Genomic DNA, 115,343 nt, shown 5'->3' on the forward strand with positions numbered 1-115,343 from the left:
CTGAGATTGAGGCAATAAGGTCATTACTCGATGAAAATAATGAACTCAGTGATAATCAATCATTAAGAGTAAACTGTAATACAAATCAGCAGATAGCAATATCAAAAGGAAACCAAGAAGATAGTGGATTATTCGAATTAAACTTCAATGATGAACGTTATCTACCATTTGAAGGTACAGGGGCGGTATCTGATTGGATTTTAGAGCTACAAAATACTGAAAAAGTTTCTGATGTGATTATACATCTTGATTATACTGCATTTAACGGAGGAAAAGAGTTAAGTAACAAAGTAAAAGCTCTGCCGAAGCTAAAATACTATTATGACATGTTGGCAGTGAAGTTAAGTGAGGTAGATCAAGAAAAGTGGCAAAGATTTAAACAATCAGGAGAGTTTAAGTTTAAACCTTCTTTTTCGACTCGAATTAAAAATCCAGAAATTGATTTAAGTTATAACGGTGTTTATCTCGTACCAAAAATAGCAGATGGGAGTGAGGTAAATATAAAACTGGGTAATAATGTTTGGGATAAGGATACTCATAAAGTAACTGTAACTGAGCTGGAGAATGATTGGGTCATTAAAGCAACTAATGCGAATAAAATAGAGGAGATTACGGTGATAATCCCTTATAAGGCTGAAGTCAATTGGAAGTAACATGAGTTTAAACGGCTATTACAATCGCTTTGATCCTGACAAAGAGTACGAAAAAAGCTTATTCCTGGCAGGAAGGGGTTTACAGTCAGCAGAATTAAACGAGACTCAAGAGTATGCTCTTTTCAAGCTCAAAGGCATAGGAGATGCGATATTTCGTGATGGTGATGTTATAACAGGAAGCAACTGTATCATAGATGGGGAAACCGGCGAAGTCACACTTGAATCGGGAAAAATCTATCTTCGTGGAGCGGTGAGAAAAGTAGGGGGAAAAAGATTTATTATTCCACTGAATACCACAGTTCGCATCGGTGTTTTTTTCGCCCTATCCACTATTACAGAACTTGAGGATGAGAATCTTCGTGATCCTGCCGTTGGTACACGTAATTATCAAGAAGTAGGGGCAGCAAGACTTAAAGTTTCCACCATTTGGGGTTATCAAGCAGAGAATGTTTCTCCCACTTTTTCTACTGATGGAGAATTTTATCCAATTTACAACATTGAAAACGGAGTATTAATAGAGCATTCACCGCCACCACAAGCAAACATAGTAACCACAGCGCTTGCTCGTTATGACAAGGAGGCAAATGGTTCCTACGTCGTAAATGGGCTAGAAGTGATGTTCCTCCACAAAGAAGAAAAGGGAGAAGAAGGGGTAAAAAAGGGTAAAAAAGAAATTTTTGTGATTAATGAGGGCAAAGCTCATGTTGATGGTTATGAAATTGAGTTGCCTCACAGTATTCGTGTTTCTTTTGATGAAGATCCAGATATAAAATCAGTTGAATCAGAACCCCATACTTTTCAGCCAAACAGCGAAAGAGTAATGGAACTGAAGGTTAATGATTTTCCAATCAGCGAAATCAAAAAGGTTGATATCACTGTTCAAAAAACAGTTACCGTTACTCACGGTTCATACTCTGGAGCTATTGATCCGATACCTGACTCTGCGGTACTTGAGATTATTCAAATTAAACAAGGTGATGTTATTTATGAAAACAGTATAGACTATAAGTTAAACGCAGGAAACGTTGATTGGTCATTACCCGGCAAAGAACCAGCTCCTGGAAGTAGTTACTCGATAACCTATCGCTGTCGCACTCATGTAAGCCCTGAAGATATAAATGAAGAGGGATGTAAAGTAAGGGGAGCAGTTGATAACAGCTTGGTTCTGATTGATTACACCTGGAAGATGCCACGCTTTGATTTAATTACTATAGATAGCAAAGGGGTAGTAAGGAGAATAAAAGGAATTGCCCACCCTTGGAAACCATCAATGCCAAAAGCACCTAGCGGACAACTTTTACTCTGCTACATTCATCAGACGTGGAAAGATGGGGAAAAAGAAGGGGTGAAAGTAATGAATAATGCTATTCATGCTGTACCGATGAATGAACTTGAAGCAATGAAAAAAGGAATAAATGATCTTTATGCATTAGTTGCAGAGGAGCGTTTACGCAGTGATGCAAATTCAAGAGAGCCTACCACAAAAAAAGGGGTATTTGTAGATCCGTTCTTTGATGATGATATGCGCGATCAAGGAATTTCGCAGTCTGCAGCAATAGTAAATAGAGAGCTAGTTCTGCCAATAGATGTAGAAGTTGCAGATATTGAAAAAGGTGGGGAAAGATATCTTTTGCCATATGAACTTGAACCGGTACTGGAGCAGCTTTTACAGACTAAAGGAGAAAAGATTAATCCATATCAAGCTTTTGATCCAGTCCCGGCACAAATTACTCTAAATAAAAACATTGACCACTGGACAGAGGTTACCACTAATTGGAAAAGTCCAGTAACCAGAGTATTTAATGTTAAAGAAACAACAGAATTGCTGTCAAGTACTTCATACGAAGCTGAATTTATGAGAGAAGCAGTACAAGATTTTGAAATTGAAGGTTTTGAGCTAGGTGAAAGGCTTAAAGAAGTAAAATTTGACGGCATCATTATCCAACCTATGTAAAAATAAAAAGAAAAAAAGTGGAAAATCAAGGACAAATAAGTGGAAAAATAAAAATCCCAGCAAATATTCCAGCAGGTACTAAATTAGTACAGTTTTACGGGGATAAAGGAAGCTATGGAGAAACAACGTATACTGGTAAAAAAACTATTACCATAGAAGAAAGAAGAAGAGTGATCGCAGCAAGACGAGTTGATCCTTTAGCCCAAACATTTACGCTAAATGAGAGCAGACACATAGGAGGCGTGGAGCTATGGTTTATAAATAAAGGCAAAAAACGTGTTGTTGTGCAGATTAGAGAAACAGCAGTGGGAATGCCCTCGCAGACTGTCATTGCTGAAAGCTATATTGAGCCAAAAGATATAAAGATAGATGGCACAGCAACACGTATTACTTGGTCGCCAGTGTTTTGTCATGCTGGGCAGGAATATGCAATAGTTTTACTTACCGATGACGGGGAAAATGCGGTCAAAGTAGCAGAACTTGGCAAATATGATGCAGTAAATAGCCGTTGGGTAACAAGTCAGCCATATCAAGTAGGAGTATTACTGTCATCTAGCAATGCAAGTACGTGGACACCGCATCAGAATTTAGATTTAACGTTTCGGCTATTAGCAGCAAAATTTAGCGAAAGTTCTCACGTTATTGATCTTGGTAAAGTTACTGCAAACAATACTTCAGATTTAATTGTTTTAACGAACGTCGAAAAAGTAGCATTTGATACCAATGTAGAATTTATCTTAACAGATGAAGAGGGAAGAGAAAACTTTCTGTCTGATAATTTGCCACTTGCACTGCGTGAAAGAATAAGTGGGGAATTAACGGTAAAAGCAAGCCTAAAAGGAGGGCGAGAAAAAAGTCCAGTGCTATATCCTGGATTACAGCTAGTTCTGGGTAATCTTTCAGAGTCTGGAGATTATGTTACAAGAAGCATTACAGCAGGAGCTAACACTAAGATAACAATTACCTATGATGCGCTAATACCTGGTACTGCAGATGTTAAAACTTATGTAGAGAAAAACGTGGGAGAATGGCAATTAGTAGATTTAACAGTAGGAAAACCTATTGGAGACAACTGGGTGGAAAGAACTCACGTGCTATCAAATTTTAATGGTAATGAGACAAGGATAAAATTGGTTTTAAGTGGAACGGTTGCCTATCGTCCAAAGGTAAAAAACTTGCGGATTGTTATAACATAAAAAAAATGCCAAATGATGAAACGAGGCACGGATATCCTTTGCCGCATCCAGAGAACATAGCTGTAGAAGATGTAGTACGTATACGCAGAGCCATAGAAAAGATAGATGAAGATATGAGTGAAAGAGAAGATGAACTTAAAAATAATTTTGAACGATTTAGATTTGAAACTTTTTTGAATTTTTGGGAATGAAGGAAGCAATATACCAAAGGATAAAGGATTTAGCAGCAAATAGTACACCTGATCAATTGGCATATCTTGCAAAATCGCTGGAATTAATAATAGATAAAAAAACTATTTCCAACGTTGTGCAAATGACCACAATAAAAGAAATAATTGATGTACTACAAGGAAGGCTTAAGGATTTAGCAGCAAATAGTACACCAGATCAATTAGCATATCTTGCTAAAGCATTGGAATTGATAGTCGACAAAAGTTCGGTTTCTGAAATTGTACAGATGACAGATGGTAAGCTAAAAGAACTTCTTGATAGTGCAAAAAAACACTTAAGTGACATAAACAGCAATAAAGCAAGCTCTATATCGGCGATAACTGTAGCAAAAACAGAATCTGTAAGTGAAATCAACAAGCTTAGGGATAGTTCCTTAAACACTTTAAAAGCATCATCAGATTCACATATATCGCTACTTGATACTCGTAAAAATACCAATATTGCGGCAATAAATAGTGTTGGCAATGATCATAAAGATGGTCTTAAAGGTTTAGTGGATAACTTTCGTGCTGTTAATGATGTGCCAGGTGGTTCATCGATCATGAAGGAAATAAAAACCAGGGAAGACCAACTAAAAACACTGACAACCAAATTTAACTCCATCAATGATGTGCCTAGCAGTTCATCAATTATGAGAGAAGTGAAAAAGAGGAATATGGTTGAACCAGGGTCATTACCTTTCTTGTTTGGTGTACTTGGCAGAAAAAATAATTACTTTGGCCACGGAACTTTTACAACAGAGCTTGGAAAGTGGAGCAGTGATATAACAAAAACAGACTATATGCTGCAACTACTAGCAGGTAGCCATACATACGATACAGATTACGTTAGTTTTTATCGGCCAAGACAACTCTATTTTATAGAGGGAAATAAAGGAACATTTATTTACGGAGAGTTATGCACAAATAGTTTTTCTGGTAGTTATGATGAGATATACTATTACCCATATGCTGCACTTGGAGTAGTATTTGTAAAAAATACAACCAATGTGAACATAAATAAAACAATAGAATTTGTTGGATCATCGTACTCAAGTACGGAGTATGGGGGTGCAGGATTATTTGTGGGAACACCAGATAATACCAATAAATCAAGTATTTCAAGAATAATATGGAAAAATGTTTACCAATACACAAGTTCTGATAGCAAGTTAGCTGGATCTGGCAATGTAGAAATTCCAGCAGGAAAAACAGTTGCAATATTACTTTACACATCATCTTACCTATGTTCCAGAACACAAGTCAGTCAAGGTATGCTTGCATCAAATTATGTATACAACTATGGTCAATTTATCCAGTGGGGAATATATAACATACGTAGCAATTTTCTAACCACGGGGCTTGAAATAGATGTAGAGAGAACGCTAAAAGCTTGGCAATGTCCTGGGTTATCTGAAACTTATGAACTCTGGAGGTAACAAAGAATGTCTATCTACATTAGATTTGAGAATGATAAACAAGTAGAAACAACAACGCTTGAAAGTAAGCCAACTGAAAATGATTGGTATGAAGCACCAGAAGATTTTGATTGGCAAAAAAGCTATTGTTTAACAGAAGGAGGAAAAATTGCTCAGCGTACTAAAGAAGATATACAAAAGGAGTTACTGGATAATGCGAAGCTTTGTGCATTTGATAGTATGCGTTTCTATTATGATAATCATACTCACCAATATGCAGGTCATTCTCACCAAAAAGCTAAATCTTATGAGATTCAAGCGGAAGCCGCAAAAAGCATTCTAGCAGCACCAGAATCTATAGATGAAAAGGATAAAGAAATTATAGAACCTTTAGCAAAAGTCCGTGGTATTACGGTTATTGAAATGGCAAGAATAATTGAGGAAAAAGTGAAAAAAGCAGTAAAAGCAATAATTAAATGTGAAGAGCTTGAAGATTTAGCCAAAAGAAAGATTGAAGAAGCCGAAAGTGAAAATGAGCTACAGACTTTGCTAGATGATTTCAGGAAAAAAATACAAAGAAATGGCTGAAGAATTTTTACATGGCGTAAATGTTATTGAGGTAACCTCAGGAGCAAAGACAGTACGTACAGCTAAATCATCAGTGATAGGTGTAATTGGTACTGCACCTGAAGCAGATGAGCAAAAATTTCCGCTAAATAAACCAGTGTTAGTTGCAGGAAGCTTAAAGGAAGCAGCAAAGCTCGGAAAGAGTGGCAGTTTACCTTCTGCAATAAATGGAATATTTTCCCAGATTGGTGCAACAGTAGTAGTTATTCGAGTTAAAGAAAGTGAAAACAGCGATCCAAAGCTCAAAGAAAGTGAAACTATTCAAAGTATAATCGGTGGAGTTGATAAAGAAACCGGAGAATATCAGGGAATTGAGGCATTTCTCAGCAGTGAAAGCATAGTTCATGTTGCGCCAAGAATATTAATTGCACCTCAGTTTACTCATCAGTTACCTGAAATAGATGGAGTAAATTCAGTAGTGAGTGCTTTAATTTCCATAGCAGAAAAATTAAGAGCAATTATTGTTGCAGATGGACCAAATACCAATGATAAAGAAGCAATAAAATGGAGAAAAAGTGTAGGCAGCTCAAGAGTTTACGTAGTTGACCCATGGATTAAGTTATTTATTGAAGGAAAAGAAAAAATCTTGCCATCGAGTCCATTTGTAGCTGGTTTAATAGCTAAGATAGACAGCGAGCAAGGCTTCTGGCACTCACCTTCAAATAAAGAAATAAACGGTATTATTGGCACAAGCAGGCCTATTGATTTTACGCTCGGTAATACAAATTGTAGAGCAAACCACTTGAATGAAAATGAAGTAACAACGATAATTCATCAAAATGGCTATAGGCTTTGGGGAAATAGAACATGTTCAAATGACTCAAAATGGGCTTTTTTATCAGTGAGAAGAACTGCAGATTTAATTAACGATAGTTTACTTAGGGCTCATTTATGGGCAGTTGATCGCAATATCACTAAAACTTATATAGATGATGTGATTGAGGGGGTGAATTCTTATTTGGCCAATTTAAAAGCACAAGGAGCAATTATCAGCGGAAAATGTTATGCAACTCCCGAACTCAATACACCGGCAAATATTGCAAGCGGAAAAGTGTATTTTGATTTTGAGTTTACACCGCCATATCCGGCTGAGCAAATATAGCATTTCTCATAATAGTCCGAACAGGTCATAGGAAGGCAGAATCAACAGCACGACGAAAGGATTCGAATAGAGGAATTTTTTCCTGGCTCTGTTTTTTATAGCAAACCAATGATGCTCAATTTTGTTGAAATCTGGAGAATAAGGCGGCAGATACAAAATTTCTGCACCAACCCCTTTAGCAAGCTCGATAATCTTATCAGACTTATGAAAAGTAGCATTGTCAAGAATGACAGTCTGTCCAGGTTCCAAGATCGGTGTCAAAAATTGCTCAAACCATCCATTAAAAACATCCATATTACAGTGGCCTTCAAAGGTTAACGGAACAACTATCTTTCTTCCACTTAAGGCTGCAACCATACTGATTCGTTGAGTTTTCTTTCCAGATTTTAAGGCATAAAACCGCTGTCCTTTCTGGCAATATCCGTAGGGGTAGTCTTCGGTGTTATCAATGCCAGACTCATCTATATACACTAAGTTTTTAGGTTCTTTTGTCGCTATAATTTTCAAAAATTCAGCACGTTTTTCTTCGTTTCTTTCCTTGTATCCATATGTCTTTTTTTGCGCGTAAATCCAATTTTTTTAAGGGCTCGATAGATCGTTTGGATACTAACGTTGTTCCAAAGTTTAGCCATTTCCGATAGAGTCTTTCCTCCGTGTTCTCTGGCAAATTTGGCAAAGGTATCCCAGTCGGTAATTTTGTGATTGTAACCCCCATTTCCAAGTTTTTTTGATTGAAAGTCTCCTGTTTCTTTTCTTCTTTGCTGCCACTCCCATAAAGTAGTTCGTCCAATCTTAAATCTTGCTGCCACTGTTTCTCTGCTTTCTCCTTCGTCTAGCGCTTCCATTGCTTTTTTTCTTAAATCATAACTATATGCTGCTGGCATTCAACCTCCTTATCATCATCTACCCTTATCCTATCACATCCGGACTTTTATGGAAAGAGCTATAACTTAGGCTTACCGACGATTTTAAAAACAACAAATTCGTCATTCCGTTACGTGTTAGCGGCTGAGATACCGCGAATGAATCGCGGTATAACGTTAGAGAGCTGTGCTAGCTATAGTGCATACCTGACCATAAGGTGACAAGATTTTAAAAAGGCTCTATAACAGTTTTACACATGTATGAATCTCAATGAGCAATCAGATTTTTCTAAATAGCAGGCTGGAGAATATACCTAAGTTCCATTCCGCAATATTGCCTAAACTTTGTGGTGGGGACAAGGTGGTGGATCTGCTGTTTTATAAGCCACTTAGTTATGTGGATAGAAGCAAGTTACTATCTGATGCTCGAGTTGGAGAATTTACAACTTTCATTGCAAAAGTTTATGAACATCAGTCGCCCACTTTTAGAGGTAGACCATATAAAATAGTCGTTGAAAGTGAGAGTCAGTATATATTCATAGTCTTTTTTAATTACTCAGTTAAGTATTTATATAAACTATTTCCAATTGGAGCGAATGTGATCATCAGTGGCAAACTCGAAAAATTTGCTGAACATTGGCAAATTACTCATCCAGATTACGTGTCGCTTGACATCAACCAATTTAAAAAAATAGCTTGCATAGAGCCAGTTTACCAATTATGCCGTGGCATTACCAATAAGCGCATTGGGAACATAATAAGCTCTAATCTAAAGGAATTGCCTGATTTACCAGAGTGGATAGATGATACATTAATCAAGCAAAAAAAATGGTTAAGTTGGAGGGAAAGCATCATAAAGTTGCACAGACCAAGCTCATTGGTGGAAGCTGAGGTTTGTAGAAAAAGGCTTGCTTATGATGAATTGTTTGCGTATCAGCTAGCGCTGAAACTTGCAAGAAAAAATCATGTGAAAGAAAGGGGAAGAGAATTTATAATATTGAGTAAATACAAAAAGCAAGTTTTAAATGAATTGTCGTTTCAATTAACAAATGATCAAACTCGTGCAATAGATGAGATCTCAGAGAGACAAAAATCCAAGTATCGCATGATAAGCTTGCTGCAAGGTGATGTTGGTAGTGGCAAAACCGTAGTTGCACTTTTTGCGATGATAAATGTGGTAGAAAACAACATGCAGGCAGCTCTAATGGCACCGACTACTATCTTGGCGGAGCAACATTATAATTGGATTGAGGAAGTTTTATCCTGTACCGATATAAAAGTTGCGCTGCTTACTGGTAAAACTTCGCGCAAGGAAAGAAAGATTATCATGAACGAACTTGCAAGTGGTGTTTTAAATATAGTGATTGGCACTCATGCACTATTTCAAGCTAACGTTACATTTAAAAATTTAGGGCTTGCAGTCATAGACGAGCAACAGCGATTTGGAGTGATGCAGAGAAATCGCTTGGTAGGAAAAGGAGAAAATGCCGATATACTTTTCGTTACTGCAACTCCCATTCCAAGAACTTTGCAGCAAGCTATGTATGGTGACGTTGAATGTTCAATTTTGAAAGAAAAACCAAAATCCAGATTGCCAATAAAAACTGTAACTATGAACATTAGTAGGGTGCCAGATGTTATTGAAAAGCTAAAAGGTGCTATAAACAGGGGCGAAAAAGCATATTGGATTTGTCCATATATAGAAGAAAACGAAGAGACCAATATTGCTGCAGCAGAGATGCGTTTTCAGGAATTACAAAAACCATTTCTTGATAAAGTCGGGATAATACACGGAAAATTGACTCAGGAGCAGAAAGATCAAGTTATGTTTTCCTTCAAAAGGAATGAATTTTCTCTGCTTGTTGCAACCACTGTGATAGAAGTTGGTATAGATGTGCCAGATGCAACCATCATGATTATAGAAAATGCAGAGCAATTTGGGTTATCACAATTGCATCAGTTAAGAGGCAGAGTAGGGCGAGGAAACAAGCCATCTTTTTGTGTATTATTATACGATAATTTAAGTAAAAGCTCATCTTCAAAGTTAAAGATCATGTGTGAGTCACAAGATGGATTTTACATTGCTGAAAGGGATATGATGCTAAGAGGCAGTGGAGATATTTTAGGCACAAAACAATCAGGATGTATGGAATTTAAATTTGCTGATTTATATCAGGACAAAGAGCTGCTCAATCTCGCGTATAATAACGCAAAAGGCGCAATGGCTGATTTTGAATTACTGCTTGATATATTTGAATATAGGAGTAGATTACATTTTTCAAAATTTCAGTAGGAAAACCAGGTAGCCCGCAGAAACGAAAAAACTTGTTCGGTAGAAGCTGTAGCTTTACTCCTCTCGTTTGAGTTTTATTACTACAACTCCCCCTAAAGAACCGTGCTTGCAGATTTCCCGCACACGGCTCATCAATATTAGTTTTCACAGTCGTCCCTCTTATGCATATAAAGAAAAATGTATTTTTGGCTTTGGTAATGGATTTATAGCATTTCTCATAATAGTCCGAACAGGTCATAGGAAGGCAGAATCAACAGCACGACGAAAGGATTCGAATAGAGGAATTTTTTCCTGGCTCTGTTTTTTATAGCAAACCAATGATGCTCAATTTTGTTGAAATCTGGAGAATAAGGCGGCAGATACAAAATTTCTGCACCAACCCCTTTAGCAAGCTCGATAATCTTATCAGACTTATGAAAAGTAGCATTGTCAAGAATGACAGTCTGTCCAGGTTCCAAGATCGGTGTCAAAAATTGCTCAAACCATCCATTAAAAACATCCATATTACAGTGGCCTTCAAAGGTTAACGGAACAACTATCTTTCTTCCACTTAAGGCTGCAACCATACTGATTCGTTGAGTTTTCTTTCCAGATTTTAAGGCATAAAACCGCTGTCCTTTCTGGCAATATCCGTAGGGGTAGTCTTCGGTGTTATCAATGCCAGACTCATCTATATACACTAAGTTTTTAGGTTCTTTTGTCGCTATAATTTTCAAAAATTCAGCACGTTTTTCTTCGTTTCTTTCCTTGTATCCATATGTCTTTTTTTGCGCGTAAATCCAATTTTTTTAAGGGCTCGATAGATCGTTTGGATACTAACGTTGTTCCAAAGTTTAGCCATTTCCGATAGAGTCTTTCCTCCGTGTTCTCTGGCAAATTTGGCAAAGGTATCCCAGTCGGTAATTTTGTGATTGTAACCCCCATTTCCAAGTTTTTTTGATTGAAAGTCTCCTGTTTCTTTTCTTCTTTGCTGCCACTCCCATAAAGTAGTTCGTCCAATCTTAAATCTTGCTGCCACTGTTTCTCTGCTTTCTCCTTCGTCTAGCGCTTCCATTGCTTTTTTTCTTAAATCATAACTATATGCTGCTGGCATTCAACCTCCTTATCATCATCTACCCTTATCCTATCACATCCGGACTTTTATGGAAAGAGCTATACTTCTACGTAGTGTACAAACTGTTCCCAGGTCATACTCTTTTTCTGACTACGCCGATTTATCCATTTAAATGCTAGCTTTCTTACTGATGTGTAAAATTGTTTCAAACACCAATAATTTCCGCTAATACCAAAGTAGTTATAGTGTCCTGTTAATTTAGCCTTCAGTACTTGCCACCAATCTTTAAGTCGAATACTTCCGCGGACTATTTTCAACCACTCCTTGATTTCTTTTAGTTTTCTGGCTAGATTTAACTTAGAGGTTTTATGTCCCATCATTAATCTACCACGACGACTTTTTGCACCATAGTGCGTAAACCCCAGAAAATTGAAACTTTCCGTCCTTCGTTTCTCTCTTATCGCTCGTTGCCACTCCCTCTTGCCAAACTTTACTACTCTGGTCTTGTTTTCAGATACTTCCAACCCAAATTTATTTAGCCTTTGTTTCAGTAATTCCAGAAATTCTTCCGCGTCTACCTTACTTTCGCAACAAACCACAAAATCATCGCAAAACCTTATTACTTGTATATATCCTCTGGATCTTGGTTTAAATTTCTTTTCTATCCATAAATCCAACACATAATGTAAGTATATATTTGCTAATACAGGACTTACTATACCGCCTTGTGGTGTACCTTGTTTTGTTGCTTCATAATTTCCAGCTTCGACTATCCCTGCCTTGAGAAACCGCTTTACTAACCACAGCAAATTTGGGTCAGTTATTCGTTCCCTTAGACACCTCATTAGCCATTTATGCTGTATATTATCGTAGAACTTCTTGATATCCACTTCTACAATGTAGTTTATTGGCTTGTACATAACTGCTTTATCTAGTGCATTTACCGCTTGATGACAGTTTCTTCCTGGTCGAAATCCATATGAGCTGTCCAGAAAGTTTGCCTCGTAAATATTTTCTAATATCTTCTTCAGCATAATCTGTACTAATTTATCCTCGGTCGATGGTATTCCGAGTCCGCGTTTCTCTTTACTTCCAGCTTTCGGTATATATACCCTCTTTACTGGTTGTGGTTGATATTGCTTCCTCTTCATACTTTCTACTAGCACTTCGAGTTTCTCATTCAGATTTTCTCCGTATGATTCCACTGTTATCTGGTCTACTCCACAAGCCTTGTTACGCTTCAGTTCTTTATAACATCTCGCAAGATTCTCTGTATTTATCAGATGGACTAACGATGTGAATTTTAGTCGCTTATCTTGCTTTGCTCTTACTGCTATCTGGTTTAGTTTATATCGCATGTTATTCCTACCTCCGTTGTATTGGCATAGCAATCCCTATTCCAGTTACTATATTGCTGATCGCTTCCCCTTGTACGTGGCTTTCCCACATTCTGAGTACTATCAATCAGTCCGACTTCCCCTGCATCTTCCGCTAGTTCTTGCCTTTGTTGACTTGTTCCAACGTACCTTAATAGGAATGCATGGGATCTCCCAAGTTCACTTGAAGTCCATTTCAATACATGGCACGGTCTCAGATCCCGATAGAGTGAGTGATAACTTGCCTTTACGTTATCCTTCATGCTGTCTTCCATGGCCATGAACATGTCGACCTCTATGTCTTCAGGTATTTCGGGACTCCACTCCTTCACTTCCGTTGTGCCCTGCATTGTCCATCCCACTAGCTCTATTACACTCGTTACCTCATGCAACATAGTGGTCTGTTCCAAACTGTTGGCTAGACTTTGTTTGTGTTGGATTTTCACCAACTGTTCTCCAAGCACTTCTTGGCGCACCCTTGACAAACCTCGCCAGCCCCCTTATCATGAAACTGAAGCTATTGTATTTGCTTTCGCCAATCTGCAGATTAAAAGGTAAGGATTACTTAATGTATCGGCGTCTTATGTTCAATTTTTTGCAGTATATAGATACTGTATGTCTTTACAAAACTTCATCTACATCTAGATTTTTATCTAAATAAGCTGAACGCGCTTATAAAGCGTTACAAGACATCAAAAAATGCCAATACTCGACAGAGATAGTAAAAGACTAGCTAACTCGGGGATTCTTTGTCTTTTTTTCTGCTTAGTAAATTTCTTAAACATTTGCAGCGTAAGTTAGTTGCAATTAAAAGCAGCTGAATTTCGCTTGTCAAGCGTTTAAAACATAAAAAACGCCAATATTTTAAAGCGGATAATAACCACGGGGCTTCTTTTGCCTTTTTTTTCATTTGGTAAATTTCTTAAATATTTAGATTAGTTGCAATTTAAGAGCCCGTAAAGGGTGTCATTCCAGTGCTTGACACTGGAATCCAGGTTGCTCACAAGCGAACTAGCATAGAAAGTGGTTACAACGTTTTCGATGAGATTGCAGAAAGGCTGGATCCCAGTGTCAGCTACTTGAATGACATCATAGGGGCGCTGCCCTGACAATCGTCATCCCGCTACGTGTTAGCGGAATCTGCTGTGGCGACATAAACTCAAATCATTTCAAATTTCAATCCAAAGAGGTATCATTATGTCAAACAACTTCAATTTTAAAGAATTTTTTAACCACTATGAAACAAATAGTACGTCAGATGATATACAAAGGTATTATTTGCTGTGGAAATCAGTAATAGCGCAGGCAATGATTGATGCAGCAAGTAACTGTAAAAAAACAGAAAGCTTGGTAGAAAAACGTAAGGCAATTTCTTGGTTGTCAGACTTTAGTCAAGATTTTGTGCACACATGTATATTGGCTGATTGTGATCCGGTATACGTAAAAAATAAAATACAGCCAACCTTAAAAAGCCTTACTAGATAAAGCCTTTTTATATACTTAATGAGGTTTACTCCTTTTACCGAAAAAAATATAATTCAATCTCCTATCTATAGTTGCCTCTATATCTTTGATTAATAGCTGCTTTATCATGTTTACTTTTCGCTTTGCATCTTGAGCTTGACGCTCATTGTTACCACTGTTATTGCTGTAATTATTCTTATCACTATAACTACTGCCACTTGGTTTGCTACTGTTACTGAACTCACTACCCTTTTTTCTTCTTGTGTTGAGTATCTGTATTATCTTTTCCTTTAAAAAGGACTTCCAGCCTGTGCCAAGTAATAATTTATAGAGAAAATGCGGAGTAAGAAACGCCACTAATATTCGAATAGAAATTCCGTAACCGAGATCTTCCCTATTTTCATAATACCACTTGCAATATTGAAACAAACGGTAAAACGCATTTTTGAAAGAGCAAAATTCTACAGCATACCAAAAACCATTGCTGAGAAACATGAGCACAATGCTGAATGTGTAAAGATACATTGTGAAGAGAAACAGTTTCACAATTATATCTTTTAGACTACCTAATATATAATTCAATAATCTTAATTTATAGAAAAGTGATATCATTTCACACCCACTTCAATATGGCTGGGGTGGAAGGATTCGAACCTTCGCGTGGCGGTATCAAAAACCGCTGCCTTACCACTTGGCTACACCCCAATACTACTTACATCAATAACACTATTAGCCCAATTAGTAAAAGATTTATTTGCTTTTTCTATGGGCATCACAGCAATAGCTGGCTGATCATAAGAATGCATTGCTTCGATTTTTTCTACAATTTTATCAACTTGATCATTCCTGCTCTTCATAATTGCCACTACTTCACAACTATTACTAATTTTACCTTCCCATAAATACAGAGAATTCACTTCGGGAAATATATTTACACATACAATTAATTTCTCGTTTAACAATTCTTCAGAAACAGTTTTAGCCTCCTCAAAATTTGAAAAAGTTGTATAAACCAAAACTAAATTATTCATTAGTAGCTACATAAATGCATTGCTACTATACTCTACCGAGATTTATTCATCAAGAGAAAATAACGCCAGCGCGTACTGTATGAACATTTGTTTGCAAAGGTAGTATGTTAAGTGTTATAGCTAGTTTGCCTCAAACGTAAAGGTGTCATCCCAGTGCCCCTGTGATGTCATTCCAGTGCTTGACACTGGAATCCAGTTTTCCATATAATCTCATCGAAAACGTTGTAACCACTTTCTATGCTAGTTTGCTTGTAAACAAGCAAACTTTCCTGGATCCCAGTGTCAGCTACTCGGATGACACCTTTCCTAGCAGAGAAATCACAATGTTCATACGGTTGTACGCATACCGCTGGGATCTAGGATTTTTCTATAGTTTAAAAACAAAAAAAGGACGTTACTCATTGAGTAACATCCTTTTGGAGAAGGTAGAAGTTTTACTTATTACACTGTTCCTGGAGTTGCTGTAGCTCTTGAGTTGACAGGTTCTGCACTAGGTTGATCTAGAGATGCGCGTCGTTTTGCCAACTTTTCTTCGAGTTCTCTGTCAAATTCTTCTTTTAAAGGAAGAACTTGTTTTCTTGTTAGCGTAGAAGAACCAGAACCCATTCCACTATCAGTAGAATTACTGTGAGTGAGAGTTCTGTTACTCAAACTATCCAGGTTTTGCTCCACAATAGGATCACTGAGAACATCTTCACTGAAAGAACTTTGTCCATTTAAGTTAGTCAATGAGGCGCTTCTAGGTAGTTCTGGTGGAGCAACTGGAGTAAGCTTAGGAGTTAAGCTACTAGATGAATTGCTTCTACGGACTGTTGCAAAGTTCTGAGAATCTGAATCAGAGACAGTAGCAGTACTTTCAGTTCCTATAGAATTTAGTGAATTGCTTTTTGACAAGCTGTTAGATTGTTCAGAGCCTTTTCTTCCCAGTGAAGAGAATGATGATGACACAGACCTAGTTAAACTTTTGACAGAAGGCCTGTTAGCTTTTTTCTCTGCTCTGTCAAACATATTGCTTACGCTTGAGTACAAATGATTTTCTCTACATTCTTTAATAACCTTCTTAATTTCATCGTAATGTTCAGAGAAAACACTGTCGATGAAATAACTATCTTTAGGTAATGACCTTTGTGTTAACAAGTTATGCAAGCTTTTTTCATTTAAATTATTAATGAATTCTTTCTGTACTTGCCATCCAGAAGTATGTTCAATCTCCCCTGATTTTGCCTTCTCTGCCATTTTTAAATCAATTTCTGACGATATTCCAGAAAGTACATTTTTCACTAACCCAGAATTATTTCCTTTATCAGCAAAAATTGCTTTCATATCATTTCTTATTTCGTCAGATTTCTTAATTGCATCTGGAGTAAACCTTTTTACCTTATCTAAATAGTCCGTCTCACCAGATGCCTTATGGAACTTATTTGCCACTCCTTCGCCTACAAAACTAGCGCCTTTTTTCAGTGAATCTACTGAATGTTCATAACCTTCTTTCACCTTATCTTTAACATGCACAGCACCATCTCTAACTTTTCCGGCAGCGTATGTTGATGCGTCCTTAACTTTCCCAGCAGTATATTTCGCCCCATCAACTGTTTTTTCTGCTGACCACTTGAGCCCTTTATATCCAGATTGAACTGTTTTTACAGCGACTTTTACAGCGAAATATAAAGCAAGACCAACTATAGCACCTGGTATAGCAAGTGTTGCACCAACTGCCAAAAGTGGTAGTACTGCCGTAAATAATCCACTTGCTGCACTTACTACAAGAATCTTATCTCCTTGTTTCATCTTAGAGAATTTTGTATCCCCTTTTAACAGGTCAGTAATTCTTTCTTTTAGCTTCTTGGGATCATTAGCAATATCTGAATTTGGTAGATTTTGCATCGTTTTATTCAAATCAAAACTATCTTCTGGTTGGTTTTGTTGAGTTCCAACAGAATTTGAATTTTTTTCATTATGTAACATTTTAAACCTCACTATTAATTAAATATATTATAATTGTATTCCTTGATTCTTAAGTTAGTGTTAAATTGATTGCCAGTATTTATTTGTCTTCAAATAATTTCGCTTGACGTGTTTTGTGGTAACATAGAAAATTAGGTCAAGAAGCTGCAGCATTTATGAAGTATAGAAAAAGAACACTCATCTTTTTGGCTGTTATAACTTTAATAATAATAGCTTTACTATTTAGGTATAATTCCCATTTTCACAAAGACGTAGTGCACTTAAAGAGTGACAACAAAGAATTCAAAAAAAAGCCAGAAAATTCCATAGAGTCGACCATATTACATAGAGAAAAGGAAGTGTACGATCATGTTTTCCATCCTGATGATTAATTTGTAAATAAAATAGCAATTTATGTTTGCATTTTCTTATTAAAGAAGTAATATTAGCGTATTAATTATAGAATCAATCATTATGTTTGATGATAATAATCCTTGGAATCTGGGAAAGAAACCGGTAGGGAACAAAACTCCTAATAATGAAGATATTTTAAGTAAAGCTGTATCTGATATAAGGTTCTTTCTTAATGGATTAACCAGAAACAGGGGCAAAAAACCTTATTTCATCATTTTCATTATTTTGCTGTTCTATGCTTGCACTGGCTTTTATATTGTCCATCCTAGTGAAGAAAGTATAGAACTTACCTTTGGTAAATATTCTAATACAGAAACACCTGGTTTGCGTTATCACTTCCCCTACCCTATTGGCAAGGTTTTTAAAGTGAACGTTAAGGAAGTAAATCGTGAAGAAATTGGGGTAAGTAGTTCTTATGGGCGAGATACAGATCGCGGTGAAGGCGTGATGCTAACTGGAGATGAAAATATAGTCAACGTTAACTTCGAGGTTCAATGGCGCGTTAGAGATGCTAAGGACTATTTATTCAAAGTGCGGGATTACAAACCCGGTTTCAGTGTTAAAAATGCTGCTGAAAGTGCCATGAGAGAAATAATAGGTAAAAATACGATCTCTTTTGCACTTGGTCAAGGCAGACCAGAAATTTCTAGAGATACTAGAATTCTATTGCAGCAGATTCTTGATGGATACCAAATGGGTATAGAGATTTTATCTGTTCAAATGAAAAAAATTGATCCACCAGAAAAAGTAATCAGTTCGTTTAGAGATGTACAAAGTGCTCGTGCAGACAAAGAGCGTACTATAAACGAAGCATATGCTTATAATAATGATATTATACCTCGAGCAAAGGGTGAAGCGATAAAGATAAAATTAGATGCACAAGCATATGAAAATGAAATAATAAATGAAGCAAAAGGTAATGCAAATCGCTTTTTATCTCTTTATGAGGAATATAGACAGAATCCTTCTCTCGTTAAGAATCGTATTTATCTTGAAACTATGGAAAATATTTTCAGTAAGGTAGACAAAGTTGTTGTAACTGATGATCTGAAAGGTATGTTTTCTTATTTACCTCTTACAAATTTAGGAAAATAACCATGAGTAGTAATATTAAAATTGTTTTTGTTTCTGTATTTGTTGTTTTATTGTTGATTGCTTTATCTAATTCAATATTTGTTGTGCAAGAAACAAAGCAAGCAATAGTTATACAACTGGGTAAAGTTGTAAGGGATGTTAGGGAAAGTGGCTTATATTTTAAGTTGCCATTCATAAATAGTGTAGAGTTTCTTGATAAAAGAGTTTTAGATTTAAGTCCTGATAAGATCCCAAGGGAAGTGATAACAGCGGATCAAAAACGTATTATAGTAGATGCGTATGCAAAATATAAAATAACAAATCCTGTTACTTTTTACCAGGCTGTGAGGAATGAATCAGGTCTGGTTAGAAGATTATATCCGGTTATAGAAGCTCACATAAGAGAAAATATAGGCAGATTTTCGTTGATTAGCTTGTTGAATGAAAAAAGATCAGAGGTTATGCAATTGATTCAGCGTGGAGTTTATTCTGAAGCTGAAAAATTTGGCATAGAAATAATAGATGTAAGAATTAAGAGAGCAGATTTACCAGAAGAAAATAGTTCTGCAATATTTCGCCGTATGCAAACTGAAAGGGAAAAAGAAGCAAAAGAAATTAGAGCAGAAGGAGAGCAAGCTGGGCAGGAAGTTAGATCAAAAGCTGATAAATTAAAAAGGGAAATTATCTCCAGTGCAGTAAAAGAATCGTACGAAATAAGGGGCCGTGGTTATGCTGAAGCAACTAGAATTTATAATGAGGCATTTAAGGTTGATGAAGAGTTCTTTAACTTTTATCGCTCTATGAGCGCTTACAGTAAATCATTTGCCGAAAATAATACTAAATTTGTACTTTCACCAAACAATAACTTTTTAGATATTTTAAATAAGGGGTGGAAATAGTCTATGAAAATTATTTTATCTATATTTGCATGTTTTTTGATTTCATTCTCTTCATACGCTAATGTGTTCGACTGGAACGCAAAAAAAGTTGTTAATGCTAGCAATACTGGATGTAACTGTAATCAAGGACTTGCCGATCTAGTGGAAGAACTCATTCCTGCGGTTGTAAATATTTCAAGCGAACAAATAATCAAACAAGAAAATAACAGCAGAACTAGAGTTCCATCTATGCCAGGAAATAATTTTTTTGATGATTTTAGAGAGTTTTTTGAGCATTTTGATCAGTTTTTTATGGATAGGGGCCCTAGTGTTAACAAAGAGGTGGTGTTGCTTGGTTCTGGGTTTATTATAGATAAAGGTGGAACTATAGTAACCAATTATCACGTTATTAAAAACGCCAAAGATATCACAGTTACTATGAACGATAATACTTATTTCAAAGCAGAAGTTTTAGGCTATGATGCAAGAACTGATCTTGCTGTGCTTAAGATTAATTCTGATAAAGATCTTTCTTCTGTTGCATTTGGTGATTCTGATAAAGCAAGGGTTGGTGATACGGTTATGGCAATAGGTAACCCATTTGGTTTGGGTGGCTCTGTAAGCACAGGAATTATATCTGCAAGGTCCAGGGACATTAGTATTGGCACTATGAATGAATTTATTCAAACTGATGCTGCAATTAATAGGGGTAACTCTGGAGGACCGTTATTTGATTTAAATGGAAAAGTTATAGGTATTAATACTGCTATCTATTCTCCATCTGAGTCTGGCGGCAACGTGGGTATAGGTTTTGCCATACCATCTAATTTAGCTATGTCAATTATTGACACATTAAAAAGTGGCAAAAAAATAAAACATGGTTGGCTTGGTGTGCAAGTTCAGCCTATAACGAAAGAATTTGCTGAGTCCTTGGGTTTAAAAGATATAAAAGGCGCATTGGTTGCAAGTATAGTAAAGGATAGTCCTGCAGAAAAAGGTGGGATTAAAGTAGGTGATATATTATTAGAATTTGACGGTAAAAAAATCGATAGAATGACACAATTACCTCAAATGGTTTCAAGAGCTGGACCTGAGAAAAAAGTGCAAGTTAAGTTACTTAGAAAGAGCAAAGAGGTTAATATTAAAGTTGTGATCGGAGAATCTACAAATGATGGCCAAGATAACAATCAAGAAGAAAATAAATCAACATCTGATTATGTAACCGGTTTAACTGTTTCAAATCTGCCAAAAGAATCAAAAGAAAGTAAAAATAATGTACCTACAAAAGGTGTGATAGTTACCAATGTAGATAGTAACAGTAATGCCACGTTGCGTGGTATTAAAAAAGGAGACATTATTATCCAATTAGATGGAACCGATATAGAAAATACTAATGATTTTCAAAAACAAGTTGATTCAGCAGTAAAGAAAAACGGTAAAGATTCAATAATGTTGCTCATTTACCGCAATGGAAATCAATTCTTTACTTCGATAAAGTTGAAGAAGTAATTTTATTCACTAAATTTACAAAACAGTAGTGTTGTAAGCTCGCTACTGTAACACTTCAATCTTATAAAATAAATAAAAATCTACACTAGATTTCTTGCATAACCATATAAAAAATCAAAGGATGTCATTCCAGTGTCAGCTACTTGCATGACGCCGTCATAAAGGAACCAGTGTCGGCCACTTGGATAACACCATAGGGGTTACTTGGGTGATACTATAGGAGGTCTAACATGAACTTTCTAAAATTCATTGAACTGTGCTTTCAAACAGTGGTGCCGGGATGTGAGTATAATGATTATCAGTACATAAAAGTCATAGCAGACAGGCTGGAAGCAGCGAATGCTGGCGAAGTAAGGCGCATAATATTCAATATGCCTCCGCGTTCAATGAAGTCCATATGTATGAGTGTTGCGTGGCCCGCATGGATACTGGGAAATCAGCCAACTGCAAGAATAATAGTTGCAAGTTATTCTAAGTTGCTTAGTGAAAAACATTCGCTTGATACGAGGTGCATAATGCAATCTGATTGGTATAAAAAGCTATTTCCAGAAGTAGAACTATCCAAAGACCAGAACACTAAATATAAATTCCAAACAGTGCAGAGAGGATTTAGAATCGCAACATCAGTTGGAGGAACATTAACCGGTGAAGGTGGTGACTTTATTATTGTGGATGATCCGCTTAACCCTGCTCAAGCTTTGAGTGAAACATTTAGAAAACGTGCCACAAACTGGTTCGATCAGACTTTAGTAACGAGACTCAACGATAGAAAAAAAGGAGTAATTGTGCTTGTGATGCATAGGCTCCACCTGGAAGACTTAACTGGGCACCTCTTATCCAAGCCAAAAAACATATGGCATCACATTTGTTTGCCAATGATTTCTGAAAATAAGGAGGTTATTTATTCAATTATAGCATTTCTCATAATAGTCCGAACAGGTCATAGGAAGGCAGAATCAACAGCACGACGAAAGGATTCGAATAGAGGAATGTTTTTCCTGGCTCTGTTTTTTATAGCAAACCAATGATGCTCAATTTTGTTGAAATCTGGAGAATAAGGCGGCAGATACAAAATTTCTGCACCAACCCCTTTAGCAAGCTCGATAATCTTATCAGACTTATGAAAAGTAGCATTGTCAAGAATGACAGTCTGTCCAGGTTCCAAGATCGGTGTCAAAAATTGCTCAAACCATCCATTAAAAACATCCATATTATAGCTCTTTCCATAAAAGTCCGGATGTGATAGGATAAGGGTAGATGATGATAAGGAGGTTGAATGCCAGCAGCATATAGTTATGATTTAAGAAAAAAAGCAATGGAAGCGCTAGACGAAGGAGAAAGCAGAGAAACAGTGGCAGCAAGATTTAAGATTGGACGAACTACTTTATGGGAGTGGCAGCAAAGAAGAAAAGAAACAGGAGACTTTCAATCAAAAAAACTTGGAAATGGGGGTTACAATCACAAAATTACCGACTGGGATACCTTTGCCAAATTTGCCAGAGAACACGGAGGAAAGACTCTATCGGAAATGGCTAAACTTTGGAACAACGTTAGTATCCAAACGATCTATCGAGCCCTTAAAAAAATTGGATTTACGCGCAAAAAAAGACATATGGATACAAGGAAAGAAACGAAGAAAAACGTGCTGAATTTTTGAAAATTATAGCGACAAAAGAACCTAAAAACTTAGTGTATATAGATGAGTCTGGCATTGATAACACCGAAGACTACCCCTACGGATATTGCCAGAAAGGACAGCGGTTTTATGCCTTAAAATCTGGAAAGAAAACTCAACGAATCAGTATGGTTGCAGCCTTAAGTGGAAGAAAGATAGTTGTTCCGTTAACCTTTGAAGGCCACTGTAATATGGATGTTTTTAATGGATGGTTTGAGCAATTTTTGACACCGATCTTGGAACCTGGACAGACTGTCATTCTTGACAATGCTACTTTTCATAAGTCTGATAAGATTATCGAGCTTGCTAAAGGGGTTGGTGCAGAAATTTTGTATCTGCCGCCTTATTCTCCAGATTTCAACAAAATTGAGCATCATTGGTTTGCTATAAAAAACAGAGCCAGGAAAAACATTCCTCTATTCGAATCCTTTCGTCGTGCTGTTGATTCTGCCTTCCTATGACCTGTTCGGACTATTATGAGAAATGCTATAAATTCTATTTACTTGATGTATATCGAGCAAAGCTTGAGTACCCAAAGCTTAAAGAGCAAGTTCTGTCACTAGCTGCAAGATGGACGCCACACGCAATTTTGATTGAAGCAAAAACAAGTGGTCAGCAATTAACACAAGAGCTAAAAGCAAACAGTGATCTACCCATTATCGAAATAATTCCACACAATGACAAACTCACTCGATTTTATCAAATTGTTCCGGTGATAGAGTCTGGCAGGGTTTTTCTGCCACAGCAAGCAATATGGCTCAATGATTTTGAGTATGAGATTTTAATGTTCCCAGAAGCCCGTTATGATGATCAAGTGGACAGTACGGTACAATATTTACAATGGACAAGAAAAAACCACCGACAGCATCCCCAGGGTCAGGGGCTTTGGCCCCAACCCTAATAAAACACTTGGGTGGCTGAGAGCAGTGAAATTAATAAGCCTAACACTTACCTATTTGATGAGAGGAACTACTCAAACTTAACGACTCCAGCCTTGAAAGTGGTAAAGAATCTCTTTTCGGAGATTTTCTTGGACTACCTCCATCTTCAGGCGATGGAGACTTACGTTTTGGCGATCTTTCTCCAGTATTCTCACAATCCATAGACTCATAACCACTTGTTGTTGCCTCAGCTTTTGAGCTTACGTTTTCAGCATCAGTTACGAACCCGGAAGAGTAACCGCTGCTGCTGTCATCCTTTTTACTCTCCTCTATCTTTTTAAAGGTAGTAGTAGTATTTCTAGTACCTTTAGCAGGCCATTGCTCTTTCCTAAACGACTCTACTTCCGAACCATCATAATCACGGTTAATCCAGTATCCACCTTTGTCTTTTGTAATTGAAATATATTCTAATACGCTTTCATCGGGATAACAGGTTTTAATTGCTTTTTTAGGGGATAACCCATGTTCTTGCACCTGAAAATTTACCCATTTGTCCTTTTCAGATTTCACTGCCTTTTCGACGATGTTAATGTCGATATCTTTTATTTCTACTTTTCCCTCATGCTCCCGACTAAAAAGTTCTTTTAAGTTAAGTAAGGCACCACGACTTATATTAGCAACAACTGTTGTTTCTTGGTTTTCCTCACAACTAGAAAGAAATTTAAATGGAAACTCATTGAGATCACAGGCTTCTTTCTTATTGACACGATACTCTTCTTTCGTTTTATCTATTATCTCCTCTAAATACTCTTTTACATCAACACTATCATCAATTAAACTAGCAATCTTCCCATTTTTTACAATAAAGTTAGTATGAGGAGGATCCAAAGCATAATTATTTAAGTTAAACCAATAAAGCAATGCTTTAAACAACTTTTCTTCTTCCTTTTCCTTAGTAACTTGCTGTTTTTCAGGTTCCTTATTACAAATGTTCGCCGTATCTTTTGGAGAATCTTCAGAAACCCCAGAATTTAAGGACATTGAATCATTCCATGCTATAGGAGAAGGAATCGATGATGATCTACAGGTCATTTTCTGATCCCGAATCTCTATTAGCATACTTTGTTCGGTAGAAGCTGTAGCTTTACTCCTCTCGTTTGAGTTTTATTACTACAACTCCCCCTAAAGAACCGTGCTTGCAGATTTCCCGCACACGGCTCATCAATATTAGTTTTCACAGTCGTCCCTCTTATGCATATAAAGAAAAATGTATTTTTGGCTTTGGTAATGGATTTACTTCTACGTAGTGTACAAACTGTTCCCAGGTCATACTCTTTTTCTGACTACGCCGATTTATCCATTTAAATGCTAGCTTTCTTACTGATGTGTAAAATTGTTTCAAACACCAATAATTTCCGCTAATACCAAAGTAGTTATAGTGTCCTGTTAATTTAGCCTTCAGTACTTGCCACCAATCTTTAAGTCGAATACTTCCGCGGACTATTTTCAACCACTCCTTGATTTCTTTTAGTTTTCTGGCTAGATTTAACTTAGAGGTTTTATGTCCCATCATTAATCTACCACGACGACTTTTTGCACCATAGTGCGTAAACCCCAGAAAATTGAAACTTTCCGTCCTTCGTTTCTCTCTTATCGCTCGTTGCCACTCCCTCTTGCCAAACTTTACTACTCTGGTCTTGTTTTCAGATACTTCCAACCCAAATTTATTTAGCCTTTGTTTCAGTAATTCCAGAAATTCTTCCGCGTCTACCTTACTTTCGCAACAAACCACAAAATCATCGCAAAACCTTATTACTTGTATATATCCTCTGGATCTTGGTTTAAATTTCTTTTCTATCCATAAATCCAACACATAATGTAAGTATATATTTGCTAATACAGGACTTACTATACCGCCTTGTGGTGTACCTTGTTTTGTTGCTTCATAATTTCCAGCTTCGACTATCCCTGCCTTGAGAAACCGCTTTACTAACCACAGCAAATTTGGGTCAGTTATTCGTTCCCTTAGACACCTCATTAGCCATTTATGCTGTATATTATCGTAGAACTTCTTGATATCCACTTCTACAATGTAGTTTATTGGCTTGTACATAACTGCTTTATCTAGTGCATTTACCGCTTGATGACAGTTTCTTCCTGGTCGAAATCCATATGAGCTGTCCAGAAAGTTTGCCTCGTAAATATTTTCTAATATCTTCTTCAGCATAATCTGTACTAATTTATCCTCGGTCGATGGTATTCCGAGTCCGCGTTTCTCTTTACTTCCAGCTTTCGGTATATATACCCTCTTTACTGGTTGTGGTTGATATTGCTTCCTCTTCATACTTTCTACTAGCACTTCGAGTTTCTCATTCAGATTTTCTCCGTATGATTCCACTGTTATCTGGTCTACTCCACAAGCCTTGTTACGCTTCAGTTCTTTATAACATCTCGCAAGATTCTCTGTATTTATCAGATGGACTAACGATGTGAATTTTAGTCGCTTATCTTGCTTTGCTCTTACTGCTATCTGGTTTAGTTTATATCGCATGTTATTCCTACCTCCGTTGTATTGGCATAGCAATCCCTATTCCAGTTACTATATTGCTGATCGCTTCCCCTTGTACGTGGCTTTCCCACATTCTGAGTACTATCAATCAGTCCGACTTCCCCTGCATCTTCCGCTAGTTCTTGCCTTTGTTGACTTGTTCCAACGTACCTTAATAGGAATGCATGGGATCTCCCAAGTTCACTTGAAGTCCATTTCAATACATGGCACGGTCTCAGATCCCGATAGAGTGAGTGATAACTTGCCTTTACGTTATCCTTCATGCTGTCTTCCATGGCCATGAACATGTCGACCTCTATGTCTTCAGGTATTTCGGGACTCCACTCCTTCACTTCCGTTGTGCCCTGCATTGTCCATCCCACTAGCTCTATTACACTCGTTACCTCATGCAACATAGTGGTCTGTTCCAAACTGTTGGCTAGACTTTGTTTGTGTTGGATTTTCACCAACTGTTCTCCAAGCACTTCTTGGCGCACCATAATCACCTTCCGATAATGAAAGTTCTCTAAGCATCGACGGTTGTGACATTAACGGTTTCCGTCTACATCTGCTCGTGTATGACCTGCGTGGCATATCGTCCGTTTGCTGAGAAGAAGTACTAGCCTGACCTATCCCCTCCCGAAGCACCCGAAACAGCCTCCCTGTTTCTTCCTCTTTTTTTGATCTTCGCCTGGGATGCTTCTCTAACTCTTCACCACGACTTCGCTTGGGAAACTCCCGTGTCGGTGATGCTTCAGCTAATAGCGTTCGAGGAAGCTCATGGTCAATGGACAGTTCATGTTTTGCATTGATTACAGAGCTTTCTATAATTTTAGTTATCATACAGTGAGAAATTTCTTTATTAGAAAAGTCTATGCCATATACCCCACTGCTTCCATTTACTTTGAATGTTGCTTGAGTTTTATCACTCATATCATCAAGTACAGGATTATTAAATTTATGATTTATATCACGTGCTTCTTCCTTTGTTAAAAACCTAGTTCCTCTATTACTTAGTATAACAGGTATAAGAATTGAGGTTTCCTCTCTATTCAAAGGAGAGGCACACAAAAAGGCACTTGTCACCACACGTGTTGATGGATCAAGAACTTCCATTATCAAATCTTTAAATGCCCTTACATCACTACGAATTTTGCTATCAGCTTGAAGATCACGGCCTATAAGCCATGTGGCACGCCGTGTTACACTATCAATAAAACGAGCGTCATCAAAAACGTCCCTGATATATACACTATTGTCTCCACCCTCCAGAGGGTTCTTAGGAGCATTCTCATATCTTTCCCTCATCCTTGATAAAAACTCACGCTCAAATTCCTTGCGTAATTTTTTATTAGGAAATTTAGAATGACACAAATATTTTTCCTTGTTGAATGAGTTAGTAACTATGCTACAAGTTGGCATATCTTCTAAAACATCCTTTACAAGTGAAGAAGCCAAATGAGACTTCAAATTAAAAATTACACCTTGATCTATAGGTGCTACAAACTCAATCCTACCTTGTTTACCTACAGACCAGCCTCCTTTATAGTCGTTAAATGGAAAAGATTTAACATCAAAAATTAACTTGGCTGTATTTAACACTACCTCATCCGTATCTCCTTCTTCAATACCGTAGAACTCACCTACTATCTTCCTTTTTATATTGTAAAGATATTCGCTACACTGATAATCCTCCATACCTTTATCAAATGAGACTACGATACAGTCCTTCCCGTACCTGCTTTGCAGCGTAAAATTAGTTTTAACTGTATTACGAGCATAATTATGTACATTAAAAGCACTAACCAATGCTCTTACTGTTTTTGTATTAGGCATACCAACCTCCCCATTTTTAAATTACAACAGCTACTCTTTACTTAACGTCTAGGACCACCGGGATTATTTTTTTGCTCAGACTGACGCCTCCTTTCTTCTATCTCCTTGGCTTTTTCACGATGATCATCAAGCCTTGCTCCTTTAACTCCCAGCAATTGTCCACCACCTGGTCCCTCATTCCGCTCATCCCATTCTTTTTCTCCCTTGAACCTTTCCTTACCATTATCATTTGGCATATTGCCCTCCAGTAAAAATATTATGTAATTAATATACTAAAAATAAAATTAAGTGCAAGCACTTTTTTATATTTTTTTTCAAAAAATTTTATTCACTCTTTTTCATAAAATTCAGTTTTCTAGATTCCAGCGTCACGCGCTGGAATGACAAGAAAGAGGTACCAAAAAGAGTAAAATTCCTTTTTCTTGTCGCCTTAGTAGCCATTCTAACATAGAATGGCATCCCAACTAAGAAGGGTGTCATCCCAGTGCCCAGACACTGGGATCTAGTCTTTTTGTCATCTAAAGCTACACTAGTATCCCCTTGATGGTGCTCTTTCTGGTGCCTTTCCCATTGAATCCACATGATTATTAACTTTTACATTACTACATTCGCTTGCTGGCTGAGCATTACTTACAGAACCTTCATTCTCAGCATCATTCCAAACACCAACTGTAAAATCGTATTCATAATCAGCAACAGAACTTTTGACAGATTGATTCGGAGCTCTTCTGTTAGCTTGATTAGATTGCTCTGGGACTTCTCTGTTAGAAGCAGATTCCCGAGCAGATTGTCCTGAAGCACTTCCGCTAGGAATAGAACTCTCAGCAGATTGATTCGAAGCTTCTTTGCTAGAAATAGAGCTTTGAGCAGGCCGGCTTGGAGTGCTTCCGTGGGTCTCTAGGTTTTTTCTTATTTGCCAATCACTATCGCATCTTTGCACTCTCCGATTTTGTACCTTCCCCGTCGTATTCGTTGCAGTCTTTGGATCAGGTGGACACACCCCTTTCTTCGGCTTCGCTTTTTTGTCTTCTTTATTTACTTCTTGTTTTGGCAAATTCTCAATATCCTCCTTACCTCTATCATGTGTTTGCACAAAAGGCACTCGATCTTTCAGAGAATTCGACAAAAGATCAAGCTCTGGTTTGCTCAGAGGAATTGGCCTTACAAATCCTGGTGAAATTTCAAAAAGGAAAACTGGCACTTTAGGCTTTTCTCTTTCATCTACCTTGATTTCTACGTCTTTATGAACTTCTTTAATTGCTTCTTCCTTTAATGATGTTTTTTCTGCTTTTTTATCTTCTTTTTCTGTAGATGCCGCTACCGCAGCCGCCAACTCAACTCCAAACATCTCTGCGAACATTGTAACAATCCATCCGACAACGGCCATTTGTAACCTGAGTTTCAGATCTTGCAATGCAGTTAATCTTTCTAACGCCCTTGCAAACTCTTCTTCTGATAACTCACCACTGCCTAATTTTTCCTGCAATTCTTTTATCTCTTTGTCCAACCTCTGATTGAAACTTAAATCGCGTGCAAAAATCTTCTTGATTAACTCCTTAAGCTTGTCACGCATAAATTTAATTATCGAAAGAAGCCAATTTTTTTCTTTCTTCTCCTTGAGCATTTGGTAGATTTTCGGATCATCTACATTTACTTCAAAAAGGTTAAAGAGAGCTTCAAAGAAATTCCAGAAATCTCCGAGTACTCTTCCTTTTTCACAAGTGAAGTAATCCTCATCATCACCTTCTCCGATATGTAGCTCTGCTTGAGATGGGATTTCATCGATACAACTAAAAGCCTGACGCTCACACTCGAGCCTCCTGAGCAAATCTTGTCTGGTAAGCTCCTCTATGGCTGCTTTTAGTTCATTTAACTTCTGCTCTGCAGAGAAATCTTGCTCCCTGATTTTTCCTTGGAAGATTGAGCTACCGTTTCCGTTATTATCTGAAAAATTTTCCATTATTTTTGCCTCCTCAATAAAATTACTGCCTTTGTTGTTACCTGAAAAGCTTTCCACCATTTTTACTTCCTTCATAAAACTTAATAATTTAATTCTACAGTACTAAATATTTAAGAACTATTAATGTAAAGATGTCAATAAAATTATTTACATTTTTACACTATATATATTATATCATACGCCATTTAACCTTTCAATAATATTTTTTATTCTTGCTGCTTTTTCAAGCTCTAGCACGCGCTTTCCTTAAATTGGTTCTTATTAGTGTTCACTTTTGCCTCTACCACCACTTTTTCTTGTAAAATATTTGATATAGATTTTATTATATTCTTTGGCATAACATTTGCAACATACTTTATCTATAAATGGAAATTATTATACTTGCAGCTAGACACAATTTGAAATAATTTACCTATAAAGTTAAGGAACGAGATCCCAGATACTGTCTCTGCTGTCAAACAAATTATCCAACAAAATTACAATTAAATGGTTGATTATTTTTAAGAATACCAAAAAAGACATGCATTAATTTTCGCATTAACGCAAGAACTATGACTTTTGGACATTTGCCTTTACTTGCTAGACGCTGACAAAACTTTTGAAAATGATTATTATGGTTTTTGACTACTATAGCTGGCATATAAAGAGCTTTTCGAATACGCTCAGATCCTATTTTGCATATGCAACTTCTCTTACTTACTGACGATCCCGATTGATAATGTCCTGGATTTAGACCAGCAAAAGCTGTAAATTGTTTAGCATTGTCAAAGTTATCAACTGATGGCATTTCTGCGACAACAGCAACAGCAGTAAGATATCCTATACCTTTTATAGTCTTAAGGTTTTCCACCATATTTTTTAGATGTGGATAGTTATTTATATGCTCATTAATTTCTTTTTCGAGAACAATAATTTGCTCCTCTATTGCCAAAATTACTTTAGATATAGCTTCTTTGCAACTGGAATGCATATTTTTGTTTTCCAAGCGATTTGTCTGTTGCACCTTATCATCTTTTAGCGATTGCATGCAACGGTAAAGCTCCCTCAAATGCCTCATTTCAGGTGCAATGGGCTTCCAAAGAGCAGGTTTGTTGGCGATACAAAATCTAGCTATCATAGCTGCATCTGATTTATCTGTCTTATTTCTGAGCAGCTCACTTTTGCCAAAAGCTTTCTGGGTTTACTATACTGACATTATGTCCTAAATCGTGCATAAAAGTAGCCAAATCTTCTCCATACCAACTAGTTGCTTCAAGACATAAATGAGTAAGATTTGCTCCATGGCCATTGCACCAAACTACAAGTTTTGCAAAACCATCTTGATTATTTTGAAAGACTTTGTGTCGTTTTTTACTGTCCACTAACAAACATCAAATTTCTTTTTTGAAATATCCACACCCAAAATAGCATTTACTTGCATAAAATTGCCTCCAAGACTATAAATAAACTGAGAGTTTAGACTAACCTTGTAATACGGGATATAATTCCAAAAGATACTGTTCAGTCTTTAACTCTATGGGAGGGAAGCAAAATCTGGCTTAATGGCATTAGTGTCGCATCAGCTTCACCCTCCCTGTGAGGTATTTTAGCTCTAATGCCTCACATCATAAAGATACAAGTGTCACGCACTGGGATGACAGCAGTCCTACGTCATACCGCGATTCATTCGCGGTATAGATTCCGCTAACAAGTAGCGGAATGACGAATTTTTGTTTTTCAAATTATCGTAAGTCACTTTAGCTATATCAGAGCAATAGAGGCAGTGCGTAGAGGAGCTTACCAGACAAGATTTGCTCAGGAGGCTCGAGTGTGAGCGTCAGGCTTTTAGTTGTATCGATGAAATCCCATCTCAAGCAGAGCTACATATCGGAGAAGGTGATGATGAGGATTACTTCACTTGTGAAAAAGGAAGAGTACTCGGAGATTTCTGGAATTTCTTTGAAGCTCTCTTTAACCTTTTTGAAGTAAATGTAGATGATCCGAAAATCTACCAAATGCTCAAGGAGAAGAAAGAAAAAAATTGGCTTCTTTCGATAATTAAATTTATGCGTGACAAGCTTAAGGAGTTAATCAAGAAGATTTTTGCACGCGATTTAAGTTTCAATCAGAGGTTGGACAAAGAGATAAAAGAATTGCAGGAAAAATTAGGCAGTGGTGAGTTATCAGAAGAAGAGTTTGCAAGGGCGTTAGAAAGATTAACTGCATTGCAAGATCTGAAACTCAGGTTACAAATGGCCGTTGTCGGATGGATTGTTACAATGTTCGCAGAGATGTTTGGAGTTGAGTTGGCGGCTGCGGTAGCGGCATCTACAGAAAAAGAAGATAAAAAAGCAGAAAAAACATCATTAAAGGAAGAAGCAATTAAAGAAGTTCATAAAGACGTAGAAATCAAGGTAGATGAAAGAGAAAAGCCTAAAGTGCCAGTTTTCCTTTTTGAAATTTCACCAGGATTTGTAAGGCCAATTCCTCTGAGCAAACCAGAGCTTGATCTTTTGTCGAATTCTCTGAAAGATCGAGTGCCTTTTGTGCAAACACATGATAGAGGTAAGGAGGATATTGAGAATTTGCCAAAACAAGAAGTAAATAAAGAAGACAAAAAAGCGAAGCCGAAGAAAGGGGTGTGTCCACCTGATCCAAAGACTGCAACGAATACGACGGGGAAGGTACAAAATCGGAGAGTGCAAAGATGCGATAGTGATTGGCAAATAAGAAAAAACCTAGAGACCCACGGAAGCACTCCAAGCCGGCCTGCTCAAAGCTCTATTTCTAGCAAAGAAGCTTCGAATCAATCTGCTGAGAGTTCTATTCCTAGCGGAAGTGCTTCAGGACAATCTGCTCGGGAATCTGCTTCTAACAGAGAAGTCCCAGAGCAATCTAATCAAGCTAACAGAAGAGCTCCGAATCAATCTGTCAAAAGTTCTGTTGCTGATTATGAATACGATTTTACAGTTGGTGTTTGGAATGATGCTGAGAATGAAGGTTCTGTAAGTAATGCTCAGCCAGCAAGCGAATGTAGTAATGTAAAAGTTAATAATCATGTGGATTCAATGGGAAAGGCACCAGAAAGAGCACCATCAAGGGGATACTAGTGTAGCTTTAGATGACAAAAAGACTAGATCCCAGTGTCTGGGCACTGGGATGACACCCTTCTTAGTTGGGATGCCATTCTATGTTAGAATGGCTACTAAGGCGACAAGAAAAAGGAATTTTACTCTTTTTGGTACCTCTTTCTTGTCATTCCAGCGCGTGACGCTGGAATCTAGAAAACTGAATTTTATGAAAAAGAGTGAATAAAATTTTTTGAAAAAAAATATAAAAAAGTGCTTGCACTTAATTTTATTTTTAGTATATTAATTACATAATATTTTTACTGGAGGGCAATATGCCAAATGATAATGGTAAGGAAAGGTTCAAGGGAGAAAAAGAATGGGATGAGCGGAATGAGGGACCAGGTGGTGGACAATTGCTGGGAGTTAAAGGAGCAAGGCTTGATGATCATCGTGAAAAAGCCAAGGAGATAGAAGAAAGGAGGCGTCAGTCTGAGCAAAAAAATAATCCCGGTGGTCCTAGACGTTAAGTAAAGAGTAGCTGTTGTAATTTAAAAATGGGGAGGTTGGTATGCCTAATACAAAAACAGTAAGAGCATTGGTTAGTGCTTTTAATGTACATAATTATGCTCGTAATACAGTTAAAACTAATTTTACGCTGCAAAGCAGGTACGGGAAGGACTGTATCGTAGTCTCATTTGATAAAGGTATGGAGGATTATCAGTGTAGCGAATATCTTTACAATATAAAAAGGAAGATAGTAGGTGAGTTCTACGGTATTGAAGAAGGAGATACGGATGAGGTAGTGTTAAATACAGCCAAGTTAATTTTTGATGTTAAATCTTTTCCATTTAACGACTATAAAGGAGGCTGGTCTGTAGGTAAACAAGGTAGGATTGAGTTTGTAGCACCTATAGATCAAGGTGTAATTTTTAATTTGAAGTCTCATTTGGCTTCTTCACTTGTAAAGGATGTTTTAGAAGATATGCCAACTTGTAGCATAGTTACTAACTCATTCAACAAGGAAAAATATTTGTGTCATTCTAAATTTCCTAATAAAAAATTACGCAAGGAATTTGAGCGTGAGTTTTTATCAAGGATGAGGGAAAGATATGAGAATGCTCCTAAGAACCCTCTGGAGGGTGGAGACAATAGTGTATATATCAGGGACGTTTTTGATGACGCTCGTTTTATTGATAGTGTAACACGGCGTGCCACATGGCTTATAGGCCGTGATCTTCAAGCTGATAGCAAAATTCGTAGTGATGTAAGGGCATTTAAAGATTTGATAATGGAAGTTCTTGATCCATCAACACGTGTGGTGACAAGTGCCTTTTTGTGTGCCTCTCCTTTGAATAGAGAGGAAACCTCAATTCTTATACCTGTTATACTAAGTAATAGAGGAACTAGGTTTTTAACAAAGGAAGAAGCACGTGATATAAATCATAAATTTAATAATCCTGTACTTGATGATATGAGTGATAAAACTCAAGCAACATTCAAAGTAAATGGAAGCAGTGGGGTATATGGCATAGACTTTTCTAATAAAGAAATTTCTCACTGTATGATAACTAAAATTATAGAAAGCTCTGTAATCAATGCAAAACATGAACTGTCCATTGACCATGAGCTTCCTCGAACGCTATTAGCTGAAGCATCACCGACACGGGAGTTTCCCAAGCGAAGTCGTGGTGAAGAGTTAGAGAAGCATCCCAGGCGAAGATCAAAAAAAGAGGAAGAAACAGGGAGGCTGTTTCGGGTGCTTCGGGAGGGGATAGGTCAGGCTAGTACTTCTTCTCAGCAAACGGACGATATGCCACGCAGGTCATACACGAGCAGATGTAGACGGAAACCGTTAATGTCACAACCGTCGATGCTTAGAGAACTTTCATTATCGGAAGGTGATTATGAAAGTATGCTAATAGAGATTCGGGATCAGAAAATGACCTGTAGATCATCATCGATTCCTTCTCCTATAGCATGGAATGATTCAATGTCCTTAAATTCTGGGGTTTCTGAAGATTCTCCAAAAGATACGGCGAACATTTGTAATAAGGAACCTGAAAAACAGCAAGTTACTAAGGAAAAGGAAGAAGAAAAGTTGTTTAAAGCATTGCTTTATTGGTTTAACTTAAATAATTATGCTTTGGATCCTCCTCATACTAACTTTATTGTAAAAAATGGGAAGATTGCTAGTTTAATTGATGATAGTGTTGATGTAAAAGAGTATTTAGAGGAGATAATAGATAAAACGAAAGAAGAGTATCGTGTCAATAAGAAAGAAGCCTGTGATCTCAATGAGTTTCCATTTAAATTTCTTTCTAGTTGTGAGGAAAACCAAGAAACAACAGTTGTTGCTAATATAAGTCGTGGTGCCTTACTTAACTTAAAAGAACTTTTTAGTCGGGAGCATGAGGGAAAAGTAGAAATAAAAGATATCGACATTAACATCGTCGAAAAGGCAGTGAAATCTGAAAAGGACAAATGGGTAAATTTTCAGGTGCAAGAACATGGGTTATCCCCTAAAAAAGCAATTAAAACCTGTTATCCCGATGAAAGCGTATTAGAATATATTTCAATTACAAAAGACAAAGGTGGATACTGGATTAACCGTGATTATGATGGTTCGGAAGTAGAGTCGTTTAGGAAAGAGCAATGGCCTGCTAAAGGTACTAGAAATACTACTACTACCTTTAAAAAGATAGAGGAGAGTAAAAAGGATGACAGCAGCAGCGGTTACTCTTCCGGGTTCGTAACTGATGCTGAAAACGTAAGCTCTAAAGCTGAGGCAACAACAAGTGGTTATGAGTCTATGGATTGTGAGAATACTGGAGAAAGATCGCCAAAACGTAAGTCTCCAGAACCTTTAGCTGGAAGTAGTACAACAAAAAAAACTCGAAGCGAAAGCGATAGTTCATCATTTGAAGGGGGAGTAGGTTCACCACGCCCAGGTTTTTCCGGTCCCAGAATCGAACAAGTCCGCGAACAGCTCAATAAAACCGGAATATCAAAATGATAAGGGACCTTTTGGAAACTAACTTAGGTTTATTATCTAATCCACTGCTCTCAGCCATCTAAGCGTTTTATTAGGGTTGGAGCCAAAATCCCTGACCCTGAAAGCACTGGTGTTAGTTTTTCTCATCCATTGCAGATATTGCACCGTACTAAATATTTAAAAAGTATTAATATAAAGATATCAATAAAATTATTTACATTTTTATACTATGCCCATAGCATCATATATTACTTAACCTTGCAATAATTTTTTTATTCTTGCTGCTTCTTCGAACTCTAAATTTTCAGCATGCTCTATCATTTGCTTTCTCAAATCATCCTTATTAATATTTACTTTCGGTTCTGCTATTGCCCTCTCCTGTAAGGTGTTTGATATAGGTTTTATTATAGTCTTTGGGACAATATTGTACAATATATTATGTTCTTCTTGTTTTTTTCTTCTTCTTTCGGTCTCTTTTAATGCACGGTCCAGAGAACCAGTGATTTTATCTGCATACAAAATTACTCTACCTTCAGCATTACGCGCAGCACGACCAATCGTTTGAATTAATGAAGTTTCCGATCGCAAAAATCCTTCTTTATCAGCATCCAAAATTGCAACCAACCCACACTCTGGAATATCAAGACCTTCCCTCAGCAAGTTAACACCTACTAAAACATCGATTTCTTTAGATCTCAATTTGTATATAATTTCTATTCTCTCCAGCGCAGCAATATCAGAATGCAAATAACTCACTCTCATATTCAATTCACTCATATATTCAGCTAAATTTTCAGCCATTTTTTTCGTCAATGTAGTGATTAAAACACAAAATCCCTTCCCTATTGTCACTTGTGCCTCGTGAATTACATCATCAATTTGACTCTCTATTGGTTTTACAATGCAGATTGGGTCTGTAAGCCCTGTTGGACGGATAACTTGCTCTATAAATACATTATTGGTCTTTGCCAACTCATACTTTCCTGGAGTGGCTGAAATGTAAACAGTCTGCGGCCTAACTCCCTCCCACTCTTCAAATTTTAATGGACGATTATCAAAAGCGGAAGGGAGCCTGAAGCCATAGTCGATCAATTTCTTTTTACGCGCCTCATTACCACTGTACATCGCACCAACCTGAGGAACGGTGACATGACTCTCATCAACAAATAAAATTACGTCTTTAGGTAAATATTCAAACAAAGTAGGTGGTGGATCCCCAGCTTCCATTCCATAGAGATACCGCGAATAATTTTCAATACCTTTACATATTCCTGTTGTTCTCATCATTTCGATATCAAAATTAGTGCGTTGCTCGAGGCGCTTTGCTTCAACAATCTTGTTTCGCGAGTAGTAATAATCCAAGCGTTCATGCAGCTCTTTTTTGACTAGTTCAATTGCCTGCAACAAAGCCTCACGTGGGGTTATGTAATAGCTATTTGGAAAAATGGTGATTTTATTTACGCCTTTGGTAACATTGCCCGTTATAGCATCAACATCAAAAATTTCTTCTATTTCATCGCCAAATAACGATAAACGCCAAGCTTTATTTTCATAATGGGAAGGAAATATATCAATAATATCGCCGCGCACTCTGAAATATCCTCTCTCAAACCTGGCATCAGAGCGCTTGTATTGAAGATCAGTTAAGTTGCTCAGGAAATCATTAATACGAATTTTATTTCCAACACTAAGCGGTATGATCATGCTGCGGTAGCTCTCAGGCGAACCAAGACCGTATATGCAGGAAACACTGGCAACTACGATCGTATCCCTGCGCTCCAAAAGGGAGCAGACGGTGGAATAACGCAGCATCTCAATTCTTTCGTTAATTGCAGAATCTTTTTCGATATAAGTATCAGTTTGTGGTAAATAGGCTTCAGGTTGATAATAATCATAATAAGAAATGAAGTATTCAACAGCATTATGGGGAAACAATCCTTTCATTTCCTCATAAAGCTGTGCTGCTAAAGTTTTATTGTGTGCCATAATTAATGCAGGCCTGTTTGTCCTTGCAATAACATTTGCCATAGTAAAAGTTTTCCCAGAACCAGTAACTCCAAGCAAAACCTGATCTCTTTTATTGCTATTTAGCCCTGCAATTAAGCTATCGATTGCCTGTGGTTGATCCCCAGCCGGTTGAAAATGTGTAGCGATTTGAAATTCCATAGACTTTACTTACTATCTTTGATTCATTGTATAGTAAACACTATATTGCTTTTAAGATAAGTTGTATAGCTATCGTAAAGCCATAAAACATTAACCAACAATGTCATGCAAGTAGCTGACACTGGAATCTTGTTTCAATGTTAAACAAAATACCATAGAATTCAAGAAGACAATTCCTAAAAAATCCCTACATCCAAAAAAAGGCAAAATGCTGCTTGAATAAGCTAAATTTTTTTAGATGCAAAAACAATAAAACATAGTTGATACTAAAGTTATAGTACTCCTATGACAACGTTACAAAAATTAAGGAAATGGATAGCTCTGATCAATTGGAATAGTATTTTCAGGTACCGGTGGTCAATATGACATTTTTAAAATAAAGATTTAGAACCTGCTTAAAATCTTCTCAATAGAAGAGAAATGAAGGAAAGAACGACCATTTGTAGGCTAGTGTTAAGTTTTCGCTCGCAATTTTTCCACAATCGTCTGCATTTTTCTAACCAAGCGAAAGATCGCTCTACAACCCATCTTTGTGGCAATACAGCAAAGGAATGTAATTCACTTCGTTTTATTACTTCTACAGTTGCTCCAATAATCGTTTTTATTTTAGTTGCAAAATTTTCTCCTGTATAACCTGCATCGACCAGTATATTTTTAACTTCCGAGAGGTTTTCTTTTGCGCTTTCAACCATTCTCACAGCACTGCTAACCCCAGTTGTAAATTAGAAAAAATAGAAAAGGTAAGGAAATAGGGTAAACTCCGAGGTATTTGATATTCATTCCTAAAATAGGAGGTTACCAATGAAAGAAAAAGTAACAGAAATCTTTTGTATAGTCGATGATTTTTGCAATACAGTCGATGAAAATTTTGCAGAAAAACTTCTACCAAGTGGCAAAAAACCAACCAGGACGCCAGAGATTACGCATTCAGAGATTTTTACCATAATATTGCTATATCAAGTGCGACAATTTTAAAATTTTCTATGTGCATTATTTGAAATTATTATACGAATCAGCGTTTCCAAAATTGCCATCCTATAGTAGGTTTATCAGGCTAAAATCGCGGGTTTTATGGTATTTAGCGCTCTTAATGCAATGGTTTTGCGAACAGTCAAAAGTGACAGGGATTTCGTACATAGATGCAACATCTATCGCTGTTTGCCATCCAAAAAGGACCTCGAGAAACAAAGTTTTCAAAGGGTTGGCAAAGATTGGAAAGACTACTTATGGGTGGTTTTTCGGTACATCTAGTAATCAATGAAACTGGCGAAATTCAAGGGGTTACGGTGATAAAAGGCAACGTTGATACCTGTGCCAAATTTAACTAAGAAATTGACTGGATTATTGTTTGGAGATAAAGGATATATCAAAAAAGATCTTTTTCACGAATTATTCGATAGAGGGTTAAAGCTTGTAACCAGTATAAAAAAGGGTATGAAAAACTCATTAATGGCGCTAAATGAGAAGATTTTGTTAAGAAAAAGATCGATTATTGAGACAGTTTTTGGCTCTCTGAAAAACAAATTTGAGATTGAGCATACTCGCCACAGATCACCGATAAATTTTTTGGTACACATTTTTTCCACGCTTGTTTCATATTCCATGCAGCCGCTGCATTTCTAAGCTTTACTTCGTTGGCTAATCCGCAACTGGGGTATATAGGGTTGACACCAAGGCAATATTCTTCTGGAGAAGTTGATCGGCATGGCAGCATATCAAAGATGGGACCAGCGGAATGTAGAAGTATGTTATATGAAGCTGCACAAACAATGCTTACAGTTACCAAGAGGACATTTAAATTAAAAAACTGGGGTTGCGAAGAAAAAAGGAATGAAAAAAGCAATTGTAGCAGTAGCAAGAAAATTAGCTGTAATTATGCATAGGATGTTGGTTGATAAAACAGAATTTTATTATCAATAAACATCAAAAGAGCATAGGACAATAATTTTATTGAAAATAAAGATAGCAATGCCGATGGAAGGGACAAGCAAGAACTTAGTTAGACTTCGTGGTAAATATGTTGCCGTCCACTTCCGCCTAACAAGTATAATGCGGCTTGACAAATTTATTGTCATCTCAGACCGCGGAGAGAACCATATGCTACTTTTAACTTATGTAAAATTACCAAGGATTATGGAGAAGATATGCTGTTTTGATTTGTGTGAAAATTATTGTTGACTTATGTGCAATTAGAGAACCTAAGTCACTTTAGCTATATATAAAAGGTTTAAGTGGTTGTATTGATGTATCTTTGTATTAAAAAACACCCAATAAGCAGAGTTGTAAGTGGAATAAACCACAAAATGTAAGTGCTAGATTTTATAGGCGGTACGATTATAATTGAATTGCCGTAAGAATTTTTTAACTCTGAGATTATCTCTTCATCTGTGTATCCATCATTGATTTTTTTACGAATTGCTTCTCGCATATCATACGCGATCTGAGATCCAGATTCAGACAATGATTCGCCAGAACATATTGGACACCTTATTATTTCAAATAAACTTGTTGCTCGTTTTTCCATGCTTTTATCTCTGAGTTTATTATCCAGAGTAAAAGCGTTTACGCCTGAGTGGAATATCAATATGAAAAGTAAACTAACTACTGCTCTCATCCTTGGTTAATTGGGTTATTTTACTGAGCTGGTTCATAAAATCAGTGGTGGATAACTTTCCAATAAAACTTGACCCTACATCATCATCGTACTTTATTGAAAATTGAATGCCATCATCAGTTGTTTTTTCTGATAAGGAAGACATTAATTTTTCAAACGCATCTGAAGTTTTTGAGTCACCAATCATAAACGAGATTAATTCTTTATAATTTGATATAGCCACGTTGATTTTGTCTTTAAATGAATATGTAACTAAGTTGTAATTGTTTACCCCACCATCTGCAGCAAAAGAAAAATTATTACTTTGAATCAAAAATTTCTCTATATTGAAATTAATTCTGGAAGCCGAGATGTCGTTTACAAATTCATAATCAAATTTAGTGTCGATACTAAGGTAACTTTCAGGACTTGCAGTATTTTTATACCGATAAGTATACAAATCAAATCCTAGCTTAGCATTTCCACTCAGTTCTTTATCGAGGTAAAATTGAATGTAATTACTTTTATCATTCACTTCAGTTATAACACTTTGCTGATTTTCTGAAACATCACATTTTAATCCATAATCTTCGTAACGAAGTGTATCTATATAGTCTATCACGGTACTATTTTTGTTGAATCGCAATGAAGATGGTAAATCGTTTAGTCTAACAACAAAGTGGCTGCTATCGTTTGTGTGGCATTTTATATTCTTTTTCTCATCACCATGAACAGCAATATTGACTTCATTGCTTGGTATGTAGATATATACTGATTTATCAAACAATCTATTTTTTATCAATAAAGCATCAGATGAGATGGTTAATTGCTCATTGGAAAATTTTGGGTTTGTCACACGGAAAATTAGGTTAGAAGGAAATCCACTAAAATCATGTGAAATATCAAATTTTTCGTCGTTAATGTATAGTATTGTTTCAGCTAAAAGATTTTTTACCTTACATGCAGAAAAATACCAAAAACCACTATACGCTACAGGAATAAACAAAAGTAAAGAGACGATAATATAGATAAAAATCTTACGCATGATTCCCCTGTTTATCTAATGATATGTTTCTTGTACCCCTTGGTATGGTTACACACAAGCCGTCGATATCTTTTGTGATTTTTATTTGGCATCCAAGCCTCGACGTCTCTGTTAAGCCGAAAGCTAGGTCTAACATATCATTTTCCTCATCAGATATAGGGTTATGTATTTCTACAGCATTATAAAACTTTGGATCAACAATTACATGGCATGTAGAGCAAGCAAGAGAACCTTCACATGCACCTTCAAGCAGATCTGGAGCACTTCTATGGGCTAAATTGAGCAGAGTTTCTCCCTCTGCAGCTTCATAGCTTTTCTTACTCCCATCAGGTAAAATAAAAGTAACAGATGGCATATTATTCCTATTAAAATCCTTACTAATTTCTCTATATCCTACAGGTAATAACTAATATTTGCAAACTCTTTGCAATTCCAGTGCCTATATTTCTTGTTATCCAAGTAGCTCTTTGTTGTCATCCGAGTAGCTGACACTGGTTCCTTTATGACAGCAGTGCCCTCTTCTTGTCATCCCAGTGCCCTGATTACTTGGATCCAGAAAAAAGAATGGTGTCATGCAAGTAGCCTCCTTCTCCTGTCATCCGAGTAGCTGACACTGGGATGACACCCCACTTAACCGTCATACTGCCGCGGTATCTCTTAGCCGCTAACAAGCAGCGGGATAACGAGCTTATCGTCACGCCGTCGCGAACCGTCATACCGCCGCGAACCGTCATACCGCGATTCATTCGCGGTATCTCAGCCGCTAACAAGAGATCCCGCTAACAAGCAGCGGGATGACGATTGTCGTTTAGCCATAAATATTAAGAAATTTACCAAATGAAAAAAAAAGGCAAAAGAAACCCCGTGGTGGTTGGCTATTTACCATGTACTAAAATATCGGCGTTTTTTTTATTCTAAAACGCTTGATTAAGAGCGATTTAGCTGCTTTTAACTTGCAACTAACCTACACCGCAAGTGTTTAAGAAATTTACTAAGCAGGAAAAAAGGCAAAGAAACCCCGTAGTAGCTAGCATTCAAATTCTCCCTTGTCAATTTGACGTTTTTTGCTGTCTTAAACGCTTTGTAAGCGCGTTTCGGCTTATATAGGTAAAAACCCAGAAATTTTTAAAGACATGCGATGCACGTAGTGCGAAAAATTAAACATGAGACGCCAAATACCCTAAGTTTTTTGTCATTAACCTGCACAGATTGCGAAGATAAATAAATAGCTTCAGTTTCATGATAAGGGGGCTGGCGGAGTTTGTCAAGGAAGTTTTTTGTTTCTATTGAATGACAGTTGTAACCTACGAAAGAAGTCTGTTGTAATTTGTACGATATCTTTATAAAATGGTTCGCATAAGTTATCTAGCAGTGCAACTAAACAAATACAAAAATCAAAACGTCGCGGTTTTTGGTCTTGGTAAAACTGGTTTATCCGCCATTAACGCTCTAACAAAGGGTGGTGCAAGAATATATGCATGGGATGATCATGAAGAGCAAATAGCAAATGCAAAAATGATGTATAAAAAATGTAATTTTATTCATCCCAAGGAATACAATTGGCATGAGATCAGTGCATTGGTTTTAAGCCCTGGAGTGCCAACAGAGCCACATTGGATAGTAAAACTTGCAAGGAGATTTGATTGCAAAATAAAATCAGACATTGAGCTATTTCTTGAAGCTAAAACTACGAACCAGAAGGTAATAGGCGTCACAGGAACAAATGGTAAATCAACCACTACATCACTAATAGGGCACATATTAAAATCTGCAGGGAAAAAAGTAGCTATTGGTGGAAATTTAGGCGTTCCTGTTTTGGATCTAGAAAGAGATGCAGAAATTTATGTAATCGAACTCTCCTCTTTTCAATTGGAGTTGATGAATGAAATTAACGTGGACATTTCAGCACTGCTCAATATTACACCAGATCACATAGATAGGCATGGAAGTATGGAGAACTACATAGCAACTAAATTAAAACTGATAAACGGTAGTGAGGTTGCCGTAATAGGATGTGACAATGAGATTACTGCTGATATATTCAACAAATTCACTGGAGACAAAATTCCAATCTCAGTAACATATTCCCCGATGTCATTCCAGCGCGTGACGCTGGAATCCAGAAAAGAAAAACCATTGCCAACTACTCAGATGACAGAGGGTGGTGCAAGAGATCTAATATCATTGGCAGGTAACAATTTGCTTGATTATAGTGAACAGATTACTGGTATAGATCGAAATTATCTGGATCCCAGTGTCAGCTACTTGGATGACAAAAGGGGCACTGGGATCCAGAAGATCTCGTTAAAACTAGAGAATCATAGCTTATCAGTAAGCGACGTGAAAATAAACCTAATATCCAACGCAGAAAACATAGCAGCCACATATGCCGTATGTAAGGTACTTGGAGTAGATAGCAACACTATTATCAATGGAATCAAGTCCTTTTCAGGACTGAGGCATAGGAATGAACTGCTTGGCAAAATAAGAAATGTGTTTTTCGTGAACGATAGCAAAGCAACTAATGCAAAATCGAGCGAAAAGGCGATCTTATCTTATGAAAACATAAATTGGATCGCTGGTGGAAGAAGCAAAAAAGGTGGAATAGAATCATTAAGCAAGCATTTTACAAGGGTTAGAAAAGCTTTTCTTATTGGAGAATCAACCGAAGCTTTTGCAAATGTTATGGAGAATAAAGTAGATTATGTTAAATGTTGCAATCTAGAAGATGCATTCAGATTGGCTTTTGAAGAGGCCTTAAATAGCGCAGAAGAAGTAACAATATTACTTTCTCCCGCGTGTGCTTCTTTTGATCAATGGAAAAATTTCGAGGAACGTGGTGAAGCATTTTGTAGAATGTTTGAAAATCTCAGGTACAATCACACATGCTGTTTAGTATGATGTTGCGTGGAACAAAAGTTAATAATAGATAAGCTAATTAGGGTTATTCCATTTGAAGGGATAAGCGATGAAACCCTATTAAAGGTGTGCACTGACCTTAATCTAGCTAATAGCTTTTGCAAATTTCAGAATGGAATATATAGCGCTTTGGAGCACATAGCAGAGGACTTAAATAGCTCAATGGAAGCTGAACTAAGGAATTCTAATTTAGAAGATATGAAAGTGCGAGAGCGAGTAAAGTTAGCCATTCAAATACACCTTTCAAACTATGCTAAGCTACCGAATTATAGAGAACTTTTAAAAAATGTTTTATCATTCTCCGTATCACCAAAAAATACATATTTTTCTAGTAAACTTTTATACAGAACTATTAGTGCGATTTGGTATGGCATTCATGACCAATCAACAGATTTTAACTACTATACAAAAAGAGCAATATTAGCTGGAGTGTACTTAAGTACGATACTTTTTTTTATCAATGATTATTCAGAAGATTTTGCGGATACTTTATCGTTTCTTGATAACCGTATCAACAATGTCATGACATTTCAAAAATTCAAAACTCGCTTAAAAGGAATCATAGGAAATTTCTTATAAGCTATTGATTGTTGGTAGAAAAGTACTTGAGCACGATCCTGAAAAGGTTTGTGAAAATAAAAATATTCATGCTGATCATAAAGAACATTTAGTTTATCGTGAGGATAATAATGGTACAACAAAATACACCAGTTACGAAGAAAAAGAAAATAAATTTATTGAAGAAGCACATGAATATTTAATAGACTCTGAATTTAATAAAAATTTTGATCTAGGGCAGTACAGAATAAGTAATTTCTCCGGAAACTTGACGAAAATAGAACTGGAACTCATCAATGAAAAGTATATGCAAGTTCAAGTTAATAGAGAAAGAAAAATTATTCTCGCTATACCGTAGGTGCGTTCCAAGATTATACTGAAGTTTTTATTGCACTCAAAATCTTCGTTTTTCCTAATCTCTAGAATTATCAATGCATCATCACTTAACCAGCCTGAGTGAGCTAGTCCATTCAACGTTGATTCAACTAGATTGCTATTGTAAGGTGGGTCTATAAAAACTATGTCACATTTTGAAATAGGTTGTGGTAAGCAGTTAGCACTGCAGCAAATTAGCGTAACATTGTCCGTAATTCCAAAATCTTTTGCTGTTTTTTTAGGCAATTGCAAATTGTAATAATCTGAATCTACCATAAATGCATGTTTAGCGCCGCGAGAAAGCGCTTCAAATGAAAAAGAACCACTACCACAGAATAAATCAAGTACATTCAAGTTATAAATAGGTTTTCTTGAGGAAAGCATATTAAATATTGCTTCTCGGACAATACTCATAGTTGGCCGTGCAGCTAAATGCTTACCTGTAGTTATTTTTCTTCCGCGATATTTGCCTGCAATGATGCGTAGCATATTAAATAAGCTCCAAAATAATTAATTATTTATACTATATGATTAATGTCAATATGGCTTTAGCAGTTTAATAGAGAGAAGCTATCGAGTCGCTTGTAAGAAAAACACAAACACAAGACTCATCAGTTATCTTTTTCTGATTTGCCTGCTGCATTAATTGCTTGACCAATCTCATCTTGTAAATCATCATGATCATTTTTTTCATCATGATTTAGCCCTTCAATTCTGCTTTCTAACTCTAACTTAATTATAGTATTGATTTTATCTATATTATCAAGAAAGCCTCTACATTCTTCTTCACTATACTCTTCACCAGATGCTTTTTTTTCAATAAATAGGTTTTTAAATCCTGCTAGATCAGAATTCTGATCGGTATTTAGTACAACATTTCTCTCTATGAAGCTAAGATCTGACAGCAGTAAGCTAACCTCTAACAGATCTTCACTTTTCACGCTTTTAAGGTCTTCAAGACTTTCTAAAATACTAAACACCTTAATCCTTTCTTGTACAATCTCTTTGTCTTCCTTATCAAATTCAGACAATAAACCATGATTATCTACAAATTTCTCATTCAAAGCTTTATTCAATTTAGCAAAATTGACATCCTTGTCAAGTGATGTGTTATCCCGCAACAAGTCTACCCTTGCCCTACGCGCATTTAAAATGTCGTCGTAGTCATTTAACTTTATGTTGCCATCTTTGTCTTGCTGCAATTTATAATAATCAAGGCCTTTGAAATTTTTATTAGTCTTCATCTTCAATCCTCTTCTCATCTCCTTTTGCATCTGGTTTCCTCATTGGTTCCGGTAATTTCCTTTTACTGTCTTCTCGATTTCTTTTTTCCTCTCTTTCAGCACGTTTTTTTATAGCTTCCTGGGTATTCATTTCAAAAAGTGCCTTAACGTACTCTTCTGGATTTTTTGGTTCTTTAAATAAAGGCTTAAGATTATAAACTTCGTCTTTTCGATCTCTTTCTTCTTTTCTTCTAGCTCTTTCAGCACGTTTTTCTACAGCTTCTGGAGTGTTCATTTCAAAAAGTGGTGAGAGGTTGTAAACTTTATCTTGATTTCTTCTGCCTTCTCTTTCAGCACGTTTTTCCATACCTTCAAAAGCAGATCCAAAATCATCAATTTCATCTGAACCTTTTGGTTCCGTGCCTAAATTTCGTGTCACTTCATTTGATTGATCAGGCTTATCTTCTTCTGTTGGCTGATCATGCTGTAGTTGATTAGGCTTGTCTTCTTGTTCTGTGCTTAGTTCTCGTACTACCTTATCTGGTTGACCTCCCCCTCGTAGTCGAAGAGGGTCGCCTTCTTCTAGTGGCTGATCATGGTTATCTCTTACTAGTTCCGTGCCTAACTCTCGTTCTACCTTATTTGATTGATCAGGATTGTCTTTTTCTGGTTCTCTCTTACGGCCTATGGTGTCATCATGAAGCTTATTCAAGAAATCTTGCCTATGCGATTTTGCTCTAAAAAGTAAGTTATTTGGATAACCATCTTTTTCTCCTGTACGGCGGCTAACTCCTATAGAATCAAGGCCATGCTCCCAAGTAAACTTCATAGCATCTTCTATTGTATAGCCCAAATGTGATCCTACGTATCCTTTATAATAATCTAAATATTTACCGATCCTTCTGTGTGTAATATCTTCCTTATCAACTCCAAATGCCCTGTAGATCTTTTCCTCAAGTTTATCAACGTCATTTTTAGGTGATGTTGCAAATTTTGTTGCTTCAATAGTAGCACCTACAAATTTACGTGGCACATCAATAGCGTATTTCAGCACTCCTCCAACTCTTGGTACTCTCCCCAGCAGATTAGCTGCACCTCCGGCTAATCTATCCGGTAAATGAGTAGCCCAACTGCCTAAAGACTCAAGTCCTCTACCAGCAAAATTTTGCCACTGCTGTTTGAATCCTTCCATTATGCCAGTCAAAGGCGATGCCTGATACATACTAGATATATTGTAAACGCTGAATCCACCACCAGCGATACTTGAGCCCATTTGTTGTACGAACGTGCGTAAGGAGAACATTAAAAATGAAAGCAAGAATAGTATAAAGATTTCCCCTGCATTGATTAAATAACCTCTCTGTATGTCTTGCACCCTTTGGTAATCGCTATTTTCTTGATAATTTTTGCAATCCTCACAATCTTTACATTTCTGACAGTATTCACTGTTGGGATCCTTATATAAATCATGAAGTTTCAGTATTCTACAACCTTGTTTTTCTACCGCACTCCGCACTAAAGATCTTATTTCATTAATTATTTCCCTATAACTATTGCATTTATTTATATCTTGACAGTAGCGTTTTATTATTTCACTAACATCACCTATCCTTTTCTCTATATTGTTGATCAGTAATATAATGTCAGCCCTCTCTGATGCATGGGATAAACTATTTGTTAAACGCACTAAATCTTTTACACTACAGCTATTATCTACTACCATATCACTTTCTGCAATATAATGGTCTGCTGGATTCTCTTTAGTACCAGGAATTGGGTTAAAGAAAGGATAATCTATATAACGAAACCCTTTTTCAATGTAATCCGGTGGAAGAGAGATATACCCAGCACCGCCAGTAAATTTTATTGTACCACCTTCTCTGCTTATCTTTTCTATACCTTCTATGTTCTTATCTACGTTCAGCGGAGAAGCTTCTCCAAGAGTGTAAGGTACGAAAATTTGCCCTGGGGTCCAACCAAAGTACTGCTTATCAACGATACAAAAACCACCAAACACCCATTTTGGAGCACATAACCTTACCTCAAACCATTTATTGTAGCATACAGTAAAACCTAACTGCCTATAAAAGGTATTCATTATAATGGAAGCCAGTAATGACAAGAGAGCAAATATCATAATCGACTGTAAACAAAAGCTGATGCAGAATTTTATCCAACCTTCAAATAGACTTTTCAGCGGTGAAAATAAAATAGAAATTAGAAACAGTGGCATAATGGCTATAAGAAAAGCTATACCCATAAAACCAGAGAGAAATATTATGTAAGCATATAAGCACAGCAAGAAGTATAGCACAATCCCTATGAAAATTGCCGGTATCATAAGAAGGCTTGCCCACATTTGGTAATGCAAAAACGCTGCAAACTTTTTCCAAACAGAATAAGCAAAAAACTTATTGAACATGTCCTCCATGAAGCTAAACAACTTAGCTTCATCTCCTTGAGCAATACTTCCGGTGTTCATGTTGGGAGCAAAGTTAGTAATTATACTTATCAATTGTTCAAGACCTTTAACGAATAAAACAAGAAAATGATCATAGAAAAATCTAAAACTTCCAGGAGATATAAGCACTATTACTAGAGTGATTTTCATCATTCTGATGAGCATATCATGCTTAGTCTCTTGTATCATGCCAAAAAGATAAAGAAGCGATGAAATCATTACAAATAGAACAAGCAAGGAAAGAACAAAATTGTGAAAGCTCGTACTTTTTTCAGCTATATTTTCGAACATAGCTTGTGCAGCTGCAGGATCGTTACTGTTAAAATGCTTTTCACAATTTTTGTTAATCAATAATACACATTTTAGATAGTGATAAATGTAATCAAAAAACCCAAAACTACTTGGCTGCTGCACTCCACTTAAGAACTCAAAAGAGTAGCCACCTACATTATCTAAGTAATATCTATCTAATATTTTTACATATATTTTCCATCCCTTTTTTAACTCCAATGCATCACAATTTTCGTCCTTTAATTTAGTGTTATTTCTGTCTAAAGTAAAAAGACCGCTCCCATTTTCTGCTACGGAGTTGTAACCTAGATGCACAGTAGGAGATGAAGGATTGCGCATAGATTTCAGACTTTCATTAGGATCTGGATCTATAAATACTTTTTTACCATCAGCATCTATGGTAGATCTTCTAAATAAAAGATAAGCACCATGACCGTTGGTAAACCAACATGGAGCACCACGTGATACTGTATTTGCGCTATCATCTTCATTAATGCACTTGCACTTTACAGTGCAACTTGTACCAGACTTACTTGAAATTTTCTGTGGCGCACTAGGTTTGTAATCATTACAAACTAAGTGAAAGTCAGGTAGACTATTATCACCTGACTTGCCTTCAAATTTAGTTGCATATTTTAACTGCTCCAAGCTTTGTAAGGTATAACTGCCTTTTTTAGATTCCTTCTTGTTATTATTACTCCAAGATGTCCATGCACCATTAACTCGCACTTTTAAACTATCTCCATTGGTTTCGAGTCCGGTATCCTCCCACTTCACCACTTGGTTATGGTGAAAACCATAATTAATTTCGCCAGTTTCAGGATCAATAACGCTTTCATCTTCACCTTCTGGAATAAAAGCATCATGATCGCTTGAAAAATGAGCGCTTACTGCAATAGGTTTAGGACCAAAATAGTCAGCAGATATGCACCTTGGAAAAGGCATATCGTTTTTACTACAACCTGTGATCAGCACATAAGCTGCAAGAAGTAATACCCTAAACCAACATTTGCCTAAACGTGATTGCATATCTAAACTTTTTCCAAATACAGAATAAATTTCTAAAACTTTACTTAAAATATCTTTTTAATTAGTTACTCCATAATATCATTTATATCTTACTCCTCTCCATTTTCTTCCTTGTTTTTAGCTTTAGCACTAGGATCACTTCTTATTGTTTCATCAGAATTTTTTTGCTGATCTGATTGTTTTAATGTTTTAGGTCTATCACTCGTTGTTTTATCAGAACTTCCTTTAGAATCTTCTTTTTTGTCTGGTTGCTTTGGCGTGTTAGGTAATTTAGCCTCAATTTTTCCCCGATCTTTACTCATTTTCTGCTTGATACTCTGTATCATACTTTGGGTCTTATCATCAAGGCCAACGGTTGACAGCATAGCTTGCGATGCGCTCTTAGCAACTGTACCAACACCGCCAGTAACTCCATAACCAGAGCTAAATAGTGTTTGTACCATAGTTTCCGATATAGAAACAAAAGCTTCCATTGCACCGGCAATAATGAGGTATATAAACGCCTGGATTAGGTCTATAGGTAATGCTGCAAAGTGTCCACCAGCCCTTTCTCCGGTACTGAGTGCAACATCAACGCTAGTGCCAGGACTGTATCCAAGAGGCAGTATTGATTTCATCAAGCACAGATCATACGATAAGAAATTTACGCTAATTAAACATTGATAGCATGCAGAAAAATTTGTGAGGTTATATAAAACTGAATACATCAACTGATTTAAAAGAGATAAAAATGAAAATAAAATGACTGGTTCTAATGAAACATGAGCCAACGTTTTTATCCAATTATCAAACAAGGGTTTAGTCTTTTGAAATAGAATAAATACGATAAATAAAGGTGTTAATGACAGTAAAAACGCTACTAGAACAGTAGATATTACATATTTCAATGTAGCACTAATAATGCATTTTAAAAACGCATAAGTAGCGCAGAGTATTGCCAAAAATGCAATAACGCCAAAAGGACCAGAAAGCATCAACGATAAAAACTTTAGCCAAGTTTCTGCTGTGAATAATACTCCTGCTGTCAAGTCTAAGAATGCAAATTTTCTCTCCCCTTCTCCTACATAGCCAGAAAAACTATCAACTAAATAAGTGCTACCATCTATAAAAAGTCTGGATAAAGTTGTACCAAAAAGTTCCCAGCTTCTATCGCTAAAGGCAAAAGCTATAAATGCTATCTTGAACATTCTTACAATGAAATCAAACTTACTTAGCTGTATTGTTCCAAGCATATAGCCAACGACAGTAAATATAACGTATAGAGTAAGCAAAGCTCTTACCCCTTGAAGAAGACCTCTTGCATATCCTTTGTATGAATCTTTAACGCTGTCCCCAATTACTTCTTCTTTTATAAGTTTAAATACCCCGTTTACATTCGATGAAATAAAATCATTAATTTTTCTTTTAACAAATAAAGTTACTGTGTACTTATTATTTTCATAATATTTGCCATTTTTATCTGTAATGTCATCTCTCTCTACGTTGCTTACATTGATACCGAAATATATCTTCTTAGATTCTTCGTTCTGAAAGTGTTCTCCGCTTATTACATCTAATATGGTGTACTCATCTTTTCCTTTTACTCTTTCTCTCACTCCTACCACTTTAAAATCATTAGTTCCCACACCATGCAAATCTTTAGGTGGCTCATCACCTAAATATACATATAATTTTTCGCCATTAATATATTCACATGATCTAGTCACTTTAACATGGTACCCTCCTCTATTATAGTAATAATGACCATAATCTGCGATAGCGAGCATCACACTACTACCGGGCGTTACCTCGTCATTTACTGGATAATCATTGTTCAATTCCAGAGAAAAATCCTCGAATTTATTGTTATCGCCAATTTGCGAACACATATTATCCCCTTTTGCACCCTCTTTCTTTGGAAGACATTGAATACCTTTAACGGTATTTTTATCATCAGGATCACCAATTTTTGCAACAAGAGCCTCAGCCCAAGATTTATCATCTTCAGTAAAACTACCTGCTTTAACATTCCCTTCCATTTTTTCTAGATAAGAATACATATCACATTTATTTCCTTTATCGTACTTCTTATACCTTATAGAGGAGACACAGTTCCGTTCTCCTGCTTGACCTAAACCATAGTTCCATATACCCTTCTCAGTATAGCATATATTTTGATGGTAACAGTTAAGCTCATAGGAGGAGTACTTTTTTCTCTCATCAAGACTACAGTTTTTTCCATCACATAACTCGTTCAATCCTATTTTAGCGCGGCGTAAATCAAGTAGTGAACCATATACCCATGGTTCGTTGTCTTGAATATAACCTTTATTAAAATGCACCTTATTATCATATGGGGTATACCCATTGCCAACTAGCACTTTGCTTTCCTTTGCTTTTGTTTTATCAAGAGGTAAAAATTGTATTTTATTTTTTGTACCATCTTTACCATCACAAAAAAACTCTCCCCCCTGATGTACTTCACTCACTGTAGCTTTCTTATATACAGTTTCCTTACGATCATTTTCTACAGCTTTATAACAATTGTCATCAAAATTGATGCCTTTCCCTTCTGGATTGTCGTAATCAATTGTTATTTTTCTGGGAACTAAGCTGAAGCTTAACTTGTCACCAGGATTTACTTTAATTCCAGTGTCCACATAACGTCTATTGCTGCCAAATCCTTTGCCACCACATAGTTCGTTTTTACTTTCATTAACACCATAATTGTTAGGTACACTATTAATATCCGCAGCCTTACTATAATTTGGTTCTGAGCCATCAGCACAAAAGCTAGCTGGCACAAGTACTTTCCTTGGATTTTTGTCTTCTTTAAAAGGGCAAAAATTTACTGATCCATCGAGGGTGAATTTGATTTTCTCACCCTGACTAATTACCTGACCAGAATCAACCCAATGAATTTTATCGGCTTTACGAACTGGAACATCCACATTAACGCTGGTGTTTTTGCTCTGCAACCCAGGCTCGACACAATCCATATTACAACCAGTGATTGCAAGACACAGTATCAATAATAGTGATCTTTTACTTATCATTGCTGTCTTCCTGGTTGTGGTATCTGAGGCGTTGACCTTTGAGTCCCTTGTGGTATTTGAGGTCTTGACGTACCTGACTGTTGAGAGGCATCTCCTCTTTCTCTTCTTTGAACGCTTTGTTCATCTAACCCTACTGTTCCCATTAAGCTTTGTTGATACTGTCTTCCAGGTTCGCTTGCTACATAAGCACCAAACAACGAGTCAGATATTGCCGAAGAAGCTTCAACTAAAGCTTTCATAGCGTGTCCCAAAATAACAAAAGCCATCATAGCGGTAATATTAGGTGTATATTTGGAAGCATAACCATAAAAAATACAAGGGTTAAAAATCTTTAGGTTAATATTAAGTATACATGTAGAGCAGACCTCAAAATCAAATACTGAATACACAATATAATCCATAACCTGACTTATCAGTGATATAAAAATTAAAAGGACCACTGGATGAATTGCAAATCTTGCTAAATTTTTAACCCAGTTTTGAAACATCTGCCTAGTATACGCAAATAAAAGACAAATAATAAAAATAGGTGCTAAAGAAAGTAATAACGCAACTATTGCTATAGATGTAATAAAAGAAAATAAGGCATTAAAAATAGATAAGCTCACTGTGATTAAACCCCAAATCACCAAGCAAAAAGATACAATGCCCAAAGGGCCAGAAAATATAAGAGATACTATTAACAATACTGAATGCGATGACAAGAACCTATTGAGCGGCAAATCAAGAAACTCAAAAACATTTGAAGTAGTGCCTCTAAAATTTGCTATTTCTATTAGTTGTTTTGGAGTGTTAATAAATATAGAGAATGCGTTGTTATAAAAAAAGTCCCAGCTATTATCCTGCAATAGCTGGGCGATGATTCCTATCTTTACGCATATAATTAAAAACTCATATATAGAAATATGAGTTAATCCAAAAAAGTAATAAAGAGTATATAAGATTATATATAGTACTAATAGTGATATTATAGTAGATCTAATGGTATTTGTTCTGCTTGATTTTATAAAACTTTCGTAAAGAGACTTTACAGGACTAGTATCAGAGTGAATTGCGTTAGGGTCTTTATAATTAGAGCCGAAAAATGCAGTTTTCACTTTTTCATCAAAGAAATTATATATTGCACTAAAAGTTCTTGTAGGTGGCTCTTTAGTTGTTAGGTTAATGCTAAACTGACCTTCATTTTTGTAATCGCAGCCATGGTCTCTTATTCCGTAATATATGGTGCCTGTTTTGTCTTTTAATTTTCCTTTCGAGTTTTCCATATATTGGATGTCATGAACTTTGCTGATATCTACAGATATATCCGCTTGGTTTTCACCAGGCTGATGCTCAGGAAGTTTGTCAGAGACGCTTATATACAAGCTATTCTCCAGACTGTGGTTCTTCGTTACTCTTATGTTGAAACCACCTTTGCCTCCAGTACCAAGGGTGAAAGTTAAATTCTCACCTTGGTGATGATTGCCCTTCACTTTATGATCATAGTTAGTGCATAAACCACCTCCTGGAATGTGTTCAAAATCCTCATCATCCATGTGAGCACGTAATAGTGTAATGTCAGTTTTTACCTGTTTTCCCTTTAATACGTTACTAATAATTTCAGCAATAACAGATTCACCACTAGAATTTAAAGCATTGAATAGCTCAATTTCTATATTATTATATTCAATATACGTGCAACCTTTGTTTCCGCTGCCGGAAGGAAATTTACATATACGTCCGCAGAGTAAATTCAAAATGCGCGTATCTGTTTTGTTTTTCTGATCACTTGAAAGCCCGCTACAGTCTATATTTCCTCCTTCTTGTTTTATAGATTTGACAATCTTTTCAATCTCTTCTTTACTATTCCCTTCAACTAATTTTGATGGGTCTGAACTCCAATACTCTTTTCCATTCAACCATTGCGCATCGCCTATTATATATTTATTAGGACATATTCCATCCTGACATCCTTCTCGATTTAAAACATGTGCAAAATGTTCCGTTTCTTGCTCGCTACACTTTTCGTCGATTTTCAAATACCTGATTTTTGTCTCACTCTCTTTATCTTTACACACTTTACTTCCAATAACACTAAAGCTTATCGTATCGCCTTTCTTAAGTGCAAATGGTAATGTAACGCTATTTTTCCCAGGCCCAATTGCAAAATCTTCATACTGCTTAGGGCAAAAATTAACCTTACTAGGCACTATACCAATCTCTGTTACTCTTATTCTATCTGAGATATTAACACCGGAATCAACCCACTTCTGCTCTGTTGACACTATATCTAGTTTTTCACGCAAACCTGATAAATTTTCTGGCTTAATACAGTGATCCTCCCCGCATCCAGACAATAAAAAAAGCACCACAAAACTTATGCATAGCTTACCCAAGTTTTGGTTACTTAAACGTTTAAGCATCTGTTACTTACCTTAACTAGCATCACCGCCACCTTAGTTAATCTTTTCGCTGGAACCTTTACCACTATCTCCACCTCCTCCATCAATACCTCTTGCCTTCTTGACAGCCGCAGCAGCAGCTTGACCAACACCTCCAGCAGCAGCTTTGGCAGCAGATAAAGCTTTGCCCACCATTTGTCCAGGTGTACTACCAGAACCGAGTGCTGCTCTATGGTTACCAGCAAGTTCGGCAGCCATGCCAGGAAGAATGTTTAAAAAGTGGTAAAAGAGGAATAATACTAAACACAATTTTAATAATTCTCCGATGAGAGAGCTGCCAAACTCCATGTATGTAAAGTCGAATAGACCAAGTATGCTGCTCTTTTTAAAGCTATAATTTTGCATCATACATGCAAGAGTAGTTTCATTTTTATCACATTCCCCATCTTTCAATTTAAACCACTGTTTTTTCTTACTATATGAGATTTCTGCTTGTTTCTTTTCATATGACTTGTCCGGTTGTTCATTTTTATATGACTCGTCCAGTTCAAAATTTAAATTTTTAAAATAGATTTTATCACATGCTATGAACATAAAGGACAAAAACGCAAAAAGGATAACCGGGTATAAGCTATAGGTAATCAACTCTTTCACCCAGCCTTCAAAATATCCTTTGGTGTGTTGGAATAAAACCATAGGAATGAACAAAGGTGATAAAATGATGATTACACTTAAAGCAACTAGAGATAAAATAAATACATAGCACAGCCACAAAATAACCATCATCATCAGAACGGCCATAAATATACAGACAAGAGCTACTAAAATTTGTCCACCAGCAAAAATAATACCGATTACCGAACCTGCAACTAATAAGACAGGAGCAGCACCAAGCAAGACTGCTAATGTTGCAACACCTCCAGTACCAATTTTGCCACCAATTCCATCTAAAGGGGCACCTAAATAAAACAAAATTCTACAATCAAGCCTATCCCAAGGTGCAAGATAGCTATAATTTCCTGTACTATATTTATAATCATTAGCTTTATAATTACATATGCCTTTACTTTCAGATGATGCTTTTAGCACTATTTCTGACAAGCCATTTGAGAGACGAGTCAATTCTCCATAGTAATGAGACATGGTACTGCCTGTTGTGAAGTAAATCACTAAAGCGAATTTTATGATCAACATGTACATTTCTTGAGGCCTCTGAACTCCACCAGACATGGCTTTTATAGAGAACAATACTAAAGCTAGAACCAAAACAGCAGTTACAGTGTTCTTCAGCCTTTTCTGTGCTACAGATAAGAAACTGCCCTTGTTATGTCCATCTTTATCTTTAAGTGGGCTGCCACTTGAATCAATACCTGCAACTAAATTATCTAACGATTCCTTAATGCATTGTACTATCATAGAAGTTACGGGAATAGGAGCTAATGATTTACTCCCTGCCTGGTTATAACAAGCTTCAGAGACATACGAGCTAAAACAGCCTTTATTGTCGTAACCTACAAAAATTTTTCCTTCTCTTTCCTTATTTCTTATATTAATTTTATAGTCATTATCATTACCAATAGAAACTTCTTCTTTCCCTGTGCCATCTTTATTTTTGAATATCATCACAGATTTTTCACACATAGGAGCAATCGGGTCAGGTGGCAATTCCGTGCACCCCATATCAACCCCTTGCGGCCAAGGAGTCATTTCGATACCAAGCATTTTCACACTTGCTAACTCCACACATAATCTGCCCATTTTTCTTACTGCTTTGAATGTAGCTCCATGTATGGGTTCGCTCTCTCCTGCTTTGAGAACTTTACATTCCAGCTCACCATCAACCTTCGGGGACCATGACCCACCTTCATATCCAGTATCTTTCTCTCTTACATCAAAGTCTACATCACTAAAAATATGACCAAATGTCAAAGGATTTCGATGACATACTTCTATATATTCACTGTATTGCACACCGTTTTTTGGCCAGTAATAACTCTCTGTACTCTCCTGAACGTTAGAATTTAAGGCTTCTTTTTCTGCTCTTTTCCCGTCATAATCTTTTTTGTTCACGTCTTCCCGAGCTTTATTTTGCAAACAAGAAAAATATTCCTCTTCTGTTTGGTAATTTTCATTGGTGCAGCCACTATAACCTGTGTCTTCTAATTTAAAATTTTTGTATTTTCCATCATGATCACGTGCAACTGGGTGTTTAACAAAACTATGTTCACAAACAACAAGCCCTCCTATCGCTTTCCAGACTCCAACAATTGCAGCTATCATTCCAACAATAACAAGAGCGGTAAACAAACCAGCAGAAGAAACGATCAAAACAATGCCAGTAAATATTGCGCCAACAGCAATCGCTATTCCAGCAAGTGCTGCAGCTGTTTTAAACGCTCCACAATCAGGATTAGAGGCACGACTAAAACTGCCAGTGGAATTAAATCTGCTAACAAATTCTGTCTTGTCAGTACCACTTACTCCATCTGCAAGCACTGGATATGAGAGTAAAAAGTCTATATTTAGTAAAAATATCGCAATTAATAGCAATGACAGCTTAGTCTTAAACATTTTTTACCTTCTGATAAAATATAGGCAACCATACTTTTGGGTTGTCCCCAACTTCATTTAATATATCGTGTAACAATAGAACACTTTCTGCACGTCCGGATAATACGTTGATTATATCATCCAGGCCTTTTAAGTCTATTCTAGCTACTACAGCATTGACTCCTTGTTTCACCAAAAAGAATCTAGTACTCGGATCTGTGTGCTTAATTAATATATATTCACGTTCAGTTAACATAAAAACATCCCGATAGACACTAGTAGCTTTCAGATTTGGTAAAAAAATCTGTGTCGCTGTTTGTTGTACAAGCGTATCGCTAATAGTACTTTTACTTGCATCCTCAACACTCTGAGTAGCAAAAATCACAAAAGCATTTAGTTTTCTCAGTACCTTCAACCAGTCTTTTATCTTGGGTGCAAAAACTGGATTATCTATTAACGCCCATGCCTCATCAAGAACGATAATAGATGGAGTGCCATCAAGAGATATACTAATCCTATGAAATAAATAAATCAAGACCGGTCCAAGAGCAACAGGATCTTTGAGCAAGCTAGCCATCTCAAAACCAAATACTCTTGCTCGTGAAAAATCTAGCAAATCTTCTTTATTGTCAAATATTGCAGCATGAGAACCATTATCATGCCACATAGATATTGCCCCAGCTAGAGTATCAGGACCTGCAAGCCCTAAAAACGGTACGAGGTTTCTCAAGAATCTGTCTTCTTTTCTTAATTTAAAATTTCCTTCAATTGCATCATTAATTCGTGCAATATCTTCTGAAGTAAATTTATCATTATATACCGAAATTAAAGACTTTATCCACTCCATTAAAAATGTTCTATTATCAGAGGTATCATCAAGTTGTAAAGGATTAAAATTTGTTTTAGTTCTTGGTTCTATTACAGTATAGATACCACTAAGTGCTCTTAAGAAAATCTCTGCACCGCGATCTTTATCAAAAAAGAATATCCTTGGAGAAAACCTCATCGCTTGGGCACACAGGAAATTCATTAAAACAGTTTTACCAGCACCAGTTGGGCCAATTATCATAGTGTGTCCAACATCCCTTATATGAAAGTTGAAAAAAAATGGAGTACCAGATGTCGTGTCAAAAACTGTAACGGCATCTCCCCAGTGGTTATTGAATTTATTACCAGTAGGATAATTATGTTGAGATGCAAATCCAGCCAAATTAAGACTACTTATTGTAGCTTTTCTCACTATATAATCGAAATTACCAGGAATTTGCGCCCAAAATGCTGGTTCAAGGTTAACTCTCTCACGTATAGGGTAAACACCGCAATTAGAAAGCTCTGATTCTACCAACGACAGAGCGTTATCCAATGATTTAGGACTTTTTTCTATACATAAAATAGTCAGGTGATGTTGACCAAACGCAATCTTACCACTCATTGAGTCATCAAGCGCTTGAGAAATTTCTGCTATTTGAGAAATAGCTTTATCTGCAGACTGTATCATTCGATTTTGCTGTATCTGCATTTTTCCAATCGCCATTTGCCTGTTTATAAATTGAAAAGATTGCGTAATTATAAACTCGTAAGGAAGTTGTAAAAACGAATCAAGCATTCCTGCAGAAGTATGATTTCCATATTCTTTGATACTAATTATTCCAGCATATTTACTCTCATTATGAGTCACAACCTGTATCATCTTACGGCCAAAGAATAACCTATGTACTGGTAAGTATCTTGATATTTCAGTTCTTAGCGGAAAAAGCGTATTTGTAACGAAGCCACAATTTACGATTCTAGATAGAAACTCCATTATTTCGCAGAACAAACCATCTGGAGTTTCTTTTACTCCAAGAATTTTAGGCGAATAATTTCTAAGGCTTGTCACTACACGATTTGTCGTTTCCTCTAAATCTTCATACGTGGTACGTATATCACTTTCCCAAGCATGTTTTGAAGTTACATGTCCGAATTTTTTTAGTAGATGTGACAAAAATTCTACTCCTTTTGTGTCCGCTCTACGGATAATCGTAATGTATAGGTCATTAATAAATGATTGCCTTGTTGCGTGTTTTTCTCTCCATTTTAGATTTACGTGATTAGCGAAAAAATTCGGCAAACCTTGACTTGCAAATTCATCAGAAAAAATATTTTTCTTACGTCTGATAGTATGAAAATACAAACTAAATGCCGGAGATGAAATGCTTCTTAGCATCTGATTCCTGATGTTGTTCTGTATGACTAAATCCTCGTCATCGGCAGTTTCAAATGCAAAACCACTTAATTTTATAACCTTAACCAACCAATTTTCTTTTGTCATCAAGGTTGTGCTATTCCAATAGCAAGAATAAGGAATAAATTCAGCAGCGTGAACTTCCCTGTTCAGAGTAGATTTATTCTTTGATTGAATAGCCCTAAACCTCAGCATCACACAACGTTAAGCAATATCATAAGAATTGGCTCCATGGTAAAAACGATTTAAACATTTCGAGCACTTTCCCAATTTTACCATAAATAATTCAATAAACAACGGTTCTTTTGCAGAAGCTATATAACCAAGTCCATGTATACCTGGTAACATTAAGAGAATCACTCTTAAATCATTTGAATTAATGAAAATTAGCATGCAAATCAGGACGTTTAATATTGCAAACATATAACTCACACCAAAGAGCATTGCAGGTCTTGTAAGACCTTTAAATAATTGATCTGTTTGTATACTACCTGTGGACATATCTTTAACCTTCTAATAATAGCTCTAACACTAATACTATATCATTATATTAAAAATCCATTGAAACTAGTAGCACTTTAAGTTAAGATACATTATTTAATCCCGATAATGACAAATTGGCCATTTCAAGAAGCAGAAAAAATATTGCAAGAGTTTCCTAATAAAAAAGAAATAATATTTGAAACTGGTTATGGACCCTCTGGTTTACCCCACATAGGAACCTTTGGAGAGGTTTTCCGCACTACAGTTATTGTAAATGCATTAAAAAAAATAGCTCCTGGTATAAAAACCAAAATCATTGCAGTTTCAGATGATATGGATGGTTTGCGAAAAATACCAGATAATGTGCCAAATCAAGAGATGCTAAGAGAGCACTTAAATAAACCATTGACTATGATACCTGATCCATTTGGCACTCATCAGAGTTATGGTCATCATATGAATTCATTGTTGTGTAAATTTCTTGATATGTTTGAATTTGAATACGAGTTCAGGAGTGCAACAGAGTGTTATAAATCTGGCGTTTACGATGAAAAACTTTTACTCTTACTGAAAAATTATGATAAAGTGATGGACGTAATGCTTCCATCATTTCGGGAAGAAAGACAGCAGACTTATAGTCCATTCTTGCCAATATGCCCAAAAACTTCTCAAGTTTTACAAGTTCCAGTAATTGAAACAAATACAGAGAAAGGAACAATCACATATGAAGACCCAAACGGGGAAAAAATAGAAGTTCCAGTGACAAAAGGAAAATGTAAACTGCAATGGAAACCTGATTGGGGAATGAGGTGGGCCGCATTTGGAGTAAATTACGAAGCTCACGGAAAAGATTTAACTCCATCTGCTGTGCTTTCAAGTCAAATATGTGAAATACTTGGAGAAAAGCCACCACTTCTGTTTTGCTACGAGCTTTTCCTTGATAAAGAAGGAAAGAAAATATCAAAATCAAAAGGAAATGGCATTTCAATTGAAGAGTGGCTAACTTACGCACCAACAGAGAGCTTAGCATTGTACATTTTTCAGAGTCCTAAAAAAGCTAAACGTTTATATTTTGATGTGATACCAAAATCAACTGATGAATATTTAGAATTTGTAAAGCGTTATCATGAGAACAAAGAAAAGGATATAAATAATCCTGCTTGGCACATTCACCAGGGCAATGTTCCCAGTATAGAAACTTCAGGCATAAATTTCTCACTACTTTTAAACCTAGCAGCAGCTTGTAATGCTGAAAACAAAGAGATCCTATGGGGTTTTATATCCTCTTATGCACCAAACGTTACACCAGAAAATAATAAAATGCTTGATAGACTTTCAGACTTTGCAGTAAAGTATTATCACGATTTTATCAAGCCAACAAAATCATATAAAACTCCAAATGAAAAAGAGAAAGAAGCGTTACTAGATTTGAAGGACACTTTACATTCTCTATCTATAACTGCTACTGCTGAAGAAATTCAATCTCAGGTATTTTCTATTGGAAAAAAATATGATTACACTAACTTACGTGACTGGTTTCAGCTATTATATGAAACGTTACTTGGCCAAAAAACCGGTCCAAGAATGGGATCTTTCATAAAGCTTTATGGAATGGATAATACGATTTCTCTCATAGAAAGCGCTATTAAATAGACTTCTTGCATAACCATGTAACAAACTTTTATTGGAAATAGAAACGAAAAAACTTACTTGACACCCTTCGCCAGCTCCCTTATCATGAAACTGAAGCTATTTATTTATCTTCTCTGTACAGATTAAATGACAAAAAAACTCACGTATCTGGCGTCCCATGTTTAATTTTTTGCACTATGTGCACCTTATGTCTTTATAAAATTTCTAGGTTTTTACCTAATATAAGCTGAAATGCGCTTATAAAGCATTTAAAACATCAAAAAACGCCGATTTAAAAAATGGATAGTGAATAACTAGCTACCCTAGGGTTTCTTTTGCCTTTTTTTCTGTTTAGTAAATTTCTTAATGTTTATAATTTAGATTAGTTGCGGCTTAAAAGCAACTAAATCGCGGTTATTAAGCGTTTAGAATAAAAAAACGCCATACTTGAAAGTATAATGTAAGTAATTAGCCAACCACGGGGCTTCTTTTGCCTTTTTTTTCGTTTGGTAAATTCCTTAATATTTATAGCTAAGAGAGCCCAAGAGAGGTGTCATTCCAGCGCGTGACGCTGGAATCCCAAAAAAAGGATGATGTCATCCCAGTGCGTGACACTTGTATCTTTATGATGTGAGGCATTAGAGCTAAAATACCTCACAGGGAGGGTGAAGCTGATGCGACACTAATGCCATTAAGCCAGATTTTGCTTCCCTCCCATAGAGTTAAAGACTGAACAGTATCTTTTGGAATTATATCCCGTATTACAAGGTTAGTCTAAACTCTCAGTTTATTTATAGTCTTGGAGGCAATTTTATGCAAGTAAATGCTATTTTGGGTGTGGATATTTCAAAAAAGAAATTTGATGTTTGTTAGTGGACAGTAAAAAACGACACAAAGTCTTTCAAAATAATCAAGATGGTTTTGCAAAACTTGTAGTTTGGTGCAATGGCCATGGAGCAAATCTTACTCATTTATGTCTTGAAGCAACTAGTTGGTATGGAGAAGATTTGGCTACTTTTATGCACGATTTAGGACATAATGTCAGTATAGTAAACCCAGAAAGCTTTTGGCAAAAGTGAGCTGCTCAGAAATAAGACAGATAAATCAGATGCAGCTATGATAGCTAGATTTTGTATCGCCAACAAATCTGCTCTTTGGAAGCCCATTGCACCTGAAATGAGGCATTTGAGGGAGCTTTACCGTTGCATGCAATCGCTAAAAGATGATAAGGTGCAACAGACAAATCGCTTGGAAAACAAAAATATGCATTCCAGTTGCAAAGAAGCTATATCTAAAGTAATTTTGGCAATAGAGGAGCAAATTATTGTTCTCGAAAAAGAAATTAATGAGCATATAAATAACTATCCACATCTAAAAAATATGGTGGAAAACCTTAAGACTATAAAAGGTATAGGATATCTTACTGCTGTTGCTGTTGTCGCAGAAATGCCATCAGTTGATAACTTTGACAATGCTAAACAATTTACAGCTTTTGCTGGTCTAAATCCAGGACATTATCAATCGGGATCGTCAGTAAGTAAGAGAAGTTGCATATGCAAAATAGGATCTGAGCGTATTCGAAAAGCTCTTTATATGCCAGCTATAGTAGTCAAAAACCATAATAATCATTTTCAAAAGTTTTGTCAGCGTCTAGCAAGTAAAGGCAAATGTCCAAAAGTCATAGTTCTTGCGTTAATGCGAAAATTAATGCATGTCTTTTTTGGTATTCTTAAAAATAATCAACCATTTAATTGTAATTTTGTTGGATAATTTGTTTGACAGCAGAGACAGTATCTGGGATGGCTTTGTTGCATCGCTCTTCGGATAGTAGGTAACGTACAATAAATTCATGAAGCTATCTCAAACTTAGCCATGCCTATTTCAGTAAATTTGTTAAGCAAATAACATTTGAGTAGCAGTTCCCTCTCACGATTCATTTCAGATTTGTTCCTAAAACTAAATCCAAATGTCTTTTTTAATCGCGAGAAAAAACCTTCTATATAAGATCTTTTTCCATAACTCATCTCTTTTTTCCACTTCTTTATACCATCTTCATCATATGACTTTATGAGCTTGACTGCAGAATTTCTCTCAGCCATATAGTCTAACTTTGGATGCTCTGCTGCGTTGTTTTTCGGAGGAATTTTCGTTTTTATACCATATTGATTACACAGCTTATAGAGCTTTTCTCTGTCATATGCCCTATCTGCATATAGTACTTTTATGACATACTGAAAATCGACTTCTTTTAGCAAATCACAAGCTCCATAGTGATCAGCCGTTACTGTATTTTACAGCTATGGCTTTTTTGCTGTTTGTATTCAACATTACATGCAATTTTCTTGTCTGTTCATAGCTGCGATACTTTCTATCTTCGCTATTTTCTTTGCTATGACCAGGAGTGTTGTTGTATATACTAATTCCTGTACTGTCTATAGCAATTTCGATATCTTCCATATTATTTTCTGCAATCATTGATCTTAATATTGAGTTTCTTAAACCTTCTTGATGATTGTGAATAGCTGATAACTTGCAAATTTTTCCCAATTTGCTCAAGGTATCCTGCTATAAACCCAACTGTTTGCCTCAGGCCTATTCTAAATAAACAAGTTATTATGTGCACCAAAATTACAACTTTATCGCTATAAATATTGTTGCCACCTGGTATTTTTGGACCATTCTCGTACCACTTTTCTATGGCTTCGTTGATATAATGAAAAATATTTCCTCTTTTTTCTAGAAATTTGTTATATTCGCTATGGTTACTGACCCTCATTTTTTGTGGCATATTTTTTCTTCAACAGTTAAATCGCTATTTATAATGAATTTTGTCAGTAACTGCCAGTTCTTTTCACTTGAGCGATGCAACAAAGCCCACTGGCATCCAGCTTTCTTTATAAATTCACCAAAAGTGCTTCATTCTATAACGCAAAACCCATACTCACCAAATCCAATGCATTACTTGCAATTAAGTTTCCTGGATCCCAGTGTCTGGGCACTGGGATGACACCATCATAAAGGAATCAGTGTCAGCTACTTTCATGACACCATTCTTTTTCCTGGATCCAAGTAGTCGAGCTACTTGGATGACAGCTAGCCTGACAACCGTCATCCCGCTAACAGGTAGCGGGATCTATGCTAAGAGATACCGCGAATGAATCGCGGTATGACGGTTTGCAACGGTATGACGGTTCGCGGCGGCATAGTAATTCGTCATCCCGCTGCTTGTTAGCGGGATCTCTTGTTAGCGGCTAAGAGATACCGCGAATGAATCGCGGTATGACGGTGTAGACGATGGTTAAGTATCCCGCTGCTTGTTAGCGCCGCGGCGGTATGACGGTCCGTGGTGGTATGACGTAGAGTGCTTAGAAGCTGTTATTTTGCTATAAATGGCTGTAATGGCATCATCTATTTTATTGCTATCACAGCCTGTTTGTGCAAGTTCAGCATTCCCACCACAGTTCTTTTTAACTGCTATGGATATTAGTTCTTTTGCGCTAATCTTATTGATTAAGTCTTTACTTACTTTAATAATCAAGACTGTTTTATCTTTTTCTGTTGCCGTAAAAGCTATTACCGTTTTTGGTTTTTGTTGCTGCAAAACAAACTCTCTTATTACATTTGCTGGAATATCAGTGAAAGTGTGGCTTATAAAATTTATTCCATTTATTTCGGTGCTTTTTATATTCTCTGCACTCACAAGCTTTTTATATAGGTTTTTTATTTTGGTTTCGGATTTTTTGTGTTCTTGACTTAAAATACTTAATCTGCTTGTTATTTCACTCACTGGCGCTTTTACGAATTCTGCAACTTTTTTTAAGTTAATTTCATTATCACGTACATAATTGATTGCTTCCTGACCAGTTAAAGCTTCAATTCTCCTCACTCCAAAAGCAACAGAACTCTCTGTTACTATCTTAAACAAACCAATTTCTCCAGTATGTTCAACGTGTGTGCCACCACACAGTTCCCTTGAATCTCCAATCTTCACTACTCTTACTTGATCGCTATATTTTTCGCCGAATAACGCCATAGCTCCTTCGTCTATTGCCTGATTCATGCTCTGAATTTTTGTAGACGTAGAAAGGTTTTCTCTGATTAGAGAGTTTACCATATCTTCTACTAAGAATAGCTGATCCTGAGTAACTTGAGTGTTATGACTAAAGTCAAATCGTAACTTATCCGGTGCAACTAGGGAACCTTTTTGAGTGACATGATCACCTAGAATTTTTCTGAGTGTAAAGTGCAGAAGATGTGTAGCTGAATGATTTCTTCTTAAGGTTTGCCTTCTTTCCTTGTCAATGCTTGCTGCAACTGTGTTAACTTTACAAATTGAACCGAACTTAACTATGCATCTGTGCAAATATAGGTCATTAACCTTATTGGTATTTTCCACTGTGATTACACCTAGGTCTTGTGTCATTCCAGCGCGTGACGCTGGCCCAGTTGGGATGACAATGAAACTTCCAGCATCTCCCACCTGTCCACCTGACTCGCCATAAAAAGGTGTTTTATCAAGTATAATGGTTATCTTTTCTCCCTCCTTTGCAGAATCAATTACTTCATTTTTAGAGGAAACTATAGCTAGTATTTTCGCATCACTTACTTCATTGAACTCATAACCAACAAATTTTGTTTTGCCAAATTTATTGATCAAATCAAACCATACTTGCTCAACAGATTTTTCACCAGATCCAGCCCATTTAGCACGTGCTCTCTCTTTTTGTTCTCCCATTGCATCATCAAAACCCTTCTGGTCAAAATTTATTTTTTTCTCTTTTAAAATATCGAGTGTAATATCCAAAGGAAATCCGTAGGTGTCATATAGCTTAAACGCTGATTCTCCAGGCAAAGTATCGCCTGGTTTTAAATCTGCAGTGAATTTCTCCAGGAGATTGATACCTTTCATCAAAGTGTCTTTAAAGTTTTCTTCCTCTGATTTTAACGTCGTTTCTATTAAGCTTTTGGCTCTGATCAATTCAGGATAAATATCCCCCATATAAGCCGAACTCGTGCTATCTATCAACACTGGAAAAATACGATGGAGTAGGGAATCATTATATCCAAGCAGGTGAATATAACGCGCGGCTCTCCTAATTAATCTGCGTAATACGTAATTCCTGCCCTCATTTCCAGGAAGCACTCCTTCTGCGATGAGAAATGCAGCCGCGCGAAGATGATCTGCTACGATCTTATGCGCTATTTTATTTTCCGTTCTTCCACAGTACTCCTGTGATTTACTTATCAAAGCAGAAAATAAATCAATATCATAGTTATCATGGACATTTTGCATTACAGCAGCTATTCTCTCAAGGCCCATTCCAGTATCGATACATTTTTTTGGCAATTTATGTAAATTACCTTCTTCATCTTTATTAAATTCCATGAATACCAGATTCCAGATTTCAACAATTCTATCGCCCTCTTGTAAATTAGGACTCCCATGGTCATAAAAAATTTCAGAACATGGACCGCACGGACCAGTGCTTCCCATACTCCAAAAGTTATCATCCGTTGCAATTCTTATGATTTTATCACTTGAAAAGCCACTTATCTTACGCCAAATCTCGTACGCCTCATCATCAGTATGGTAGACGGTTATGGATAGTCTGTTTTTATCAAGAGATAACTCCTTAGTGATAAATTCCCACGCAAATTCTATCGCGGTTTCTTTAAAATAATCACCGAAGCTAAAATTTCCGAGCATTTCAAAAAATGTGTGATGCCGAGTTGTATAGCCAACATTTTCAAGATCGTTGTGTTTACCGCCTGCTCTTAGGCACTTTTGACTTGAAACAGCACGCTTCATTTCAGTTTTTTGAGCACCAGTAAAAATATTTTTAAACTGCACCATACCAGCATTTGTGAACATGAGCGTTGGGTCATGCTCTGGAATCAAAGGAGAAGAAGAAACCTGCTCGTGGTCATTACTTACGAAAAATTTTATAAATCTTTCTCTGATTTCGTTTAGCTTCATCGTTTTTATTGAGATTATTCATGAATAATAAGCTGCAATGGAAATAAAATCAATACCACTCTCTAGATCTCAGAACTTCTAGTGACATGCACCTTGTGGTAAGAAAAAATCAATATATTCACGATAAATTTACCTCATATCTGTGTTTCATATGTGGAAATTGGAATGGAAATTTATGTAGGCAAAGAAAAAAGAATAGCAAATGTGGTGACTCAACACTGGAATGACATAAAAGGATCAGACAGAGATTGGCCAGAAAGGCATGAAATAGACACTGCAGAAATAATGGAATCATGGCAGCATTGTTTTGTCATTGAAGTCAAGGATCAAGGTTATATTTGTGAAAATGCAGGAGAAAAGGCTGTTGAATTCTATGGTTTTGAGAACAAGACGCGTATTGATAATAAGTATGCAATTGATGCACCATTTTTGCGACTATATAAAATAGATGCAGTTATTGATAAACTTGATACTGTAATAGAGAGTAAATGTCCAATCAACGAAGAGGAAGAAAGTGAAAGTGTTAAAATGAGGCAAGTATTGTTGCCACTTGGGAATAAAGAAGGTATAACACACATATTGGGCGTAATTACTTTTAAACTCCTTTAATATACAATTTTAATTTGATTCTTTAATAAAATTATTTATACTAATGCTTAATTACTATTAAAGAACTCAATAGTAGTGCTTGTAAATTTATTTGGAATATGAAGAAAATAAAATTAAAAACCAAATCTTCTGTGAAAAAGCGCTTTCACCTTACAGCTAAGGGTAAAGTTATTTCTACTCAGTCAGGCAAAAGGCATGGCATGGTAAAGAGAAGTAAATCTAATATTCGTAATCAGCGCGGTACAACGATTCTTGGTAAATCTGACTCGCGTATAGTTAAGCTTCATATGCCTTACGGTATTTAACAAAATGGAGGTAAAATAAAATGGCTCGGGTAAAACGTGGAGTCACTACTCACGCTCGTCATAAAAAAATATTGAAACTGGCAAAGGGTTATAGAGGGCGCGCAAAAAGTTGTTATAGAATTGCATTACAAAGAGTTGAAAAAGCACTGCAATATGCTTATAGAGACAGAAGAACCCGTAAACGTGATTTCCGTAGCTTATGGATAATACGTATTAATGCAGCAGCAAGAGAGCATGGGCTTACTTATGGTAGGTTTATGCATGGTCTTACACTTGCCGGCATTGATTTAAATAGAAAAATTCTTGCTGAGATGGCAGTTAATTATAAGGATGATTTTGCCAAATTAGTAGAAACTGTAAGTGGTAAATTAGCGGAGAATTCTTAAAGCAAAAACACCATGAGAATTATTTTCATGGGATCACCAGGATTTGCTGTTAATTCTCTGAGCTTGTTACTGAAATCAAAGAGCGAAGTGGTGGCAGTATACACCAAGGCTCCAAAACCTTCGGGGCGTGGACAGAAGCCAACGAAATCTCCAGTACATGTTATCGCTGAAGAAAGTAACATAGAGGTATGTACTCCTATCTCTCTAAAGTTTTCGGCAGAGCAAGAAAAATTTAGAAATTTCAAACCAGACGTTGCAGTTGTAGCCGCGTATGGGTTGATACTTCCAAGAGAAATTTTGAATATTCCAAAATATGGTTGTATTAATATTCATCCTTCATTACTACCAAGGTGGCGTGGTGCAGCCCCGATACAGCACACAATTTTAGCAGGAGATCAAGAAACCGGGGTTAGCATTATGCAATTGGATGAAGGATTAGATTCCGGCCCTATTTTAAAACAGGAAAAATTTCTTATCGAAAAGAACGATAATTACAAGACATTGCATGATAAATTATCTAAGCTAGGCAGTGATTTACTGCTGAAAGTGCTAAACGAAATTGAAAAACAGCTTCCCTTAAAACAGAACGATAACAATGCATGTTACGCTGACAAAGTGGAAGACTATAAAATTTATGCAAGTGATGCCTGTGAAGTTGCTTATAGAAAGGTTAAAGCGTTTTACCCAAAAGCATTCATTAAGATAGAAAATAAACGTATCAGGATACTTGATGCTGACTTTGAAGCTCTCGCTTCAGAACAAGGTAAGATTGTTAACGATAATATGCACATAAGTTTAAAAGGTGGCACTTTAATTCCTAAAGTTGTACAAATGGAAGGGAGAAATCCTTGCAGTATTGAAGATTTTATTCGTGGCTTGAAATCAAGCATGGTAAAAAAATTTATAGAATAGACTGCTTTAAATTAGTGTAGAAATGTAATAGCTAAATTTCCTTTTCTTAGATATAATCTTAAAAAACTTTCCATATAAAAATGAAAATAAAAAGAGCTTTAATATCAGTATACGATAAAACGAATATAATTGATCTTGCATCGTTTTTAACGCAGCAACAAATAGAAATTCTTTCAACGGGCAATACTTATAAAGTGCTATCTAGTGCAGGAATAAAAACACAAGAGGTCTCAGATTACACACAATTTCCAGAGATACTGGGTGGTAGAGTGAAAACTTTACACCCTAAAATTCATGGAGGAATACTTTATGATCGAGAAAAGCATAAAAAGGAAGTGCAAGATCTAGGTATTGAGCCAATAGACCTGCTTATAACTAACCTATACCCATTTTGGGAGACAGTAAGTAGCGGCTCAAATGAAGAGCAAATTATAGAACAAATTGATATCGGCGGAGTGGCGTTAATTAGAGCTGCAGCAAAAAATTTTCATTTTACTTCAGTTATTTCTAGCATTCAAGACTATGAAGCACTGAAAGCTGAGATGATAGAAAATAACAATAAAACAACATTGGAATATAGAAAACACTTAGCAACCAAAGCATTTGCTCTCACTGCACACTACGATTCTAATATTCACAGTTGGTTTTTATCCCAGAGTAAAAATAATGAGTTACCAGAGTTTTTTGCTCTATACGGGCATAAAGTACAAGAACTCAGGTATGGTGAAAATCCCCATCAAAAAGCTGCATTTTATAGTAATCAATTTACAGAATATCCGTTGGAAAAACTACATGGAAAAGAGTTGAGTTATAATAATATAGTAGATATAGAATCCGCACTTAACATAACTTCTGAATTCGAAGAACCTGCAGCAGTGATAATCAAGCATAATAACCCATGTGGCGCTGCTATTGGTAATAATGCTTTGGAGGCATATGAAAAAGCTCTATCGTGCGATGAAGTAAGCAGTTTTGGTGGTATAGTTGCCTTAAACCGGGAGATAGATTTAAAGCTAGCAGAAAAATTAAACGAGATATTTTTGGAAGTAGTGATAGCACCATCGGTAAACAATGAGGCACTAAAAATTTTACAAAGAAAGAAAAATTTAAGAGTGATTATTCATAAATCTTTTCAACAAAATGTGAAATACCAAACTAAAAATGTTGTTGGTGGGTTTTTGGTGCAAGAAAATAATGACCACACAATAAAAGCAGAACAAGTAACAGAATGCACTGCAACAGACAAAGAAAAAAAAGATCTTATTTTTGCCTGGAAAATATGTAAGCATGTGAAATCCAACGCAATAGTTATAGCAAAAGATGGTTGTGCTATTGGCATCGGTGCAGGGCAAACAAGCAGAATAGATAGTGTGAACATTGCAGTGAAAAAAGCAGGTGAAAAATGTAAAGGTGCAGTGCTTGCTTCAGATGCATTTTTTCCATTCCCAGATAGCATAGTAGAAAGCGCAAAACATGGAATTACAGCTATAATTCAGCCCGGTGGCTCGCTAAAAGATCAAGATGTGATAAAAGCTGCAAATGAAAATAAAATTGCTATGTTTTTCACTGGCGTTCGCAGTTTTTTCCATTAGGCTTTGTGTCTTATCGTCATACCGCCACAAACCGTCATACCGCGATTCATTCGCGGTATCTCTCAACATAGATCCCGCTAGCGGGATGACAAATATACCGCCGCGGCGCTAACAAGAGATCCCGCTAACACGTAGCGGGATGACGGTTGTCAGCCAAGTAGCCCCCTATGATGTCATTCCAGCGCCCCTATGATGTCATCCCAGTGCCCCCTGTAATGTCATCCGAGTAGCTGACACTGGGATGACACCCTCCTAGTAGAAACGCTTTTGTAATTGCAACATTCGTGCAATCTTTAGCCATAAACATTAAGAAATTTACCAAATAAAAAAAGGCAAAAGAAGCCCCGTGGTGGTTGGCTATTTACTATGTACTAAAATATCGGCGTTTTTTTTATTCTAAAACGCTTGATTAAGAGCGATTTAGCTGCTTTTAACTTGCAACTAACCTACACCGCAAGTGTTTAAGAAATTTACTAAGCAGGAAAAAAGGCAAAGAAACCCCGTAGTAGCTAGCATTCAAATTCTCCCTTGTCAATTTGACGTTTTTTGCTGTCTTAAACGCTTTGTAAGCGCGTTTCGGCTTATATAGGTAAAAACCCAGAAATTTTTAAAGACATGCGATGCACGTAGTGCGAAAAATTAAACATGAGACGCCAAATACCCTAAGTTTTTTGTCATTAACCTGCACAGATTGCGAAGATAAATAAATAGCTTCAGTTTCATGATAAGGGGGTTGGCGGAGTTTGTCAAGTAAGTTTTTTCGTTTCTGTGACCAGTTGGACTTAAAGTCTACACAAAAAACGTTTACAACCAACGTTCAACATGGTAAATTAAAAACGGTTTATTCCTCGGTAGCTCAGTGGTAGAGCAGTTGGCTGTTAACCAATTGGTCGCTGGTTCGAATCCGGCCCGGGGAGCGTTTCTCTGTGAAATTCTAGTGTTGATTTTATATGAACATTAAATCAGTGGTTTTATGTATACTAGATGGCTGGGGAAATGGAATAGAGAATAATAAATACAACGCTATCAGCAACGCAAATCCACCCTGTTGGCAATATATTAGCTCTAATTATCCAAAATGCAGTTTATCCGCCTGTGGAGCTGATGTGGGGTTACCTGGTGGTCAAATAGGTAATTCAGAAGTTGGCCATATGAATATTGGCAGTGGTAGAGTAGTAATGCAAAGCCTTCAGCGCATTAATCAAGAGATTGGAACAATAGAAAACAATGCAAATCTACAAAGTTTTATTAGTAATCTAAAAAGTAAGAACGGAGTATGCCATATAATGGGATTAGTGTCAGATGGCGGTGTTCATTCGCATCAAAAGCATATTTCAACTTTAGCAAATAAAATATCACAGCATGGAATAAAAGTGGTGATACATGCATTTTTAGATGGCAGAGACACATTGCCAAATTCAGGAAAAAAATGCATTCAAGAATTTACAAAGAGTATAAAGGGAAATGACACAAGCATTGCTACTGTTTCTGGGCGTTACTATGCTATGGACCGTGACAACAGGTGGAAGAGAACAATCGAAGCTTATGAGGCTATCGCATTTGCAAAGGCACCTTGTCATGATAATGCAGTATCGTTGATTGAGAATAACTATCAAAATAACATAACTGATGAGTTTATCAGGCCCGCAGTAATAGGTGATTATCAAGGTATAAAACCAGAATATGGAGTGCTGTTGGCTAACTTTCGTGCTGATCGAATGATACAATTAGCAAGTATTTTGCTTGGCAAAACAGATTACGCTAAGGTAGCAAAATTCTCTTCAATTTTAAGTATGATGAAGTATAAAGAAGATCTCAAAATTCCTTATATTTTTCCTCCTACTTCTTTCGCTGATACTCTAGGACAAACAATAGAAGACAATAAATTACGACAATTACGTATCGCCGAAACCGAGAAATACGCTCATGTGACTTTCTTTTTCAATTGTGGAAAAGAAGAACCTTTCTCTGGTGAAGAAAGAATACTCATTCCCTCACCAAAAGTTCAAACTTACGATTTGCAGCCCGAAATGTCAGCCTTCGAGCTCACAGAAAAGCTTGTAGAAAAAATTCACTCCCAAGAATTCGCACTGATAGTTGTAAATTACGCTAATCCTGATATGGTAGGGCATACAGGTAATATAAAAGCAGCCGAGAAAGCTGTGCTAGCTGTAGATGATTGTCTTGCGAAAGTGCTGAATGCTGTTAAAAAGTCAAGCAACACCGCATTAATTGTTACTGCAGACCATGGTAACGTGGAATGTATGTTCGATGAAGAAAATAATACACCTCATACAGCACACACTCTAAATAAAGTGCCATTTATTGTGTCTTGCGATAATCTAAAACTAAGAGACGGAAGGTTATCTGACATTGCCCCTACTATTTTACAGCTACTTGGAATTAAAAAACCAAACGAAATGACAGGCAGTTCGTTGATTTCTTGCATTACCCTCTGTCATTCCAGCTAGGCAGCGTTATGCACCGGAATGACATCAAATAGATGTGTTTTAACTTAATCCAACTTTTAAATTTTTCGCTGTTAGTACTAATGATTCATTAAAGAAGCTGTCAATATCACCAATACTATCTATATTTTTTGTACTGATAGATTGGTCAATTCTTTTGACCAAATTAGATAAAACTTTATTAGGGCCAATTTCAACAAATTTGTTAATGCCACGGCTTGACATATACAAAACCATTTCTCTCCATTTCACTCTGCTTACAACTTGCTTGGCGAGTAAAGTTTTTATAACTTTGGGATCACTCTCCTCTTTAGCTGTAACATTTGATATCAAAGGAACTATAGGACGGGTTATTTTAATACCCTTCAAAAACTCCAAAACTTTTTCATCAGCAGGTTTCATAAGAGATGAATGAAAAGGCCCACTAACCTGTAATTTAATTAGTTTCCTCACACTCGAGTTTTTGAATAAATCGGGTAACATTTCAAGAGCTTCTCTAGTGCCACTTATAACCACTTGTCCGCCACCGTTATCGTTTGCAATTTCACAAATTCCGTCAATTTGAACTGATTTCAATATATCTTCCACTTCATTTATCTCTGCTCCAAGCAACGCAACCATTCCGCCTTTACATTTCAGTGAAGCTTCATGCATTGCTTCGCTGCGAACTTTCAGCAGCTTGATTGCAGACTCAAGCGTTAACGCTCCTGCAGCACACAGCGCTGTATATTCGCCAACTGAATGCCCACAAACATATTTAACATTGTGATCAGTGAAAAGAGATTTGCCAAACACATGCTCCATAACACGTAGCATTGCAATTGATACTGCCATTATAGCTGGCTGAGCGTTTTCTGTAATGGTTAATTCTTCAATAGGACCGTTGAAGATTAAATGAGACAGCTTTCTATCCAATATGCTATCTACTTCATTAAATACTTGTCTTGCAACGGAAAACTCACTATATAAGCTCTTTCCCATTCCTACAAACTGAGAGCCCTGACCAGGGAAAGCGAAAATCATGATAATTATTACTTATTCCTTATTAAGTATAAGATTTTATTTATTTTTTGTCAATATTTTAGAATAATGATTGACTTAGTGAATTAAGTTCACTAGAATGTTAACTGACTAAAAGTTTATAAACAACAATGAATTATCATAAAATTATTATAGTTATGACAGACGGTCAAGAGTTTGAAACTCGTTCCACTTATGGAAAGGAGGGAGATAGGGTAAAACTTGATAGAGATCCTCTTACTCACCCTGCATGGACTGGAAGTTTGACAAGCGGGTTAGCAAGTAAAACTAGCAAATTAGCTAAGTTTAACGATAAATATGGAAGCATTTTCTAATTTTCCTCCTCTTTAAGTTTTAGAGAGTTTACTGAAGCATGCATAAATACAAAAATATAGGCTATGTTGCTTCTCCATCACCAAAATCGCAGGAAGTATCTAAACTATTAAAGAAACTTAATTTTATCAATATAACAGAAGAAAATAAGTCCGAAATCGATCTATTGATAGTTGTTGGCGGTGATGGCTTTATGCTGCGTACCTTGCATAATTACGTTATAGAAAATAAAAACATGCATGTGTATGGGGTAAATACCGGCAATGTTGGGTTTTTGATGAATAAATGCTTTAGCCGCAGTGAAGATTTAATTGATCATATAGAACATGCAACTTCAACTCAGTTAACTTTGCTAAAAATGGAAGCAACAGACACAAGTGGCAAGAGGTATCACTACATAGCGGTAAACGAGGTATATGTTTTTAGAAAAGCAAACCAAATAGTAGAAATGAATATCACTATTAATGATAAGCTAAAAGTAGAAAAATTTAGAGGGGACGGAGTAATATTATCTACTCCCACAGGTAGCACTGCATATAACTTCTCTGCCGGTGGCCCAATCTTGCCGCTAAATTCAAATTTACTTGCATTAACCTCTATCAATAGCTATTACCCAAGGCATTGGAATGGAGCGTTAATATCAAACGATACAATCGTACAAATTGACATTAACGACACAAAAAACCGTCCAGCACTTGTAGTATCAGATTACAAAGAATTTCATGATATATCACAGATAAAAATACAAAAAGACCATGAGAACACAATCACTTTGCTTTTTGACAAAGATTACCCTCTGAATGAAAGAATCTTTGATAGACAATTTCTATACTAATAATTATCCGTAAATTGGTATTTACTATATCTTAATAACTATAGCGTAATCAATGCAGCATAGTAATTAATTTTGGAGTGAATATGCCTGGACCAGTAAATGAAGAACAAACAGTAACATTAATTTCTTCCACATCAATAAGTGAAGATGGCGAGATAACACCAGGAATTTTACCAATACCAGCACTTAGGACAAGTACTCCGAAAAAAAATGATGAAAATACAGCTTTAGAAGCTTTGTTAGAGGAAGAATTTAAAGAGAAAAAAAACAGCAATGCTAATTCAAGAGATCCGTTAACTCTTGAGACTCAAGTATCACCTCCTTCCCTAGAAGAAACAAAAGGTGAAGAAACTCATGTTGACGTGCCACAAAATCCCACTCTAAGCAGATCACCTTCTCAAGAGACAGTATTTAATCCACCTTGGAATAGTGAAATATTAGAAGATTTACAAAGAACTAACAGCTCAAGTATACCTCCAACTGGCTCACTACCATCATACACAAGCGCAGCAGATGGCTCTAAAAAGTCTTTGCTTACAAATAGTAAATTTAACATAAATGACGATGCAATTTTAAAAAATAAAAAAACAAACAGATTCTTGCCAAGAGCAAAGTATGCCATGCAGCAGAAGGGTTTTATAATTTTTGGTGCAAGTGCTATTATACTCAGTATATCTGCAGCTTTATTATATTTACAAGATAAAGCAAAATTTATTGCATTTTTTACAAACAGCCCAAAATATATCACTATACCAGTTATCGCACTTGCTGCATTGCTTGCAATTGGTCCAATATTTTTTGCAACAAGGCAATTTATAGATACTGAAGAACATTCCATTCAAAAAAAAGATGCGGATAAAATTTTAGCTGAGGTGTTGGAGCACCAGCCAAAAGATAAAGCTATAAAATCTGTAAGACTGGAATATAGCAATGGCACTCATTCAAATTTTGTACTTAATGCTTGGGAAGCTAAACAAGGCTTCACTAACATTGACGAAAAAGTAATTACTAGAACTAATAAAATAAAATCAGTAATTAACGACAGACCAATATTTACTGCATTATTTACTGGTGTAGTTGCTGCAAATATAGCGTTTCCTCTAGGGCTACTTGCAACACATGGTGTTAATGGTGTACAAAAATTTTACCAAAACCCTTTGACTAATAACATAGGATTATCATTACTTATAGGTTCTGGTATACTTGCATTACTCATTGTGGATTTTGGCATACATTATTATAGAAAAACAAATTGCACTAATCTTATATATTCGCAGGAAAAGATTGACCCTGAAAGCGTTAACAAGAAATTCATTGAAGAAATAAAACACGAAAGAACAAATGTTCTTGGGGAAAACCACGGTAAAGACGCTAAACGCAGCAGCTTAACGCTTGAGCAAGTTGTGGTTCAATCTCATAATTGTAAGGATGTTGTTTATAGTGTCGGTTAATAAAATGCATGATATAGCTAGTGCAGCCCTACGTCATACCGCTGCAGACCGTCATACCGCGATTCATTCGCGGTATCTCTAGATCCCGCTAACACGTAGCGGGATGACGATTGTCAGGGTAGCACCTCCCTCCCCTGTCATCCAAGTAGCTGACTGACCTTACCCAGAAAAAGTGGAGAGAAAGTTTGGAATGTTTTTCACAAAGAGAATGATGAATCAAAATGCTCAGGAATGCAATAGTTAATAGTGACGTTGTTTGTTATAAAAAATTTCTATATATTCAAATATAGCAGTTTTGATATGCTGTTTAGAGTGCCGAGAGGTGTCTATTGGTAACTCCCTTTTTAGAGAACTGAAGAAGCTTTCCACAACAGAATTGTCGTAACAACAACCTTTATGACTCATCTATGTTTTTTATGGATAAGAGATATTGATAACCTTGCAAAGTATATTGTGAACCTTGATCACTATGTAATAGTAGATTTTTGGCAGGTTTACGCTTGTTAACGGCCATTAATAAAGAGTCCATAACCAATTGTTTATTTATTGAACTGCTCATTAACTACCATGCGTGAATATAGATCGATTATTGTTGCCAAATATAGCCATCCTTCTTTGGTTTTTATATAAGTAATCCCATACTTTATTTGGTTGATCGACAATAAAGTTTTGGTCTAATATATTGGGAGCTACGACTCTACTGTCCGTTTGTTGTTTCTTAATTTTAAATTTTCTTCTCAATATAGCCTGAATACCATTTTTCTGCATAATACTTTGCACTGTTTTTAAGTTGCAACTTTTACCCAAAGCCTTTAATTCAGCATGAATTTTAGGAGCTCCATATCTACATTTAGAAGCTTGATATATTTTTTGAATATCTGCTAATAACTCTTTATTTGCTGATTCTCTACTGCTTATTTTCCTTGTAGTCCACTTATAGTAGCCACTAGCAGAAAACCCTACATAATTCCTGCACTTTATAGTGTTTACTATGCTCTTTTATGAAAAAATATTTTACTCTTTTTGACTGGCCAGGGCTTTTTTTAAAATGTCTCTTTCTCTTGTTACTTTTGCTAACTCTTTCTGTAAATCAAATCTCTCTTTGTCATAAGGTGCTACATCTGGAAATGCATTTGCCGCTGACTTTTTTTCGTTATATTTCTTCATCCATTTTCCTAATACACTATCCCTTATTCCTAGATCTCTTGCTACTTTTGCAACTGGTTGACCTACCTTTCTTTGTTCATTTGTCAGCTTAACAGCTTCCAATTTGAATTCTGCCGTATATTCTCTTGCCATTTCTAATCCTCCAAAATTTTATTTTACCCGAAAAAACTCCTTTCTTTCTCTCCACTTTTTCTGGGTAAGGTCAGTCTGTCCAGGTTCCAAGATCGGTGTCAAAAATTGCTCAAACCATCCATTAAAAACATCCATATTACAGTGGCCTTCAAAGGTTAACGGAACAACTATCTTTCTTCCACTTAAGGCTGCAACCATACTGATTCGTTGAGTTTTCTTTCCAGATTTTAAGGCATAAAACCGCTGTCCTTTCTGGCAATATCCGTAGGGGTAGTCTTCGGTGTTATCAATGCCAGACTCATCTATATACACTAAGTTTTTAGGTTCTTTTGTCGCTATAATTTTCAAAAATTCAGCACGTTTTTCTTCGTTTCTTTCCTTGTATCCATATGTCTTTTTTTGCGCGTAAATCCAATTTTTTTAAGGGCTCGATAGATCGTTTGGATACTAACGTTGTTCCAAAGTTTAGCCATTTCCGATAGAGTCTTTCCTCCGTGTTCTCTGGCAAATTTGGCAAAGGTATCCCAGTCGGTAATTTTGTGATTGTAACCCCCATTTCCAAGTTTTTTTGATTGAAAGTCTCCTGTTTCTTTTCTTCTTTGCTGCCACTCCCATAAAGTAGTTCGTCCAATCTTAAATCTTGCTGCCACTGTTTCTCTGCTTTCTCCTTCGTCTAGCGCTTCCATTGCTTTTTTTCTTAAATCATAACTATATGCTGCTGGCATTCAACCTCCTTATCATCATCTACCCTTATCCTATCACATCCGGACTTTTATGGAAAGAGCTATATTTTTATCAATTCTGCAATCATTTATCTTAATATTAAGTTTCTTAAACCTTCTTGATGCTTGTGAATAGCTGATAACTGCCAAATCTCTTCCTATTTGTTGCAAATACCCTTTTATAAACCCGACTGTTTGTCTTAAACCAATTCTAAAGAAACTGACGATTATATGCACCAAAATCACAACTTTATCACTATAAATATAGTTGCCGCCCTGCATTTTTGGACAATTCTCGTACCAATTTTCTATGGCGTCATTGATATAACAAAAAATGCTTCCTCTTTCTTGGAGAAATTTGTTATATTGTTCGGTAGAAGCTGTAGCTTTACTCCTCTCGTTTGAGTTTTATTACTACAACTCCCCCTAAAGAACCGTGCTTGCAGATTTCCCGCACACGGCTCATCAATATTAGTTTTCACAGTCGTCCCTCTTATGCATATAAAGAAAAATGTATTTTTGGCTTTGGTAATGGATTTACTTCTACGTAGTGTACAAACTGTTCCCAGGTCATACTCTTTTTCTGACTACGCCGATTTATCCATTTAAATGCTAGCTTTCTTACTGATGTGTAAAATTGTTTCAAACACCAATAATTTCCGCTAATACCAAAGTAGTTATAGTGTCCTGTTAATTTAGCCTTCAGTACTTGCCACCAATCTTTAAGTCGAATACTTCCGCGGACTATTTTCAACCACTCCTTGATTTCTTTTAGTTTTCTGGCTAGATTTAACTTAGAGGTTTTATGTCCCATCATTAATCTACCACGACGACTTTTTGCACCATAGTGCGTAAACCCCAGAAAATTGAAACTTTCCGTCCTTCGTTTCTCTCTTATCGCTCGTTGCCACTCCCTCTTGCCAAACTTTACTACTCTGGTCTTGTTTTCAGATACTTCCAACCCAAATTTATTTAGCCTTTGTTTCAGTAATTCCAGAAATTCTTCCGCGTCTACCTTACTTTCGCAACAAACCACAAAATCATCGCAAAACCTTATTACTTGTATATATCCTCTGGATCTTGGTTTAAATTTCTTTTCTATCCATAAATCCAACACATAATGTAAGTATATATTTGCTAATACAGGACTTACTATACCGCCTTGTGGTGTACCTTGTTTTGTTGCTTCATAATTTCCAGCTTCGACTATCCCTGCCTTGAGAAACCGCTTTACTAACCACAGCAAATTTGGGTCAGTTATTCGTTCCCTTAGACACCTCATTAGCCATTTATGCTGTATATTATCGTAGAACTTCTTGATATCCACTTCTACAATGTAGTTTATTGGCTTGTACATAACTGCTTTATCTAGTGCATTTACCGCTTGATGACAGTTTCTTCCTGGTCGAAATCCATATGAGCTGTCCAGAAAGTTTGCCTCGTAAATATTTTCTAATATCTTCTTCAGCATAATCTGTACTAATTTATCCTCGGTCGATGGTATTCCGAGTCCGCGTTTCTCTTTACTTCCAGCTTTCGGTATATATACCCTCTTTACTGGTTGTGGTTGATATTGCTTCCTCTTCATACTTTCTACTAGCACTTCGAGTTTCTCATTCAGATTTTCTCCGTATGATTCCACTGTTATCTGGTCTACTCCACAAGCCTTGTTACGCTTCAGTTCTTTATAACATCTCGCAAGATTCTCTGTATTTATCAGATGGACTAACGATGTGAATTTTAGTCGCTTATCTTGCTTTGCTCTTACTGCTATCTGGTTTAGTTTATATCGCATGTTATTCCTACCTCCGTTGTATTGGCATAGCAATCCCTATTCCAGTTACTATATTGCTGATCGCTTCCCCTTGTACGTGGCTTTCCCACATTCTGAGTACTATCAATCAGTCCGACTTCCCCTGCATCTTCCGCTAGTTCTTGCCTTTGTTGACTTGTTCCAACGTACCTTAATAGGAATGCATGGGATCTCCCAAGTTCACTTGAAGTCCATTTCAATACATGGCACGGTCTCAGATCCCGATAGAGTGAGTGATAACTTGCCTTTACGTTATCCTTCATGCTGTCTTCCATGGCCATGAACATGTCGACCTCTATGTCTTCAGGTATTTCGGGACTCCACTCCTTCACTTCCGTTGTGCCCTGCATTGTCCATCCCACTAGCTCTATTACACTCGTTACCTCATGCAACATAGTGGTCTGTTCCAAACTGTTGGCTAGACTTTGTTTGTGTTGGATTTTCACCAACTGTTCTCCAAGCACTTCTTGGCGCACCATAGAACACCTCACACAAAATTAGCAGCTACTTTCGTTTTCCTGTTTCTCAAGTACACTAATATGCTCACTATCGCTGCGGGAGTGATGCCTTGTATTTGCTTTGCAATGCCAATTGTTGCTGGTTTTATCGTCTGCAACTTTTCTATTACTTCACTTGACAAGCCTTTAACTTGTGAATAGTTGAAGTTGATTGGAATTTGAGTATTGATTTCCTCTCGTAAAAACTTCATATCTGCTTCTTGTCTTATTAGATAAGGTTTGTATTTTGCTTCAATTTCAACCGCTTCGCATATTTCATTCTTAGTTATGCTACCCACTGCGATGTCATCCCAGCGCGTGACGCTGCTTAACTCCGGCCATATTTCTTGTAATTTATTCCAGTCGATATTTGGATAGCTAAGTAGATCTAGTGCCGTTTTTCTTATCCCATCATAAGATATTTTGATACCATAAGACCTAAGCTGCTCAGGAGTAATCGTCAAACTCTCTAGTTTTTCTTCAAGTTGCTTAATAGATTTAAGTTTATTCTGTAAAACAGAGTATCTCTCATGCGACACAAGGGAAATATCATAACCTTTTTGTGTTAATCTCCTATCTGCATTATCTGACCTGATAGCTAGCCTATATTCTGCACGTGAGGTAAATAATCTATAAGGTTCGATCACCCCTTTAGTGACTAGATCATCTATCATTACGCCGATATACGAATCTGTGCGGTGGAGAACAAAGCTTTCTTTTTTTTCAGATGCAGAAAGTGCTGCATTGATCCCGGCGATAATTCCTTGCCCTGCTGCTTCTTCATATCCAGTAGTGCCATTAATTTGGCCAGCAAAATATAGACCTTTAACTTTCTTAGTTTCAAGAGTATGAAATAGCTCTCGTGGGTCAATATAGTCATACTCAACTGCATATCCAGGTCTCAATATTTCTGCGTTCTCAAGTCCTTTGATACTCTTTATCATTTCACGCTGCACTTCAATAGGCAATGAATTTGAAATTCCGTTCGGGTATACAGTATCATCATTCAGGCCTTCTGGCTCTAGAAATATTTGATGACTACTTTTTTCTGCAAATTTTTTAACTTTAACTTCAATTGATGGGCAGTATCTTGGTGCAACAATGTCATCCAAATACGAAGAAGCTGACCTGTGAAGGTTCTCTCGAATTATTCTATGTGTATTTTCGTTAGTATGAGTAATAAAACATGAAACCTGAGGTTGGTTAATTTTTTCTGTGAGATAAGAAAACGGCACAGGTGGATTATCACCTACTTGTTCTTGCAATATTGACCAGTTTATAGTATTACGATCAAGCCTTGGTGGAGTTCCGGTACGCAGTCTACCTAATTTAAAATTATATCTCTTCAACGTATTTGCAAGTTCTACGGCAGGCTCATCTCCCATTCTCCCTGAAGGAGTTACCTGCTCTCCTATATGAATCACACCCCGCAGAAAAGTCCCTGTAGTTAGAACGACTTTACTTGTTGGTATACGTTCACCTGAGCTTATTATTACAGCTTTAATGCACGGTTTTCCATTGCCATTACTCTCTATAAGGAAATCGTTAACTGACTCTTCTTTTACCGTCAAATTGTTATAATTTAGAATGATTTCCTGTATTGCTTGCTTGTACAATTTTCGGTCTGCCTGTGCACGCGGGCCCCATACTGCCGCACCTCTGCTGCTATTTAAAATGACTGAGTGTATGCTTGCCTGATCGATTGCTCTTCCCATTATTCCATCAAGAGCGTCAACTTCCCTAACTACAACACCCTTTGCAACTCCTCCGATTGCTGGGTTGCAGGACATTTCCCCTATAGTTGAAATTTTATGAGTTATGAGCAGCGTGCTTGCACCAAGGCGAGCTGCGGCTGCAGCCGCTTCGCACCCTGCATGACCACCACCTACTACTACTACGTCATATTTATGCATGCCTTCTTGAGTAACTCTTACTCTCTAATATTCCGACTATTAGCGGTTAATGTCAAATTTTATAGTGATACCTCTCCTGTTACTCCGTACTGCACATACAACTATACGCACATTCGTTTTTGCTAAGGTAATTCGCACGACAAATGATGTCATGCCAGTGCTTGACACTGGCATCCAGTTTTCTTTACAAATTTACCAAAAGTGCTTCATTCTATAACGCAAAACCCATACTCACTAAACCCAATGCATTACTTGCAATTAAGTTTCCTGGATCCCAGTGTCAAGCACTGGGATGACACCCCTTTGTGTTTGAGGCAAAACCGGCTATAACACTTAACACACTGCCTTTGCAAACAAATGTTCGTACAGCTATATGCTGCACACTAGAATAACAGAAAGCAGAAACCTTACTTAATTGGTTTAAAGTGATTCGTACCCCTTCTCTTTTGAAGAAAAACACTCAACTATAGGTGATATAATATATTCATTCACTTTTTCAGCAGCAAATATTATAGCCATGGTTGCAAATAACCCTGCTATCGGTGCTATCACTCCTATTGTTGCACCTGCTAAAGCTGCAGAGCCCATTCCAAGCATTGCACCAGGAAAAATAGCAGTTGCGGCTGCAGCAAGGCCAACTCCAATTGCAGCACTTGTAACGCAAAAACAAGCCGCCTCGAAAAGACCTTTTTTGGAGAATTTTCCTTCTTTTACACTATTGCATATAAAATATGCAGTTAATAATATTACAGGAATGGCGGCACCACCTATAACCAAAGGTGATAAAGCTGTAAAACTCAATCCCAGACCTGTAAATGCACCTATTACCGATGCTGCGCCACAAAATATTAAAAGACTTTTAGTGCCGTCATCCATATAACCTCCCTAATTAATTGATATATTACCATTTGTTCATATCTCCGTCAAGCAGAAAATTTTAGTGGGGCGAGCGACCAGGATCGAACTGGCGACATTCAGTACCACAAACTGACGCTCTACCAACTGAGCTACGCCCGCCAAGGTATAAAATATCTAACATACGAGCGCAAATAGTCAATTGATTATTTAACTCTCCTTTTGCAGAGGGTTTTAAGTTTAGCCAATAAATATTTTCATTGATACTTTTACTATTATAGTTAATTGTATTGACACTAATGAAGTAGTGGTATGTTTAAAAGTATTTTCACATTTAGTTTTTTTACGGCTATTTCAAGGATCTCAGGGTTAATAAGAGATGTATTGATTGCTACGGTTATTGGTGCGAACTCTCTTGCAGACATATTTTTTTCTTCGTTTCGCTTTGCCAATCTATTTCGAGCATTTTTTGCAGAAGGAGCGTTCACTACCTCATTCATACCGTTATATTCGACAGAATCATATGATAATAAAAAGGCATTTAATTTTGCAAGTAGTGTAATATCCATTACGTTTATTATCTTAGTAATTTTTTGCCTTATTATGCAAACTTTCTCCCCTTATATGATTCAAATTTTTGCTCCTGGATTTGACCAAAGTAAGTTTACCCTTACTGTTACTTTATCAAGAATTATGATGCCCTACATAATCTTTGTTTCAATTGCATCACTTATTGGTGGAATGCTGCAAGTAAAGCAGCATTTTGCTTCAACAGCTATTGCACCAATTGTTTTGAATCTCTGTTTAATCATCAGTTTGTTTGTGCCTTACGTAAAAACTCCAGCGCACAACCTTTCTATAGCTGTCCTTATAGGAGGAATTTTCCAGCTACTTTTGATACTATTTAGTGCATACAAGTTAAAGGCAGCTTTTTCTTTTAGCCTTGAATTAAGCAATGAAGTAAGGTTGTTTTTTAAGCGTGTGATACCTGCAATTATCAACAATTGTGTAACTCAAATAAGCTTATGGATTGATACAATAATGGCAAGTTTTATACCAAATGCGGTGTCTTATATATATTATGCCGATAGACTAAATCAACTACCGCAGGGAATAATCGGTACTGCAATTGGTACAGTGCTTCTTCCTCTAATTTCAAAACAGGTGAATAATACTGAAAATATAGTCAAAATACAGAACAAGGCTCTCAACATAGGATTAATGTTAATTATGCCAACAACTGCTGCCTTTATCATTATTCCCGACATAATTTTACTTACGCTTTTTTCTTACGGCCGGTTTGATCATTATGCAGTGCAGCAAACTGTTCCCACTTTAATAGCATTTTCTCTTTCTTTACCTGCATTTATTATAAATAAAGTATTGCTACCTACATTTTTTGCTAAAGGCAATCTGAAAATACCAACCATATTTTCGCTAATGTGTCTTGGAATTAATGTAGTGCTAAACCTTTTGTTAATGAACGAGTATCAGCATACGGGGATTGCTATTGCTACTTCCGTTTCCACTTGGATAAACTCCATTCTATTAATTAGTTATTTAACAATAAATAAGATGTATAAGGTTAGCCAAGCGTTATTGTTAAATATCATGAAAATTTTTGTAGCAACGGTAGTCATGTCAATAGCCCTTTATATTTTTAATTCTTTGTTGGCAGGATTATTTTTTGATAAAATGTTGGCTCGTATCGTTTATTTAACGACTTTAATAGCTTTGAGTGTTATTGTTTATTTTGGTATTCTTTACCTAACTTTTAGAGGAAGTTTGAAAACATGTATAAATGTAATCTGAAGGTACAACAAATGGTGTCATCCCAGTGCTTGACACTGGGATCCAGATATAAAAGTATTTACAAATTGTGCAATAGACAACAGATTCTAGGAGCATACGCTGAAATAATGCCCATGATGAAAATAAGATGGATCCCAGTGTCACGCACTTGGATGACAGGAAAAAGGTGAACTGGGATGACAAGATGAAAGGATGCTGGAATGAGAGGTCTACTATGGTGCGCCAAGAAGTGCTTGGAGAACAGTTGGTGAAAATCCAACACAAACAAAGTCTAGCCAACAGTTTGGAACAGACCACTATGTTGCATGAGGTAACGAGTGTAATAGAGCTAGTGGGATGGACAATGCAGGGCACAACGGAAGTGAAGGAGTGGAGTCCCGAAATACCTGAAGACATAGAGGTCGACATGTTCATGGCCATGGAAGACAGCATGAAGGATAACGTAAAGGCAAGTTATCACTCACTCTATCGGGATCTGAGACCGTGCCATGTATTGAAATGGACTTCAAGTGAACTTGGGAGATCCCATGCATTCCTATTAAGGTACGTTGGAACAAGTCAACAAAGGCAAGAACTAGCGGAAGATGCAGGGGAAGTCGGACTGATTGATAGTACTCAGAATGTGGGAAAGCCACGTACAAGGGGAAGCGATCAGCAATATAGTAACTGGAATAGGGATTGCTATGCCAATACAACGGAGGTAGGAATAACATGCGATATAAACTAAACCAGATAGCAGTAAGAGCAAAGCAAGATAAGCGACTAAAATTCACATCGTTAGTCCATCTGATAAATACAGAGAATCTTGCGAGATGTTATAAAGAACTGAAGCGTAACAAGGCTTGTGGAGTAGACCAGATAACAGTGGAATCATACGGAGAAAATCTGAATGAGAAACTCGAAGTGCTAGTAGAAAGTATGAAGAGGAAGCAATATCAACCACAACCAGTAAAGAGGGTATATATACCGAAAGCTGGAAGTAAAGAGAAACGCGGACTCGGAATACCATCGACCGAGGATAAATTAGTACAGATTATGCTGAAGAAGATATTAGAAAATATTTACGAGGCAAACTTTCTGGACAGCTCATATGGATTTCGACCAGGAAGAAACTGTCATCAAGCGGTAAATGCACTAGATAAAGCAGTTATGTACAAGCCAATAAACTACATTGTAGAAGTGGATATCAAGAAGTTCTACGATAATATACAGCATAAATGGCTAATGAGGTGTCTAAGGGAACGAATAACTGACCCAAATTTGCTGTGGTTAGTAAAGCGGTTTCTCAAGGCAGGGATAGTCGAAGCTGGAAATTATGAAGCAACAAAACAAGGTACACCACAAGGCGGTATAGTAAGTCCTGTATTAGCAAATATATACTTACATTATGTGTTGGATTTATGGATAGAAAAGAAATTTAAACCAAGATCCAGAGGATATATACAAGTAATAAGGTTTTGCGATGATTTTGTGGTTTGTTGCGAAAGTAAGGTAGACGCGGAAGAATTTCTGGAATTACTGAAACAAAGGCTAAATAAATTTGGGTTGGAAGTATCTGAAAACAAGACCAGAGTAGTAAAGTTTGGCAAGAGGGAGTGGCAACGAGCGATAAGAGAGAAACGAAGGACGGAAAGTTTCAATTTTCTGGGGTTTACGCACTATGGTGCAAAAAGTCGTCGTGGTAGATTAATGATGGGACATAAAACCTCTAAGTTAAATCTAGCCAGAAAACTAAAAGAAATCAAGGAGTGGTTGAAAATAGTCCGCGGAAGTATTCGACTTAAAGATTGGTGGCAAGTACTGAAGGCTAAATTAACAGGACACTATAACTACTTTGGTATTAGCGGAAATTATTGGTGTTTGAAACAATTTTACACATCAGTAAGAAAGCTAGCATTTAAATGGATAAATCGGCGTAGTCAGAAAAAGAGTATGACCTGGGAACAGTTTGTACACTACGTAGAAGTAAATCCATTACCAAAGCCAAAAATACATTTTTCTTTATATGCATAAGAGGGACGACTGTGAAAACTAATATTGATGAGCCGTGTGCGGGAAATCTGCAAGCACGGTTCTTTAGGGGGAGTTGTAGTAATAAAACTCAAACGAGAGGAGTAAAGCTACAGCTTCTACCGAACAGACTTTCTTTATATGCCATATTATCAATCTCGCTGCTATTAATTCTCATGCACGTTGCTGCAACTTTTAAGGATTGGAGTGGCTACAAGGAATATATTATAAAAGAGTTGGAGAGGACGTATGATGCTGAAGTGCGTATTGGGGGAAAAATTAAAGTTTCGTTGATTACCCCAAAGCTCACTATTTATAATGTATATGTACAATACAACGAAAATAAAGAGCAAAAGTTGTCAGATTTAATTAGTGTAAGAAAAATTGAGGTAAAACCGTCACTCCTATCGTTGTTTTTATTTTCGTTGCAACCAAAGTCAATCACATTGTTTGGCATGAAAAGCAATAAAGAAAATTTAATTAATATTATAAATACAAAAGCCAGTGGTAACACAGTCGATATAGTAATAAAAGACAGCCAAGTAAGTTTTAAGAATGATTTCGCTAATTATAGCAGCATTGTTAATATAAAGGAGGTTGCTGTAAAAAAAAATAGGCAATTCTCCGGTAAAGTAAAGGTAGGTGATAATAATTACGATTTTTCAGGAAAGGTTGATATCACAAAAAAGAATGTACACATTAGTGTTGAATCAAATTTTGTAAATTTGCTATTTACAGGTAATAGAAATCAAGAAGAACTCCAGGGTAATTTAACACTAACGATCAATAATAGTTCCGGTTTTGCGAGTGATTTAGCAAAAATCATTAATCTTAGCTTTCTCTCTCATGTTATTCCTAGCAAAAATATCAAGATATCATCCAATATAAGTCTTAATGAAAGTGAGTTTACGGCAACTGACCTAAAAATTGATTCCAAAAGCATGCAAGCCAGTGGTACAATACAAAATGATAGAAAAGGCAATCACACTAATCTCAATATTAGCTTCAGTAAAGTTGATTTAGATTCCATACAAGATGATTTACAAAAAACAATGAATATGAAAGACCTTCTGGAATGTTTTAGAGAAGTTGTGCCAAAGAACTTGAGCTTAAATTTTAATATAGAAGCTTCTAACATTCAATATCAAAACAAAATATTGGACAATTTCCGTGCTGTACTAAAATCCACTGATGGCAAAGTAAAAGTTAATACGCTTCTTAAATTTCCTGGAATCAATAATATATCTTACTTATCAGGAGAAATCTCAAACAATAATGTCCTATCTGAATTCAACGGTGATTTATTAGTCGAAGGAAATGATTTTGAGTCATTCATTTCATGTTTTTTCCCTTCTATAAAGATGAAAGAAAACCAGAAAAATCAATTTACACTAAGTTCTAAACTGCACCTTGCACCAAGAATATTATCTATCTCAGACATTAGACTGCTAAATAATAAGGAATCCTTGCAAGGGTCAATTAGAGTAAGCCACACAAAAAAACACAATGTGATCAATGGTGAATTTAGCATGCATAATCTTGATGCAGATAAATATGATCATTCATTATTTAGCAGTTTACCTAAAATGCAATGGCTGAAAATTTTTCAGTATGATGCAAATATAAAGGCCAGTGTTAATAACCTTACATTGAATGATACGAAAATTAAAAATTTGGATTTTTTGCTAAAAATGGAAAAAGGTAAGCTAGTTGCAGATAAAATAAAACTATCTGGAGAAGATTTCGATATTACCGGTAATGCAAAAATATTAGCAGATCAAAAATACGCCAAACCTTTATTAGATGTTAACCTTACGGGCAGTAAATTTAATGGAAATATCTTTAAATTACCGAATTTAGTAGAGACGAAAAGAAATTCAAGAAATGAGATAGATCAAATTCAATGGTCAACAAAGCAGCTTGATTTTTTGGATGATAAAGAAGGCTTTGATGCAAATGTGCAAATCAATACTGCAGAATTTAAAACCGAGCAGAATGTTTTAAAAGATTTTAATTTGGATGCGGTAATGAGAAACAACACTATCACTATCAGGCAGGCAAGTTACGTATTAGAACACGGGCAAGTGTTTTTTCAGGGTTATTTAAGATCAGACTCAATAAATACAAGGTTTTCTATTGTAAATTTGGACACTAAAAAGATTGGTAAGGTTATAGGAATTGACAATGTAAATGGTCAGGTAAGCTTAAATGGTGAAATCAAAACTCAAGGAAAAAGTTTTCATGATTGGGCTAGTAACTTATCAGGAGATGTAAACTTACAAGCGCAAGGAATAGAAGTTACTAATGTAGATTTCAATTCATTTATCACTAATTTGTTAAGCAGTAAGAATAAATCTGAAATTTCCACACTTGCTTATGTTGATATATATAACGGTAAAACATCTTTTGAAAATATTAGCGGAAAAGCAAGTATTAAGAGTGGTATATGTTCAACTAGTTTACAATTCGGGATTGATCAAGCATCAGGGTCGATCTCTTCTAATTTAACCTTATCTAACTTCGCTTTAGTTTCTATATTCAGGTTCTTTTTCATACCACCAAATTATAGTAATCCAATCTATATCGATATGCATTTGGATGGCCCTATTTGGCGTCCTAAGATGAGTTTTGATGTAGACCAAATCTTCACCGCTCTGGTTGGCAAGAAAAATAGTTGATTTACTTAGGCGTACGGTTTAGGAGACAATGAACTCATCTGAACGGGTACAAACTTAACCTAACTCATCACCACCCGGCAGCGGTGGTAAGCCAAATGCTTCCCTTTTTTCATTGAGTGTCATAAAGCTTGCATTTTCTACATATTTCCACAACTTTTGTCTCTTTTCCATGAGAATTTCTATTGCATCTTTGTCATACGACAAGCACAGATCTTCACCAAATCTTGGTATCAGCCAAGAATTCAGGTGACAGATAATATTTTCTAGCGTTGGTAAAACCGTCTGTTCCCAGAGGGATAAGCGTGCTTCGACTAAATTGCTATAAGTGTTATCACCTGGTATGCCAAGCAACTGCGGCGGAACACCAAAAGCCAGGGCAATATCACGAGCTGAACTGTGTTTGGACTCAATGAAATCCATATCCCTTGGCGATAAGCTCATTTCCTTCCACTCCAAGCCTCCTTCAAGCAATATCGGTCTTCCAGCATTGACAGGACCTGAATAATGATCATTTATCTGCACCTTTAAGCGTTGGTACTGCTCTTGACTTAAACTTCCACCACTTCCATCTTTTGCTGATTTCACAACTATTGCACCACTTGGTCTTGCTCCGTTTTGCAACATCGCTTGATTCCAAGCACCCGCCTGATTATGCTGATCTATGCTATATGCAGCTGCCTCAATTGGTGATAGCCCATACCAATCATTCAAAGGATTAAAGGTCTTTAAGTGCAACACTGCTGAACATCCAGTTAGTTTATCAACTTTAAAGTCATAACTGTTGTTATTTATGGTATAACGATAGATATAAGGAACGTTATTTCTCCCTGGAACAATTTCAACCATATCTGGGCGCAGAAGATAAAGCTCTGTTGGTGGTTTTCTATTGTTCTGCGACTCAACCATCAATATATAAGAATTGCCGTTAACTAACCGATAAGTTACAATCCCCTCAATAAATTCCGATTTTGATGTCATTGGATTAGGAGAATAAAGTAATTTCAGTAATGGATGGGCTTTTAATTGTGATTTTCCCTGGTCAGTAAGCTGGCAGAGAGTAAGAGGTACCGAAGATGCAGCACTTGCAATCATATTGATTGCTCGAAAGGCAATAACATTTTTTATGTAACCTTCCTCAGCAAAACTTACATAATCACGCTTACTCCAACTTGGCTCCATCATTAGCTGCAAAGCAGAATATTTAGTAAATACTGCGCTTTTTTTTCTTTGAAAGATGTTGAAATTCATATGTGCCTCATGAAAGATGTTTAAAAGTTAAAAGTGTTTTAGATTCTGTAGTTAAACTAAGACATAGATCCCAGTGTCACGCACTGGGATGACGGAAGGAAAGCACTTGGGTGACAGGAAAAGAACGAACTGCTATACTAAAAAAAAAGAAATAGAATATGACAGAATGGCTAATATCTAATCAGCTTATTGATTATAACTGTGCTGTAAAATCCATGGAAGAGAAAATTCAACAAATTCACAATAATTCAGCAGACGAATTGGTATGGCTACTCCAGCACCCTCCACTTTATACTGCAGGAATCAGTGCAACAGATGACGACGTTGTTGAAAAATTATTTCCTATATATAAAACAGGAAGGGGTGGTAAGCACACATATCATGGTCCAGGACAGCGCATCATATATTTAATGTTAAACCTTAAAAAAAGAAATAAATGCGATATAAAGCTATATATTAGAGACCTAAGTAATTGGATGATAAACGTTTTAAGGCATTTTAATATACTTGGAGAATTTAAAGAGGATAGAATAGGTGTTTGGGTAAACCATAACGGAGTAGAAAAAAAAATTGCAGCTTTTGGTATCCGTTTAAGAAAATGGGTAACTTATCATGGCATAGCGCTTAACGTCTTTCCAGACCTCTCTCACTATAAGGGTATTATTCCTTGTGGACTGCAAGATTATGGCGTCACGTCAATGGAAGAACTAGGAGTGAAAGTTCCACTCTCTGAATTGGATGATATACTAAAAAAAGAGTTTTATAAGATATTTTAATGATTGTTTATCTTTTATATTTCATTCTCACTTTATGTGCTAACACAAGTATTCATGCAATCGACCAAGTTGATATTATTGCTCCTTCTTCGAAGGGAAAAGAATCAGATCTGACTACTATAAAAGAATATGTAGAAGCTTTGGATTTTAATCCTCATATTTCGGAGAAAATATATAGTAATGATAATCCATTTTATTCCAACTCTGATGAATTCAGAGCAAATGATTTGGTTAGTGCACTAACCGGTGATAGTAAAATAATTTGGTGTATCAGAGGAGGAGAAGGGGCTTCTCGGTTAATTCCCTATCTAGAAAAGTTACCCAATGATAAAAAAGAAAGGATTGCTCAAAACAAAAAAATCCTCATAGGCTATAGCGATATAACTGCCTTGCACATCTATCTACAAGCTAAATATGATTGGCAAACTCTTCACGGCACCATGTTGGAAATGATAGTAAATAACTCCGTTTCTGAAAGCTCTGTTGAAAAATTGAAAGAGTTAATTCTTAACAAGCGGGATTCTATCAGATTTGATAACCTAAAGACGATAAATAATGGCATTAGACTAAAAGATGGCAGATTAGAGTCTAAAATCATCGGTGGTAATATGACTCTAGTTGAAAATAGTATAGGAACCGCTTGGCAAATAAATGCGAAAGGTAAAATTCTATTTTTAGAGGACATAAGAGTTTACCCATATGCAATAGAGCGCAGTTTAGATCACCTAAAACAAGCTCACATCTTTGATGGAGTACATGCAGTAATCTTTGGGGATTTCGTTAACTGCTATAACGATAACCTTGTTGAAGTTGTAAAAGAAAGGTTTGCAAAAAGTGTTAACTTTCCTGTATTTACAATGAAAGGGGTAGGCCATGGACATACAAATGATCCTTTACCTTTTAACACTCACGCTATTATTAGCGTTCAAGACGAAAAAGAAGGTTTGTTTTTTATGGACGTGCAGAATGTTAGCTACACATAGCTGATAGCTCACTAGGCTTCTTTTGAAATTGTTAAGGTAATTGTCATCCCAGTGCCCTGACTACTTGGATCCAGAAGACTTAATTTTAACCAAGCAGGCTGCATAATAAAGGCTGGATTCCAGCGTCACGCGCTGGAATGACAAGGTATAAACCTTATCGTCATGCCGCCGCGAACCGTCATACCGCGATTCATTCGCGGTATCTCATCAGCTAACAAGCAGCAGTTCTACGTCATACCGCCGTGGTATCTTTTAGCATAGATCCCGCTAACACGTAGCGGGATGACGAGCTTATCGTCATGCTGCCGCGAACCGTCATACCGCCACGAACTGTCATACCACCACGAACCGTCATACCGCGATTCATTCGCGGTATCTCTAGATCCCGCTAACACGTAGCGGGATGACGGTTGTCAGGGTGTCATGCAAGTAGCTGACTACTTGGATCTGGTAGGCTTAAATCACAATGCCCGTAAAGCTGCGACCCTAGAGCTACTATCTCTCACCCACTGCAAATATTGCACGGTACTATCCACTTGATCATCGTGTCGAGTTTCAGGAAACATTAAAATCTCATACTCAAAATCGTTCAGCCATACTGCTTGGTGCGGCAGAAAAACCTTGCCAGACTCTATAATCGGAACAATTTGATAAAATCGAGTGAGTTTGTCATCATGTGGTACTATTTCGATAATTGGTAAATCACTGTTTGTCTTTAGCTCTTGCACCAATTGCTGACCACTTGTTTTTGCTTCGATTAAAATTGCGTGCGGTGTCCATCTTGCAGCTAGTGACAGAACTTGCTCTTTAAGCTTTGGATACTCAAGCTTTGCGCGATATACATCGAGTAAATAGAATTTATTGCCCACTTTTGTCCAGGTGGTGCAGACGCTAAAGTTGCTCATGCTGCTTGTTGAAACTGCAGTGTCCCAGCTCTGAGTGACATATGAGAGACTATCAGAAAAATTTCTATAGCGCTTCAGCCACTCTCGTTTAATTATACCACTTGAAAGTGGCAGAGGGTTTTGTTGATATTGTGCAGCAAAAGCGTAACTTCCAAGTTCAACCTTTATCATCTCAACTTCTTCTTTTCCTCCATCGAGGGGATATAGCAACTGACCTTCTTCTCTTGAGTATAATATTACGGGTGGTGTCATTCTAGCACTTGATGCTGTAATCCAGCTTTTGTACTCATTTGTAGTTACTCGGGTGACAGGAACAAGAAAAGGAGGCGCTGGCTTTTTGATTGAATAGATAATCTCCTTATTTTCAGATATCATCGGTAAACAAGTATGGTTCCATATGTTTTTCGGTTTGGAGAGAAGGTGCCCGGTTAAATCTTCTTGATGTAGCCTATGCATCACAAGAACAATTACTCCTTTTTTTCTATTGTTGAGCCTGGCTACTAAAGTCTGGTCAAACCAATTTGTAGCACGCTTTCTAAACGTTTCACTCAAAGCTTGGGCGGGACTCAGTGGATCATCCACGATGATGAAATCACCACCTTCACCTGTTAACGTCCCTCCAACGGACGTTGCAATTCTGTATCCTCTCTGCACTGTTTGAAATTTGTATTTGGTATTCTGATCTTTGGATAGTCCTACCTCTGGAAACAGCTCTCTATACCAACTAGACTGCATTATGCATCTTGTATCGAGCGAGTGCTTTTCGCTAAGCAGCCGAGAGTAGCTTGCAACTATTATTCTTGCAGTTGGCTGATTTCCCAGTATCCATGCGGGCCACGCAACACTAGCGCACAGGGACTTCATTGAACGCGGAGGCATATTGAATATTATTCGCCTCATTTTGCCAACATTTGCCGCTTCAAGTCTGTCTGCTATGACTTTTATATACTGATAATCATTATACTCACACCCCGGCACCACCGTTTGAAAGCACAGTTCAATGAATTTTAGAAAGTTCATGATATAATGTTGAAAGATGTCATCTAAGTAGCCCCTTTCTTGTCATCCGAGTAGCTTGACTACTTGGATCCAGAAAAAAGAATGATGTCATGAAAGTAGCTTTCCATCCAAGAGAGTGTCATCCCAGTGTCAAGCACTGGGATGACAAAAAAAGGAGCACTGGAATGACATCATCCTTTTTTTGGGATTCCAGCGTCACGCGCTGGAATGACACCTCTCTTGGGCTCTCTTAGCTATAAATATTAAGGAATTTACCAAACGAAAAAAAAGGCAAAAGAAGCTCCGTGGTTGGCTAATTACTTACATTATACTTTCAAGTATGGCGTTTTTTTATTCTAAACGCTTAATAACCGCGATTTAGTTGCTTTTAAGCCGCAACTAATCTAAATTATAAACATTAAGAAATTTACTAAACAGAAAAAAAGGCAAAAGAAACCCTAGGGTAGCTAGTTATTCACTATCCATTTTTTAAATCGGCGTTTTTTGATGTTTTAAATGCTTTATAAGCGCATTTCAGCTTATATTAGGTAAAAACCTAGAAATTTTATAAAGACATAAGATGCACATAGTGCAAAAAATTAAACATGGGACGCCAGATACGTGAGTTTTTTTGTCATTTAATCTGTACAGAGAAGATAAATAAATAGCTTCAGTTTCATGATAAGGGGACTGGCAAGGCTTGTCAAGCAAGTTTTTTGCAATATCAGGGGGTAATTTCGACCATAAATCCCTATCAATAAATTTTAACAAAAATACTTTAGTGCATTTTCAAATATAAGCATTCCATCGCCATATTTTGGCACAGCAACACCTAAACGCTTGCTCTTTTCTTTTTCAAGGGGCCAATTATCTTGCTGGGTAAAAAATATTCCCCTTTCTGGATGGGGCATTAAAGCTAGCACTCTTCCACTTTTATCTGATAAAGCTGCTAGGTCGTATGTAGATCCATTCGGATTGTAAGGAAATTGTAGGTTAGCATAGTTGCCATTTTTATCAATGTAACGTAATGCGGTGGAATTGCTCTCAATCAATTGGTTCAAAATATCTTGATCCATAAAAAATTTGCCTTCCCCATGAGCAACAGGGAGATATAGTTCACTCAGACCCCGTAGCCAAACAGAATTACTCTGCGGATTAACTCTCACTCTAATCCAGCGGCATTGGTAATTGCCTATATCATTATGGATTAAAGCTAGATTAGAGAACTCTGGAATTAATTTTACTAATATCTGACAACCATTACATATTCCTATAATCAGCTTGTCCTGAGATAAAAACTCTTGAAACTCATCCAACAAGTTGTTTTTAATACGTAAAGCAAACGCATTACCAGCACCAGTGTCATCACCATAGGAAAAACCCCCTGGAATTGCAAGTATATTGCTTAATTTCAGTTCACCTGGATTATCTATGATATCGTTAATGTGAACGATTTTTACTTCAATATTACCAATACCAAGTTTTCTGCTGCATTCCATAAATGCAAATGCAGTTTCTTTTTCGCAATTTAAGCCATAACCAGATAGGACTGTGATTTTCATGAATTGCTAAAAATTAAAAAATTCGAATTTCCTTTTTACAAAATTTGCTACTAAATCTAACGCAAATAACATCAATAATAAAGCTATAATTGCAATAGCAGCAAGTTCAATAAATGCAATTTCAGGACTACTTGACCATATGTATATTTGTACAGGCAGAACAGTCGCCGGATCGAAAAAGGACGTAGGTGTATCAGCAATAAATGCCACCATACCCATCATAAGTAAAGGAGAAGATTCACCTAAAATCCTTGCAATTGCAAGCACAGTACCATGTATTATTCTTGGTAACGCAATCGGTAAAGAGTGATCTAATATCACCTTGATGTGAGGTGCACCGAGCGCAAACGCTGCATCTTTTATCGTAATAGGAACATTCGCAAAGGCATTTTTTGTTGCAATTATAATATTAGGTAACATCATAAATGAAAGAGTCATTCCACCAACAAGTGGTGAAGAGCGTGGTAGCCCAAATATGCCAAGATAGAGAGTTAAGCCCACTACACCAAATATTATTGAAGGTACTGCAGCAAGATTATTTATGCTAATTTCTACAATATTAGTCATTAGCCTATTTTTAGGCATAAATTCGTAAAGACAGATGCCCGACATAATTCCTATTGGTAATGCTAATGCTAGGCACACTATAATTGTCATCAATGAGCCGATAAACGCTCCTAAAATCCCTGCATTTTCAGGTTCACGAGAGTCAGATTTAAGGAATAAAGACTTATTAAAAAATTTTTTCACTCTCCTCTTTTCTTTTAGCCAATCAAGTAATTTAGCATAACGATCATTCAAATGTTTATCTTTATTTATTGAATTAATTATACTTGACGCGGTAAACCAGATCTCATATTCACCACTATCTTTTACTTTCTTACGAAAAAATTTCTCTAGTTCTTTGTAAGAATTACGACTTAAAATTTCGTCACCGTCTTTAAAATCAGTTCCTCCAAACACCTTACGTAAAGAATCGTTGAGTAAGCCAATGGACTTATACCGCAAATCACTAGGATTACTCGCCAAAGTAAGATCAGCATTTATTTCAACTGGCAATAAAATTTTCGTTACTGTTAAGGCACTGTAAGAGTTAACTAATATACTCAACAATATACACACAGGACAGCCAAGTGAGATAACTAGTGCCGTGAAAGAACAAAAGCGTAGCGCTCTGTTCTTTTTATTTTTCCTTTTTATACGAGCATGTACACGCCTTGACTGAAGTAATTTAAGGAATTTTTTCTTTATACTCATTTACTTTTCTTTACACGAGGATTTGAAAAAACTTTCCCCTTTTTTGTCATGCAAGTAGCTGACACTGGGATCCAGCAGGCTTTGCCTGCAAATAATTTTTACATTTTCCATGAAAGCACAAACCAAAAGGAGAATAATGAATGCTGGATCCCAGTGTCGGAGCACTGGGATGACACCACAGCGGGAGGCAAACACAATGTTCGTACAGTTGTGTGTCACGCACTGGGATGACAAGAGAGAGTTCTGAGATGATACAATTGACATCACTCCCTATTGTATCTACTTAAATTTCTTTTTAACATAAGTAGTACGCTCTTTGATCCTTGCAGCTTTTCCAAATAGTTTGCACAGATAATACAGTTTTGCTCTACGAACCTTTCCTTTTCTTGTCACTTGCACTGAAACCAGTGCAGGAGAATAAACAAAAAACTGAGACACTATACTTTCTCCATGGCTCACTTTTCTGACTGCAAAAGAAGAATGTAACCCGCGGTTCCTTTTTGATATACATACACCTTCAAATATCTGTATACGTTCACTTGTACCGTCAACTACTTTAAAAGTGACCTTCAAATCATCGCCAGGACGAAATTCTGGTATTTCTTTAGCTAACACTTGCATTTGCTGTTCGTTAAATTTTTTAAGTAAATTTGTCATTTATCTCTCCATTCAATAATTCAGGCCTACGCTTTTTTGTTATAACATGAGACTGCTTCTGCCTCCAATCACTTATTTTTTTGTGATTGCCAGATAACAAAACCTCAGGTACTTTATATCTCTTCCACTGCTCAGGTCTAGTATATTGAGGATATTCAAGTACACCACCACCATAATTAAAACTTTCTTCAGTAATACTATCGGTATTATTTACTACACCTGGAAGAAGTCTAATGCATGCATCAAGAACCACCATTGCAGCTGGCTCACCTCCTGAAAGTATATAATCTCCAATACTTAACTCATAAGGAGTATACGCATCAATTATCCTTTGGTCAATACCTTCAAATCGACCACACAATATTGTTATATGAGGAAACTCTAATAATTCTCTGGCAATATTCTGATTAAACTTAGTTCCAGATGGAGTCATGTAAATAAACTTAGTGTTTTTATGAACAGAGAGCATACTATCTACTACATCACCAACTACATCAGAACGCATAACCATTCCTGCTCCACCTCCATATGGAACATCATCCACAGTTGAATGTTTATCTTTCGCAAAAGAACGAATATTTATTACTTCAAGGTTCCATATTTTTTTTTCTAACGCTTTTCCGGCAAGAGAATAGTTCAAAAACCCCGGGAACATTTCTGGGAATATGGTTAATATTGTAACATTGAATGCCATTAAGGTTTATTTTAAGTTATTTGGGGCTATACTCTAAGAATAGTAAATTGATATAATATATAGTTAAATTAAACATGTCACTGAATAAAACGATATACGAAGGTAAAGCGAAAGCCATTATTGAAACTGAAGACTTATCAATTGTCATACAGCACTTTAAAGATGATGTTACAGCATTCAATAAGGAAAAATATGAAATAATCGATGGTAAAGGAATAATTAATAATCATATTAGTGCTTTTATCATGGAAAAGCTTGAGAAAGCAGAAATTAGCACACACTTTATAAAAACTCTAAACGAAAGAGAACAGCTAGTCAAAAAACTCAAGATAATACCTCTTGAGGTAGTAGTTAGAAATGTCGCAGCTGGCAGCTTTTGCAAACGTTTTAATATCAAAGAAGGTGAGAGGCTTGCATCTCCTATAATCGATTTTTTTTACAAAAATGATGACCTAGCCGACCCAATGGTAAGTGAAAATCACATACTGTATTTTGATTGGCTATCTAGCAAAGAAATGGATGAAGTTAAAACTACAACTTTAAAAATCAACGAAATATTAGTTCACCTATTTTCAAATGCAAGTATATATTTAGTTGATCTCAAGTTAGAATTTGGCAGATTAATAAATGACAGTACTAAAATCGTTTTAGCTGATGAAATTAGCCCTGATAACTGCAGATTATGGGATAAAAATACTTATAAAAAGCTAGATAAAGATGTCTTTCGTTTGAATTTAGGAGATTTAAAGGAAGCATACCTAGAAGTTGCAAAAAGACTGTCAGTAAAGTTAGGTTAACTAAATACTACTCTATCAAGTGGAGGGTTACATGCCTCATCAAGTTTTCCAATAATTTCAATTTTTTCTCCACGTTTTTGGAAATGATTTTTCACGTTTTGCATATTCTCAGAACTTACGATCAATACCATACCAATACCACAATTAAATGTTTTTAGCATTTCTTTCTTCTCTATTTTACCCTCCTTTGTTAGCCATAAAAATATATCTGGCCATTTCCAGGAATTAATGTCTATGTTTGCAAATAAGTTTTTTGGAAGAATTCGCGGAATATTGTCTACCAAACCACCACCCGTGATGTGCGCAATACCTTTTACTTGTGACATGATAGGCAGCAAAGAATCAACATATATTTTTGTTGGTTCAAGTAGTATTTCACTCCAAGATTTATTATTCCATAGAGATGTATCGTTATAATTTATACCTAAGCTTTTGAAAACATGGCGCACTAAAGAAAACCCATTTGAGTGAATTCCACTTGACTCTAAGCCAACTATATAATCACCTGCTTTCATCATACTACAGTTTGGAAGAATTTGCTTTCGATCAACTACACCAACCACAAACCCTGCAAGGTCATAGTGATTATTACCATACATTCCAGGCATTTCTGCAGTTTCCCCACCAACCAATGCTATTTTAGCTTGCTTGCACCCCTTTGCAATGCCTTGGACCACAGATAATAAAACGTCCTTGCTCAAAACACCTGTTGCAAAGTAATCAAGGAAAAATAAAGGCGTTGCTCCTTGTGCAAGTAAGTCATTTACACACATTGCAACTAAATCTATACCTATAGTATCATGTTTATTCACTTCTTGAGCTATCAACAGTTTCGTACCTACTCCATCAGTTGAGGAAACGAGTACTGGATGGTCATACTTCTTACTTAGTGCAGCAAAATCAAATAACGCAGAAAATGAACCTATTTCGCTGATTACTTCTTCTCTAGTAGTTTCTTGAGCAATAGGCTTGACTTCTTTTATTAACTTATTATATAGTTCAATATCTATTCCTGATTTGGTATAAGTATTCATAATCCTTTTATAAATTTTAAAATTGTTAATACTATATTAATGCCTTGATATAAAAAGTGCAACGAAACTTTCTCTTAATTGACTATTATATACTTACCAATATAGGGTAACTTAAATCATTTATAATTATCCAATGAACGAAAATACCAAAAACATACTGTTAATAACGGAACTGCTATCAGGACGGCTGCTTCATGACTTTGCTAACTCTATGAATGGAATAACGTTTGGCGTAGAAGAGCTTGAAGTAATAGATAAGAATGATGCTGATGCGCAGAAGGAAGCGTTGTTGTTTCTTAAAGAAAGCTCCGATGATTTAATATATAAACATAAAGTTATGAAGCAGGCATATTCTTCTTCAATGGATAATTATAGCTTTGATAAGACCAAATCTAATATCGAAAATTATTTATTAAAAAAAAAGTAAAGCTTATGTGGAAAATAGACGCATACTCTGCAAAAAATAAGGAAGATTTAATTGAAAAGATAAATAAGATAATTTCTAATATGGTGCTAACTATAGCCAGTGCAGTGGCGGAAGTTGAACTAGTATCTGTTTTACTGAGTCAAACAGAAGATAAAATGCTATTAACTATAAAAATTCTAAATGAACACAAACCAATAAGCAAATCATTAGTAGACAAATTAATCAAAAAAAATGACACTAATTTAAATACAAAAGATATTAATATCTATATGACCTCTTTATTATTAGAGTACTATACCACTGAAATGCATTATACTTGCGAAAATAATTTGCTGGAAATAGGTTTAACTATAACTTGAGTTGCATATTTGGTTATTACAACTTTTTCTTCGTGTGTTCGGTAGAAGCTGTAGCTTTACTCCTCTCGTTTGAGTTTTATTACTACAACTCCCCCTAAAGAACCGTGCTTGCAGATTTCCCGCACACGGCTCATCAATATTAGTTTTCACAGTCGTCCCTCTTATGCATATAAAGAAAAATGTATTTTTGGCTTTGGTAATGGATTTACTTCTACGTAGTGTACAAACTGTTCCCAGGTCATACTCTTTTTCTGACTACGCCGATTTATCCATTTAAATGCTAGCTTTCTTACTGATGTGTAAAATTGTTTCAAACACCAATAATTTCCGCTAATACCAAAGTAGTTATAGTGTCCTGTTAATTTAGCCTTCAGTACTTGCCACCAATCTTTAAGTCGAATACTTCCGCGGACTATTTTCAACCACTCCTTGATTTCTTTTAGTTTTCTGGCTAGATTTAACTTAGAGGTTTTATGTCCCATCATTAATCTACCACGACGACTTTTTGCACCATAGTGCGTAAACCCCAGAAAATTGAAACTTTCCGTCCTTCGTTTCTCTCTTATCGCTCGTTGCCACTCCCTCTTGCCAAACTTTACTACTCCGGTCTTGTTTTCAGATACTTCCAACCCAAATTTATTTAGCCTTTGTTTCAGTAATTCCAGAAATTCTTCCGCGTCTACCTTACTTTCGCAACAAACCACAAAATCATCGCAAAACCTTATTACTTGTATATATCCTCTGGATCTTGGTTTAAATTTCTTTTCTATCCATAAATCCAACACATAATGTAAGTATATATTTGCTAATACAGGACTTACTATACCGCCTTGTGGTGTACCTTGTTTTGTTGCTTCATAATTTCCAGCTTCGACTATCCCTGCCTTGAGAAACCGCTTTACTAACCACAGCAAATTTGGGTCAGTTATTCGTTCCCTTAGACACCTCATTAGCCATTTATGCTGTATATTATCGTAGAACTTCTTGATATCCACTTCTACAATGTAGTTTATTGGCTTGTACATAACTGCTTTATCTAGTGCATTTACCGCTTGATGACAGTTTCTTCCTGGTCGAAATCCATATGAGCTGTCCAGAAAGTTTGCCTCGTAAATATTTTCTAATATCTTCTTCAGCATAATCTGTACTAATTTATCCTCGGTCGATGGTATTCCGAGTCCGCGTTTCTCTTTACTTCCAGCTTTCGGTATATATACCCTCTTTACTGGTTGTGGTTGATATTGCTTCCTCTTCATACTTTCTACTAGCACTTCGAGTTTCTCATTCAGATTTTCTCCGTATGATTCCACTGTTATCTGGTCTACTCCACAAGCCTTGTTACGCTTCAGTTCTTTATAACATCTCGCAAGATTCTCTGTATTTATCAGATGGACTAACGATGTGAATTTTAGTCGCTTATCTTGCTTTGCTCTTACTGCTATCTGGTTTAGTTTATATCGCATGTTATTCCTACCTCCGTTGTATTGGCATAGCAATCCCTATTCCAGTTACTATATTGCTGATCGCTTCCCCTTGTACGTGGCTTTCCCACATTCTGAGTACTATCAATCAGTCCGACTTCCCCTGCATCTTCCGCTAGTTCTTGCCTTTGTTGACTTGTTCCAACGTACCTTAATAGGAATGCATGGGATCTCCCAAGTTCACTTGAAGTCCATTTCAATACATGGCACGGTCTCAGATCCCGATAGAGTGAGTGATAACTTGCCTTTACGTTATCCTTCATGCTGTCTTCCATGGCCATGAACATGTCGACCTCTATGTCTTCAGGTATTTCGGGACTCCACTCCTTCACTTCCGTTGTGCCCTGCATTGTCCATCCCACTAGCTCTATTACACTCGTTACCTCATGCAACATAGTGGTCTGTTCCAAACTGTTGGCTAGACTTTGTTTGTGTTGGATTTTCACCAACTGTTCTCCAAGCACTTCTTGGCGCACCATAACTAACCCTACTACTATATGTTAGTTTATTATAGCAACTTTCCCACAACCAGTCAAGACATATTGCAGTTTCAAGCAGCATGATATATATTGAATATAGTTCTTAAAGCAAATGATGGAAGATTTAGCCTATAAATTAGTTAAAGTGACCGAAGCTGCAGCACTTGCTGCGTATAAATTGGCAGGCTTTGGTGATGAAAAAAGGGCTGATCAGGTTGCAGTTGATGCAATGCGTACAATATTAAATTCAATGGAAATAAATGGTACTATCGTAATTGGTGAAGGTGAGAGAGATGAAGCGCCGATGCTATATATTGGCGAGAAGGTTGGCACTGGAAATGGTCCTGAAATCGACATTGCCGTTGACCCACTTGAGGGCACTACGATTTGTGCTCATTACAAACCAGGGGCAATGTCTGTTCTTGCTGCAACGAAAAAAGGTAATTTTTTACATGCACCTGATGTTTATATGGAAAAAATAGCGGTAGGAAAAAATCTTCCAGAGGGTGTAGTCTCACTAAAAAATAGCATTGAAAAGAATCTAGACAATTTAGCCAAGGCAAAAAAGTGCAAAGTGAATGATCTCGTGGTAACTGTACTTAAACGTGAAAGGCATAGTGAATTAATAGAGAAAATCAGGAAATTAGGAGCAAAAATTAAACTAATAGATGATGGTGATGTTGCGGCCATAGTTTCACTAATAAATGGCAATCATGATATGTATATCGGTATAGGAGGAGCACCAGAGGGAGTGCTTGCGGCTGCAGCGCTAAGCTCTATCGACGGACAGATGGAGGGAAGATTAGTACTTGATACGGATCAGTTAAGAGAAAGAGCAAAAAATTTAAATATTGATGACCCAGAAAAAGTCTACGCCGTAAAAGATATGGCAAGAGGTGAATCAGTGTTCATTGCAACTGGAGTAACAAGCGGAGAACTTGTGGATGGAGTTAAATTGAATCATAATACCTATTCAACTAATTCTTTAATAATTCTGCCTAATAGGCTGATAAAGCTGCAAACAATGCAGAACTTATGTTAGCTTTTTTAGTTTCTAATTTTAGCTTTACAACATTTAGCATTAAGATATAATCAAGTTTACTTATAACAATAGAGGTGTGAAATGTTTTCTAGTATTATAAATCTATTTAATGGTTTGTACAAAAATTCGAGTACCAAGGAAAGTGAAGAAAAGTTGACTCTTCTATCTCCTCAAGCAAATCTTCAATTCGATGAGACTCAGGTACAAAGTGTGCTCTCAGATTTTGAGGAATTGGAGTTTAAGGATAATAAGTGTTTTGACAAAATAGCAGACGATTATGAAAAGAAGGGGGAGAGTGCCCTTTTTAACTATGTAATATTGAATAAGCGGAAAGAAATAATCGATATATTAGATAGGAATCTTCCTCTCCTCGAGGAACAGGAGGAGTTTAGAAAGAAATATGGTCAATATGTTCTTCAAATTGACAAAGGAATGAGTTATGGAAAAGAACTTCAAGATGGACTTCGGTCTTTTGAAGATAGGGCAGAAAAAGTATTATCAGATTTTGAAAGATTGAATTTTGATTTTAAGGATAATAAGTGTGAAGATTCTTCTGATTTCGTAAATTATAATAACGGTTGGCCGGCAGATCCATTTGACAAGATAGCAAATTATTATCGAGAGGATGATATTTTCCTTTTCAATTATGTGGTATTGAGTAAGCGAAAAGAAATAATGGGTATATTGGATAAGAAGCTTACTTCTAAAGATCAGGAGGAGTTAAAAGAAAATTTTAAAAAGAGGTTGGGTAGATATCTTATTCGAATTGGTGAAGGAATGAGCGATGGACAAGAATTTCTAAAAACTGGTAGTGCAATTGCTTTCTTTGATGGGTGTTATGTGCCATGTCCATATGCAAACCGTCTTCTTAATCATTATGACCATCTTAATATCAACATTACTAAACCTGAACAAAGTTTAGAAACCAGTCGTCTTTTCACTGAAAAAACTAAAAGAATGGAAGAAGAGAAAAGCGAGGTAAAAAGAGCAAAAATATACAGCAATGGTGAAAGAATAGTAACAATTGAGAAGAATGAGAAACAACAGAGGAACTACTCCTTTACAAAATTTGCAATATGTGACATCGAAATTAGTTGGGGTGCAAAAGATGAATCTGGAAAAGACCTTAACTGTACTGTTGTTCTAAATATAAATTTAGGTCAAGTTAGTATTAAAAAATCAACTATTGACGGTAAAGATGTTGAACCAAAGAAAATTTTAGAGTTAGCTAAGCAAAACGAGGCTGTGCTTATAAAAGGTAAAGCTTTACATGAAGTTTTAGCAGCACATTTCATTAAGCAAACACCATGTGAGGAAAAGAAGGATATGCAATCGCACGAGAATATCGTTGTACCTGGTTCCGGTGCACCTCGCTCTATTAATGAGGAAATAACTGTAGAGCATCCGTTCGGGAAAGCGGCAAATAAAGATAATCATAGAGAAATGTGAGTTTACAACAAATGGTGCCATGAAAGTAGCTGATACATAACTGTACGAACGTTTGTTTGCGAAGAAATGTTATAGCAGGTTTTGCCTCAAACACAAAGGTGTCATTCCAGTGCTTGACACTGGAATGGCTTTGTTGCATCGCTAGCTATGATGGATTAAAGATAAAAAAGATAGGGAATATCAGTAGCTTATTATTCTGGTATTTATAACAAGAACGGTCAATGAATACCTAAATTTGAGTAAAAGAAATTTCACTACCATTTACCAATCCGGCTAAAATTCAAGAATTTCAATGCTTTAGCTATTTTCAATAGAATTAAATTTATTAATATAAATAACAAATTACTATTCTTAAATTTGATCAGATTGATTGCAAAAAAACAAGATTTTCAATAGGTTGCTTATAATCCTAACTATAGTTAGCCTTTCATAAGTAGCGATGCAACAAAGCCCACTGGAATCCGGCCCTTTTACGCAGTCCCATTAAAAACGTTGTATTTTAACGTAGGATTAGCTACTTTTATACTCACCAATTTAATCTCTAATCAAAATTCCTGGATCCCAGTGTCTGGGCACTGGGATGACATCCTCCCTAGTGGATTCAAATCACAATATTCGTATAGTAAGCACTGACCACTTTTGCTTCAATATTTGCGATGCCCCTGAACAGATACAATTATTCTATTATCAGGAGGATGCCATTAATCGCTTTATATAATGCTACTTGTAACACTTATGCCCTGAACGGAGACAGTTTAGGCTGTTATGCCTGGCGGCTTTGTTGGAGTAAGTTTTTCAACACTGCTAACAATAAAATTGATTGTATCGTCAGCTACCTTATCGAATTTATCATTTATCTCTTTTCCTATTTCTTGATTTTTAACATATTCGTGTAGAGCTAAAGCAGTTATAGCTGCACATGCTGCAATTAAGCCAGTTTGTGCTATAATGAATAGTGATAATCCTCCTACGAATATAGATGTTAATCCAATAGCCAGGTTTATAATTTTACTTTGTGTTGTTTGTTGCGTCGCTTGGCTTTGATCTGCCTGTTTATCCTCTAAAGCATTCGATATTGTTTTTAAGGCAACTTTTATCGCTATTGCTGCAACTGAAACCATAATTAGCCCTATAGCTATTTTTGCTAAAAGAAGAATCGACGGTAGCATCATTACAAATAATAGCGCGCCAATTCCTCCAGCTAACCACTTCTCATTTATTTTTTTTGATTGATTTGTACCAGTGTTCATTATTACCCTCCACTTTACTTATGATTTACCTATATCTAATACGAAATATGAAGGTAGTCAACTATATATTTTATATGAAAGATTGTATTAAAAGTTTTTCATGTTATTTTTTGCTGCTTCGTGGTTAAATTTGGAATTTTAGAAAGAGTTACGTATTATTTGAAATTCTTGTATACTGTTTTGAATCAGTTAAATAGATAATGAAGTGCAGGACGCAGTTTTAATTTTACAAGATGGCAAGTGCTTTTGGGGAAAATCAGTAGGTAAAAAAGGCAAATGCATAGGTGAGGTCTGTTTTACCACTGGTATGACCGGTTATCAGCATACTATAACTGATCCTTCTTTTGCCGATCAAATTATAACGTTCACTTTTCCTCATATTGGTAACGTTGGAATAAACCATAAGGATAATGAAGGAAAGAAAATTTTTGCAAGTGGTGTGGTTATGCGTGAACTTTCTTCTATGTCCCACCCTTCTTCATATATCAGTTTAAATGATTGGTTAGAGAAAAGTAACGTGATTGGGATATCAGGAGTTGATACTAGAGCTTTAACGAGACATTTGAGAGAACATGGATCTCAAAATGGAATGATATGCTCATCGAGTAAGGCGCATGCGTTGGACAAATTGAAGGAATACAAATCTGTAAATGGGATAGAAATAACCAATAAAGTCAGCTTGCATAGTAATTTTAAAAGTGACCTTAATGCAAAATATAGGGTTGTAATCGTTGATTTTGGCGTAAAAATCAGTATAATTTCACGCTTAATAGAACTTGGTTGTACAGTTGAATTAATCAGACCAAGCACAGGTTTTGCTCAAAAAGTGTTGAGTATGAATCCAGATGGGATAGTGCTTTCAAATGGTCCTGGTGATCCGCAAGAAATAGGAGAAAGTGTAGTTTCAGAAATAGACATTATTATAAAATCTAAAATACCAATTTTTGGCATATGCATGGGCCATCAATTACTTGCGATTACTTTGGGGGCAAAGACCATCAAGATGGATATAGGTCACCGAGGGAGTAACCATCCAGTTTATGATGTAATTAGTGGAAAAGTTGAGATCACTAGCCAAAATCATGGTTTCGTTGTTGATTCAGCTTCTCTTCTAAGTAATGTTGAAATTACTCACATTTCTCTATTTGATAATAGTGTAGAGGGAATAATGATGAAGGATTACCCAGTCTTTTCTGTGCAATACCATCCAGAAGAAGCGCCAGGTACGCATGATTCGCATTATTTGTTTAAACGTTTTATTGACAATATTGTGTTGTATAAAATGAAATCTGCGTGATTTTAATCAGGGTAGGTTTTATTGCTTGATTTTTTAATTTTAGGCGTTTAGTATTAAATACAATAAGAGCTTAAGTTAAGATGCTAAAATAGTATTCTCTTAACAAATTTTTGCGGAGGAGTGACCGAGTGGTTAAAGGTAACAGACTGTAAATCTGTCCGCGTGAGCGTACGTAGGTTCGAATCCTACCTCCTCCATTGTGCGGGTATAGCTCAATGGTAGAGCTCTAGCCTTCCAAGCTAGTGACGTGGGTTCGATTCCCACTATCCGCTCTTTTTTTTGTTGTATTTTTATAAAATCAACATATTATTTATTGATGTATTTGTATTTTAGGTAGAAAAGTTTAAATTATGACAGCAATAGTGGAAGCATTTGGAAAGCCGCATGTAAATGTGGGAACAATAGGACATGTGGATCATGGGAAGACAACGTTAACAGCGGCGATAACAAAGCATTATGGAAATTTTGTAGCGTATGATCAGATAGATAAGGCGCCAGAAGAAAGGAAGAGGGGGATAACGATAGCAACAGCGCATGTTGAATATCAGACGGAAAAAAGGCATTATGCACACGTTGATTGTCCTGGACATGCTGACTATGTAAAGAACATGATAGTAGGTGCAGCACAGATGGATGCGGCGATATTGGTAGTGTCAGGGGTTGATGGGCCAATGCCACAAACGAGAGAGCATATATTGCTGGCGAAGCAGGTAGGTGTTGGATATATCGTGGTGTATATAAATAAAGCTGATGTTGCTGATGCTGATATGATGGATTTAGTAGAAATGGAAGTGAGGGAATTGCTGAATAAATACGGATTTCCAGGGGATGAAGTTCCTGTGGTAGTGGGATCTGCATTGAAAGCGCTGGAGGATGACAGCAGCGAATATGGAAAGAAATCAATAGATAAATTGATGGAAAAGTTAGATGAATATGTGGCGGTTCCACCAAGGCCTGTGGATTTACCATTTTTATTGCCAATCGAAGATGTATTTTCGATATCGGGGCGAGGAACAGTGGTAACAGGAAGAATAGAGAAGGGAGAGATAAAGACGGGAGAAGAGATAGAGATAATAGGTCTGAAAGCGACGCAAAAGACGATATGCACAGGTGTTGAGATGTTTAAGAAGTTGCTGGATAAGGGAAGTGCAGGACTCAATGTAGGAATATTGTTAAGAGGAACAAAAAGAGAAGAAGTGGAGAGAGGGCAAGTATTAGCGAAACCGGGGACGATAACACCGCATAGAAAGTTTAAGGCGGAGGTTTATATATTAAAGAAAGAGGAAGGAGGAAGGCATACACCATTTTTTGCGAATTACCAGCCACAGTTTTATTTAAGGACAACGGATGTAACTGGGAGCATAAAATTGCTAGATGGGAAGGAGATGGTAATGCCAGGAGATAATGTGAGTGTAGAAGTAGAATTCCAAGTACCGATAGCAATGGATAAGGGATTGCGTTTTGCGATAAGAGAAGGCGGTAGAACTGTTGGTTCTGGTGTTGTTTCTGAAATTTTGGAGTGAGTGTAGTAACTAAGATGAAGCAAGATATATATATTAACATTAAGGCTTTCGATTGTTCTTTATTGGAGGAGTGTGTTCGAAAATTTGTTGATGAATTAAAGCGGTCCAGTGCAAAATTATCTGGTCCGATTGCGTTGCCAAGGAAAGATTCTAAATTTATTGTTAATAGATCTCCTCACGTTGATAAAAAATCTCGTGAACAGTTTGAAATGAGAACTTCTAGGCGTTTGATTGTTTTACATGATCTTACTCCTACTATGATGCAGATGCTTACAGGTTTATCTTTTTCTGCTGGCGTAGAAGTGGATTTAAAAGTCAAGGAAGTTAAGGTTTAGGAGAAGGAAATGAAGAGAATAAATTCGCTGAGGAGAATTGGTTTACTAATGATGAATATTGGTCATACTGCTATGTATTCTGACAATAGTCGCATGGCTGTAACTTTATTGCATCTCAGCGAAACTTATATTATTGATATAAAAGGACAAGATAAATGTGGCTATAATTCAGTCATTTTAGGCACAGGAGATTTTAAAAATATAGCAAAACCTCAGTTGGAATATTTAAAGAAAAAGGGTATAAATAATAAATGTAAGTTATACGAAAGTAGATTAAATGACCTGTCGGGAATAGAATGTGGTAAAAAAGTGGGAATCAATCATTTTGTGGTTGGTCAATATCTTGATATTACGGGTTATTCTATAGGTAAAGGATTTGCTGGTGTGATGAAGCGGCATAATTTCAGTGGGCTTAGGGCATCTCATGGTGTTTCTATTGCTCACAGATCACAAGGTTCCACTGGCCAATGTCAGGATCCTGGTAGAGTATTCAAAGGAAAGAAAATGGCTGGTCATTTAGGTAACAGCAGGATAACTGCACAAAATATGAAGATATTATCCATTGATCATGAAAATAGTATAATTGCTGTGAAGGGTAATAATGTTCCTGGGTTTAAAAATTCCTATGTTTTTGTAAGAGATGCAGTTAAAAAATCTTTACATAAAGATGTTCCTTTTCCGGTAGGTTTACTGTTAGATGTAAATGATGATGCTAGTAATTTGGTAAGTTAGTTATGGAATGTAATTTAGTTAATCTATCTAATGATAATGTAGGTACTGCTCAGCTCAATCCTTTGATATTTTCTGCTAAGCAAAAATTGAGTATTTTGCATGATATAGTGAGATGGCAATTAGCGAAGAGAAGAGCTGGTACTCATAAAACAAAAGGTATTAGTGATGTCTCTGGTACAACAGCTAAACCTTATGGTCAAAAACGTACCGGTAGGGCAAGACAAGGGAGCTTGCGATCTCCTCAATTTAGAGGTGGTGGGATTATTTTCGGCCCTGTTGTGAGGAGTCATACTTATTCTCTTAATAAGAAGGTACGCAAATTTGGTTTAAAAATTGCTTTATCTCTAAAGTATTTAAATAATCAAGTAATTATTCTGGATAATTTAAATATTGATGTGAAGAAAACGTCTGAAATGTGTAAATGTATTAAAAATTTTAAATTTTCTTCCTTTTTGATAGTTGGTGATTATGGAGATGATTTGTTGCGTGCGGCTAAAAACTTGCACTATGTAGACTTAATCAAACCTATTGGGTTAAATGTTTTTGATATATTGAATCACGAATGCGTGATGTTGACAAAGGATACTTTAAAGCATCTTGAAGGTAGATTGTTATGATCAAATATAATAATATAATAAAATCTCCTATAATTACAGAAAAGGCCTCTTTTTTGAGGGAGAAGTTTAATAAATATTCTTTGTATGTTTTTGTAAATGTAAATAAGCGTCAAATAAAGTTGGCAATAGAGTCTCTATTTGATGTTAAAATTTCTTCTATAAATGTTGTTAGAATTAAGCCTAAATATAGGTGTTTTAGGGGTGTGATTGGTTGTGAAAAACAGAAAAAGAAAGTTTATTTTTCTTTGATGGATGGTCAAAAATTAGATATAATGAGCGTTTAGTATGGGTATGAAATTTTTTAATCCTGTTACTCCGTCTTCTCGTGGGACTGTGTTAGTAAGTAAAGTTGGTTTATCAAAAGATGAGCCAGAAAAGTCTCTTACATCCGGTAAAAAGTCCAGTGGTGGAAGAAATAATCATGGTAGAATTACAACTCGTCATAGGGGTGGTGGTCACAAAAAGAAGTATAGAGTGATAGATTTTAAGCGTAATAGAAGTGGTCAAGGTATAGTTGAAAAAATAGAGTATGACCCAAATAGAAGTGGGTTTTTGGCGTTAATATCATATAAGGAAGATGATATTAAGTCTTATATATTAGCTCCTCAAGGTATGAAGCCAGGTGATGTTGTTACAGCTGGGAATGATGCTGATATTTTGCCAGGGAATTGTTTACTACTCAAGCATATACCTGTTGGTTCTTTCGTTCATAATGTTGAGCTGAAGCCAGGTAATGGTGCTGCGATTGCTAGAGCTGCTGGTTGTTATGCACAAATCGTTGGTCGTGATGGCCAATATGTTTTATTACGACTCAGGTCTGGTCAAATTAGGTTGATTTTATCTTCTTGCAAGGCTACTATTGGTGTAGTATCTAACCCTGACCATAAGAATAGAAAGTTGGGTAAAGCTGGGAGAAGTAGGTGGCTTGGGATTAGACCTACTGTACGTGGAGTTGCAATGAATCCGGTTGACCATCCTCATGGAGGC

The 115,343-nt window shown here is 36.4% G+C and carries 108 protein-coding genes, 5 tRNA genes and 8 pseudogenes (2 of these 121 only partly in view); 60 read left to right on the plus strand and 61 right to left on the minus strand.

The annotated features are described in order from the left end of the window. The 7 genes in view from AAGD84_RS05165 to AAGD84_RS05195 are tightly spaced (at most 17 nt apart) and all read left to right on the plus strand, a layout consistent with a single transcriptional unit that may run on beyond the window. Positions 1-653: the final stretch of a neuraminidase-like domain-containing protein gene (locus AAGD84_RS05165; RefSeq protein WP_065095318.1), read on the plus strand. It extends 6,646 nt beyond the left edge of the window; only the last 653 of its 7,299 coding nucleotides appear in the window; its start codon lies off the left edge, out of view; the stop codon is at positions 651-653. A gap of 1 nt (position 654) precedes the next feature. Continuing rightward, positions 655-2,607, plus strand: a complete 1,953-nt coding sequence (locus AAGD84_RS05170) for a DUF4815 domain-containing protein (protein WP_265038507.1) — start codon at positions 655-657, stop codon at positions 2,605-2,607. A gap of 17 nt (positions 2,608-2,624) precedes the next feature. Continuing rightward, positions 2,625-3,803, plus strand: a complete 1,179-nt coding sequence (locus AAGD84_RS05175; protein ID WP_341817903.1) for a hypothetical protein — start codon at positions 2,625-2,627, stop codon at positions 3,801-3,803. Between the two features lie 5 nt (positions 3,804-3,808). After that, complete coding sequence (locus AAGD84_RS05180) at positions 3,809-3,994, plus strand: hypothetical protein (protein ID WP_264328512.1); 186 nt, start codon at positions 3,809-3,811, stop codon at positions 3,992-3,994. Continuing rightward, positions 3,991-5,451 (plus strand): hypothetical protein, encoded by a 1,461-nt coding sequence (locus tag AAGD84_RS05185; RefSeq protein ID WP_264328511.1) that lies wholly within the window; start codon positions 3,991-3,993, stop codon positions 5,449-5,451. The genes AAGD84_RS05180 and AAGD84_RS05185 overlap by 4 nt, the downstream gene beginning before the upstream one ends. A 6-nt stretch (positions 5,452-5,457) precedes the next feature. Beyond that, positions 5,458-6,018 carry a hypothetical protein gene (locus tag AAGD84_RS05190; protein WP_065095397.1) on the plus strand — a complete coding sequence of 187 codons (561 nt, stop codon included), beginning with the start codon at positions 5,458-5,460 and terminating at the stop codon, positions 6,016-6,018. Continuing rightward, positions 6,011-7,159, plus strand: a complete 1,149-nt coding sequence (locus AAGD84_RS05195; protein WP_341818168.1) for a phage tail sheath subtilisin-like domain-containing protein — start codon at positions 6,011-6,013, stop codon at positions 7,157-7,159. The genes AAGD84_RS05190 and AAGD84_RS05195 overlap by 8 nt, the downstream gene beginning before the upstream one ends. A gap of 25 nt (positions 7,160-7,184) precedes the next feature. Here AAGD84_RS05195 and AAGD84_RS05200 read toward each other — a convergent pair. Beyond that, positions 7,185-8,043: pseudogene (locus AAGD84_RS05200) on the minus strand (IS630 family transposase). Between the two features lie 250 nt (positions 8,044-8,293). Between AAGD84_RS05200 and recG the strand changes: the two are divergent. Continuing rightward, positions 8,294-10,315, plus strand: coding sequence for an ATP-dependent DNA helicase RecG (gene recG / locus AAGD84_RS05205; protein ID WP_410541708.1), 2,022 nt, complete (start codon positions 8,294-8,296; stop codon positions 10,313-10,315). Here recG and AAGD84_RS05210 read toward each other — a convergent pair. From AAGD84_RS05210 to AAGD84_RS05225, 4 genes and pseudogenes are all read right to left on the minus strand, one after another. Further along, positions 10,212-10,463 carry a hypothetical protein gene (locus tag AAGD84_RS05210; protein ID WP_341817905.1) on the minus strand — a complete coding sequence of 84 codons (252 nt, stop codon included), beginning with the start codon at positions 10,461-10,463 and terminating at the stop codon, positions 10,212-10,214. The two genes, recG and AAGD84_RS05210, sit on opposite strands and share 104 nt — an antisense overlap. A gap of 86 nt (positions 10,464-10,549) precedes the next feature. Further along, positions 10,550-11,408: pseudogene (locus tag AAGD84_RS05215) on the minus strand (IS630 family transposase). 59 nt (positions 11,409-11,467) lie between these two features. Beyond that, positions 11,468-12,727, minus strand: a complete 1,260-nt coding sequence (ltrA, locus tag AAGD84_RS05220) for a group II intron reverse transcriptase/maturase (protein ID WP_341817906.1) — start codon at positions 12,725-12,727, stop codon at positions 11,468-11,470. Next, on the minus strand, positions 12,712-13,230 hold the full coding sequence (locus tag AAGD84_RS05225; RefSeq protein WP_341817907.1) for a hypothetical protein: 519 nt from the start codon (positions 13,228-13,230) through the stop codon (positions 12,712-12,714). The genes ltrA (AAGD84_RS05220) and AAGD84_RS05225 overlap by 16 nt, the downstream gene beginning before the upstream one ends. 712 nt (positions 13,231-13,942) lie before the next feature. Here AAGD84_RS05225 and AAGD84_RS05230 point away from each other — a divergent pair. Further along, positions 13,943-14,230 (plus strand): hypothetical protein, encoded by a 288-nt coding sequence (locus AAGD84_RS05230; RefSeq protein WP_010962862.1) that lies wholly within the window; start codon positions 13,943-13,945, stop codon positions 14,228-14,230. Between the two features lie 15 nt (positions 14,231-14,245). Here the strand turns inward: AAGD84_RS05230 and AAGD84_RS05235 are convergent, their stop codons facing one another. From AAGD84_RS05235 to walE1, 4 genes are all read right to left on the minus strand, one after another. Next, positions 14,246-14,638 (minus strand): hypothetical protein, encoded by a 393-nt coding sequence (locus AAGD84_RS05235; RefSeq protein ID WP_244263371.1) that lies wholly within the window; start codon positions 14,636-14,638, stop codon positions 14,246-14,248. A 201-nt stretch (positions 14,639-14,839) separates the two neighbouring features. Next, positions 14,840-14,914 (minus strand) — tRNA-Gln (locus AAGD84_RS05240). After that, entirely contained in the window at positions 14,905-15,240 is a 336-nt protein-coding gene (cutA, locus tag AAGD84_RS05245) for a divalent-cation tolerance protein CutA (protein WP_006279213.1), read from the minus strand. Before cutA ends, AAGD84_RS05240 begins: the two co-directional genes overlap by 10 nt. A 441-nt stretch (positions 15,241-15,681) precedes the next feature. Further along, on the minus strand, positions 15,682-17,205 hold the full coding sequence (walE1, locus tag AAGD84_RS05250; protein WP_341817908.1) for an actin bundler: 1,524 nt from the start codon (positions 17,203-17,205) through the stop codon (positions 15,682-15,684). Positions 17,206-17,658: 453 nt separating this feature from the next. Here walE1 and hflK point away from each other — a divergent pair, with 453 nt between their 5' ends. From hflK to AAGD84_RS05270, 4 genes and pseudogenes are all read left to right on the plus strand, one after another. Beyond that, positions 17,659-18,693, plus strand: coding sequence for an FtsH protease activity modulator HflK (hflK, locus tag AAGD84_RS05255; protein ID WP_010962866.1), 1,035 nt, complete (start codon positions 17,659-17,661; stop codon positions 18,691-18,693). Between the two features lie 2 nt (positions 18,694-18,695). Continuing rightward, positions 18,696-19,571 (plus strand): protease modulator HflC, encoded by an 876-nt coding sequence (locus tag AAGD84_RS05260; RefSeq protein WP_341817909.1) that lies wholly within the window; start codon positions 18,696-18,698, stop codon positions 19,569-19,571. Positions 19,572-19,574: 3 nt separating this feature from the next. Beyond that, complete coding sequence (locus tag AAGD84_RS05265; RefSeq protein WP_341817911.1) at positions 19,575-21,059, plus strand: DegQ family serine endoprotease; 1,485 nt, start codon at positions 19,575-19,577, stop codon at positions 21,057-21,059. Positions 21,060-21,289: 230 nt separating this feature from the next. After that, positions 21,290-21,970 (plus strand): annotated as a pseudogene (locus AAGD84_RS05270) (hypothetical protein); the annotation flags it as partial. A gap of 29 nt (positions 21,971-21,999) precedes the next feature. On the opposite strand, the pseudogene AAGD84_RS05275 reads toward AAGD84_RS05270, so the two are convergent. Beyond that, a pseudogene (locus AAGD84_RS05275) lies at positions 22,000-22,272 on the minus strand (transposase); the annotation flags it as partial. A 63-nt stretch (positions 22,273-22,335) separates the two neighbouring features. Between AAGD84_RS05275 and AAGD84_RS05280 the strand changes: the two are divergent. Together AAGD84_RS05280 and terL (AAGD84_RS05285) are read left to right on the plus strand one after the other, a co-directional pair. Next, a protein-coding gene (locus AAGD84_RS05280; RefSeq protein ID WP_264705388.1) for an IS630 family transposase occupies positions 22,336-23,195 on the plus strand; the annotation gives its coding sequence in 2 pieces (ribosomal slippage) (positions 22,336-22,660 and positions 22,660-23,195; 861 coding nt in all). A 26-nt stretch (positions 23,196-23,221) separates the two neighbouring features. Beyond that, a pseudogene (terL, locus tag AAGD84_RS05285) lies at positions 23,222-23,635 on the plus strand (phage terminase large subunit); the annotation flags it as partial. Positions 23,636-23,675: 40 nt separating this feature from the next. Here the strand turns inward: terL (AAGD84_RS05285) and AAGD84_RS05290 are convergent. From AAGD84_RS05290 to AAGD84_RS05330, 9 genes are all read right to left on the minus strand, one after another. Further along, positions 23,676-24,734 (minus strand): hypothetical protein, encoded by a 1,059-nt coding sequence (locus tag AAGD84_RS05290; RefSeq protein WP_341817912.1) that lies wholly within the window; start codon positions 24,732-24,734, stop codon positions 23,676-23,678. Next, positions 24,728-24,853, minus strand: a complete 126-nt coding sequence (locus AAGD84_RS05295; RefSeq protein WP_341817913.1) for a hypothetical protein — start codon at positions 24,851-24,853, stop codon at positions 24,728-24,730. The genes AAGD84_RS05290 and AAGD84_RS05295 overlap by 7 nt, the downstream gene beginning before the upstream one ends. An 11-nt stretch (positions 24,854-24,864) precedes the next feature. Beyond that, positions 24,865-26,166: a group II intron reverse transcriptase/maturase gene (gene ltrA / locus AAGD84_RS05300; RefSeq protein WP_338476458.1), complete on the minus strand. Its 1,302-nt coding sequence runs from the start codon at positions 26,164-26,166 to the stop codon at positions 24,865-24,867. Beyond that, positions 26,151-26,663 carry a hypothetical protein gene (locus AAGD84_RS05305; RefSeq protein WP_245611107.1) on the minus strand — a complete coding sequence of 171 codons (513 nt, stop codon included), beginning with the start codon at positions 26,661-26,663 and terminating at the stop codon, positions 26,151-26,153. The genes ltrA (AAGD84_RS05300) and AAGD84_RS05305 overlap by 16 nt, the downstream gene beginning before the upstream one ends. Next, entirely contained in the window at positions 26,569-27,999 is a 1,431-nt protein-coding gene (locus AAGD84_RS05310; RefSeq protein WP_341817914.1) for a hypothetical protein, read from the minus strand. Before AAGD84_RS05310 ends, AAGD84_RS05305 begins: the two co-directional genes overlap by 95 nt. Before the next feature lie 41 nt (positions 28,000-28,040). Next, positions 28,041-28,235 (minus strand): hypothetical protein, encoded by a 195-nt coding sequence (locus AAGD84_RS05315; RefSeq protein WP_264722905.1) that lies wholly within the window; start codon positions 28,233-28,235, stop codon positions 28,041-28,043. 293 nt (positions 28,236-28,528) lie between these two features. Then, positions 28,529-30,034: a hypothetical protein gene (locus AAGD84_RS05320; RefSeq protein WP_341817915.1), complete on the minus strand. Its 1,506-nt coding sequence runs from the start codon at positions 30,032-30,034 to the stop codon at positions 28,529-28,531. A gap of 388 nt (positions 30,035-30,422) precedes the next feature. Then, positions 30,423-31,076 carry a transposase gene (locus AAGD84_RS05325; protein WP_138264789.1) on the minus strand — a complete coding sequence of 218 codons (654 nt, stop codon included), beginning with the start codon at positions 31,074-31,076 and terminating at the stop codon, positions 30,423-30,425. 37 nt (positions 31,077-31,113) lie between these two features. Further along, a complete protein-coding gene (locus AAGD84_RS05330) occupies positions 31,114-31,320 on the minus strand; it encodes a hypothetical protein (RefSeq protein WP_182309225.1) in 207 nt (68 codons plus the stop codon). Between the two features lie 429 nt (positions 31,321-31,749). On the opposite strand from AAGD84_RS05330, the gene AAGD84_RS05335 reads away from it, so the two are divergent. The 3 genes from AAGD84_RS05335 to AAGD84_RS05345 all read left to right on the plus strand — a co-directional run bounded on the left by AAGD84_RS05335 (position 31,750) and on the right by AAGD84_RS05345 (position 36,022). Then, the gene (locus AAGD84_RS05335) at positions 31,750-33,048 is read left to right on the plus strand and encodes a hypothetical protein (RefSeq protein ID WP_341817917.1); all 1,299 of its coding nucleotides are present in this window, start codon (positions 31,750-31,752) and stop codon (positions 33,046-33,048) included. A 293-nt stretch (positions 33,049-33,341) separates the two neighbouring features. Further along, the gene (locus tag AAGD84_RS05340; protein ID WP_264722905.1) at positions 33,342-33,536 is read left to right on the plus strand and encodes a hypothetical protein; all 195 of its coding nucleotides are present in this window, start codon (positions 33,342-33,344) and stop codon (positions 33,534-33,536) included. 41 nt (positions 33,537-33,577) lie between these two features. Then, positions 33,578-36,022 carry a hypothetical protein gene (locus AAGD84_RS05345; protein ID WP_341817918.1) on the plus strand — a complete coding sequence of 815 codons (2,445 nt, stop codon included), beginning with the start codon at positions 33,578-33,580 and terminating at the stop codon, positions 36,020-36,022. 231 nt (positions 36,023-36,253) lie between these two features. On the opposite strand, the gene uvrB is transcribed toward AAGD84_RS05345, so the two are convergent. Together uvrB and AAGD84_RS05355 are read right to left on the minus strand one after the other, a co-directional pair. Then, positions 36,254-38,167, minus strand: a complete 1,914-nt coding sequence (gene uvrB, locus AAGD84_RS05350; RefSeq protein ID WP_341817919.1) for an excinuclease ABC subunit UvrB — start codon at positions 38,165-38,167, stop codon at positions 36,254-36,256. 395 nt (positions 38,168-38,562) lie between these two features. Further along, positions 38,563-38,835, minus strand: a pseudogene (locus AAGD84_RS05355) (transposase); the annotation flags it as partial. Positions 38,836-38,968: 133 nt separating this feature from the next. Here AAGD84_RS05355 and AAGD84_RS05360 point away from each other — a divergent pair. Continuing rightward, positions 38,969-39,790, plus strand: a pseudogene (locus AAGD84_RS05360) (IS982 family transposase). A gap of 11 nt (positions 39,791-39,801) precedes the next feature. Next, positions 39,802-40,050: a transposase gene (locus tag AAGD84_RS05365; RefSeq protein WP_182309100.1), complete on the plus strand. Its 249-nt coding sequence runs from the start codon at positions 39,802-39,804 to the stop codon at positions 40,048-40,050. Between the two features lie 344 nt (positions 40,051-40,394). On the opposite strand, the gene AAGD84_RS05370 is transcribed toward AAGD84_RS05365, so the two are convergent. The 4 genes from AAGD84_RS05370 to AAGD84_RS05385 all read right to left on the minus strand — a co-directional run bounded on the left by AAGD84_RS05370 (position 40,395) and on the right by AAGD84_RS05385 (position 42,379). Further along, positions 40,395-40,781, minus strand: coding sequence for a cytochrome c-type biogenesis protein CcmH (locus AAGD84_RS05370; protein ID WP_015589263.1), 387 nt, complete (start codon positions 40,779-40,781; stop codon positions 40,395-40,397). Then, entirely contained in the window at positions 40,765-41,805 is a 1,041-nt protein-coding gene (locus AAGD84_RS05375) for a hypothetical protein (protein WP_264722964.1), read from the minus strand. The genes AAGD84_RS05370 and AAGD84_RS05375 overlap by 17 nt, the downstream gene beginning before the upstream one ends. After that, entirely contained in the window at positions 41,798-42,160 is a 363-nt protein-coding gene (locus AAGD84_RS05380; protein WP_264722965.1) for a ferredoxin family 2Fe-2S iron-sulfur cluster binding protein, read from the minus strand. The genes AAGD84_RS05375 and AAGD84_RS05380 overlap by 8 nt, the downstream gene beginning before the upstream one ends. 96 nt (positions 42,161-42,256) lie before the next feature. Next, positions 42,257-42,379, minus strand: a complete 123-nt coding sequence (locus AAGD84_RS05385; RefSeq protein ID WP_341817531.1) for a hypothetical protein — start codon at positions 42,377-42,379, stop codon at positions 42,257-42,259. A 773-nt stretch (positions 42,380-43,152) separates the two neighbouring features. Between AAGD84_RS05385 and AAGD84_RS05390 the strand changes: the two genes are divergently transcribed. From AAGD84_RS05390 to AAGD84_RS05400, 3 genes are read left to right on the plus strand one after another with little or no spacing between them, the layout of a single operon-like run. Next, positions 43,153-44,706, plus strand: coding sequence for a Mur ligase family protein (locus tag AAGD84_RS05390; RefSeq protein WP_264722966.1), 1,554 nt, complete (start codon positions 43,153-43,155; stop codon positions 44,704-44,706). A gap of 6 nt (positions 44,707-44,712) precedes the next feature. After that, positions 44,713-45,303 (plus strand): COQ9 family protein, encoded by a 591-nt coding sequence (locus AAGD84_RS05395; protein ID WP_065106633.1) that lies wholly within the window; start codon positions 44,713-44,715, stop codon positions 45,301-45,303. A 4-nt stretch (positions 45,304-45,307) separates the two neighbouring features. Continuing rightward, a complete protein-coding gene (locus AAGD84_RS05400; protein ID WP_006279274.1) occupies positions 45,308-45,640 on the plus strand; it encodes a hypothetical protein in 333 nt (110 codons plus the stop codon). Here AAGD84_RS05400 and rsmD read toward each other — a convergent pair. The 8 genes from rsmD to AAGD84_RS05440 form a co-directional block, all read right to left on the minus strand. Then, positions 45,598-46,146: a 16S rRNA (guanine(966)-N(2))-methyltransferase RsmD gene (gene rsmD, locus AAGD84_RS05405; protein WP_006280837.1), complete on the minus strand. Its 549-nt coding sequence runs from the start codon at positions 46,144-46,146 to the stop codon at positions 45,598-45,600. The genes AAGD84_RS05400 and rsmD overlap by 43 nt on opposite strands. Before the next feature lie 122 nt (positions 46,147-46,268). Continuing rightward, a complete protein-coding gene (locus AAGD84_RS05410) occupies positions 46,269-46,901 on the minus strand; it encodes a hypothetical protein (protein ID WP_341817921.1) in 633 nt (210 codons plus the stop codon). Continuing rightward, positions 46,891-50,661 (minus strand): type IV secretion system protein, encoded by a 3,771-nt coding sequence (locus tag AAGD84_RS05415; RefSeq protein WP_341817922.1) that lies wholly within the window; start codon positions 50,659-50,661, stop codon positions 46,891-46,893. The genes AAGD84_RS05410 and AAGD84_RS05415 overlap by 11 nt, the downstream gene beginning before the upstream one ends. An 89-nt stretch (positions 50,662-50,750) precedes the next feature. Beyond that, positions 50,751-53,696, minus strand: a complete 2,946-nt coding sequence (locus AAGD84_RS05420) for a type IV secretion system protein (RefSeq protein WP_341817923.1) — start codon at positions 53,694-53,696, stop codon at positions 50,751-50,753. Next, entirely contained in the window at positions 53,693-56,098 is a 2,406-nt protein-coding gene (locus tag AAGD84_RS05425; RefSeq protein WP_341817924.1) for a type IV secretion system protein, read from the minus strand. Before AAGD84_RS05425 ends, AAGD84_RS05420 begins: the two co-directional genes overlap by 4 nt. Before the next feature lie 33 nt (positions 56,099-56,131). Further along, positions 56,132-58,648, minus strand: a complete 2,517-nt coding sequence (locus tag AAGD84_RS05430) for a type IV secretion system protein (RefSeq protein ID WP_341817925.1) — start codon at positions 58,646-58,648, stop codon at positions 56,132-56,134. Further along, complete coding sequence (locus tag AAGD84_RS05435) at positions 58,641-61,046, minus strand: VirB4 family type IV secretion/conjugal transfer ATPase (protein WP_341818169.1); 2,406 nt, start codon at positions 61,044-61,046, stop codon at positions 58,641-58,643. Before AAGD84_RS05435 ends, AAGD84_RS05430 begins: the two co-directional genes overlap by 8 nt. Positions 61,047-61,055: 9 nt before the next feature. Next, positions 61,056-61,352, minus strand: coding sequence for a type IV secretion system protein VirB3 (locus AAGD84_RS05440; protein ID WP_007548615.1), 297 nt, complete (start codon positions 61,350-61,352; stop codon positions 61,056-61,058). Between the two features lie 108 nt (positions 61,353-61,460). Here AAGD84_RS05440 and AAGD84_RS05445 point away from each other — a divergent pair, with 108 nt between their 5' ends. The 3 genes from AAGD84_RS05445 (at position 61,461) to AAGD84_RS05455 (ending at position 64,736) form a co-directional block, all read left to right on the plus strand. After that, complete coding sequence (locus AAGD84_RS05445; protein ID WP_265038027.1) at positions 61,461-62,987, plus strand: lysine--tRNA ligase; 1,527 nt, start codon at positions 61,461-61,463, stop codon at positions 62,985-62,987. Positions 62,988-63,838: 851 nt separating this feature from the next. Continuing rightward, positions 63,839-64,045 carry a hypothetical protein gene (locus tag AAGD84_RS05450; protein ID WP_182309225.1) on the plus strand — a complete coding sequence of 69 codons (207 nt, stop codon included), beginning with the start codon at positions 63,839-63,841 and terminating at the stop codon, positions 64,043-64,045. Positions 64,046-64,082: 37 nt separating this feature from the next. After that, the gene (locus AAGD84_RS05455; RefSeq protein WP_341817926.1) at positions 64,083-64,736 is read left to right on the plus strand and encodes a transposase; all 654 of its coding nucleotides are present in this window, start codon (positions 64,083-64,085) and stop codon (positions 64,734-64,736) included. A gap of 77 nt (positions 64,737-64,813) precedes the next feature. Here AAGD84_RS05455 and AAGD84_RS05460 read toward each other — a convergent pair whose 3' ends face one another. The 3 genes from AAGD84_RS05460 to AAGD84_RS05470 are packed head-to-tail and all read right to left on the minus strand — an operon-like array spanning position 64,814 to position 65,754. Next, entirely contained in the window at positions 64,814-65,221 is a 408-nt protein-coding gene (locus tag AAGD84_RS05460; RefSeq protein WP_051062209.1) for a transposase, read from the minus strand. Between the two features lie 19 nt (positions 65,222-65,240). Next, entirely contained in the window at positions 65,241-65,441 is a 201-nt protein-coding gene (locus AAGD84_RS05465) for a hypothetical protein (protein ID WP_010082383.1), read from the minus strand. Then, complete coding sequence (locus tag AAGD84_RS05470) at positions 65,425-65,754, minus strand: transposase (RefSeq protein ID WP_007548762.1); 330 nt, start codon at positions 65,752-65,754, stop codon at positions 65,425-65,427. The genes AAGD84_RS05465 and AAGD84_RS05470 overlap by 17 nt, the downstream gene beginning before the upstream one ends. A gap of 74 nt (positions 65,755-65,828) precedes the next feature. Between AAGD84_RS05470 and AAGD84_RS05475 the strand changes: the two genes are divergently transcribed. After that, positions 65,829-65,984 carry a hypothetical protein gene (locus tag AAGD84_RS05475; protein WP_236514716.1) on the plus strand — a complete coding sequence of 52 codons (156 nt, stop codon included), beginning with the start codon at positions 65,829-65,831 and terminating at the stop codon, positions 65,982-65,984. Positions 65,985-66,264: 280 nt separating this feature from the next. On the opposite strand, the gene alaS is transcribed toward AAGD84_RS05475, so the two are convergent. Further along, positions 66,265-68,943 carry an alanine--tRNA ligase gene (gene alaS / locus AAGD84_RS05480; RefSeq protein ID WP_341817927.1) on the minus strand — a complete coding sequence of 893 codons (2,679 nt, stop codon included), beginning with the start codon at positions 68,941-68,943 and terminating at the stop codon, positions 66,265-66,267. Positions 68,944-69,108: 165 nt separating this feature from the next. On the opposite strand from alaS, the gene AAGD84_RS05485 reads away from it, so the two are divergent. The 7 genes from AAGD84_RS05485 (at position 69,109) to gpmI (ending at position 75,218) form a co-directional block, all read left to right on the plus strand. Further along, positions 69,109-69,552, plus strand: a complete 444-nt coding sequence (locus AAGD84_RS05485; RefSeq protein WP_341817928.1) for a PAS domain-containing protein — start codon at positions 69,109-69,111, stop codon at positions 69,550-69,552. Positions 69,553-69,650: 98 nt separating this feature from the next. Continuing rightward, complete coding sequence (gene rpmI / locus AAGD84_RS05490) at positions 69,651-69,857, plus strand: 50S ribosomal protein L35 (protein ID WP_007548610.1); 207 nt, start codon at positions 69,651-69,653, stop codon at positions 69,855-69,857. A 20-nt stretch (positions 69,858-69,877) separates the two neighbouring features. After that, positions 69,878-70,243, plus strand: coding sequence for a 50S ribosomal protein L20 (rplT, locus tag AAGD84_RS05495; protein WP_006279340.1), 366 nt, complete (start codon positions 69,878-69,880; stop codon positions 70,241-70,243). Between the two features lie 12 nt (positions 70,244-70,255). Continuing rightward, positions 70,256-71,155 carry a methionyl-tRNA formyltransferase gene (fmt, locus tag AAGD84_RS05500; protein ID WP_264722956.1) on the plus strand — a complete coding sequence of 300 codons (900 nt, stop codon included), beginning with the start codon at positions 70,256-70,258 and terminating at the stop codon, positions 71,153-71,155. Between the two features lie 80 nt (positions 71,156-71,235). After that, positions 71,236-72,747 carry a bifunctional phosphoribosylaminoimidazolecarboxamide formyltransferase/IMP cyclohydrolase gene (gene purH / locus AAGD84_RS05505; RefSeq protein ID WP_341817929.1) on the plus strand — a complete coding sequence of 504 codons (1,512 nt, stop codon included), beginning with the start codon at positions 71,236-71,238 and terminating at the stop codon, positions 72,745-72,747. An 845-nt stretch (positions 72,748-73,592) separates the two neighbouring features. Beyond that, positions 73,593-73,664: transfer RNA gene (locus AAGD84_RS05510), tRNA-Asn, on the plus strand. A 33-nt stretch (positions 73,665-73,697) separates the two neighbouring features. Then, positions 73,698-75,218 carry a 2,3-bisphosphoglycerate-independent phosphoglycerate mutase gene (gene gpmI / locus AAGD84_RS05515; protein WP_341817930.1) on the plus strand — a complete coding sequence of 507 codons (1,521 nt, stop codon included), beginning with the start codon at positions 73,698-73,700 and terminating at the stop codon, positions 75,216-75,218. A gap of 39 nt (positions 75,219-75,257) precedes the next feature. Here gpmI and fabD read toward each other — a convergent pair whose 3' ends face one another. After that, positions 75,258-76,238 (minus strand): ACP S-malonyltransferase, encoded by a 981-nt coding sequence (gene fabD, locus AAGD84_RS05520; protein WP_155969147.1) that lies wholly within the window; start codon positions 76,236-76,238, stop codon positions 75,258-75,260. 128 nt (positions 76,239-76,366) lie between these two features. Here fabD and rpmE point away from each other — a divergent pair, with 128 nt between their 5' ends. The 3 genes from rpmE to AAGD84_RS05535 all read left to right on the plus strand — a co-directional run bounded on the left by rpmE (position 76,367) and on the right by AAGD84_RS05535 (position 78,854). Further along, the gene (gene rpmE / locus AAGD84_RS05525) at positions 76,367-76,570 is read left to right on the plus strand and encodes a 50S ribosomal protein L31 (RefSeq protein WP_007548602.1); all 204 of its coding nucleotides are present in this window, start codon (positions 76,367-76,369) and stop codon (positions 76,568-76,570) included. 38 nt (positions 76,571-76,608) lie between these two features. Next, entirely contained in the window at positions 76,609-77,403 is a 795-nt protein-coding gene (locus AAGD84_RS05530) for an NAD kinase (protein ID WP_141457245.1), read from the plus strand. Positions 77,404-77,486: 83 nt separating this feature from the next. Beyond that, a complete protein-coding gene (locus AAGD84_RS05535; protein WP_341817931.1) occupies positions 77,487-78,854 on the plus strand; it encodes a hypothetical protein in 1,368 nt (455 codons plus the stop codon). A gap of 240 nt (positions 78,855-79,094) precedes the next feature. Here the strand turns inward: AAGD84_RS05535 and AAGD84_RS07565 are convergent, their stop codons facing one another. From AAGD84_RS07565 to AAGD84_RS05590, 12 genes and pseudogenes are all read right to left on the minus strand, one after another. Beyond that, positions 79,095-79,259 (minus strand): IS3 family transposase, encoded by a 165-nt coding sequence (locus tag AAGD84_RS07565; protein ID WP_081600772.1) that lies wholly within the window; start codon positions 79,257-79,259, stop codon positions 79,095-79,097. Next, the gene (locus tag AAGD84_RS05540) at positions 79,249-79,413 is read right to left on the minus strand and encodes a hypothetical protein (protein ID WP_156768652.1); all 165 of its coding nucleotides are present in this window, start codon (positions 79,411-79,413) and stop codon (positions 79,249-79,251) included. The genes AAGD84_RS07565 and AAGD84_RS05540 overlap by 11 nt, the downstream gene beginning before the upstream one ends. Beyond that, positions 79,413-79,847 (minus strand): IS3 family transposase, encoded by a 435-nt coding sequence (locus AAGD84_RS05545; protein WP_341818170.1) that lies wholly within the window; start codon positions 79,845-79,847, stop codon positions 79,413-79,415. Before AAGD84_RS05545 ends, AAGD84_RS05540 begins: the two co-directional genes overlap by 1 nt. A gap of 21 nt (positions 79,848-79,868) precedes the next feature. Then, a complete protein-coding gene (locus tag AAGD84_RS05550; RefSeq protein ID WP_039964423.1) occupies positions 79,869-80,153 on the minus strand; it encodes a transposase in 285 nt (94 codons plus the stop codon). A gap of 72 nt (positions 80,154-80,225) precedes the next feature. Then, positions 80,226-80,878, minus strand: a pseudogene (locus AAGD84_RS05555) (IS630 family transposase); the annotation flags it as partial. A gap of 33 nt (positions 80,879-80,911) precedes the next feature. Beyond that, on the minus strand, positions 80,912-81,211 hold the full coding sequence (locus AAGD84_RS05560) for a transposase (RefSeq protein WP_264374458.1): 300 nt from the start codon (positions 81,209-81,211) through the stop codon (positions 80,912-80,914). Then, complete coding sequence (locus AAGD84_RS05565) at positions 81,184-81,357, minus strand: hypothetical protein (protein WP_264723325.1); 174 nt, start codon at positions 81,355-81,357, stop codon at positions 81,184-81,186. Before AAGD84_RS05565 ends, AAGD84_RS05560 begins: the two co-directional genes overlap by 28 nt. Before the next feature lie 11 nt (positions 81,358-81,368). After that, a complete protein-coding gene (gene ltrA / locus AAGD84_RS05570) occupies positions 81,369-82,670 on the minus strand; it encodes a group II intron reverse transcriptase/maturase (protein WP_338476458.1) in 1,302 nt (433 codons plus the stop codon). Further along, positions 82,655-83,167: a hypothetical protein gene (locus tag AAGD84_RS05575; RefSeq protein ID WP_245611107.1), complete on the minus strand. Its 513-nt coding sequence runs from the start codon at positions 83,165-83,167 to the stop codon at positions 82,655-82,657. Before AAGD84_RS05575 ends, ltrA (AAGD84_RS05570) begins: the two co-directional genes overlap by 16 nt. Before the next feature lie 8 nt (positions 83,168-83,175). Then, entirely contained in the window at positions 83,176-85,098 is a 1,923-nt protein-coding gene (gene mnmG / locus AAGD84_RS05580) for a tRNA uridine-5-carboxymethylaminomethyl(34) synthesis enzyme MnmG (RefSeq protein WP_341817932.1), read from the minus strand. A gap of 420 nt (positions 85,099-85,518) precedes the next feature. Continuing rightward, positions 85,519-85,974 carry a hypothetical protein gene (locus AAGD84_RS05585; protein WP_341817933.1) on the minus strand — a complete coding sequence of 152 codons (456 nt, stop codon included), beginning with the start codon at positions 85,972-85,974 and terminating at the stop codon, positions 85,519-85,521. 65 nt (positions 85,975-86,039) lie between these two features. After that, a tRNA-His gene (locus AAGD84_RS05590) sits at positions 86,040-86,115 on the minus strand. Between the two features lie 150 nt (positions 86,116-86,265). Here AAGD84_RS05590 and murJ point away from each other — a divergent pair. The 5 genes from murJ to AAGD84_RS05615 all read left to right on the plus strand — a co-directional run bounded on the left by murJ (position 86,266) and on the right by AAGD84_RS05615 (position 92,453). After that, on the plus strand, positions 86,266-87,765 hold the full coding sequence (gene murJ, locus AAGD84_RS05595) for a murein biosynthesis integral membrane protein MurJ (protein ID WP_265038191.1): 1,500 nt from the start codon (positions 86,266-86,268) through the stop codon (positions 87,763-87,765). Continuing rightward, entirely contained in the window at positions 87,747-87,935 is a 189-nt protein-coding gene (locus AAGD84_RS05600; RefSeq protein ID WP_341817934.1) for a hypothetical protein, read from the plus strand. The genes murJ and AAGD84_RS05600 overlap by 19 nt, the downstream gene beginning before the upstream one ends. A 44-nt stretch (positions 87,936-87,979) precedes the next feature. Then, positions 87,980-88,492 (plus strand): hypothetical protein, encoded by a 513-nt coding sequence (locus AAGD84_RS05605; protein WP_245611107.1) that lies wholly within the window; start codon positions 87,980-87,982, stop codon positions 88,490-88,492. Beyond that, complete coding sequence (gene ltrA, locus AAGD84_RS05610; RefSeq protein ID WP_338476458.1) at positions 88,477-89,778, plus strand: group II intron reverse transcriptase/maturase; 1,302 nt, start codon at positions 88,477-88,479, stop codon at positions 89,776-89,778. The genes AAGD84_RS05605 and ltrA (AAGD84_RS05610) overlap by 16 nt, the downstream gene beginning before the upstream one ends. A 173-nt stretch (positions 89,779-89,951) precedes the next feature. Continuing rightward, positions 89,952-92,453: an AsmA-like C-terminal region-containing protein gene (locus AAGD84_RS05615; protein WP_341818171.1), complete on the plus strand. Its 2,502-nt coding sequence runs from the start codon at positions 89,952-89,954 to the stop codon at positions 92,451-92,453. Positions 92,454-92,507: 54 nt separating this feature from the next. On the opposite strand, the gene AAGD84_RS05620 is transcribed toward AAGD84_RS05615, so the two are convergent. After that, on the minus strand, positions 92,508-93,701 hold the full coding sequence (locus tag AAGD84_RS05620) for a phage portal protein (RefSeq protein ID WP_341817935.1): 1,194 nt from the start codon (positions 93,699-93,701) through the stop codon (positions 92,508-92,510). Between the two features lie 158 nt (positions 93,702-93,859). Here AAGD84_RS05620 and lipB point away from each other — a divergent pair, with 158 nt between their 5' ends. Together lipB and AAGD84_RS05630 are read left to right on the plus strand one after the other, a co-directional pair. Further along, positions 93,860-94,477: a lipoyl(octanoyl) transferase LipB gene (lipB, locus tag AAGD84_RS05625; protein ID WP_174515872.1), complete on the plus strand. Its 618-nt coding sequence runs from the start codon at positions 93,860-93,862 to the stop codon at positions 94,475-94,477. Continuing rightward, entirely contained in the window at positions 94,477-95,460 is a 984-nt protein-coding gene (locus AAGD84_RS05630) for an LD-carboxypeptidase (protein WP_265038187.1), read from the plus strand. The genes lipB and AAGD84_RS05630 overlap by 1 nt, the downstream gene beginning before the upstream one ends. A 461-nt stretch (positions 95,461-95,921) precedes the next feature. On the opposite strand, the gene terL (AAGD84_RS05635) is transcribed toward AAGD84_RS05630, so the two are convergent. From terL (AAGD84_RS05635) to AAGD84_RS05645, 3 genes are all read right to left on the minus strand, one after another. After that, complete coding sequence (terL, locus tag AAGD84_RS05635; RefSeq protein WP_253303711.1) at positions 95,922-97,385, minus strand: phage terminase large subunit; 1,464 nt, start codon at positions 97,383-97,385, stop codon at positions 95,922-95,924. A gap of 743 nt (positions 97,386-98,128) precedes the next feature. Then, on the minus strand, positions 98,129-98,926 hold the full coding sequence (locus tag AAGD84_RS05640; protein ID WP_182319642.1) for a phosphoribosylformylglycinamidine synthase subunit PurQ: 798 nt from the start codon (positions 98,924-98,926) through the stop codon (positions 98,129-98,131). Between the two features lie 6 nt (positions 98,927-98,932). Next, entirely contained in the window at positions 98,933-100,183 is a 1,251-nt protein-coding gene (locus AAGD84_RS05645; RefSeq protein WP_341817936.1) for a PstA family ABC transporter permease, read from the minus strand. Positions 100,184-100,292: 109 nt separating this feature from the next. On the opposite strand from AAGD84_RS05645, the gene AAGD84_RS05650 reads away from it, so the two are divergent. Then, entirely contained in the window at positions 100,293-100,430 is a 138-nt protein-coding gene (locus tag AAGD84_RS05650) for a hypothetical protein (RefSeq protein WP_264723931.1), read from the plus strand. A 32-nt stretch (positions 100,431-100,462) separates the two neighbouring features. Here the strand turns inward: AAGD84_RS05650 and rplS are convergent, their stop codons facing one another. Then, the gene (gene rplS / locus AAGD84_RS05655) at positions 100,463-100,840 is read right to left on the minus strand and encodes a 50S ribosomal protein L19 (RefSeq protein ID WP_264723190.1); all 378 of its coding nucleotides are present in this window, start codon (positions 100,838-100,840) and stop codon (positions 100,463-100,465) included. Continuing rightward, complete coding sequence (gene trmD, locus AAGD84_RS05660) at positions 100,824-101,534, minus strand: tRNA (guanosine(37)-N1)-methyltransferase TrmD (RefSeq protein WP_341817937.1); 711 nt, start codon at positions 101,532-101,534, stop codon at positions 100,824-100,826. The genes rplS and trmD overlap by 17 nt, the downstream gene beginning before the upstream one ends. A gap of 74 nt (positions 101,535-101,608) precedes the next feature. Between trmD and purC the strand changes: the two genes are divergently transcribed. Beyond that, on the plus strand, positions 101,609-102,331 hold the full coding sequence (purC, locus tag AAGD84_RS05665; RefSeq protein WP_010081959.1) for a phosphoribosylaminoimidazolesuccinocarboxamide synthase: 723 nt from the start codon (positions 101,609-101,611) through the stop codon (positions 102,329-102,331). Here purC and purM read toward each other — a convergent pair. Continuing rightward, on the minus strand, positions 102,328-103,365 hold the full coding sequence (purM, locus tag AAGD84_RS05670) for a phosphoribosylformylglycinamidine cyclo-ligase (RefSeq protein WP_264723192.1): 1,038 nt from the start codon (positions 103,363-103,365) through the stop codon (positions 102,328-102,330). The genes purC and purM overlap by 4 nt on opposite strands. 133 nt (positions 103,366-103,498) lie before the next feature. On the opposite strand from purM, the gene AAGD84_RS05675 reads away from it, so the two are divergent. Beyond that, entirely contained in the window at positions 103,499-103,792 is a 294-nt protein-coding gene (locus tag AAGD84_RS05675; RefSeq protein WP_006280049.1) for a hypothetical protein, read from the plus strand. 5 nt (positions 103,793-103,797) lie between these two features. After that, positions 103,798-104,151, plus strand: a complete 354-nt coding sequence (locus AAGD84_RS05680) for a hypothetical protein (protein ID WP_265038380.1) — start codon at positions 103,798-103,800, stop codon at positions 104,149-104,151. On the opposite strand, the gene AAGD84_RS05685 is transcribed toward AAGD84_RS05680, so the two are convergent. The 3 genes from AAGD84_RS05685 to AAGD84_RS05695 are packed head-to-tail and all read right to left on the minus strand — an operon-like array spanning position 104,137 to position 106,111. Beyond that, the gene (locus tag AAGD84_RS05685; RefSeq protein WP_264723194.1) at positions 104,137-104,301 is read right to left on the minus strand and encodes a hypothetical protein; all 165 of its coding nucleotides are present in this window, start codon (positions 104,299-104,301) and stop codon (positions 104,137-104,139) included. The genes AAGD84_RS05680 and AAGD84_RS05685 overlap by 15 nt on opposite strands. Before the next feature lie 11 nt (positions 104,302-104,312). After that, positions 104,313-105,614, minus strand: coding sequence for a group II intron reverse transcriptase/maturase (ltrA, locus tag AAGD84_RS05690; RefSeq protein ID WP_341817847.1), 1,302 nt, complete (start codon positions 105,612-105,614; stop codon positions 104,313-104,315). Then, positions 105,599-106,111, minus strand: a complete 513-nt coding sequence (locus tag AAGD84_RS05695; protein ID WP_245611107.1) for a hypothetical protein — start codon at positions 106,109-106,111, stop codon at positions 105,599-105,601. Before AAGD84_RS05695 ends, ltrA (AAGD84_RS05690) begins: the two co-directional genes overlap by 16 nt. 115 nt (positions 106,112-106,226) lie before the next feature. Here AAGD84_RS05695 and glpX point away from each other — a divergent pair, with 115 nt between their 5' ends. From glpX to AAGD84_RS05710, 3 genes are all read left to right on the plus strand, one after another. Beyond that, positions 106,227-107,153, plus strand: coding sequence for a class II fructose-bisphosphatase (gene glpX, locus AAGD84_RS05700; protein ID WP_341818172.1), 927 nt, complete (start codon positions 106,227-106,229; stop codon positions 107,151-107,153). Positions 107,154-107,234: 81 nt separating this feature from the next. Continuing rightward, the gene (locus AAGD84_RS05705) at positions 107,235-108,602 is read left to right on the plus strand and encodes a hypothetical protein (protein ID WP_264373990.1); all 1,368 of its coding nucleotides are present in this window, start codon (positions 107,235-107,237) and stop codon (positions 108,600-108,602) included. Positions 108,603-108,658: 56 nt separating this feature from the next. After that, a complete protein-coding gene (locus AAGD84_RS05710; RefSeq protein ID WP_341817938.1) occupies positions 108,659-108,811 on the plus strand; it encodes a hypothetical protein in 153 nt (50 codons plus the stop codon). Between the two features lie 546 nt (positions 108,812-109,357). Here AAGD84_RS05710 and AAGD84_RS05715 read toward each other — a convergent pair. Beyond that, a complete protein-coding gene (locus AAGD84_RS05715; RefSeq protein ID WP_341817939.1) occupies positions 109,358-109,852 on the minus strand; it encodes a hypothetical protein in 495 nt (164 codons plus the stop codon). Between the two features lie 205 nt (positions 109,853-110,057). On the opposite strand from AAGD84_RS05715, the gene carA reads away from it, so the two are divergent. From carA to rplB, 9 genes are all read left to right on the plus strand, one after another. Then, entirely contained in the window at positions 110,058-111,149 is a 1,092-nt protein-coding gene (carA, locus tag AAGD84_RS05720; protein WP_264722825.1) for a glutamine-hydrolyzing carbamoyl-phosphate synthase small subunit, read from the plus strand. A 114-nt stretch (positions 111,150-111,263) separates the two neighbouring features. Further along, positions 111,264-111,346: transfer RNA gene (locus AAGD84_RS05725), tRNA-Tyr, on the plus strand. A 4-nt stretch (positions 111,347-111,350) separates the two neighbouring features. After that, positions 111,351-111,421 (plus strand) — tRNA-Gly (locus AAGD84_RS05730). Between the two features lie 78 nt (positions 111,422-111,499). Further along, the gene (gene tuf / locus AAGD84_RS05735; RefSeq protein ID WP_341817940.1) at positions 111,500-112,672 is read left to right on the plus strand and encodes an elongation factor Tu; all 1,173 of its coding nucleotides are present in this window, start codon (positions 111,500-111,502) and stop codon (positions 112,670-112,672) included. Positions 112,673-112,686: 14 nt separating this feature from the next. Further along, a complete protein-coding gene (gene rpsJ, locus AAGD84_RS05740) occupies positions 112,687-113,007 on the plus strand; it encodes a 30S ribosomal protein S10 (protein ID WP_012673184.1) in 321 nt (106 codons plus the stop codon). Positions 113,008-113,016: 9 nt separating this feature from the next. After that, a complete protein-coding gene (gene rplC, locus AAGD84_RS05745; RefSeq protein WP_006279218.1) occupies positions 113,017-113,739 on the plus strand; it encodes a 50S ribosomal protein L3 in 723 nt (240 codons plus the stop codon). A gap of 2 nt (positions 113,740-113,741) precedes the next feature. Then, positions 113,742-114,356 (plus strand): 50S ribosomal protein L4, encoded by a 615-nt coding sequence (gene rplD / locus AAGD84_RS05750; RefSeq protein WP_012673183.1) that lies wholly within the window; start codon positions 113,742-113,744, stop codon positions 114,354-114,356. Continuing rightward, entirely contained in the window at positions 114,353-114,640 is a 288-nt protein-coding gene (locus AAGD84_RS05755) for a 50S ribosomal protein L23 (RefSeq protein ID WP_341817941.1), read from the plus strand. Before rplD ends, AAGD84_RS05755 begins: the two co-directional genes overlap by 4 nt. Position 114,641: 1 nt before the next feature. After that, positions 114,642-115,343 carry the 5' portion of a 50S ribosomal protein L2 gene (gene rplB / locus AAGD84_RS05760; protein ID WP_015589143.1) on the plus strand. Its footprint extends 123 nt past the window's final position, so the window shows 702 of its 825 coding nt (coding positions 1-702); it begins with the start codon at positions 114,642-114,644; the stop codon falls past the right edge of the window.

The organism is Wolbachia endosymbiont (group A) of Andrena fulva, from assembly GCF_964026815.1.
GTDB classification, from domain to species: Bacteria; Pseudomonadota; Alphaproteobacteria; order Rickettsiales; family Anaplasmataceae; genus Wolbachia; species Wolbachia pipientis.

Coding starts and splice junctions, on each gene's coding strand:
- lipB (WP_174515872.1), top strand. CDS start 93,860: ATGACAGAATGGCTAATATCTAATCAGCTTATTGATTATAACTGTGCT.
- AAGD84_RS05410 (WP_341817921.1), bottom strand. CDS start 46,901: ATGAAGACTAATAAAAATTTCAAAGGCCTTGATTATTATAAATTGCAG.
- trmD (WP_341817937.1), bottom strand. CDS start 101,534: ATGGCATTCAATGTTACAATATTAACCATATTCCCAGAAATGTTCCCG.
- uvrB (WP_341817919.1), bottom strand. CDS start 38,167: ATGGAATTTCAAATCGCTACACATTTTCAACCGGCTGGGGATCAACCA.
- AAGD84_RS05640 (WP_182319642.1), bottom strand. CDS start 98,926: ATGAAAATCACAGTCCTATCTGGTTATGGCTTAAATTGCGAAAAAGAA.
- AAGD84_RS05305 (WP_245611107.1), bottom strand. CDS start 26,663: ATGGTGCGCCAAGAAGTGCTTGGAGAACAGTTGGTGAAAATCCAACAC.
- AAGD84_RS05535 (WP_341817931.1), top strand. CDS start 77,487: ATGCCTGGACCAGTAAATGAAGAACAAACAGTAACATTAATTTCTTCC.
- ltrA (WP_341817906.1), bottom strand. CDS start 12,727: ATGCGATATAAACTAAACCAGATAGCAGTAAGAGCAAAGCAAGATAAG.
- walE1 (WP_341817908.1), bottom strand. CDS start 17,205: ATGTTACATAATGAAAAAAATTCAAATTCTGTTGGAACTCAACAAAAC.
- AAGD84_RS05530 (WP_141457245.1), top strand. CDS start 76,609: ATGCATAAATACAAAAATATAGGCTATGTTGCTTCTCCATCACCAAAA.
- terL (WP_253303711.1), bottom strand. CDS start 97,385: ATGAACTTTCTAAAATTCATTGAACTGTGCTTTCAAACGGTGGTGCCG.
- AAGD84_RS05320 (WP_341817915.1), bottom strand. CDS start 30,034: ATGAAGGAAGTAAAAATGGTGGAAAGCTTTTCAGGTAACAACAAAGGC.
- AAGD84_RS05585 (WP_341817933.1), bottom strand. CDS start 85,974: ATGGATGACGGCACTAAAAGTCTTTTAATATTTTGTGGCGCAGCATCG.
- AAGD84_RS05435 (WP_341818169.1), bottom strand. CDS start 61,046: ATGCTGAGGTTTAGGGCTATTCAATCAAAGAATAAATCTACTCTGAAC.
- AAGD84_RS05385 (WP_341817531.1), bottom strand. CDS start 42,379: ATGACACCATTCTTTTTTCTGGATCCAAGTAATCAGGGCACTGGGATG.
- fmt (WP_264722956.1), top strand. CDS start 70,256: ATGAGAATTATTTTCATGGGATCACCAGGATTTGCTGTTAATTCTCTG.
- AAGD84_RS05420 (WP_341817923.1), bottom strand. CDS start 53,696: ATGATAAGTAAAAGATCACTATTATTGATACTGTGTCTTGCAATCACT.
- purH (WP_341817929.1), top strand. CDS start 71,236: ATGAAAATAAAAAGAGCTTTAATATCAGTATACGATAAAACGAATATA.
- AAGD84_RS05290 (WP_341817912.1), bottom strand. CDS start 24,734: ATGCTAATAGAGATTCGGGATCAGAAAATGACCTGTAGATCATCATCG.
- AAGD84_RS05380 (WP_264722965.1), bottom strand. CDS start 42,160: ATGCCATCTGTTACTTTTATTTTACCTGATGGGAGTAAGAAAAGCTAT.
- fabD (WP_155969147.1), bottom strand. CDS start 76,238: ATGATTTTCGCTTTCCCTGGTCAGGGCTCTCAGTTTGTAGGAATGGGA.
- AAGD84_RS05605 (WP_245611107.1), top strand. CDS start 87,980: ATGGTGCGCCAAGAAGTGCTTGGAGAACAGTTGGTGAAAATCCAACAC.
- AAGD84_RS05430 (WP_341817925.1), bottom strand. CDS start 58,648: ATGTTTAAGACTAAGCTGTCATTGCTATTAATTGCGATATTTTTACTA.
- AAGD84_RS05440 (WP_007548615.1), bottom strand. CDS start 61,352: ATGTCCACAGGTAGTATACAAACAGATCAATTATTTAAAGGTCTTACA.
- mnmG (WP_341817932.1), bottom strand. CDS start 85,098: ATGCATAAATATGACGTAGTAGTAGTAGGTGGTGGTCATGCAGGGTGC.
- AAGD84_RS05575 (WP_245611107.1), bottom strand. CDS start 83,167: ATGGTGCGCCAAGAAGTGCTTGGAGAACAGTTGGTGAAAATCCAACAC.
- AAGD84_RS05675 (WP_006280049.1), top strand. CDS start 103,499: ATGAACGAAAATACCAAAAACATACTGTTAATAACGGAACTGCTATCA.
- rpsJ (WP_012673184.1), top strand. CDS start 112,687: ATGAAGCAAGATATATATATTAACATTAAGGCTTTCGATTGTTCTTTA.
- AAGD84_RS07565 (WP_081600772.1), bottom strand. CDS start 79,259: ATGAGTCATAAAGGTTGTTGTTACGACAATTCTGTTGTGGAAAGCTTC.
- purM (WP_264723192.1), bottom strand. CDS start 103,365: ATGAATACTTATACCAAATCAGGAATAGATATTGAACTATATAATAAG.
- rplD (WP_012673183.1), top strand. CDS start 113,742: ATGGAATGTAATTTAGTTAATCTATCTAATGATAATGTAGGTACTGCT.
- AAGD84_RS05680 (WP_265038380.1), top strand. CDS start 103,798: ATGTGGAAAATAGACGCATACTCTGCAAAAAATAAGGAAGATTTAATT.
- AAGD84_RS05195 (WP_341818168.1), top strand. CDS start 6,011: ATGGCTGAAGAATTTTTACATGGCGTAAATGTTATTGAGGTAACCTCA.
- alaS (WP_341817927.1), bottom strand. CDS start 68,943: ATGAAGCTAAACGAAATCAGAGAAAGATTTATAAAATTTTTCGTAAGT.
- rpmI (WP_007548610.1), top strand. CDS start 69,651: ATGAAGAAAATAAAATTAAAAACCAAATCTTCTGTGAAAAAGCGCTTT.
- AAGD84_RS05645 (WP_341817936.1), bottom strand. CDS start 100,183: ATGAGTATAAAGAAAAAATTCCTTAAATTACTTCAGTCAAGGCGTGTA.
- AAGD84_RS05470 (WP_007548762.1), bottom strand. CDS start 65,754: ATGCCACAAAAAATGAGGGTCAGTAACCATAGCGAATATAACAAATTT.
- AAGD84_RS05455 (WP_341817926.1), top strand. CDS start 64,083: ATGATAGCTAGATTTTGTATCGCCAACAAATCTGCTCTTTGGAAGCCC.
- AAGD84_RS05715 (WP_341817939.1), bottom strand. CDS start 109,852: ATGAACACTGGTACAAATCAATCAAAAAAAATAAATGAGAAGTGGTTA.
- AAGD84_RS05315 (WP_264722905.1), bottom strand. CDS start 28,235: ATGCCAAATGATAATGGTAAGGAAAGGTTCAAGGGAGAAAAAGAATGG.
- AAGD84_RS05230 (WP_010962862.1), top strand. CDS start 13,943: ATGTCAAACAACTTCAATTTTAAAGAATTTTTTAACCACTATGAAACA.
- tuf (WP_341817940.1), top strand. CDS start 111,500: ATGACAGCAATAGTGGAAGCATTTGGAAAGCCGCATGTAAATGTGGGA.
- AAGD84_RS05180 (WP_264328512.1), top strand. CDS start 3,809: ATGCCAAATGATGAAACGAGGCACGGATATCCTTTGCCGCATCCAGAG.
- ltrA (WP_338476458.1), top strand. CDS start 88,477: ATGCGATATAAACTAAACCAGATAGCAGTAAGAGCAAAGCAAGATAAG.
- rplS (WP_264723190.1), bottom strand. CDS start 100,840: ATGACAAATTTACTTAAAAAATTTAACGAACAGCAAATGCAAGTGTTA.
- AAGD84_RS05475 (WP_236514716.1), top strand. CDS start 65,829: ATGCAACAAAGCCCACTGGCATCCAGCTTTCTTTATAAATTCACCAAA.
- AAGD84_RS05550 (WP_039964423.1), bottom strand. CDS start 80,153: ATGGCAAGAGAATATACGGCAGAATTCAAATTGGAAGCTGTTAAGCTG.
- AAGD84_RS05755 (WP_341817941.1), top strand. CDS start 114,353: ATGATCAAATATAATAATATAATAAAATCTCCTATAATTACAGAAAAG.
- purC (WP_010081959.1), top strand. CDS start 101,609: ATGTCACTGAATAAAACGATATACGAAGGTAAAGCGAAAGCCATTATT.
- AAGD84_RS05425 (WP_341817924.1), bottom strand. CDS start 56,098: ATGCTTAAACGTTTAAGTAACCAAAACTTGGGTAAGCTATGCATAAGT.
- gpmI (WP_341817930.1), top strand. CDS start 73,698: ATGAACATTAAATCAGTGGTTTTATGTATACTAGATGGCTGGGGAAAT.
- AAGD84_RS05265 (WP_341817911.1), top strand. CDS start 19,575: ATGAAAATTATTTTATCTATATTTGCATGTTTTTTGATTTCATTCTCT.
- AAGD84_RS05600 (WP_341817934.1), top strand. CDS start 87,747: ATGTATAAATGTAATCTGAAGGTACAACAAATGGTGTCATCCCAGTGC.
- AAGD84_RS05310 (WP_341817914.1), bottom strand. CDS start 27,999: ATGCCTAATACAAAAACAGTAAGAGCATTGGTTAGTGCTTTTAATGTA.
- AAGD84_RS05190 (WP_065095397.1), top strand. CDS start 5,458: ATGTCTATCTACATTAGATTTGAGAATGATAAACAAGTAGAAACAACA.
- AAGD84_RS05370 (WP_015589263.1), bottom strand. CDS start 40,781: ATGAGAGCAGTAGTTAGTTTACTTTTCATATTGATATTCCACTCAGGC.
- AAGD84_RS05340 (WP_264722905.1), top strand. CDS start 33,342: ATGCCAAATGATAATGGTAAGGAAAGGTTCAAGGGAGAAAAAGAATGG.
- rplC (WP_006279218.1), top strand. CDS start 113,017: ATGAAGAGAATAAATTCGCTGAGGAGAATTGGTTTACTAATGATGAAT.
- AAGD84_RS05540 (WP_156768652.1), bottom strand. CDS start 79,413: ATGAGCAGTTCAATAAATAAACAATTGGTTATGGACTCTTTATTAATG.
- rplT (WP_006279340.1), top strand. CDS start 69,878: ATGGCTCGGGTAAAACGTGGAGTCACTACTCACGCTCGTCATAAAAAA.
- cutA (WP_006279213.1), bottom strand. CDS start 15,240: ATGAATAATTTAGTTTTGGTTTATACAACTTTTTCAAATTTTGAGGAG.
- AAGD84_RS05485 (WP_341817928.1), top strand. CDS start 69,109: ATGGAAATTTATGTAGGCAAAGAAAAAAGAATAGCAAATGTGGTGACT.
- rpmE (WP_007548602.1), top strand. CDS start 76,367: ATGAATTATCATAAAATTATTATAGTTATGACAGACGGTCAAGAGTTT.
- AAGD84_RS05375 (WP_264722964.1), bottom strand. CDS start 41,805: ATGCGTAAGATTTTTATCTATATTATCGTCTCTTTACTTTTGTTTATT.
- AAGD84_RS05390 (WP_264722966.1), top strand. CDS start 43,153: ATGGTTCGCATAAGTTATCTAGCAGTGCAACTAAACAAATACAAAAAT.
- AAGD84_RS05185 (WP_264328511.1), top strand. CDS start 3,991: ATGAAGGAAGCAATATACCAAAGGATAAAGGATTTAGCAGCAAATAGT.
- ltrA (WP_341817847.1), bottom strand. CDS start 105,614: ATGCGATATAAACTAAACCAGATAGCAGTAAGAGCAAAGCAAGATAAG.
- AAGD84_RS05465 (WP_010082383.1), bottom strand. CDS start 65,441: ATGATTGCAGAAAATAATATGGAAGATATCGAAATTGCTATAGACAGT.
- AAGD84_RS05170 (WP_265038507.1), top strand. CDS start 655: ATGAGTTTAAACGGCTATTACAATCGCTTTGATCCTGACAAAGAGTAC.
- AAGD84_RS05650 (WP_264723931.1), top strand. CDS start 100,293: ATGAAAGCACAAACCAAAAGGAGAATAATGAATGCTGGATCCCAGTGT.
- ltrA (WP_338476458.1), bottom strand. CDS start 82,670: ATGCGATATAAACTAAACCAGATAGCAGTAAGAGCAAAGCAAGATAAG.
- AAGD84_RS05260 (WP_341817909.1), top strand. CDS start 18,696: ATGAGTAGTAATATTAAAATTGTTTTTGTTTCTGTATTTGTTGTTTTA.
- AAGD84_RS05615 (WP_341818171.1), top strand. CDS start 89,952: ATGCACGTTGCTGCAACTTTTAAGGATTGGAGTGGCTACAAGGAATAT.
- hflK (WP_010962866.1), top strand. CDS start 17,659: ATGTTTGATGATAATAATCCTTGGAATCTGGGAAAGAAACCGGTAGGG.
- glpX (WP_341818172.1), top strand. CDS start 106,227: ATGGAAGATTTAGCCTATAAATTAGTTAAAGTGACCGAAGCTGCAGCA.
- murJ (WP_265038191.1), top strand. CDS start 86,266: ATGTTTAAAAGTATTTTCACATTTAGTTTTTTTACGGCTATTTCAAGG.
- recG (WP_410541708.1), top strand. CDS start 8,294: ATGAGCAATCAGATTTTTCTAAATAGCAGGCTGGAGAATATACCTAAG.
- ltrA (WP_338476458.1), bottom strand. CDS start 26,166: ATGCGATATAAACTAAACCAGATAGCAGTAAGAGCAAAGCAAGATAAG.
- AAGD84_RS05630 (WP_265038187.1), top strand. CDS start 94,477: ATGATTGTTTATCTTTTATATTTCATTCTCACTTTATGTGCTAACACA.
- AAGD84_RS05345 (WP_341817918.1), top strand. CDS start 33,578: ATGCCTAATACAAAAACAGTAAGAGCATTGGTTAGTGCTTTTAATGTA.
- AAGD84_RS05445 (WP_265038027.1), top strand. CDS start 61,461: ATGACAAATTGGCCATTTCAAGAAGCAGAAAAAATATTGCAAGAGTTT.
- rsmD (WP_006280837.1), bottom strand. CDS start 46,146: ATGCTACGCATCATTGCAGGCAAATATCGCGGAAGAAAAATAACTACA.
- AAGD84_RS05325 (WP_138264789.1), bottom strand. CDS start 31,076: ATGATAGCTAGATTTTGTATCGCCAACAAACCTGCTCTTTGGAAGCCC.
- AAGD84_RS05620 (WP_341817935.1), bottom strand. CDS start 93,701: ATGAATTTCAACATCTTTCAAAGAAAAAAAAGCGCAGTATTTACTAAA.
- AAGD84_RS05705 (WP_264373990.1), top strand. CDS start 107,235: ATGTTTTCTAGTATTATAAATCTATTTAATGGTTTGTACAAAAATTCG.
- AAGD84_RS05695 (WP_245611107.1), bottom strand. CDS start 106,111: ATGGTGCGCCAAGAAGTGCTTGGAGAACAGTTGGTGAAAATCCAACAC.
- AAGD84_RS05415 (WP_341817922.1), bottom strand. CDS start 50,661: ATGCAATCACGTTTAGGCAAATGTTGGTTTAGGGTATTACTTCTTGCA.